The organism is Microbacterium salsuginis (assembly GCF_012524205.1).
Lineage (GTDB): Bacteria > Actinomycetota > Actinomycetes > Actinomycetales > Microbacteriaceae > Microbacterium > Microbacterium salsuginis.
This window is the reverse complement of sequence record NZ_JABACI010000002.1, coordinates 113115-227505: the sequence shown is the minus strand read 5'-3', so window position 1 is coordinate 227505 and position 114391 is coordinate 113115. Positions and strand designations below refer to the sequence as shown.

The following is a 114391-nucleotide window of genomic DNA, read 5'->3' as shown; positions in this document are numbered from 1 at the left end:
CGGCTTCGAACTCGGCGGTCGCCGCGTCGCCGAACTGCGCCCTGGCGAACCCCAGCTCCTGGGCGCTCGTCTTCAGAGCATCGTCGGTCTCGACCAGCAGCGAGGCTGCGCGTCGCTCCAGGTCTTCGATGCTCAACTGCGGAGCGCCGGCAGGACCCGCCCCGACCGACCCCGTCTTGCGCCGGCGTCGCAGGAACATCACGAGCAGCACGATGCCCACGATCACGACGATGACCACGAGCAGCCAGGTCAGCCATGAGGCACCGCCCGCGGCACCGGACTCGTTCCCGCCCGACGCGCCGCCTTCGGCGGCGGTGATGCCGTCCGCCGCCGCCGTCGCCGCGCCCAGCCAGTCGTCGCGCATCAGAGCCGGCTGGATCCGGTCCTGCTCGATCGCGCCCAGCTGCTCCTCGGTGAGCGGGCCGGCCGAGTCGCCGGAGAGGTAGTACTGCCGGCCCTCGGTCGACACCGCGAGAAGGTACTGGGTCACGCCGAGCCCGTTGTCCTCGGCGGCCTGGTTCGCCCAGTCGGCCGCAGCCGCGGGATCCGTGAACTGATCGACGTAGACGACCCACAGGTCCAGTCCGGTCTCGGACTTCAGCCGTTCCAGGCGTCCTTGGGCCGCCGATTCCTCTCCGGAGGAGAGCACCCCTGCGTCATCGAGCACATACCCCGAGCCGAGCGCCACCGGGGGAGTCGCCACCGCGGCCGAGCCTCCGAAGATCGTCGCCGCGACTGCCGCGACCGCCATCCACGCTGCAGCCCGTCGCCGTCGCATCGATCACCCCTCTGGGAAGCGGGTTCCCCTCCCGCGAGTCTATTCAGACGCGGTGATACGACGGTAGCCTGCGCGACCGTCCGGGGATGTGTGTTCGCCGAGAACGTACCTCCCCGCCCGGGTCTCGCGGTGAGGCGGGTCGCTCCGGGCATCGGTCGCACCGGGCCGGTAGGGTTTCCGATCCGGAGGACGACGATGAACGACCGCTACGGTGCCGATGTGCTCGCGACCGGATGGCAGGGCCATGGCCGGCGCGAACTGCCCCGCGTCGCGGCATCCCGCGATCTCGTCGTCGAGGTCGCCGACGACGGATACTGCGGCGCCGTCGTAGGGGTGTCGTCGGGACTGGTCGAGCTCGAGGACCGTCATGGCCGGCGGCGCATGTTCCCGCTCGGTCCGGGCTTCCTGGTCGACGGCGGCGACGTCGTCCTCGTGGCCCCGGCCGCAGCGCCCGCCCAGACCGGACCGCGGCGCACCGCGTCGGGATCGTTCGCCGCCGCCGACACGCGTGCCCGGACGGCCCGGGCGAGCCGCATCCTCGTGGAGGGCCGGCACGACGCCGAGCTTGTCGAACGCGTGTGGGGTGACGACCTGCGCGCCGAGGGCGTCGTGGTGGAGTACCTGCAGGGCATCGACCTGCTGGATGCTGCGCTCGGCGAAGAGCCGCCCTCGCGGCAGCGCCGCTACGGCGTGCTCGTCGATCACCTCGTGCCGAACTCGAAGGAGTCCCGCATCGCCGACGCCGTCGCACGCGGACCGCACGGCGCACACGTGCTCATCGTCGGTCACCCGTGGATCGACGTCTGGCAGTGCGTCACGCCGCGCGCGGTCGGCATCGAGCGCTGGCCCGAGGTGCCCCGCGGCATCGAGTTCAAGGTGGGTGTGTGCCGCGCGCTCGGCTGGCCGGCGCGCGATCAGGCCGATCTCGCCCGCGCGTGGCAGCGCATCCTCGCCTCGGTGAAGTCCTACCGCGACCTGGAGCCCGCCTTCCTCGGCCGCGTCGAGGAGCTCATCGACTTCGTGACCGAGCCCGTCTGACCCGCCGCGTAGCCTGGTGAGGTGACCGACCCCGCCCCGACCTCGCCCGAGCCTGGCCGCTTCCGCGAGCGACCGGTGTCGTTCGTCCGCCGGAGCGGACGCATGTCCGAGGCACAGGAGCGCGCGTGGGTCGAGCTCGCCCCGCGATACGTCATCGACGCGCCGCGCGACTCCGCAGCGACCAGCATCCTGCCCGGCTCGACGATCGACCCCGTCGCGGTGTGGGGCCGGGAGGCACCGCTCGTCGCCGAGATCGGCTCCGGGCAGGGCCACGCCATCGTCCACGCGGCGACGTCGGATCCCGCAACCGACTTCCTCGCGATCGAGGTGTTCCGGGCGGGTCTGGCCCGCACCATGCTCGACGCGGAGCGGGCCGGGGCCGAGAACCTGCGCTTGGTCGAGGCGAACGCGCCGGAGGTGCTGCAGCACCTGCTGCCCGAGGCATCCGTCGACGAACTCTGGGTCTTCTTCCCTGACCCGTGGCACAAGAAGAAGCACACCAAGCGACGACTCGTGACGCCGGAGTTCGCCGCGATCGCGGCGAGAGCCCTCAAGGACGGCGGGATGCTGCGCCTGGCCACCGACTGGGAGGACTACGCCCTGCAGATGCGGGCCGTCATGGGCAGCGCACCTGACTACGTCCCGGCGTTCGACGGAGACTGGGCGCCACGTTTCGACCGGAGGGCGCTCACCGCCTTCGAGCGCAAGGGCGCCCGCGTGGGTCGCGACATCCGCGACCTGTCGTATCGGCGCGCGGACCGCACATGAGCGGAGTCCCGGGGCCGGTGACGGGACCGGTGCCCATGCCGGAGCCCGCGGGGCCTCGCGACCGCTGGAGGTTCGTGCGGCCGCTCGCGCACCGCGACTTCCGCATGCTCTTCGGCGCGGTCGTACTGTCGATCTTCGGCGCGGGGATGTGGGCCGTGGTGATGGTCTACACCGTGATCGACGCCGGCGGCGGCCCGGTCGAGCTGTCGGCCGTCGCCGCGGCCAACGCGGTGGGGCTGCTGCTGTGCGCGATCCCCGGTGGCATCGCGGCCGACCGCGTGCCGCGCCGGCTTCTGCTGCGTCTCGTCGAAGTCGTGAACCTGCTCGCCATCACGTCCGTCGCGGTCGCCGGCGTGGTCGGCGTCGCGACGATCCCGCACCTCGTGATCGTCGCCTTCGTGCTGGGCGCCGGGGCGGGGTTCTTCTTTCCGGCCTACAGCGCGATCCTGCCGCGGATCCTGCCCCCGGCTCAGCTGCTGGCCGCCAACGGGCTCGAGGGAGCGATCAGGCCCGCGCTGCAGCAGGCGGCCGGGCCCGCCGCCGCCGGCATGATCGTCGCGGCCGTGCTCGCCCCTGCGCATGCGGCGTGGGGTGTCGTCGCCGCCCACGCCGTCGCGCTGGTGCTGCTGCTCTTCGTCCGTCCCGAGCCGCCGTCCGGTGCCGATCAGAACCCTGCGGATGAGGCGCATGAGACACCCGAAGGAGTGCGGGGCGTCTTCCACGACCTGCGCGAAGCGGTCGTGTTCACGGTCCGCACCCCGTGGCTGCTGTGGACCCTGCTGTTCGCCACCGGCTGGGTGCTGGTCTTCCTCGGGCCCGAGGAGGTGCTGCTGCCGTTCATCACACGGGATCGGATCGGCGAAGACCCTCGGTGGTTCGGATTCCTGCTGGCGATCTACGGAATCGGGGGCGTGGTCGGGTCGATCGTGGTGTCATCCATGAGGCTGCCCCGTCGCTACCTCACCGTGATGATCGGCGTGTGGGGCGTCAGCACGCTGCCGTTCGCCGTCGTGGGCATCACGCACGAGTACTGGCTGATGGCACTGTGCCTCTTCCTCGTCGGCTTCGGCTTCAGCTACGGGAACGTGATCTGGGGAACCCTGCTCCAGCGCCGCGTGCCACGGCACATGCTGGGCCGTATCTCGAGCCTCGACTTCTTCGTCTCGCTCGCCCTCATGCCGCTGTCGATGGCCCTTGCGGGGCCGCTCGCGGAGGTCGTGCCGATCGAGACGATCTTCATCGCCGCCGGAGTCATCCCGCTGTTCCTCGGCGCGATCGCGTATGTGGTCGCGCGCATGGCGAAGGATGAGATCGACCACCCGCTCGACCACTGATCCGAAAGCAGCGACACGCATGCCCGCACACCCCGCAGCCGCCCCGGTCCTGGCGCGCCCCGCATGGTCCTGGCGTCTGGCACCGGCCCTGCTGGTGTGCCTGGCCGCACCCGCGTTCTTCGTGGCACGCATCCCCTGGCTGGGTTGGGCTCTCCTGGCGGCAGGGTTGCTGGTGGCCCTGCTTCTCGAGCGCGGTCGAAGTGCCGTCGCCGAAGGCGTGGGGATGGCGGATGCCGCGGCCACCGGCATCCGCAATCCCTCGCTGTTGCGGGACCTGTCGCTGATCGCTGTCGGCCTGCTCATCGTGAGTGCGATCCCGCTCGAGGCGCAGCTCGACAACCTCGCGTTCCTGAGGTTCGCCGTCGCCCTCGGGGGAGCGGTCGCGGTGCCCTACGTGATCTCGCGCTGGGTCTACCGCGATCACGCGATCCGATTCCCCTGGCGAGGCGGCGGGCGCTGGACGACGTTCCAGTGGACTTGGCTGGTCGCCGTGCTCGTGCTCGGATGGCTGATCCTGCCGTTCTACTTCATCACGTCGGGCGTCTACCAGAACTGGCCGGTCGTCGACACTCCCGACCTCATCGCGAGGCTGTTCGTGGGGGTGGGGGCGGTCGGCATCTGGGACGAGCTGTTCTTCATCTGCACCTGCTTCGCGCTGCTGCGACGGCACTTCCCGGACTGGCAGGCCAACGCTCTGCAGGCGATCGTGTTCGTGTCGTTCCTGTGGGAGCTGGGGTATCGCGAGTGGGGGCCTCTGCTGACGATCCCGTTCGCGCTGCTGCAGGGGTTCATCTTCTTCAAGACCCGCTCGCTCGCCTACGTGGTCACGGTGCACCTGCTCTTCGACGCCGTCGTCTTCCTGGTGCTCGTCCACGCCCACAATCCCGGGCTGCTCGACGGACTGTTCCTGGTGTGACCGCTGCCCAGGCCCTGCCCAGGGCCGTCGGGTAGCCTGAAAACCGGATCCCGACCGGGTCCCCGGACGAGGGTTCAGTACCCGGTGAGCGACAAGACTGGCCAGGAGGCACACTCATGTCGTGGATCATTCTCATCGTCTCAGGCGTCCTCGAGGCCGTGTGGGCGACCGCGCTCGGCAAGTCCGAGGGCTTCACCAAGCTCTGGCCGAGCGTCGTCTTCGGCGTCGCCCTGGTCGCCAGCATGGGCGGACTCGCGTGGGCCATGCGCGACATCTCGACCGGCACCGCCTACGCGGTCTGGGTGGGCATCGGCGCGTCGCTCACCGTCGTCTACGCGATGATCACCGGTGACGAGGATTTCTCGATCGTCAAGACGCTGCTCATCCTCGGCCTCGTCGGCTGCATCGTGGGCCTCAAGCTCGTCAGCCACGACTGACGGCGGGGCGGATGCCGTACGGCATCCGCCCGCTTCCGTCCGCGTGAGCCACATGAGGCTTGCATGACGTTCCCGCCCGGGGTCTGGCGCTCAGGCCTGGGCTGTGGAAGCATCCCGCCCAGAGCCGACGCCAGAGGGGTCGTCGGCGGAGAGGGCACAACCATGCCGATCAGGAACAGGCGCACCCTGGCCATCGCCACCGCGGCGGCACTCGGTGCGAGCGTCGTACTCGCGACACCCGCCTACGCCGGACCGAACAACAACTCGGTCGACAAGATCACGAAGGCGGTGACGCTCGACGGGGTGATGCAGCATCTCGAGGCGTTCCAGGCCATCGCCGACGAGCACGGCGACCGCGCCTCGGGCAGGCCCGGTTATGCCGCATCCGTCGACTACGTCGTCGAGCAGCTCGAGCAGGCCGGGTACGCGCCGGAGGTGCAGGAGTTCGAATTCGAGTACTTCGACGAGAACAACGCGCTCATCCGCGTCTCGCCGAATCCGAGGACCTTCGTCGACGGCGACGACTTCGTGCGGAACGAGTTCGACACCGGCAGCCCCGAGGGGACGGCGACGGCGCCGCTCGTGCCGGTCGACCTGCCCTCGCCCGACAACACGGGCGGCTGCACGGCCGCCGACTTCGCCGGATTCCCCGCGGGCTCGATCGCACTGATCCAGCGCGGCGGCTGCGGCTTCGCCGTGAAGGCCGTCAACGCCCAGGCAGCCGGTGCGGCCGGCGTCATCATCATGAACAACACCGGTGACGACAGCCTCGTCGGCATGATCGGCGACGCGACCGGCCTCACCATCCCCGCAGTGTTCGCGACGTACTCGGCCGGTGCCGACCTTGCCACCACCCCGGGGGCCACGGTCACCGTGACGGTCGACTACGACGCCGACATCCGCACGACCTACAACGTCTTCGCCGAGACGGCGGCCGGCGACGATTCCAACACCGTGATGGCAGGCGCCCACCTCGACAGCGTGCAGGACGGCGCGGGGATCAACGACAACGGCACCGGCAGTGCCGGACTGCTCGAGACCGCGATCCAGATGCAGAAGGTCAAGCCGAACAACACCGTGCGCTTCGCCTGGTGGGGCGCCGAAGAGAGCGGCCTGCTCGGTTCGGAGCACTACGTGGCGAACCTGTCGGAGGAGCAGATCGCCGACCTCGCCCTGTACCTCAACTTCGACATGATCGGCTCGCCGAACTACATGTTCGGAATCTACGACGGCGACAACTCCGGCGGCACCGCCGAAGAGGGCTTCATCCCCGAGGGCTCGGCCCAGATCGAGGACGTCTTCGAGCAGTTCTACACCGACCGCGGCGAGCCGTTCCAGGACAGCGAGTTCTCGGGTCGGAGCGACTACGGCCCCTTCATCGCCGTGGGCGTCCCGGCCGGGGGCCTGTTCACCGGCGCGGAGGTCGAGAAGACCGTCGCCGAGGCCGAGGTGTACGGCGGCGTCGCGGGCGCTTCCTACGACCCGTGCTACCACGCCGCGTGCGACAACCTCACCGGCGAGGGTCAGGACGAGGCGCTGTACGCGCTGCTTGCCGAGGACTACGACCTCGTCGGCAACGTCAACACGTACGCGCTGGATGTGAACGCGGATGCCGTGGCCGCCGCCGTGCTGACGTTCGCGTTCGACACCTCGACGGTCAACGGGGTGTCCTCGCCGGGCAAGTCGCACGGCAACGCCAATGCGAATGCGATGAAGAACCGCTTCGCTGAGTGATGCGAACGTCACTCTGATCGCCCGACGAACGCCCCGGTGCGGCGCACCGGGGCGATCGTCGCGTGCGGGCGGTTACCGGCGGCCGGATCGGGTGTCAACCCCGTCGCGGCTCGCGCGCCGAGCGAGCAGGCTGTAAGGACGGGGCCTCCGCGCGCTTCGCGATGGGCTCCCCGGCGGATGCCACGGACGCGAGGAGAATCGCATGGAATCGCTCTGGACGCAGACGGCACCACGCGTCCCCGATGATCGCTCCGCGCCGCCGGCGCGCACCGACGTGCTCGTCGCCGGCGCGGGACTCACCGGTCTCGCGCTCGCGTGGATGCTGCACCGCGCAGGGCGGCGCGTCGCCGTCATCGAGGCCCGGTCGGTGGGCGCCGTCACGACGGGGAACACCACGGGAAAGCTCAGCCTGCTGCAGGGCAAGGTGCTGTCGGGGATCCGCGCGCACGCCGGCGACGACACGCTGCGGGCTTATGTCGAGTCCAATCGCGCCGCGCAGGAGTGGGTGACCGCCGAGTTCGAGGCGGTCTCCGGAGTGGTGACGCCCGACACTGCGATCACGTACGCGGCGTCGGAGCAGGGCGTCCAGACCCTGCACCGTGAGGGCGATGCCTCGGTCGCGGCGGGGCTCGATGTGGGATGGGTCGAGAACCCGTCGCCGGCCGAGCTCGGCCTGCCCTTCGCGGTACGGGCGGCGCTGCGACTCGAGGGGCAGTACAAGCTGCACCCGCTCTTGCTGCTGCGCGAACTGGCGCGGCGCCTGCGGGACGGCGGGGTGCCGATCATCACCGGGTGCCGCATGACCGACGTGGACGTCGAAGACCACGGCGTCGTCGTGCGCACGCGCCGGGGTGACGTGCACTGCGCGACGCTCGCGCTCGCGACCGGGGCATCCGTTCTCGATCGCGGGTTGCTGTTCGCCAAGCTCGTGCCGTCGCGGTCGTTCGCCGCCGCCTACCGTCTGCCGACCGGGGCGAAGGCTCCGACGGGCATGTTCCTCTCGGTGGACGAACCGTCCCGCTCGCTGCGGTGCGACGTCGTCGACGGAGCGCCGATGCTCATCGTCGGAGGCGGCGCACACCCGACCGGGCGCGCCGAGAGCACCGGACCGCTGCTGACCGAGCTCGACGACTGGGTCTCGGACAACTGGCCCGGGGCGATCCGGCGCACGTGGTGGGCGGCGCAGGACTATCGCAGCGTGACCCATCTGCCCTTCGCCGGCGTGCTGCCGCGAAGTGGGGGCCGCGTGTTCGCCGCGACCGGCTATGACAAGTGGGGAATGACCAACGCGGTGGCCTCGGCTCTGCGCATCGCCGGCCGGCTGCAGGGCGACCCGCCGGCCTGGGGTGTGGCTCTGGATGAGCACCACGCGAGCCTGCCGGATGTCGGCGAGACCGTGCAGGCGAATGCCTCCGTCGGCGGGCATCTGGTCGCCGACTGGGTGCGCAGCGGCATCGCGGCCACGCCGCCCGAACCGCCCGCCGAGGGGGCCGGACGCGTGGTGCGGCGTGGCATGTCGCCTGTCGCGGAGTCCACCGTCGGCGGGGTCACGCGTCGCCGGTCCGCCGTGTGCACACATCTCGGCGGCATCCTCACCTGGAACGATGCCGAGTGCAGCTGGGACTGCCCACTGCACGGCTCGCGGTTCACTCCGGACGGAGAAGTGCTGGAGGGGCCTGCGGTCGACCGGCTCGCGGTCGCCGAGGAGTGATCCCGATGCGTGCGCGGCGGCGAAGCATGATGGTGGGGGTCGTGCTCGCCGTGGCCGCACTCACGGGATGCGGCGTCACCGTGCCCGCCGACCCGGACGGCACGCTGGATCGCGTTCGCGGTGGCGAGCTGCGTGCCGGCGCCTCAGCGTCGGGGCAGCTGGTGACCGTGGAGCAGGATCGCGTCGGCGGCTCGCTGGCGGAGCTGATCGAGGGCCTTGCCGATTCACTCGACGCGCGCGTGGAGTGGGTCGTCGCCAGTGAGGAGGAGCTGGTCGAGGGGCTCGAGAACGGCGAGCTCGACATCGCCGTGGGCGGTATGACAGACCAATCGCCGTGGGTGGACCGAGTCGGCGTCACGCGGGCGTACTCGTCGATACCCGGGGCAGCGGACCGGTCCGTGGTCATGCTCGTGCCCATGGGCGAGAACGCGTGGCAGGCGACGGTCGAGCGGTATCTGGACGACGAGGTCGGCCGATGAAGACCATGGGGCGCACCGACCTGCCGCTCGAGCAGCAGGGAGCACTGCGCCGCGCGGTCCGTTGGGAGTGGTTCACCATCGCCTACACCGTCGTGACGATCGTGATCGTCGCGTTCGTGCTGGGCGGCTCGCAGGCGATGAAGACGGCGTGGATCGAAGACATCCTCTCCCTCATCCCGCAGATCGCGTTCCTGACGGCGCTCCTGTTCATCCGGCGGCGGCCGTCCCGCGCGTTCCCGTTCGGACTGCACCGCGTCATGGGCGTCGGGCACCTCGTCGCGGGGGTCGCCCTCCTCGCCGTCGGCGGCAACCTGGCCTACGAGGCGATCAGCGGGCTCATCCGCGCCGACCACCCGTCGATCGGGACGGTCGTGCTGTTCGGGCAGACGGTGTGGCTCGGCTGGATCATGGTCGCCGTGATGAGCGTGATCGTCATCGGCCCGTTCTTCTACGGGCACGCCAAGGCCAAGCTCGCGCCGATGCTGCACAACAAGCTGCTCTACGCGGATGCCGACATGGCGAAGGCGGACTGGCAGACGAACGCCGCCTCGATCGTCGGTGTGCTCGGGATCGGCGTCGGCTGGTGGTGGCTGGACGGCGCGGCGGCCCTGTTCATCTCACTGGGCATCGTGTGGGACGGCTGGCGCAACGCGCGAGCCGCCGTGCGCGACCTGATCGATCAGCGGGCGCGCACCGAGGACGACGCCGAACCGCACCCGCTCATCGATCGCATCGCGGACTGCGTCGACGGGATGCCGTGGGTCAGCGAGTGCGCGGTGCGCATGCGCGACATGGGCCAGGTGTTCCACATCGAGGTGTTCGTGGTGCCGCGCCGAGACCGCGTGCGCGTGAGCGAGCTCGAAGACGCACGGACTGCGATCGCCGCGCTGGACTGGAAGGTGCAGGACGTCGTGGTGGTCCCGGTGGCCGCGCTCCCCGACGAAGCGCAGACGCCCGCTGCGACGGCGCGTCCGCAGGAGGCCTGAGCGGTGGCATCCGCTCCTTCACGTCATGCCAGAAGGTCGCGTTCGACCACGCGCTCCTCGTGGTTCGCCGGCGCGGCCGGCTCGGGCACGACGTACAGGCCCGCGGGCGAGTTCGCGGTGTGGGCGAGCGCGTCGATCCATGCCGGATTGAGCCGCGGCATCCTGCTCCCGTAGTACTTGTACACGAGTGAGCAGCGCGGATGCACCCACACCGTGGTGCGCCCGTCGCCGATGCTGGCGTCATCGCGCCAGGTGAAGTGGAACGGCTCGCCGCGGCGCAGCTTCGTCCCGATGACGAGCTGCAGGTGGGCCAGCGTCCGGTCGTCGAAGTCGACCTTCACCGTGGTGTCGTAGATCAGCTTTCCCATCCCATGCCTCTCCGAGGCCGCCGGACGCGAGAAGACGGGATCGCTTGAGAATGGATCGCCCGGTGGGTCTCGTTCTTCATCATCCTCCCGTGCGTCCGCCGTCGCCAGGCCTTCTCATTTCGCTTCCTCGGCGCTCACGTGATGCGGCGTGCCGACGGGCTTGGATTCGCTCGAGCCCCGCTGGCGCAAGAAGATCGAGAGCGCGATCATCGCACCCACGGCCAGGAACTCCGACTGCCAGTTCTGCAGCGTCCGGTTCCAGAAGTCGGGTGTTCCGAGATATTCGATCCAGGCGATCGGCGGTTGCCCGTGGTCGGCGTTCTCGGCGTTCATCACGACCGTGCCGGCGAGCGACTGGGCCAGCCACGACAGCACGAAGACGGTCCCCATGACCAGCAGCAGCGAGTTGGAGTAGACCAGCTGACGGATGCCGCCCACCCGTGCCCACTCGGGGGAATCAGGCTGCGCGTGCTCGCCGACGAACTGCTCCTCGTCGCTGCCCGGGCCCTCGTCGCCGGGCTTCTTCGACTCGGGCGACCCGCGCTGGATGAGCCAGATGGTCGCCGCGATGAAGAGGAAGAACTGCAGGAACTCGGACTGCCAGTTCTCCGCGACGTCGACGACGAACTCGGAGGACGTCACGAACGCCGCGAAGCTCTCGGCCGGCTGGCCGTGCTGCTGCAGCTTCTCGTTGTTCTCCAGCCAGCCCGCCACCGACTGCCCGCACAGGGCGAGCACGAACAGCGCGCCGAAGAGGATGCTGAGCGAATTGTCACGTAGCGCACGCATGGCTCACCTCCCGCCCAGCGGGATGAGGATCATATACGCGAGCCCGATCGAGAGCACGGCGATCCAGGACCAGAAGACGACTGCCTCTCCGCGGCGGCCGCCCTCCTCCTCGGGAGTGAAGTCCGTCATGGTGAAGATCTCCTCTCGGCGCGGCGGGGTGCGCCATGCCTCATCTTCAGAGTTCCGCCGACTTCGTGCCACGGCCTTGACACCCGGTGGGTCGGCAGGCAAGCGGTGTCCGCAGCGGGGGCGTGCCCGCGGCTCGACGGAGCCTCAGCGACAGGTCGCGGCGAGGTCGATCATCGCCTGCGACGGGTACCCGTACGCCTGCACGCCGTTGCCCTCGGCGGTGTGGCCCATGCTGATCGCCCACGCCGTCGCCCACTCCTCGTTCGCCTCGGGGTTCTGCGAGTCGAACAGCGCGTGGCACTTCGAGGTGATGGAGTGCCCGACCTCGTGCGTCACCAGCGCCCGGGCGTCGGCCGAGGGCCACCATTGCGCGACGGAATGCGACAGGGTGATGGTCGATGATCCGCCTCGCGCGGAGTCCCACGTCGCGGTGCCGCCGATTCCCGCGTCTCCACCGGTGCCGGCGACGAACGGAGCCCAGTCGAAGTCGAGCAGTACGCCGCCCGAGATCGACCGTGCGTATGCCTCGATCTCGAGCCGGGTGGCCAGCAGCGGACCGGCCTTCTCGGCCAATTCCTGCTGCGCGGACTCCTTGAGCGTGCCCGCTCGTGCGGCGTACACCGAGAGCGCCACGGCGGCGTCGGAGTCGGCACGGGTCTGCTGCGCGACGTCGGCCGCGGCATCCCGGAAGTCCTGCACCACGGACGTGCGTGCCGAGACGTTGGCAGCCTCCAGCGCGGCAGAAGCCAGTGGCGTCGACGCGAACAGGCTGGCGGCAGCTTCGGACACGGCATCGAGAGAGTCCTTGAGGGCGGATTCGGCTCCGGTGAGGTCTGTCGCATCAGCGGCGGCGACGGTTGCGCGCTGGTCGAGATCGGATGCCCCGGCGAAGAGCTCCCACGTCCAGAACGGCTTGAGGGCCAGCGCGTCGTCGACCTCGTTCTCGAGGATCGCCGATGCCTCATCGCGCGCTTCCGATGCCGTCGCACCGCTCTCGGCCAGCGCGGTGCGGGCCGCGGGGTCGGCCAGATCGTCGGCGGCCGACGCGACGATCTGCTCGGACGCGGTCAGCGTGGCATCGACGATGCTCTCGGTGCCCTCCAGCGACCGCTGGGCCTGCCGCTCGATCTCAGCCGCGTCCGCCAGCTCGCTGGCCGCTGCGTCGAACTCGCGGTGTGCCGAGGTGTGTACGAGGCCGATTCCGACGGCGACGAGTGCGACCACGCCGATGCCGACGATCCAGCCGACGACCGTCGCCCGCCGGAGTCGGCGCCGCGGCCGTGGCGCAGTGCCCTCGTAGGCGATCGGCTGGGCCAGGGGAGGGGTGGCGTCCGCATCGGGCACCGGCTCGGTCACGGCGGCCCCCGACTGTTCCATGCCAGAACTCTAAGTCGTCGAGACGACACCGAAGCCTGAGAGTTCACCTGCTGTGGATGACATCGCCGGGGCCGGCTGTCTGCTGCTGCGTTCGGCGCGAGTCTCACCGGGCCGTGCGGTACGAGGAACCGATCCCGGCTTCCTCCCGGTCCGTAGGCTGACATCATGAAGGAAGAGGCGGCAGATCCGCGGGGCTGCCCGACGTGCGGGGACCCCCTGATCTTCGAGATCCTCGACGACGAGCGATTCCTGGTCGCCTGGTCGTGCGTGAACTGCGGCGTGATCCGCACCACCGAACCCGCGTAGCCCCGAGTCTCTCCGCGTCGAGAAATAAACGACCGCGAGCATCCGGAATCCAATCGCGGTGGCGACTCCGCCCCCGTCGCCTATACTCCACTGGGTATCCCCCCGAACGTACGATGGCGTATTTCCCCCCCGATACGGCGTCGTATCCCCCCAAGCGCGGGCACCACCCGCCGTCCATCGGAGTGCATGTGACTCGAGTGCAGCCGAACACACCCACCAGCGGCGACGCCCCGACCCGCGCCGCCGTGCGAGCCGCCCAGAGGCGGAAGCGCTCGCTGATGCTTCTCGGCGTCATCCTGGTCCTCGCCATCGCGATCGCCGTCGTGCTCGGCATCTTCTTCACGCGCGGAGCGTCGAGTGGAGCCGAGGATGCATCGACAGCACGGCCGGCGTCGACGGGAGAATGCCTGCCCTCCGGGCTCCGCATCACAGCCGATCCGGTGGTCGCCGGGGCGCTCGAAGCGGTCGTCGCCGACCTGGCCGGGACTCGCTCCGACTGCCCTGACGTGGCGATCAATGCCGAGGACAGCTCGGTCACCGCAGCAGCGCTCGCGGCCGGCGCGACGCCGGAGTTCGACGTCTGGGTGCCCGACTCCGCGATGTGGCCGGCAAGGGCGACCGGGCAGGCGGAGCTCACGGGTGTCGAGGCGCCCGGACTGGTCGTAGGCGACGTCGTGGCAAGCACGCCCGTCGTCTTCGCGGCGACGGAGCCCACCGCAGCGTCGGTCGAGGCGGCGGGCTCCGGATTCTCGAGCCTGGCCGGACGCACGATTGCCGCCGTTCTGCCCGACCCGGCGACGGTCGCCGCGAGCTCCGCGGCCCTGCTGGCCCTGCAGACCGCGGTCGCGGGAGATGCCCGCACCTTCACGGCGCTCGTCCTCGGCCTCGACACCGGGGTCGTCCCCACCGCCGCCGACGCGCTCGCCGCGGCATCCGCTGCTCCGGCGCCCACGATCGCGGTGACCACAGAGCAGGCGGTTCTGGACTACGGCGATGAAGCGCAGACCCCGCTTGTGCCGATCTATCCGACCGATGTGAAGCCTACGGTGAGTATGCCCGTCGTGACGCTCGCAGACGCGACGGGCGAGACCCTCGAGGCCGTCGACGCCCTCACCGCCGCCGTGGCGGAGGGAAGCGACCATCTGGCCGAGCATGGACTCCGCGACGCGGCAGGCACGGCGCCGAACTCGACCGCTGCAGAGACCGAGCAGACGGCGCCAGACCCCGCCGACGGTGTCAACCAGGCAGAAGTGCTGCGCACCTGGCAGGTGCTGACTGCGCCGTCGCGGATGCTGTCTCTCAATGACGTCTCGGGCTCCATGCTCCAGCCGGCGACCGCCGACATGCGGCGCATCGACCTCTTCGAACAGGCCGCTGTGCGCGCGGTCAACTCGCTCTCGGCCGACTCCTCGCTCGCCACGTGGGTGTTCTCGAGCCGGCGGATCGGCGGGCAGGACTGGCAGGAGATCGTCCCGTTCGGTCCGTTGAGCGACGCGGCTCACAAACAGCACACCATCGACACCGCCAACGGGCTCGACAGCTTCGTCGGCGGCGGGACGGGGCTCTACGACAGCGTGCTCGCCGCCGTGCAGTACATGCGCGACACCTACGTCCCGGGTCAGATCAATCTGGTGCTGCTCAACACCGACGGATACAACGAGGACGACGAGGGTCTGGACCTGCCGGGGCTGCTCGCCCAGCTCGAGACGTTGCGCGACCCGGCGAAGCCGGTGGCCGTCATCGCCATCGGGTACGGTCCCGACACCGATCAGGCGGCTCTGGAGCAGATCGCCGCCGCCACGGACGGCGCGGCATACCAGGCGCTCCAGCCGACCGATATCGGCACGGTGCTGATCGACGCCGTCACCCAGCGCGGCTGCCGGCCGAACTGCGGGTAGGGATCTGGAGTGCACGGCCATGCGGAGCGCGGAGAGTCCGTCTTGCGGGGGAGGTGACCTTCAGCGCGGGCCGCATACGCTCGGACCATGGCCGAAACCGCATTCAAGCCCGGAGACGACGTCTTCACTCCTCACTCGCGCGGCACGATCATCGATGTCGGGGCTACGCCCTCCGGCAAGTGGGTCTACGGAGTCGAGGACGATGACGGGGCGGTGACCTACTTCACCAGCCGAGCTCTGCGGCACGCATAGTCCCAGCGTCACCGGCACCGGTCGGAGTACCGTCTGCGGGATGGTGACACTTCCCGCCGACTCCCATGTGCACAGCGAGTGGTCGTGGGACCACGGTTCCGATCCGGCTTCACCAGGCTCCATGATCCGCATCTGCGAACGGGCCGTGCGGATCGGCTTGCCGGCCATCGTCTTCACCGAGCATCTCGACTTCGAAGACGACTGGCGGGTCGAGAAGGGCGACCTCGGCGAGCACGCTCAGAAGTACGTGGACACGGACGGCCATGTCACGCTCCCCACGTTCGACCTCGACGGCTACCTCGAGCAGATCGAGCGGTGTCGTCGCGACTTCCGCGGGCTTCGCATTCTGACGGGGGTGGAGTTCGGGCAGCCTCACATGTGGGACGCGCGCGCCGCTGACATCCTCGCCGTGGGCGTGATCGACCGCGTGAACGGATCCCTGCATATGCTTCCAGGCGTCGCCGGCACGCGAGCGGAACCCACGACCTTGTATCGCTACGAGGCGGCGGACGACGTCATGTGGGCGTACCTCGAGGAGATCCCGCGGATGGTCGCCGGGTCGGACTCGTTCGAGGTGTTCACCCACATCGACTACGCGGTGCGGGCATGGCCGACCACGACAGCGGGACCGTTCGATCCTCGGCGGTTCGAGGCCGGCTTCCGTGACGCGATGCGCGCGATCGCCCAATCGGAGCGAGCGCTCGAGATGAACACCAAGCGTCTGTGGCCGTGGATGCCGCAGTGGTGGAAGGAAGAAGGCGGGCGTGCCGTCACGTTCGGCAGTGACGCCCACGGCCCTGACCTGCTCGCTGCGAACTTTCCCGAGGCGACAGCGATGCTCGAGTACTTCGGCTTCCGGGCGGGGCGGCATCCCGAAGACTTCTGGACCTGCTGATCACTCAGACGCGGGAGGCTGTTGGCGAACTCGTCAATCGCCCACGAGGTACACATTGTCTATGAGCTTGGTCGTGTCGTCGGGTGCAGGAAGTCCGTCGGGCAGGAGCACGTAGTCGCCCGAAGGCCCCCCAACGCCGAGCCGGCTGCCGTACCCGCCACATCCGGTCACCCAGTCGGTGTCATTCGGATAGACGACAAGGCATACGCTTTCGGGCTCATCCGTCCGTGCGAGCCAGAACTCCACGCCATCGTGCTCACCGACGTATCGCGCGGAATCGGCATCCATGTCTGAGCCGGCCTCTTCGACGACGTCGGGCAGCTCATCCGACGGCTGACGGTCGCGGTCCAGCGCTGCGTATGATCCGCCGGTCCACGCGCAGCCTCCCAGGATCACGGTGAGCCCGGCCACCGCGACGGGCACCGCAGCGAGCGTCTTCAACTTCATCGTCGTCCCCTTTGCGGACACGGCACCCTGATTTCCGAAACTGTAGCATTCGCGTGTTCGCGCCCAGCCAGCCTGCCGACCAACGCGCGCCGAGCCGGCGGTCGCAGCGCATCGGGGCGATCGTGCGGTTGGTATGGTCGCCGGGTGAGTTCCGCGAGCGTCCTGATCCTGCACGGCTCACCCGGCTCGGGCAAGACCACACTGGCGCGGGCGATCTCCGAGTACCTCCGGGCCGACGGCATCCCTCACGCGGTCATCGACGTCGACGAGCTGAACCTCATCTTCCCGGCGCCGCGCCGGGACTTCTGGCTCGCCAATCTGGCCGCGATCTGGCCGAATTACGCGCAGGTGCCGGGCATTCGTGTCATCATCCCCACGGTCATCGCCGACGCGGAGCGACTCGAGCAGCTGCGGGCAGCGGTGCCGGCAGCATCCTTCGTCGTCTGCGAGCTGACCGCCCCCATCGATGTGCTCAAGGCGAGAGTCACCGAGCGGGAGCCGACCGAGGAGTGGCGCGAGTCATTACGCGCCTGGGTCGACCACCACTCCGGACGCACGGATCTGGAGCAGATCCGCGACGTTCTGGTCTCCACGCACAACCGGAGCGAGGAGGACGCGGCGCGCGACGTGCTGCGGGCCATCGGCTGGAGCGCGTCCTGACGCGACTGGCTTCGGCACCTGCACCTACTGCTGTAGCAGCGCGAGGAGCTCGACGGACTCGGTGCCGGTGAATTCCACGATGCGGCGGTCTGCGATGCGGTAGAAGGCGAACTCGGGGACGTTCACGTGCCGTCGAGTCGGGGCAAGACCGCGGAACGGTCCGAGATGCGTTCCGCTTCCGCGCACGTGCGCGGCCACGCGGTCGTCCTCGACCACGAGCTGTATGCGGCGCCATCGCCAATCGGGAAAGCCGTGGAACAGGTCGGCCAGATCGTCGATCCATGCATCGGCGCCGCCGGGAAGATGCGCGCGGCGCACGGCCGGATCGAGAAGCGATCGGACCTCGTCGAGGTCGTGCCGATTGCAGGCATCGAGGTACTCCGCGTACCACTCGCGCATCTCCCACGGTTCCACCTGATCATTCTCGGCGAGTGTGGTCGGCATCGGCCGGTTCCGAGGTGTGCCGATGTGCGAGCCGGAAGCCGTGTCAGCGTGAACGACCTACCAGATGGTGCCGCCACCGATCGAGATGCCGCCCCACGTGAGCGCGATGAAGATGGCGGCGAACACGACGGGAGCGATGCCCTTGCCGCTGCGCGCGAGTCCCTTGAGGAGTGCGATCACGGCGAGGACTGCGGCGACGATGGAGAGGCCGCCGCCGAGGATCAGCCCGATGAACAGGGGGATCGGCATGAGCACGAGGCCGGCGAGGGCGAACCAGAACGCGGCCCAGGCAGTCGGATTGGAACGGCGTTCGACAGAGGAAGACATGGCCCCATTATCTCGTGTCGGCGAACGCGAGCCGGCGGAACGCGGCGGCCGCGCCGCCAGTCGACACCCACAGCGTTGTTCTTGTTGATCGCTCCGGCCGGACCATCGCAGCGTCCGGTGACTGGGCCGAACCGAGCGATGCGCGTCACAGACACGCATCCCGTTCGGCCGGTTCGGACGCACTTCTGTGACATGAGCACCCGCTCGCGCCCTCGGGAACGCGCGCCATGACTCCCGGGTACTCCGCTCCGAGAATGCGGGGTCAGCGCGACGGGCTCATCGGTCGTACGCGCGTTTCAGCCCGCTTGGCGATGTAGCGCCGCATCTTCTCTTCGGTTCCGCAGTCCTCCATCGAGCACCACCGGCGGCTGCCGTTCCGGGTGGTGTCAAGGAACACGAACCCGCAGCTCGGGCACTCCTTGAGGCGACCGGCAGGGTGATCGCGGAGGAGGTCGACCGCGGAGGCGACCAGCTCGGACAGTGCGTCTCGGGGCGACCCGGATTCCCAGGCCCACGAGAGATGGTTGCCGTCGAGGGTCGGAGTGGCCTGGCCGATCGCGTCGGCGTAGGCCGACCGGAGGGTGCGCAGGGCGGTCCCGTCGATACCGTGCTGCCGGGCGAGGGCAGCCACGGCGATCCGGATCGCGGCCCGCACGTCGGCGGCCGAGCGGAGGAGGGACTGCCCCTCCGTGACGGACAGGCCGGTATGCGCGGAAGATGCCGCCGCCACGCCGGCATAGCTGCACCAAGCGAGGAACTCCTCCACCGATCGCAGGACGTCGGTTGAGCGGTCGCTCTCGGAGTCGATGTCGGTGTTGGCGAAGTCGAGTGCCATGTCGCCGCCCACGGATCTGGGCCACCGCTCCGTCATGATCGCCCCGTTCTGTTACCGGCAAGACCATTTTAGGGTGTCACAGCCCCCTGTTACCGTCTATTGCAAGTTAGCTAGAAACAGGAGGCAAGCGATGGATATCGGATTCGCGGCGGCGACGATGGCGAGGGCGAGAGCGGACGATGCGGATCGTTACAAGGGGTGCGTGATGTTCAGCGCGCTGCCGGACGCGCCGGTTGTCGTGCATCGAAGGGGTTTCGTGCAGTGGCTGCGCGACGGCGTCGCTGCGAAGAGGGCACGAGGCCGCACCCATGACGCGGATCGCTCGCTTGACGATGAACGGGACCCACCAGCTACGAGCGGTGTCAAAGTGTCGTCACGAGAAAGGGGCCGCGAGGACTGAACGTCCCGCGACCCCTACTCCCGACTGGTGCCCCCGACAGGAATCGAACCTGCGACCTTTGGTACCGGAAACCAACGCTCTATCCCCTGAGCTACGGAGGCGTGCCGATCGAGATTACCACCCCGAGCCGGGACGGATCGCCAGCTCAGGGCGCGACGAGCTCGTCGTCGAGAGGGGCGTCGGCAACGACATCCGCCGCCTGCGTCATGCCCCGCACCGCGTCGGCCACGCGGGTCGCGAGGTAGGCGTGACCGGCCGTGGAGGGATGGTCGCGTCCGATCGGACCACTGTCGATCACGGCGGCGTAATTCGTCGTCGTGATCCACTCCTCCTGGATGGGGGAGATGTACCACCAGCCGCGTCCTGCCGCCAGATCGCGCAGCTCGGCGTCGATCTGGCGTGTGGGTTCTTCGACCGGCAGCACCTGCGGGGCCGGCCCGAGCACCACGATGTCGGCATCGGGGAAGCGGGCTTCGAGCTGGTCCCAGGCGGCGGTCACGGCCTCTCGATACCCCGTCGGGTACAGGCGGCGGTCGTTGATCGATCCCTCGATGACGATCAGGTCGGGGTCGAGTGCCGGGTCGAGCTGCGCGATGCGCTCGCCGTACGCCGGACCGTCCAGGCCTGGTTTGAGGTAGCCGCTGCCGCGCACTCCGTCGACGAGCGTCTCGACGCCGAGCTCGTCGGCCAAGCGATAGGCGAAGCCCAGCGTGGGCGAGAGTGCCGCCGATCCGTAGACCCATGAGTCGCCGAACACCAGCACGCGGGCCTCTTCGGGCAGGAGGAGGGCGGCCGGCGCCGCGGCGGCGATGGGTGCCTCGACGCCACCGGCCGCGACCGGATCCGCTGCCGTTCCGGGTCGCAGGACTGCCACCGCGCACACGGCAGCGACGGCGAGCGCGGCGCCCAGCAGGGGAAGCCACCATCGCCGTCCGCGGAGGCGACCGGGCGCGTGCATGCATAGAGGGTAAGTCACGCCGGCGCGCCGTCTTGACGCCTGGGGAGAAGGTGGGCAAACCGCCGGGCGATCCTGAGGGTTCGGCGTGCGAGGATACTTCGGTGCAACGCGTCGTGACCGCCGAGATGGACCTCGAACTGGGGGCGTCCGTCGACCTCATCGTGCAGATCGCAGCGGCCCAGGCGGTGCCGCTCTCGGGCGAGCGGCTCACCTTCACGCAGGGTGATCGCGTCTTCACCCCGACCGAGATCGTCGACCAGTCCGGCACTCGGCTGCACCGCCTGACCGGTGAGCCCGGACGCCTCGAGATCCGGTACGAAGCGACCGTCGACGGGCACGCCTCGGCCGGTCGCACGAGCGACCTCGAGGCGATCACCTACCTTCGTCCGAGCCGCTACTGCCAGTCCGACGAGGTGTTCTCGCAGGCACGCCGCCAGTTCAAGGGACTGTCGGGCCACGAGCTCATCGCGGCGGTCTCGGAGTTCGTGGCCACCAGCACCACTTATACGCCGGGTCTGAGCCAGGGGACCGACAGCGCGGTGACCACGCTGATGACGGGTCAGGGCGTGTGTCGCGACTACGCGCACGTCGTCATCGCGCTCCTGCGCGCCATGGACATGCCGGCCCGCTACGCCGCCTGTTACGCGCCGGGCCTGCGCCCCATGGACTTCCACGCCGTCGCGGAGGCGTATCTGGACGGCGCCTGGTACGTCATCGACGCGACGCGGCTCTCGAACCGCCGGTCGCTCGTGCGGATCTCGACAGGGCGCGACGCCGCGGACTGCGCCTTCCTCAGCTACCACGGCGGCTACGTCGGACTCGAGCATCTGGGGGTGCACGCGTGGGTGGTTCCGGATGCGGCATCCCCGGACGGTCTCGAGACCTTCCCGCCCGCATCGCTCGATGTGTCGGACCCTGCTCTCGACGACCTGGCGACGCTGGTCCAGATCGGCTGACCCCCCCCGGCTCGTATCAGCGCTTGTTTATATCAGTGGATGCTGATACTAATGAAGCATGCACGCGCTCGACATCCTCGGCGATCCCGTCCGACGGCGTCTCATCGAACTCCTGGCCAGGGGCGACCGCGCCTCGGGTGAACTGACCGACGTCATCCGAGACGAGTTCGGGATCAGCCAGCCCGCCGTCTCGAACCACCTGCGGGTGCTGCGGGACGCCGGGTTCGCCCACAGCAAGGCCGAGGGCTCCCGTCGGATCTACTCGCTCGCCGGCGAGCGGATGGCCGAGGCCCACGCGTGGCTCGACACCCAGCTGGGCTTCTGGACCAACCGCCTCGACGCGCTCGACACCGAACTGCGCCGCGGCTTCAAGGAGGAACGATGAACACGGCAGACCCCTTCGTCCGCGCGCTGACCGGAGACGAGACCGAGCAGACCATCACGGTCTCGCGCGTGTACAGCGCGCCGATCGCCGACGTGTGGCACGCCATGACCACCCCCGAGCGGATCGCCCGCTGGTACGGCACCATCGTCGGCGAGCCTCCGCGTCGCCCCGGGGACCCCTTCGAGGTCGACCTCGGCAGCGGGCTCGTGCGCCGCGCAGTGCTCGAGGACTGCGAAGCGCCCACGGCGCTGGTGTACACGTGGTGGTCGGGAGACGACGATCCCGGCCTCGTCCGGATCCGGCTCGATGCTGCCGGGGACGCGCAGACCCGGATGACGGTGCAGCACGACCGGCTCCGACCGCACCGGATGCTGCAGTACGGGGCCGGCTGGGAGTCCAACCTGGTCTCACTCGCCGCAGCCGTGGGTGCGCCGGACGAATCGGACGTGCCGAGCGAACAGCGCGCGCACCGCTGGGACCTGCTGCGATCGCATCCACTTCGGATGCAGTTGTCGATCGACGCACCGGTGGGCGAGGTGTGGGCCGCGTGGGCAGACGGCGACGCGCTCGCCTCGTGGTGGTGGACGCACTGGGACGACGTGTCGGTCGAGGCGGATGTGCGCCCGGGCGGAAGCTACCGCATCACGGCGCCGAGCCACGGCCTCTCGGTCGCAGGGGAGTACCTGCTCGTGGAACCGCGCTCGCGCCTCGCGTTCACTTGGGTCTGGACCGACGACGACGGGTCGACGCAGGACGAGGCGGTCGAGGTGCGGTTCCAGGCGACGGATGCGGGAACCACGGTCGAGCTGCGCCACACCGGGCCATGGGGCGATGAGGCGCCCGCCGACTCGTACCGGCAGGGCTGGGACTTCGTCCTCGGGGTCCTGGCGCGTCGCCTGAACGGAGAAAGCGTCAGCAGCCGCGAGAACTAGACTGGTGAGGCTATGGATCCCGATGCCCTCTCCGCCGCTCTGCTCGCCGTCGTCGCCCCGCTCGCCGAGGCGCGACGAGCCGGTTCGTCGGAAGGGCTGACGGCCGCCGACCTGCCGCTCGAGCGCCCGAAGAACCGGGATCACGGCGATTGGGCATCCAATGCCGCGCTCAAGCTCGCGAAGGCGGTCGGTGCCAACCCGCGGGAGTTCGCCGCCGAGATCGCCGACGGTCTGGCGGCAGTCGACGGTGTGGCCGAGGTCGAGGTCGCCGGGCCGGGATTCATCAACATCCGGCTGGATGCCGCGGCCGCGGGGTCGCTGGCGAAGACCATCGTCGAGGCCGGCGCCGCGTTCGGCACGAACGACTCCCAGCGCGGCAACACGATCAACCTGGAGTTCGTCAGCGCGAACCCCACCGGTCCGATGCACATCGGGCACACGCGGTGGGCGGCGCTGGGCGATTCGATGGCGCGCCTGCTGCAGGCCAGCGGTGCGACGCTCGTGCGAGAGTTCTACATCAACGACGCCGGCGCGCAGATGGAGCGGTTCGGTCGGTCGGTGCTGGCGGCCGCGAAGGGGGAGCCCACGCCGGACGACGGCTATGCCGGCGCCTACATCGAGGAGCTGGCCCGTCGCGTTCTGGCGTCGCGGCCTGATCTGCTCGAGCTCGCCGAGGCGGATCAGCTGACGACCGCTCGCGATCTCGCGTACGAGTTCCAGCTCGGCGAGCTGCAGCATTCGCTGGAGAAGTTCAACGTGCACTTCGACGTGTGGTTCTCGGAGCGCACACTTCACTCCAAGCCCGAAGACGGCGGGCCGAGTCTCGTCGACGAGGCAGTCGATCGGCTCCGCGCCCAGGGCCATGTGTTCGACGAGGACGGCGCCGTCTGGGTGCGCACCACCGACTTCGGCGACGACCGCGACCGCGTCATCCGCCGCTCCAACGGCGAGTACACGTACTTCGCCGCCGATGCCGCCTACTACTTGAGCAAGAGCGACCGGGGCTTCGCGCACAAGATCTACCTGCTCGGCGCCGACCACCACGGCTATGTCCACCGGCTGAAGGCCCTCGCGGGGGCCGCGGGCGACGACCCCTCGAAGGACATCGAGGTGCTGATCGGCCAGCTGGTGTCGATCAACGGCGCGCGGCTCAGCAAGCGGGCCGGAAACATCATCGAACTCGACGACCTGCGTGAGTGGATCGGCACCGACGCGCTGCGGTACTCGCTTGCGCGGTATCCCGCCGACTCGCCGCTGACGCTCGACCCCGAGATCCTGCGCAAGCGCACCAACGACAATCCGGTCTTCTACGTGCAGTACGCGCACGCACGCACCCACAACGTCACGCGCAATGCCGAGGCATCCGGTGTCGACCGCTCCGGCTTCGCCCCCGAACTGCTCACGCACGAGACCGAGTCGGCCCTGCTGGGTGCCCTCCAGGAGTTCCCGCGGATCGTCGCCTTCGCCGCAGAGCTGCGCGAGCCGCACCGGGTGGCGCGCTACCTCGAAGAGCTCGCGGGCCTCTACCATCGGTGGTACGACAACTGCCGTGTGATCCCGCTCGGCGATGAGCCGGTCGAGCCGGTGCACCACACGCGCCGCTGGCTCAACGACGCCACCGGTCAAGTGCTGCGCAACGGTCTGACGCTCCTGGGCGTCGGCGCGCCCGAGCGGATGTGACCCGGTGAGCGCGGGCGACACCCAGCCGACCCTGCCGCTTCCGGACTGGGAGCACACCGAGGCGCCACGACGTCGCCGCTGGCCGTGGCTGGTCGCGCTCGGTGTCGTGATCGTGCTCCTCGTGGTCGCATGGTTCGCGGCCGAGGCCATCGCCCGGCAGCTCGTCGTGAGCGTCGTCCGGGAACAGGTGCAGTCGCAGCTGGAGCTCCCTGCCGATCAGCAGATCGACGTCGAGCTCCCCGGCGCCGTGATCCCCCAGCTGATCCGGGGCACGGTCGACGAGATCACCATCGCATCGGATGATGTCGCCGTCGGCGGCTTCGCCGGTGATGTGACTGTGACCGCGCAGGGGGTGCCGATCCGCGGCGGCAGCATGAGCGGTGCCACCGCCACCGTCACGCTCGGCGAGGAACAGCTGCGCGCCCTGCTGTCCACGATCGAGGGCTTCCCCTCCGGCACCGTCGAGATCGAGGCGCCCGGCGTCTCGATGACGATGGATCTGCAGCTGTTCGGCGTCAGCATCCCGGTGGGCGCGTCGCTCATACCGTCCGCCGTCGACGGCGACATCGTCCTCACGCCGACCTCGCTGCGCCTGGGTGGCGCCGAGGTCGACGCGGAGGCGGTGCGCGACCAGTTCGGGGCCGTCGCCGACACGGTGCTGCGGGACTGGACGGTGTGCATCGCGCAGTACCTTCCGGCCGGCGCGACGCTCACCGATGTCAGCGTCGAAGGCGACACGCTGGTGGCCCGATTCGACATCGACGGGAACATCACCACCGATCCGGCACTCCGCGCCGAAGGCAGTTGCGACTGAGCGTGTCCGTCATGGCTCGGCGGCGGTCGAACGGTCTCGTGGCGTCACACGGACGGGGGCACGGATGCGGTGTGCCCTAGACTTCAAGCACTGCCCGGCGCGTGACCCTTCCGGCCGCGGCATCGCGCCGCACCCGGTATCCGGACGGCGACAGCGTCGAAGCTCCCATCGATTGGTCCCCCGTGTCCGCTGACCCGCATACTCGCTCCGTCGCTCCTGCGTGGCTGAGGCGCCCCGACGACGCGAACGAGCTCGTCCCCGCCGTCTGGCCGACCACCGCCGCTCGAGACGAGGACGGCGTCCTGCTTCTGGGCGGCATCCCGGCGACCGCGCTGCGCGAGCGATTCGGCACGCCGCTGTACGTCGTGGACGAGGACGAAGTGCGCGCCACCGCCCGCCGCACGCTGGATGCGTTCCGCGCCGCCGCCGCACTTCACGGCACGCAGGCCCGCGTGTACTACGCCGGCAAGGCGTTCCTGACGACCGAGGTGGTGCGGTGGGTGACCGAGGAGGGCCTCGCCGTCGACGTGTGCACGGGCGGCGAGCTCGCGGTCGCGCTCGCGGCGGGCGCGGATCCGTCGCGTCTCGGCTTCCACGGAAACAACAAGTCCGTCGCCGAGCTCGAGCGTGCCGTCGAGGTGGGTATCGGCTCGATCGTGATCGACAGTCCGATCGAGATCGAACGGCTGGCCGCGATCGTCGAGCGGCGCGGCGTGAAGCAGTCGGTGCTCATCCGGGTCAACAGCGGCGTCCACGCCGAGACGCACGACTTCCTCGCGACGGCACACGAGGATCAGAAATTCGGTTTCACGCTGACGGATGCCGCGGCCGCAGCCGATCGCATCCGTGAGCTGCCGGGACTCGAGCTCGTCGGCCTCCACTGCCACATCGGGTCGCAGATCTTCGGCACCGCCGGGTTCGAGGAGTCGGCGGCCCGCATCGTCGAGCTGCATGCCGAACTGCTGCAGGGCGGGGAGCTGCCGGTGCTCAACCTCGGCGGCGGCTTCGGGATCGCGTACACATCCGTCGATGACCCCACCCCGGTCGAGCAACTGGCGGTGGGCATCGCCGACGCGGTCGCTCGCCAGTGCGAAGTGCGCGGCATCCCCATGCCGAATCTCGCGTTCGAACCGGGTCGCGCCATCGTCGGACGTGCCGGCGTCACCCTCTACGAGGTGGGCACCACCAAGCCCGTCGCGCTCGACGGCGGCCTGACGCGCCTGTACGTGAGCGTCGACGGCGGTATGAGCGACAACGCGCGGCCCGCGCTGTACGGGGCGCAGTTCTCGGCGCGCATCGCCTCGCGCGCCGGCGAAGGCGACCCGGTGCTCTCGCGCGTCGTCGGCAAGCACTGCGAATCGGGCGACATCGTCGTGGATGCCGAGTACCTGCCCGGCGACGTCGCCCCGGGGGACCTGCTCGCTGTGCCTGCGACCGGGGCGTACTGCTTCTCGCTCGCGAGCAATTACAACTTCGTCCCCCGCCCGCCCGTCGTGGCGCTGCGCGGGGGAGAGGCGCGCGTCATCGTGCGCGGCGAGACGGTCGACGACCTGCTCGCACGTGACGCCGGACTCACCACGACCCCCACGGAAGGGATCGCATGACCGACTACCGACGTCTTCGCGTCGCACTGCTCGGAGCCGGTTCGGTCGGCTCGCAGGTCGCCGGGCTGCTGCGCCAGCACGCCGATGAACTCGCCGATCGTGCGGGCGCCCGTCTCGAGCTCGTCGGCATCGCCGTGCGCGACGTGGATGCCCCACGCGATGTCGAGCTGCCGCGGGAGCTGCTGACGACGGATGCCGAGACGCTCATCGTCGGCGCCGACATCGTCATCGAGCTGATGGGCGGCATCGAGCCTGCTCGCACCTACGTGCTGCAGGCGATCAACTCCGGCGCCGACGTCGTCACGGGCAACAAGGCCCTGCTCGCGACCCATGGTCCCGAGATCTTCGACGCCGCCGATCAGGTGGGCGCCGAGGTCTACTACGAAGCCGCCGCCGCGGGGGCCATCCCGATCATCCGGCCGCTGCGCGACTCGCTCGCGGGCGACCGCGTGCAGCGCATCATGGCGATCGTCAACGGGACGACCAACTACATCCTCGACCGCATGGACACCGAAGGCGCCGAGTTCGCCGACGTCCTGGCCGACGCGCAGCGCCTCGGCTATGCCGAGGCCGACCCCACCGCCGACGTCGAGGGCTTCGACGCGGCGCAGAAGGCGGCCATCCTGGCGAGCCTCGCCTTCCACACGGCGGTGCCGCTGGATGCGGTCCACCGTGAGGGCATCACGGCGATCGACAAGTCGATGATGGACTCCGCACGGCACGCCGGCTACGTCATCAAGCTCCTCGCCGTGTGCGAGCGGCTCACCGGCCCCGAGGGCGAGTCCATCTCGGTGCGCGTGTACCCCACGCTCATCGATCGTGCGCACCCGCTGGCGAGCGTCCACGGCGCGAACAACGCGGTCTTCGTGCAGGCAGAGGCAGCCGGGAACCTCATGTTCTACGGCGCCGGGGCCGGTGGCGTGCAGACCGCGTCCGCCGTGCTCGGTGACGTCGTCTCGGCCGCTCGCCGCCACATCGCAGGCGGCGTCGGCGTGGGCGAGTCCACACTGGCGAACCTGCCGGTGGTGCCGGTCGGACGCGTCACGACGAGGTACCACATCACTCTCGAGGTCGACGACCAGCCGGGCGTGCTGGCGACGGTCGCCGGCATCCTCAGCGAGGGGCGCGTCTCGATCGCCACGGTCGAGCAGACCGTCGTCGGCGACGGCGAGGCGGGCAGCGGCATCGCGCGGCTCGTCATCGGAACACACAAGGCTTTGGAGCAGGACCTCAGCGAGACGGTCGACCGTCTCGCCGCGAGCGGCGTCGTCGAGCGCGTCGTCTCGGTCCTGCGCGTGGAAGGAGACTGACCGACATGGCAGCACACGTCTGGCGCGGAGTCCTGCGCGAGTACGCCGACCGGCTGGGTGTCACCGACACCTCGACGGTCATCACCCTCGGCGAGGGCGGCACCCCGTTGCTCCCCGCCCCCGCCCTTTCGCGGCGCACCGGCGCCGACGTCTGGGTGAAGTTCGAGGGCATGAACCCGACCGGCTCGTTCAAGGATCGCGGCATGACCGTCGCGGTCTCGCGCGCCATCGAGCACGGCGCGAAGGCCGTGATCTGCGCGTCGACGGGCAACACCTCGGCGTCCGCGGCGGCCTACGCCGCTCACGCCGGCATCACCGCGGCGGTGCTCGTGCCGGAGGGCAAGATCGCCATGGGCAAGCTCAGCCAGGCCGTCGCGCACAACGGGCGCCTCATCCAGATCCGGGGCAACTTCGACGACTGCCTCGAGATCGCGCGCGAGCTCGCCGACAACTACCCCGTGCACCTGGTCAACTCGGTCAACCCCGACCGGATCGACGGGCAGAAGACCGCGGCGTACGAGGTTGTCGAGCAGCTGGGCGACGCCCCCGACTTCCACTTCATCCCGGTCGGCAACGCCGGCAACTACACGGCGTACACGCGCGGATACCGCGAAGAGGCCGAGTCCGGCGTCTCGACGCGCGTGCCGCGCATGTTCGGCTTCCAGGCCGAGGGCTCCGCGCCGCTCGTGCGTGGCGAGATCGTCAAGAACCCCGAGACGGTCGCCAGCGCCATCCGCATCGGCAATCCCGCGTCGTGGGAGCTCGCCCTCGAAGCGCGCGAGGCGACCGACGGCTGGTTCGGCGCGATCGACGACGACCGCATCCTCGCCGCTCAGAAGCTGCTCGCCGGTGAGGTGGGCATCTTCGTGGAGCCCGCGTCGGCGATCAGCGTGGCAGGCCTCCTCGACCGCGTCGAGCAGGGCGTCGTCCCCGCGGGCGCGCGTGTCGTGCTCACGGTCACCGGCCACGGCCTGAAGGACCCGCAGTGGGCCCTGCGCAACGCGGACGGCAGCCAGGTCGCGCCGACCGTGGTCGACGCGTCCACGTCGGACGTGGCATCCGTTCTCGATCTCGCACCCGTCCAGGCCACCACGTGAACGCAGCCGTCTCTCCGGAGCCGGGGCGACGGATCGTCGTCCGGGTCCCGGCGACGAGCGCGAATCTCGGCCCGGGCTTCGACACCCTGGGTCTCGCGCTGAGCGTCTACGACGAGCTGGACGTGACCGCCCTGCCCGAGGGCGAGCTCGAGATCACCGTGGAGGGCGAGGGCACCGAGGACGTGCCCCGCGACGCCTCCCACCTGGTGGTGCGCGCGATCGCGTTCGCCTACGAGTCGGTGGGACGACGGATGCCGGGGCTCCGGCTGGTCGCCAGGAACGTGATCCCGCACGGGCGCGGCCTCGGCTCATCGGGAGCGGCCGTGGTCTCGGGCCTCCTCGCGGCCAAGGGGCTGCTCGAGGGTGATGTCGAGTTCGGTCCCGATGCGCTGCTGCGCCTGGCCACCGAGCTCGAGGGTCACCCCGACAACGTCGCTCCGGCGCTGTTCGGCGGCCTGACGATCGCGTGGGTCGACGACGGCGTGCCCCAGCACAAGAAGCTGCTGGTGCACCGCGGCGTGTCGCCGCTGGTGTTCGTGCCCGAGTTCACGATGTCGACCAAGCTCGCGCGCAGCTTGCAGCCGCTGCATGTGCCTCGTGAGGACGCGGTGTTCAACGTCTCCCGCTCGGCCCTGCTCATCGCGGCGCTGACCCAGAGCCCCGAGCTTCTCCAGGCGGCGACCGAGGACAAGCTGCACCAGAACTACCGCGCGAGCGCCATGCCCGAGACCGATGCGCTGGTGCGCGCGCTGCGCGCCGACGGTTTCGCGGCCGTGGTCTCCGGTGCCGGACCGAGCGTCCTCGTGCTGGCCGACGGGCCCGGCCGCCGACTCGAGGCAGCAGCCCTCGCGAAGACCGTCACCGACACCCCGTGGGAGGGCCTCATGCTCGCCGTCGACTTCAAGGGTGGTACAGTGAGGGAGTACGCGGAGGGTTCCACGTAACACGTGAATCTGGCCTCCGTCGCAATTCTGCGAATCCACTGCACGACCCCCGAACCTGCCGAAGGTCTCTGAGCACCATCTCGGTCTCTCATGCCGTCGACAGGTATCCGACGGGCTGATCAGCCCGCCGATCACCGGGGAGAAGCTGCCGAGCAGCATGCGCCGTGCGATCGTGCACCACCGTTCGTTTCACAAGGGAGAACTCGTGGAGTCCATCTCCGAGATCCACACCGACGCCCAGGCCGACGAGCGCGCGGACGCGCCCGACGCCGAGAACGTCGAGACCACCGTCGCGTCTGCGGACGCCGACACGACTGCCGAGCCGGCCGCTCCCGCTCCCGCGGCCGAGGCCGCGCCTGCGGAGGACGCTGCGCCGGCTGAAGAGGCCGCACCTGAGGCTCCGGCCGAGGAGCCGCCCGCTCAGGACGCCGCTCCGGCCGAGGACGCTGCGCCGGCCGAGCCCGAGGCTCCGGCCGCCGAGGCCGCGCCCGTCGAGGAGCCCGCCCCGGTGAAGGCGCCGCGCAAGCGCGCCCCGCGCCGCGCCAAGAGCACGGATGCCGCGGCCGCGGCCGCCGCACCGGCCGAGACGCCGGCCGAGGCACCCGCTGAGCCGGTCGCCGAGGCGGCCGCGCCGGCAGCCGAGACCGCGGACCCGGCTGCCGCCGAGGTTGAGGCATCCGCCGACGCCACGGCCGCGGCCCCCGCCGAGACGGCGGAGACGGCGGAGAAGGCCGAGACCGCCGACGCGCCCGCCGACGCCGCCGAAGCGCCCGCTGAGGCGGGCGAGCAGCCCGCCGAGGGCGACAGCGCCGAGACGACCGGCCGCGGTCGTGGCCGCAGCCGCAGCCGCAGCCGCAACCGTGGACAGAACGGCGCCGCCCAAGGCGGTCAGACCGGTCAGGGCGCGCAGAACCAGCAGGCTCAGGCTCAGGCGCCCTCGGGCGACGCGGCCAAGGCCGACGCCGACGACGAGCAGCCCCAGTCCGGCGGCCGCAACCGCCAGCGCAACAAGCGCCGCGGCACCCAGACCGGAGACGAGTTCGACACCGAGATCGGCGAGGACGACGTCCTCATCCCGATCGCCGGCATCCTGGACGTGCTCGACAACTACGCGTTCGTGCGCACCACCGGCTACTTGCCCGGTCCCAGCGACGTCTACGTCTCGCTCGGCCAGGTCAAGAAGTACAACCTCCGCAAGGGCGATGCGGTCGTCGGCGCGATCAAGCAGCCGCGCGAGGGCGAGCAGTCCAGCCGCCAGAAGTACAACGCGCTGGTGAAGGTCGACGCGGTCAACGGCCTGTCGGTCGACGACGCCGCGACGCGTGTCGAGTTCGGCAAGCTGACGCCGCTCTACCCGCAGGAGCGCCTGCGCCTCGAGACCGCGCCCGAGAAGCTGACGCAGCGCATCATCGACCTCGTCGCTCCGATCGGCAAGGGCCAGCGCGGTCTCATCGTCGCACCGCCCAAGGCCGGCAAGACGATCGTGCTGCAGCAGATCGCGAACGCGATCGCGACGAACAACCCCGAGGTCCACCTCATGGTCGTGCTCGTCGACGAGCGGCCTGAAGAGGTCACCGACATGCAGCGCACGGTCAAGGGCGAGGTCATCGCCTCGACGTTCGACCGTCCCGCCGAAGACCACACCACGGTCGCCGAGCTCGCCATCGAGCGTGCCAAGCGCCTGGTCGAGCTCGGTCGCGACGTCGTCGTGCTCCTCGACTCGATCACCCGCCTGGGCCGCGCCTACAACATCTCGGCGCCCACCTCGGGTCGAGTGCTGACCGGCGGTGTCGACGCCTCGGCGCTGTACCCGCCCAAGCGCTTCTTCGGCGCCGCGCGCAACATCGAGAACGGCGGATCGCTCACGATCCTCGCGACCGCGCTCGTCGAGACCGGCTCCAAGATGGACGACGTCATCTTCGAGGAGTTCAAGGGCACCGGCAACAGCGAGCTGCGCCTGAACCGTCAGCTCGCCGACAAGCGCATCTTCCCGGCAGTCGACGTCAACGCGTCGTCCACCCGCCGCGAAGAGATGCTGCTCTCGGCCGATGAGGTCAAGATCACCTGGAAGCTGCGCCGCGCGCTGGCCGGACTCGACCCTCAGCAGGCGCTCGAGGTCGTGCTCGGCAAGCTCAAGGAGACGCAGTCCAACGTCGAGTTCCTCGTGCAGATGCAGAAGTCGATCCCGGCTCCGGCACGCGACGCGCACGGCGGCGGGCACAGCCACGCGCACGACAACAGCATCCGCTGAGCCGCGAGGCCAGTGAGCAGGGGAGCACCGTGTTCGACTCCGTGAAGGGGCTGATCGACGAGCACGCCGCGGTCCAGGCCGAGCTCTCCGACCCGGCGGTCCACGCCGACGCGGCGCGGGCCAAGAGGGTGAACCGGCGCTACGCCGAGCTGTCGCGGATCGTGAAGGCGTACGAGGACTGGGTCGCGGCATCCGCTGATCTCGATGCCGCGCGCGAGCTCGCCCGTGAGGACGACGCGTTCGCCGACGAGGTCCCGGTGCTGGAGCAGAAGCTGGCAGACGCTCAGGAGCGGCTGCGGCGTCTGCTGATCCCGCGCGATCCCGACGATGCCCGCGACGTGATCATGGAGATCAAGCAGGGCGAGGGCGGCGCCGAATCCGCCCTGTTCGCCGCCGACCTGCTCCGCATGTACCTGCAGTACGCCGCGTCGAAGGGATGGAAGACCGAGCTGCTCGAACGCAGCGAGTCCGACCTCGGCGGCTACAAGGAGGTCCAGGTCGCGATCAAGGGCTCCTCGTCCGACCCCGCGCAGGGAGTGTGGGCGCACCTGAAGTACGAGGGCGGCGTGCACCGCGTGCAGCGCGTGCCCGCGACCGAGTCGCAGGGCCGCATCCACACCTCGACGACCGGTGTGCTGGTCTTCCCGGAGGTGGACGAGCCGGACGAGATCGAGATCAACCCCAGCGACCTCAAGATCGACGTGTTCCGCTCTTCGGGGCCGGGTGGGCAGTCGGTCAACACGACCGACTCGGCGGTGCGCATCACGCACGTGCCGACCGGCATCGTCGTGTCGATGCAGAACGAGAAGTCGCAGCTGCAGAACCGCGAGGCGGGGATGAGGGTGCTGCGCGCCCGGCTGCTCGCCCGTCAGCAGGAGGAGCGTGAGGCCGCGGCATCCGATGCCCGCCGGTCGCAGATCCGCGGCATGGACCGTTCCGAGCGCATCCGCACGTACAACTTCCCCGAGAACCGCATCGCCGACCATCGCACCGGCTACAAGGCGTACAACCTCGACCAGGTCATGGACGGCGCACTCGGACCCGTGGTCGACGCCGCGATCCAGGCCGACGAAGAGGCGCGTCTGGCCGCCCTCGGCGCCGACGACTGACCCGTCCTCCGGCCGGACCCGCACCGAGCCGCGTATCGGCCGACACCGCCGGACCGGATGCCGCGACGCGGTGTGTCGCCAGAACTCTCCGATTCTGTGCACCGACCGGCGACCGGATGCCGGAGCAACTGGCGTCGTGGCGATAGGGTCGGCACGTGTTCGCGTTTGTGATCCGTGCCCTGACGTTCATCGTCTCGGCCGCGCTCGGCCTCATCCTCGCCGATCTCCTGCTGGAGGGGTTCCACATCCACTGGAACGACTGGTGGGGCTTCGTGCTCGCGGTGCTGATCTTCGCGCTCATCCAGAGCGTCCTCGCGCCGCTCGTGTCGCGACTGACGCGCCGCCACGCGCCGGCGCTGCTCGGCGGCATCGGCATCCTCTCGACGTTCATCTCCATCGTCATCGTCGTGCTGATCCCGGGCGCAGGAATCGGCATCTCGCAGCCGCTGGCCTGGATCGTCGCGCCCCTCATCGTGTGGATCGTCACGGCGGTCGCGACCTGGCTCGTTCCGCCGCTGTTCATCAAGGACGACCGGCGCGACGCGCGCAGGGCGTGACGCGAGCGGATGCCGCAGCACCCCCGTCGCATCCGCGTCGTCGGCATCTCGGGCTCGGGCAAGACGACTCTCGCCGTGGAGATCGCGCGCCGCACGGGTCTGCCGCACCTCGAGCTCGACGCCGTGTTCTGGGGCCCCGGTTGGGAGTTTCGCGCGCTGGACGAGGCGCATCGGGTCATCGACGAGTTCGTCGCGACCAATCCCGACGGCTGGGTGATCGACGGCAACTGGAGCTCGCGCCTGGACGGCAGGCTCGATCCCGGGTCACCCGGAGGAGCGGATCTGGTCGTCTGGCTGGACCATCCGCGATCGATCGTCATGGCCAGGCTCGTGAGGCGCACGCTGCGGCGTGGGATTCTTCGCGAGGAGCTCTGGCACGGCAATCGCGAGCGTCCTTCGACGTGGTTCGCTCGCGACCCCCACAAGAACATCCTCCGCTGGGCATGGGTGCAGCACGCGATCGTGCGTGAGCGAATGCAGGCGCTCAGCCAGGAGTGGCCTGTCGTGCGGATCGCACGTCCACGCGACGCGGCGGCATGGCTCGCGGGTCTCTGCCGCGAGTGACGCCAAGCGGCTCGCGCACCGGACCGGCGTCGCGTCGCGCCGGACCGCGGGCCTGAGCCCGGTGGGATGATGGACGTCATGCAGATCGGACGCGTTCCCCTCGTCGGCCGGCAAGCTGATGTCGGGGCGCTGCGCGACGAGATCGCGGCCGTCGGGCAGACGGGTCGTGCTGTGGTGGTCTCCGGCGACGCGGGCATGGGGAAGACCCGGCTGCTGCGCGACTTCACCGATGGGCTCGACGACGTGATCGTGGTGCGCGGAGCGTGCGTCGACTCCGGGTCCGGCCCCGCGCCCCTCACCGCTGTGACCGACCTGCTGCGCGGCCTGGTCGACGCGCTCGGCATCGAGACCGTCCGGCGTGCGGCGGGCGCGGGAACCAATGCGCTCGGCGTGCTCGTCCCTGCGCTCGGCGAGGCGCCCGGCGACGCCGAGCGGCTCGCCGACGTGGTGGTCGAGACGGTCTCGGAACTGGCTCGCTCGCATCGGCTCGCGGTCGTGATCGAGGACCTCCACTGGGCCGATGGCACGACGGGCGAGATCGCATCTCGGCTCGTCCGTCGCGCCGCCGTGCTCCCGTTGTTCGTGCTGTTGTCGTATCGCACCGACGATGTGGGGCGCGGCCACCCGCTCCGGCCCATCCTCGCCGAACTCGATCGCGCACGACTGCTGACGCATCGGCCCCTCTCGCGACTGAGCCCGGCCGATGTCGCCATCCTCGCGACCGCCGTGCATGACGGGCCGCTCGCCGCCGACGTGCTGCTCGACATCGCGACGCGCAGCGACGGCATCCCGTTCTATGTCGAGGAGCTCGCCAGCTTCAGCGGCGAACGGCTTCCCACGTCGCTGCGCGAGGTGCTGCTGCTTCGGTACGAGGGGCTGGATGCCGAGGCTCGCCGCTTCGCGCGCATCCTCGCGACCGGCGGGGTCGAGGTGACGCATCCGGTGCTGCGCGGGGTCTTCGACGGCGACGAGGCCGCACTCGAAGAGGCGGTGCGCACCGCCGTGGATGCGCAGGTCGTCGTGATCCGCGGCGACGCGTACGCGTTCCGTCATGCGCTCATGCAGGAGGCGGTGTACGCCGAGTTGCTGCCCACCGAGCGGACGCGGCTCCACACCGCGTATGCCGTCGCGCTCGAGGCCTCGTCTCCGACGCCGCGCGTGCTGGCTGACATCGCACACCACTGGCGCGCTGCGCACGTGCCTGATCGCGCGCTGGCGGCCGCGGTGGCGGCACAGCGGGCGGCGAGCCGTGCCTCGGCGTGGTCGACCGCGGCCGAAGCGGGGGAGCGCGCGCTCGAGCTGTGGAACGCCGTGCCCGATCCCGAGGGTGTGACCGGCATGCGGCGCGTCGACCTGCTGCGCCGCACCTCGGGCGCCCTCGTGTCGGCCAACCGCCAGGAGCGCGCTCTCGCCTTCGCGCAGGAGGCCGTCGCGCTGTGGCCCGAGGAAGACACGGTCGGTCGCGCGGCGATCCTGGCCGACCTCGCGACGAGCGAGCTCCAGGTGGGCGTATCAGACGGCGTGGCGAGCATCGAGCAGGCACTTGCCATCCTCGGTGACGACCCGACCCACGATCTGCAGCGCGCAGAACTGCTGCTGAGCTCTGCACGCGTGCACATGCTCAACGGCCGTCAGCAGGACGGGATCGAGGTCGCAGAGCGGGCACGGACGACCGCGGAGCAGGCGGCCGCGGCCGGTGATCGGGACGCGGCCGAGATCGTCGTGCAGGCCATGCTCATCTCCGCCACATGTCTCGTCACGGGCGGCGACGCCGCGGGGCTCACGCTGTTCGAGGAGACACGCTCGCGCGCGGCGGGCTTCACGCGGCCGCTGATGCGGTACTACATCAATTACTCCAACGCGCTGATGCTGGTCGGTCGCTACGACGAGGCGATCGAGACGGCGCGAGAGGGTCTCGACTACGGCAAGGCTCACGTGGTCGACCAGGGTCCGCTCGTGATGCTGGAGGCCAACGTGATCGAGGCGCTCATGTACTCGGGGCGGATGCGGCAGGCCGAGGAGCTCGGAAGCCGCATGCTGCCCATGATGGAGCCGGGGCTGTACTCGGCCTTCCTGCGCGAGCGACTCGTGTGCCTCGCCATCTGGCGCGGGCACATCGCGGATGCTGAGGCCGCGCTGGGAACGGCGCGCCGTGAGCTGGACATGTTCGGTGCGTACGAGTTCCAGACGCGGTTCGGCATGACCTACGATCTCGGGCAGCTGGCGTTGGCGCGGCATGACCCGCACGCCGCGCTCGAGTGGGCGAGGACAGCGTGCTCGGCCACCAACGGCGGGGTGCTCGTCCTGCCGCTGACCGCCGTCGCGGCGCGCGCGATCGCAGAACTGCGGGAGAGCGGGGAGGATGCCGACACCCGGCCGTTCCGCGCGGTGCTCGAGTCGTTCCGCGACTGGCCGGTGACTCGGCTCTGGAACGCCGTGTTCGCCGCTGAGCTCGGCGAGGGACCGTGGCACGAGGCGATCGACGCGCTCGGCCCTGCCTACATCCGCGCGTACGCCCGAGGGCGGCACGCCGAGGCACTGCTGGCCTCCGGCGACCGGGCTGCGGCCCGGGACGCGCTCGCCGCTGCGGCGTCATTCGCCGACGACATCGGCGCGGACGGCATCGCGGCCCGTGCCCGGGAGCTGTCGTCGAATGCCGGGCTCGAGGGCGCAGCGCCGCAGTCGGTGCTGACCGCGCGCGAGGAGCAGGTGCTCGAACTGGTGGCCGAGGGACTCAGCAACAGCCAGATCGCCGAGCGGCTGTACATCAGCGTCAAGACCGTGTCGGTGCACGTCTCGGCGATCCTGCGCAAGCTGGACGTGACGTCGCGCACGGCGGCCGCGGCGGTTCACCGCAGCACGGCCGCGTGAGGCCGCATCCGTCCTGGCGTCGCGTCAGATGACGTAGTCGGGGGTCGTGAGCAGGGCGCGTGTCTCTTCGCCGCTGCGCCGGGCGCGCGGCTTCGCGGGGACCCCGACGAGCACGCTGTCGGCCGGGGCGTCCTTGGTGACGACGGCGTTCGCGCCGACGACCGAGCCGGCGCCGATGGTGATCGGGCCGAGGATCTTCGCGCCCGCACCGACGGCGACGCCGTCCTCGAGGGTGGGGTGCCGCTTGCCGCCTTCGCGCTGACGTCCGCCGAGCGTCACGCCGTGGTAGAGCATGACGTCGTCGCCGACCTCGGCGGTCTCGCCGATCACGACGCCCATGCCGTGGTCGATGAAGAACCGGCGGCCGATCGTCGCGCCGGGGTGGATCTCGATGCCGGTGAGCCAGCGCGTGATCTGCGACCCGGCCCGGGCGACGAAGCGGGCCCGCCGGGTCCACAGTGCGTGCCACACGCGGTGCGCCCAGATGGCGTGCAGGCCGGGGTAGAGGAGAGCGATCTCGAGCCCGCTGCGGGCGGCGGGGTCGCGCAGCTTGGCGGCCGAGAGGTCTTCGCGCACACGCGCGACGAATCCGATGCGTTCGGTCACTTCTTCTCCGCCTCCGGTTCGCGCAGGTGTTCGTACAGGGCCGTCGACAGGTAGCGCTCGCCCGAGTCGGGCACGATCACCACGATCCGCTGCCCGGCGGCCTCGGGCCTCGCCGCGATCTGCAGCGCCGCCCAGACGGCGGCGCCTGCCGACATCCCGCCGAGGATGCCCTCACGGGTCGCGAGCTCGCGGGCGACGCGGATCGCGTCGTCGAACTCGACGTCGAAGATCTCGTCGACGACGGAGCGGTCGAGCACGTCGGGCACGAAGTTCGGGCCGATGCCCTGGATGCGATGACCGCCCGCCCGGCCCTCGGTCAGCACGGGGGAGTCCTTGGGCTCGACGAGCACGATCCTGGCATCCGGATTCCGCTGCTTCAGCACCTGGCCCACGCCGGTCACCGTGCCGCCGGTGCCCGAACCCGCGACGAACCAATCGACGCGGCCGTCGGTGTCGCGCCAGATCTCCTCGGCGGTGGTGCGCCGGTGGATCCTCGCATTCGCCTCGTGCTCGAACTGACGCGCCAGCACGGCGCCCGGCGTCTCGGCGGCGATGCGCTGGGCCGTCTCGACGGCCTCCGTCATGCCCTTGTACGGGTCGGTGAGCACGAGCTCGGCTCCGTACGCCTTCAGCAGGGTGCGGCGCTCCTTCGACATCGACGCCGGCATCGTCAGGATCACCTTGTATCCGCGTGCCGCGCCGATGAGCGCGAGAGCGATGCCGGTGTTGCCGCTGGTCGACTCGACGATGGTGCCGCCGGGCGCGAGCTCGCCCGCCTCTTCGGCGGCCGCCACGAGGGCGTATCCGAGACGATCCTTGACCGATGAGCCGGGGTTGTAGAACTCGAGCTTGGCCAGCACCTCCGCCCCGAGACCCTCGGTGAGTGCGTTCAGGCGCACGAGCGGGGTCTCACCGAATGCGGTGGTGATGTCGGAATGGATGCCGGGCACGGAGCGCTCCTCGGATCGGTCGGGTGAGACGACGACGGCGCGACGACGCCCGAGCGGGCCCGTCGCGCCGTCGTTGCGTCTCAATCCTCCCGCAGATCCTCGAAGAGCGCGGTCGACAGGTAGCGCTCGCCGGTGTCGGGGGCGACGACGACGATCTTCTTGCCGGCGTTCTCGGGGCGCGCGGCCAGCTGCAGCGCGGCCCACACGGCGGCACCGCTGGAGATCCCGACGAGGATGCCCTCCTTGGCGGCGAGGTCGCGCGATGTCGAGATGGCGTCCTCGAACTCGACGGTGACGACCTCGTCGAAGACGTCGGTGTCGAGGATCGGGGGCACGAAGTTCGGTCCGATGCCCTGGATCTTGGCGGGACCGGGGGTGCCGGTCGACAGCAGCGGCGAGGCCGACGGCTCGACGGCGACGACGCGGACATCGGGCTTGCGCTCCTTGAGCACCTGGCCGACGCCGGTGATGGTGCCACCGGTGCCGACGCCGGCGACGAAGATGTCGACGCCGCCGTCGGTGTCGCGCCAGATCTCCTCGGCGGTGGTCTTGCGGTGGATCTCGCGGTTGGCCTCGTTCTCGAACTGCTTCGCGAGGATCGCGCCGGGCGTCTCGCCGGCGATGCGCTCGGCCTCGGCGACAGCGCCCTTCATGCCACCGGCGGGGTCGGTCAGGTGCAGCGTCGCACCGAACGCCTTGAGCAGCACGCGACGCTCCACCGACATCGACGAGGGCATCGTCAGGATGACGTTGTAGCCGCGCGCGGCGCCGACGAGCGAGAGGGCGATGCCGGTGTTGCCGCTCGTCGCCTCGACGATGGTGCCACCGGGCTGGAGAGCGCCCGACGCCTCGGCGGCGTCGACGATGGCGATGCCGAGACGGTCCTTGACGCTGGATCCGGGGTTGTAGAACTCGAGCTTGGCGTACACCTCGGCGCCGGCGCCGTCGGTGACCCGATTCAGGCGGACCAGCGGAGTGTTGCCGAAAGCAGCAGTGATGTCGGAATAGATGCCGGGCATGTCGGGCCTTTCGCAGTGTTCACGGCAGATCGGACCCAGCCTAGGACCCGGCGTTTCGTGTGAGTCCAAGTGTGACGAAGTGCGAATCCGGTTTCGAATCGCGCACTTTGCAACTCCCGGCCCGGAATTGGTGAAAAGTGCGCGATTCGAAAGCCGCGTGGGGTCGAAATAGAGTGGACCGGTCATGAACCCCGCACCGTCCGTCTCTGAGGCGCTTCGGCGCGCCGCCGAACGACTTGCGGCAGCCGGCATCCCCGATCCCGCCGTCGATGTCGAGCTGCTCGCGGGCTTCGTGCTCGGCACGGGCCGCGGGGGAGTGCAGGCGGCCGCGCTGCGCGGTGCTGGGCTCACCGCCGACGACGTCCGGCGCCTCGAAGAGCTCGTGGCGCGCCGCGCGACGCGCGAACCGCTGCAGCACATCACGGGCCTGGCACCCTTCCGCCACCTCGAGCTGCGCGTCGGACCGGGCGTCTTCGTGCCGCGGCCCGAGACCGAGATCGTCGCCCAGCTGGCCATCGACGCGCTGCGGGCAGCGGCATCCCCCTCTCCCATTGCCGTGGACCTCGGCACCGGAAGCGGCGCGATCGCCCTCGCGATGGCCACCGAGGTTCCCCACGCGCGGGTGTTCGCGGCCGAGAACTCGGTCGACGCGTTCGTGTGGACCAAAGAGAACTTCGAGCGTGTGGGCGCCGGCAACGCGCAACTCGCCTTCATCGACCTCGCCCGTGCGTTCCCTGAGCTGGACGGCACGGTCTCGGTCGTCGCTTCCAATCCGCCGTATGTTCCGGATGCCGCGATCCCGCGTGACCCGGAGGTGCGGTTCTACGACCCGCCGGCGGCGCTGTACGGCGGCGCGGACGGGCTGGACGTCGTCCGGGTGCTGAGCGAGGTCGGCCTGCGCCTGGCTCATCCCGGCGGGACGATCGTGATCGAGCACGGGGAGTGGCAGGGTGAAGAGATCCGCGCCATCCTCGCCGCCGACGGCTGGCGTGCGGCATCGACGCACCCCGACCTGACGATGCGCGATCGCGCCACCACCGCACTGCGCCCGTGATGCCCGCGGCCTGCCCGGCCGCCGCGCCGCCGCGCGCGGACGGCGGCGAAGCGGGGGAGCGCCCTGCGCCGGACTAAACTGGCGGCGATATGTCCCCCATCTTCGACTGCCGTGATGAGGCGCAGCTGCTCACCGGCATGCGCCAGGCGCGCCAGGCCATCGGCCGCGGCGAACTGGTCGTGATCCCGACCGACACCGTCTACGGTGTGGCCGCTGATGCCTTCGACGCGAAAGCGGTCGCGCGACTGCTGGCGGCGAAGGGTCGAGGCCGTCAGTCGCCCCCTCCGGTCCTCGTTGCCGGCATCACGACCCTGCGGGCACTCGTGGCCGACGTGCCCGAGCCCGTGGAGCGGCTCGTCGAGGCGTTCTGGCCGGGCGGGCTCACGATCGTCCTCCCCGCGCAGCCGTCGCTGTCCTGGGACCTCGGTGACACGAACGGCACGGTGGCGGTGCGGATGCCCGAGCACCGCATCGCCCTCGAGCTGCTCGAAGAGACCGGGCCCCTCGCCGTCTCGAGCGCGAACCTCACGGGAATGGCCGCGGGCATCACCGCCGAGGACGCCGAGGGGATGCTGAAGGACAGTGTCGCGGTGTACCTCAGCGACGGTCCCTCCAAGACCGGCATCGCGTCCACCATCATCGACGCCACGAGCCTGGTGGGCGGGGCCGAACCCCTCGTCCGGGTGCTGAGAGAAGGAGCCGTCGACCGCGCCCGGCTGCGCGAGGTGCTCGGCGACCTGCTCGAGCCCGACCCCGTGCCCGAGTACGGCGACGAGTTCGCCGCCCCTGAGGCGCAGCGGCCTCCGCAACCGGAACCCGACGGCGCGTGAAGCAGTACGTCTTCACGATCCTCCTGACCGCCGCGGTCACCTTCGTCCTGTCGTGGGCGGTGTGGCGGCTGAGCCTGAAGTACAAGCTGTATCCGGGCATCCGCGAGCGCGACGTCCACAAGACCCCGACCCCGCGCCTGGGCGGGATCGCCATGTTCCTCGGCGTGGTGGCGGCGTTCGCGGTGTCGTCGCAGCATCCGTTCTTCGCCATCGTGTGGTCGCAGCCGCATGAGATCTACGCGCTCCTGGGGGCCACCGGGCTGATCGTGCTCGTGGGCGTCTTCGACGACCTGTGGGATCTGGACTGGACCATCAAGCTCGGCGCGCAGTTCCTCGCCGCCGGCGTGATCGCGTGGTTCGGCAAGCTGCAGATCTACACGCTGCCGCTGGGCGGCATGACGATCTTCTCGTCGTGGGCGAGCTTCGCCCTCACGGTGCTCTCGATCGTGGTCGTCATGAACGCCGTCAATTTCATCGACGGCCTCGACGGCCTCGTCGCCGGGGTGTGCCTCATCGCGAACGCGGTGTTCTTCGCGTACTCCTACATGGTGTTCCGCGACACCGGCGCCAGCAACTACTTCAACCTCGCATCCTTCATCGCCGCGGTGCTCATCGGCGCGTGCATCGGCTTCCTGCCGCTGAACTGGAGCCCGGCGAGGCTGTTCATGGGGGACGCCGGGGCCCTGATGCTCGGGCTGCTCATGGCGTGCTCGGCCATCTCGATCACCGGCAACTTCGACCCGGCCATGATGGGCGACAACGACGAGTTCGGCCGCTCGCAGCTGCTCGGTGCCTTCATCCCGATCCTGCTGCCGGTCGTGGTCGTGCTGCTGCCGCTGCTCGACTTCGGCCTGGCCGTCGTGCGACGGATGAGCCGAGGCAAGTCGCCGTTCTCTCCCGACCGCAAGCACCTCCACCACCGCATGCTCGACATGGGCCACTCCGACCGTGATGCCGTGCTGATCTTCTACGCCTGGACGGCGCTGGTCAGCCTCTCGGTGCTGCTGATGTACATCGGCACGACGCTGGAGTGGCCCGGCGACTATCTGATCGGCGTCGCATACGGCGTCGTCGGCGTCGCGGCATGCCTCGTCGTGACCTTCCTGCCCTCACGCCGTCCGCCGCAGCCCGCAGAGGCCGCCGTGGCCGCGCCTTCACCCGAACCCTCGACGGAGAACGTCCGATGACCCCCAGCCCCGTCTCCAGCACACCGATCCTGCGCACCGTCCTGGTGTGGTCGGGCACCGTCACCGCGGTCCTCGCCGTCGTCGGGGCGGTCGTCGGCTACCTCGTGGCAGGCACCACCGGCATGTGGAGCGCCCTCATCGGCGTGCTCGTGGCCGCGGTGTTCATGGGGATCACGAGCGCGAGCATCCTGATCGCCAACCGCTGGTACGGCGACGCGCTGTACGTGCCGCTGTTCTTCGGGATCGTGCTGGGCGGCTGGATCCTCAAGTTCGTCGTCTTCATCGTCGCGCTGCTGCTGCTGCGCGACCAGCCGTGGATCGAGCCCACCGTCTTCTTCGTCGCGGTCGTGGTGAGCGTCCTGGCGTCGCTCGTGGTCGACGTGGTCGTGCTGCTGCGCATGCGCGTGCCTCACGTGAGCGACGTGGAGCTTCCGACGGATCCGGATGCCGGGGACCGCACTGACGACGGGCACGGCACGGGTCGACCCGGGTCCGCGGCGGATTCAGGGACCTCTCAAGTTTGATAGGCTGACTGAGCGCCCGCCCGCTCGCTCTGCGAGCTCTTGCGGAGTGACGCTCACCGACCATCGTCGCAACGGTTCTTGACCGATGCCCCGAAGCTGGAGCCAGCGCTGACTACTCAAGCTGCGACCCTGATCGCCCCCTTTGCCGCCGACGCGCCCCCGGAGTTCCACGGGCCGTCGATCGACGAGTTCTTCCCTGAAGTCCTCTTCACGCTGGCAGGGGTTCCCGTCACGCGGATCCACCTGATCCAGTTCCTCGCCACGGCGGCGATCGTCCTGATCTTCTGGCTCGGCACGCGCCGCATGAAGGTCGTTCCGGGCCGTTTCCAGAGCCTGGTCGAGATGGGCCTGGACTTCGTCCGGGTGAACATCGGCGAGGACCTGCTCGGCAAGAAGGACGCCCAGCGCTTCCTGCCCATCCTCACCACCATCTTCTTCATGGTGCTGTTCATGAACATCACGGGCATCATCCCGTTCCTGAACATCGCCGGCACCGCGATCATCGCCGTCCCGCTGACGCTTGCCATCGTGAGCTATGTCACGTTCATCTACGCCGGCATCAAGAAGAGCCCCAAGAACTTCTTCAAGAACTCCCTGTTCCCCGCGGGTGTGCCGTGGCCGATCTACATCATCGTCACGCCGATCGAGCTCATCTCGACGTTCATCATCCGGCCGGTCACACTCACGCTCCGACTCCTGATGAACATGATGGTCGGGCACCTGCTGCTCGTCCTCTTTTTCGCGGCGACGCAGTTCTTCCTCTTCGACATGGGCGGCTGGTGGTCGGCGCTGGCTGCGGGCTCGCTCGCGTTCGGATTCGTCTTCACCCTGTTCGAGATCCTGGTGGCAGTCCTCCAGGCGTACGTCTTCGCTCTCCTCACCGCGGTCTACATCCAGCTCGCGGTCGCGGAAGAGCACTAAGCGGGTCGGCTCGAAGGCCGCCCACAACCGAAAGGAAACACCCCGTGGACGCAACTACGGTTCTCGCCGAGGTCTCCGGCTCGATCGCGACGGTCGGCTATGGTCTTGCCGCCATCGGCCCGGCCATCGGCGTGGGTATCGTCGTCGGCAAGACGATCGAGGGCGTGGCACGCCAGCCCGAACTCGCCGGCCGCCTGCAGGTGCTCATGTGGATCGGTATCGCCTTCACCGAGGCGCTTGCCTTCATCGGCATCGCGACCGGCTTCATCTTCGGCTTCTGATCGCTCGTTCCCGACCTAAGGAGACAGGATGCTGAACGCTCTTGTCGCGTACGCGGCGGAGGAAAGCGCGGAGCCGAACCCGCTCTTCCCCGCCTGGTACGACATCATCTGGTCGGCGGTCTGCTTCGTCGTCATCCTCTTCATCTTCTGGAGGGTCGCCCTTCCCCGGATGAAGAAGCTGCTCGACGAGCGCTCCGCCGCGATCGAAGGCAACATCGCCAAGGCCGATGAGGCCCAGCGCAAGGCAGAGGCCGCGCTCGAGGAGTACACCTCCCAGCTGGCCGAGGCCCGCAAGGAGGCCGGTGAGATCCGTGATGCCGCCCGCGAGGACGGCAAGAAGATCGTCGCCGAGGCCAAGGAGACGGCGACCGCTGAGGCCGCACGCCTGACCGCGACCGCGCACTCGCAGATCGAGGCCGAGCGCCAGACCGCGCTCGTGTCGCTGCGCAGTGAGGTGGGAACGCTCGCCCTCGACCTCGCCGGTGGCGTGATCGGCGAGACCCTGTCGGACGACAAGAAGGCCCAGGCCGTCGTCGACCGGTTCCTCGCCGAGCTCGAGGCCTCCGAGGGAGCCAAGGCGTAATGGGCAGCGCGACCACTCAGGCCCTCGCGGCGACGACGACGGCGCTCGGCGCCGCGTCGGGCGTCGACCTCGACGTGGCCCGCGAGCTCTTCGCGGCGGCACGCGCCGTGGGCGACTCGTCGCAGCTGAGCGGCGCGCTCGCCGACTCCGCCGCGCCGGTGGCGGCGCGGCGCAAGGTCGTGGCCGACGTCTTCGGCCGGGCCGTGAAGCCCACGACGGCGTCGTTGCTGACGACCGCCGTCGAGCAGCGCTGGTCATCGGCCGACGACCTCGTCGACGCGATCGAGGAGCTCGCGATCCGGGCCGCTGCCGTCGCAACGCCGGCAGCCGAGCTCGACGAGGAGCTGTTCCGCTTCTCGCGCACGATCGCCGGCAACCCCGAGCTCGAGCTGGCACTCGGCAGCCGGGTCGGGGATACCGCCGCCAAGCGCGCGCTCGTCGAGACGCTTCTGTCGGGTCGTGCGAACGACGCCACCACGCTGATCGCGTCGTCGCTCGTCCAGCAGCCGCGCGAGCGCCGCATCCGTCAGCTGCTCTCCCGCGCGACGCGGATCGTCGCCGACCAGCGCGGCCGCAAGGTCGCGACGGTCTACTCGGCCTCGCCGATCAGCGACGCCCAGAGCACGCGGCTCGCTGCCGCGCTGTCGCAGCGCTACGGCGCCGCGGTGTCGCTCAACACCGTCGTCGATCCCACGGTCATCGGCGGACTGCGCGTGCAGATCGCCGACGACGTCATCGACGCGAGCGTGTCCTCCCGACTGGCGGATGTCCGTCAGCGATTGGCCGGCTAGCACAGACTTCCCGCTCCACGGGCGGAGATTTCGGGGCCGAGGCCCCATGAACGAAGGAAAACAATGGCAGATCTCTCTATCAGCCCCGACGTCATCCGTGACGCGCTGAAGGACTTCGTCGCCGCGTACGAGCCCACTGGGGCAGCGGCGACCGAGGTCGGCACCGTCATCGACGCCGCCGACGGCATCGCCCACGTCGAGGGCCTGCCCGGCGTCATGGCGAACGAGCTCGTGACGTTCGAGGACGGCACGCTGGGCCTCGCGCAGAACCTCGACGAGCACGAGATCGGCGTCGTGGTGCTGGGCGAGTTCTCCGGCATCGAGGCCGGCCAGCCCGTCACCCGCACCGGCGAGGTCCTCTCGGTCCCGGTCGGCGACGGCTACCTCGGCCGCGTGGTCGACCCCCTCGGCAACCCGATCGACGGCCTCGGCCAGATCGCGAGCGAGGGCCGTCGCGCGCTCGAGCTGCAGGCGCCCGGCGTCATGCAGCGAAAGAGCGTCCACGAGCCGCTGCAGACGGGCATCAAGGCGATCGACGCCATGATCCCGGTCGGCCGTGGCCAGCGCCAGCTGATCATCGGCGACCGCCAGACCGGCAAGACCGCGATCGCGATCGACACGATCATCAACCAGAAGGCCAACTGGGAGTCGGGCGACACCGAGAAGCAGGTCCGCTGCATCTACGTCGCCATCGGCCAGAAGGGCTCCACGATCGCCGCCGTCAAGGGCGCGCTCGAGGACGCCGGCGCGATGGAGTACACGACGATCGTCGCGGCTCCGGCATCCGACCCCGCCGGCTTCAAGTACCTCGCCCCCTACACCGGCTCGGCCATCGGCCAGCACTGGATGTACGGCGGCAAGCACGTCCTCATCATCTTCGACGACCTGACCAAGCAGGCCGAGGCCTACCGTGCGGTGTCGCTGCTGCTGCGCCGCCCGCCGGGGCGTGAGGCGTACCCCGGTGACGTCTTCTACCTGCACTCGCGTCTGCTCGAGCGCTGCGCGAAGCTCTCGGACGAGCTGGGTGCCGGCTCGATGACGGGCCTTCCGATCATCGAGACGAAGGCGAACGATGTGTCGGCGTACATCCCGACCAACGTGATCTCGATCACCGACGGCCAGATCTTCCTGCAGTCCGACCTCTTCAACGCCAACCAGCGCCCCGCCGTGGACGTCGGAATCTCGGTGTCGCGAGTCGGCGGTGACGCCCAGGTCAAGTCGATCAAGAAGGTCTCCGGCACGCTCAAGCTCGAGCTGGCGCAGTACCGCTCGCTCGAGGCGTTCGCGATGTTCGCAAGCGACCTCGACCCGGCATCGCGTCGTCAGCTGGCCCGTGGTGCTCGTCTGACCGAGCTGCTCAAGCAGCCGCAGTACTCGCCGTACCCGGTGGAGGAGCAGGTCGTCTCGATCTGGGCCGGCACCAACGGCAAGCTCGACTCGATCGAGGTCGAGGACGTGCTCGCATTCGAGCGCGAGCTGCTGGACTACCTGCGCCGCAACACCACCATCCTCGACACGCTCCGCGACACCAACGTCCTGGACGACGACACGGCGGCGGAGCTGGCGAAGAAGACCGACGAGTTCATCCTCGAGTTCCAGGCCGGCAAGGGCCAGGCCATCGGCAAGCCCGGCCACGAAGAGGTCGCGGCAGCCGGAGTAGAGGATGTCAACCAGGAGAAGATCGTCAAGGGCCGCCGCTAAGGCGCCCTCGGACAGGAATCATGGGCGCACAACTCCGGGTCTACAAGCAGAAGATCAGCACTGCTCAGACGACCAAGAAGATCACGAAGGCGATGGAGCTCATCGCGGCTTCGCGCATCCAGAAGGCGATGGCGCGTGTGCGCGCGTCGTCGCCCTTCGCGCGCGCCGTGACGCGGGCAGTCTCCGCCGTGTCGACGCACTCGAACGTCGAGCACCCGCTCACGAAGGAGCGCGAGGTCATCCGCCGCTCGGCGGTCGTGATCTTCGCGTCCGACCGTGGTCTGGCGGGAGCGTTCAACTCGCAGATCCTCCGTGAGGGGCTCGAGCTCGCAGAGCTCCTCCGTCAGCAGGGCAAGGAGCCGGTGTTCTACCTCATCGGCCGCCGTGCTGTCGGCTACTTCCAGTTCCGTCGCATGGCGGCTGCTGCGGAGTGGACCGGAGACACCGACACCCCGCACTTCCACACGGCAGAAGAGATCGCGGCGACCCTGCTCGACGCGTACGACCGTGGCGGGGACGACGGCGGCGTCGACGAGATCAACCTCGTCTACAACCGCTTCGTCAGCATGATGACGCAGACGCCCGAGACGGTGCGCCTGCTTCCGCTCGAGGTCGTCGAAGCCGAGGAGGCGTCGACGGCACAGGTGTACCCGCTGTACGAGTTCGAGCCGGATGCCGAGACGGTGCTGGACGCTCTTCTGCCGGTCTACATCCAGAGCCGCGTCTTCAACGCGCTCCTGCAGTCGTCGGCGGCGAAGCACGCGGCGACGCAGAAGGCGATGAAGTCGGCCAGCGACAACGCCGACAAGCTCATCACCGACTACACCCGCCTGCGCAACAACGCGCGCCAGGCCGAGATCACGCAGCAGATCGCCGAGATCGTCGGCGGCGCCGACGCCCTCGCATCGGGCAAGTAATCGCTGCGTCAACAGACCACACGAAAGAGAAGAAGCCATGAGCCTCACCGCAGAGAAGACCGAGACCGCGGTCGTCGGCCGCGTCGCGCGCGTGACCGGTCCCGTCATCGACATCGAGTTCCCGCACGACTCGCTGCCCGAGATCTACAACGCGCTGAAGACGACCATCGTCATCGACGGCGAGTCGAACGAGATCACCCTCGAGGTCGCACAGCACCTCGGCGACGACCTCGTCCGCGCGATCGCGCTCAAGCCGACGGACGGCGTCGTGCGCGGCCAGGAGGTGCGCGACACCGGCGGGCCCATCACGGTCCCCGTCGGCGACGTCACCAAGGGCCGGGTGTTCAACGTCACCGGCGAGGTGCTCAACGCCGAGCCGGGCGAGACCATCGAGGTCACCGAGCGCTGGGGCATCCACCGCCAGGCGCCCAGCTTCGACCAGCTCGAGTCCAAGACTCAGATGTTCGAGACCGGAATCAAGGTCATCGACCTGCTCACTCCCTACGTGCTCGGCGGCAAGATCGGCCTCTTCGGCGGCGCCGGTGTAGGCAAGACCGTCCTCATCCAGGAGATGATCCAGCGCGTCGCGCAGGACCACGGTGGTGTGTCGGTGTTCGCCGGTGTCGGTGAGCGCACGCGTGAGGGCAACGACCTCATCCACGAGATGGAGGAGGCCGGCGTCTTCGACAAGACCGCCCTCGTCTTCGGTCAGATGGACGAGCCGCCGGGGACGCGTCTGCGCGTCGCCCTCTCGGCGCTGACGATGGCGGAGTACTTCCGCGACGTGCAGAAGCAGGACGTGCTGCTTTTCATCGACAACATCTTCCGCTTCACGCAGGCCGGTTCCGAGGTCTCCACGCTGCTGGGCCGCATGCCCTCCGCCGTGGGATACCAGCCGAACCTCGCCGACGAGATGGGCATCCTGCAGGAGCGCATCACCTCGACGCGCGGTCACTCGATCACCTCGCTGCAGGCGATCTACGTGCCGGCCGACGACTACACCGACCCGGCGCCCGCGACCACGTTCGCCCACCTCGACGCCACCACCGAGCTGTCGCGCGAGATCGCGTCGAAGGGCCTGTACCCGGCCGTCGACCCGCTCACCTCGACGAGCCGCATCCTGGACCCGCGCTACATCGGCGAGGACCACTACCGCGTGGCCACCGCCGTGAAGCAGATCCTGCAGAAGAACAAGGAGCTGCAGGAGATCATCGCGATCCTCGGTGTCGACGAGCTGTCGGAGGAAGACAAGATCGTCGTCTCCCGCGCGCGCCGCATCCAGCAGTTCCTGTCGCAGAACACCTACATGGCGAAGAAGTTCACCGGTGTCGAGGGCTCCACGGTTCCGATCAAGGAGACGATCGAGTCGTTCGACGCGATCGTCAAGGGCGACTTCGACCACGTCGCCGAGCAGGCCTTCTTCAACGTCGGCGGCATCGCCGACGTCGAGGAGCGCTGGGCGCAGATCCAGAAGGAGAACGGCTGACATGCCGCTCAAGGTGAGCCTCGTCTCCGCTGACGCGGAGGTCTGGTCGGGAGAGGCGTCGCTCGTCGTCGCCAAGACCGTCGAGGGCGAGATCGGCTTCATGACGGGCCACGAGCCCGTGCTGGCGATCCTCGCCGAGGGACAGGTGCGCATCACCGAGACCTCGGGCTCGAAGATCATCGCGAACGCCCAGGACGGCTTCCTCTCGATGGAGGGCGACGACCTCACGATCGTCGCGGGCAACGCAGCGCTGATCTCCTGATTTCTCGCGCTCGCTGACCGAGCGAAGCGAGACGAAACGCCTCGAGCCTCCGCGGGGGCTCGGGGCGTTCGTCTCGTCGCGGGCGCTTCTCGCTCGACGACCGCAAGGCACACCACATGCTGATTCTGCTTCCCCCGTCCGAGACCAAGCGATCCGGCGGACGCACGAAGCCGCTGCAGACGGCGGCTCTGGCACTGCCTTCGCTCGCGCCGCAGCGCGAGGTGGTGGTCGATGCGCTCGTCGCGCTGTCGGCCGACGAGGACGAGGCCGCGCGCGTGCTCAAGCTCGGGGCGACGCAGCGGGGCGAGATCGCCGTCAACGCGGGCTTGCGTGAGGCGCCCACGATGGCGGCCATCGATCGTTACACCGGCGTCCTGTACGACGCTCTGGACGCGGCATCCCTCGACGCCTCCGCCCGGCGCTGGCTCGCGACGCACGTGATGATCCACTCCGCGCCCTTCGGCCCGGTGGGCGCGCTCGACGCGATTCCGTCCTACCGGCTGGGTGCCGCCGCATCCATCCCCGGCTTGCCTCCGCTGCGCCGTGTGTGGGGCGACGCCGTGACGAGGGCGCTCCACGACCTCGCTCCCCGGTTCGTCCTCGATCTGCGATCCGAGGCCTACGTCGCCCTGGGTGCGGTGCCGCCCTCCGTCAGCGCGCGGTACGTCCGCGTCGTCAGCGAGAGCGGCGATGGCGCGGTGCGCGCGCTCAACCATTTCAACAAGCACGCCAAGGGCGCCCTTGTTCGCCGTCTGGCCGAGGATCGCCCGCGCATCGGGTCCGCGAGCGGATTCCTGCGATGGGCGGATGCTGTGGGCCTGCGTGTCCGCGATGGAGCGCGCGACGAGCTCGAGCTCTTCGCCTGACGCGTCAGCGCTTGGTGTGCTGCGCGGTGCGCTCGGTGTTCTCGGCGATCGCGATGAGGGCCACGACTCCTTCGATCACGAACCTCAGCAGGATGATCGCCAGGAAGGTCAGGACCGGCACGATCACGACCGTCGCGATGATCGCGGTGACGCCTGCCCCGACGTTGAACCACAGCAGCGAGATGCCGTTGAGGATGCCGCCCACGAAGTAGACGATGAAGCCGATCGCGATCGCGATGAGCCCGACGAAGTAGAAGACGCTGGCCAGCCGCCGCGTGATGAAGGTGCGGAACGACAGGTCGAACAGGGCGGCGAAGAAGCCTCGCCCCACGTCACCGGCGTCGCCGGTCACGGTGGGCACGCCGGTGTCGTCGGGGTCCGCGGCAGGGTGGTGGGCCGGACGCGACGTCGGCGCGCCCGTTGCGCGGGCGGCCTCCGCCGCGGACTGCTCCGGCAGCGGCGGGGGAGAGGCGGCGGGCGGGTTCTGGTCGGACATGGAGGCTCCTTCGTCAGGCCGATGTGCTCAGGCTATCCATCGGACCGATGCGGTGGCCATCCCCCCGACACGGAGCGAATGCTGACAGGAAGCTGTGAGCGTCGATAGCATGTGAGCCGCGGGGCAGGGGTCCCGCGGACGCCCGTGATGCGTTCGAATCGACTCTCTTGGAGGTCGCTCCATGTATAACGACTACGACGGGGTCGGCGGTCTGATCGCCTGGCTCGTCATCGCCCCGATCATCTTCCTGTTCGCGATCGCCGGATACGTCATCGGCTCCTGGTTCCTGATGAAGATCTTCGAGAAGGCGGGAGTGCAGGGCAAGTGGCGCGCGTGGGTTCCCGTCTACAACACCCTCATCTTCGTCAAGCTGGGTGACCTGAACCCCTGGTGGCTGCTGGTCCTCTGGGGCGGCACGGCCGTGCTCGGCTGGGTGCCGGTGCTCGGCTGGCTGATCGGCCTCGCGGCCTTCATCTACTCGCTCCTGGCGGCGTGGCGCGTGGGCCTGAAGCTGCAGAAGGAAGCCGTTTGGCTGATCCTGTACTTCTTCCTCGCGATCGTGTGGCTGGGCATCAACGCCTTCGACCGCTCGCGCTGGAACACGGCCATCCCCGCCGCGCCGTGGGCGGGCAACTTCCTGGCCGACAACACCGTGTGGTCGGGCGTTCCGAGCCAGGTTCCCAGCGGAGGCTACCCGGCCAACCCTGCCACCGCTCCCGGCTACCAGCCGCCCGCGGGGTACCAGCCCCCGGCCGGATACCAGCCGCCGGCCGCGCCGCCGTCGGGGTATGCCGCACCCCCGGCGGCACCGACGCCGCCCGCCTCCACGCCGCCCGCGGCCGCGGAGCCTCCGGTGACCCGTCCGCCGGCATCGACGGAGCCGCCCGCTGCGTCCCCGGCGACCGACGCACCGGCCAGCCCGGAGCCGCCGACGACCCCGCCGTCGCCGGACGCGCCCGACGCGCCCGACGCGCCGCGTCCGTAGCAGCACGAGTCGGCCCCTCACCGGATCCGGTGAGGGGCCGACGCCATGTATCGGCCACGATCCGCCGTTCGAATCGCGCACTTTGCACCAACCAGCCGCCTCGGACTGTAAAGTGCGCGATTCGAACGGGGTGGGATTGTGTCTGCTGGCGGATGCCGCGGCGGCTAACGTGGAACGTGTGACCGCCGCTGCCTCCGCTGACCACGCCGACGCCGTCCCCTCCCGCCGGGTGGGCTCCTCCGGGCTCCTCGTCTCGGCGGTAGGGCTCGGCTGCAACAACTTCGGCCGGCCCGGCACCCGCACCGAGACGATCGAGGGCACCCGGGACGTCCTGGATGCCGCGATCGACGCGGGAGTGACCTTCCTCGACACCGCCGACATGTACGGGAGGGATCCGGGGCTGTCCGAGACCCTGATGGGCGAGGCGCTCAAGGGCCGCCGTGACCGGATCACACTCGCGACCAAGTTCGGGCATTCAGGGCGCGACATGGGATACCCGGTCGCCGGAGCGAAGGCATCCCGCACCTACGCGAGACGCGCGGTCGAGGCATCCCTGAGCCGCCTGCAGACCGACTGGATCGACCTGTACCAGCTGCACACGCCCGACCCGCACACGCCGATCGAGGAGACCCTCGACGTGCTGGCCGACCTGGTGCGCGAAGGAAAGGTCCGCTACATCGGCCACTCGAACTTCTCGGGGTGGCAGATCGCCGAAGCTCATCTCGTGGCGGCTCGGCGCGAGGGCATCCCCTTCGTGTCTGCGCAGAACCACTACAGCCTCCTGGCTCGCGCGGCCGAGCGGGAAGTGCTGCCCGCCGTCGAGCGGTTCGGCCTCGGATTCCTGCCGTACTTCCCGCTGCACAACGGGCTGCTCACCGGCAAGTTCACCCGTGACCACGCGCCGGCCGATTCCCGGATCATGCGCCAGCGGCAGCATGTGTGGCAGGAGGCGCCCTGGGACGCCCTGGACGAGTACCGCGCGTTCTGCGACGAGCGGGGCCTGACGATGCTCGAGGCGACCTTCGGGTGGCTGCTGTCTCGCCCGGCCCTCTCGAGTGTCATCGCGGGAGCCACGAGCGCCGAGCAGGTCAGGGCCAATGCGGCCGCCGCGACCGCCTGGTCGCCGACCGCTGCCGAGATCGCCGCGATCGATGCGCTCTTCCCGCTGCCGGACGACCCGGGCGCGCGAATCTGACGGCGCGTCGCCCGCCGCCGGCTCCGAAGCCGGTGCCGGTGAACCCACTAGTATGTGAGGACGCGGGGCCGACCGGCCCTGGAGCCGGCCGATGGGGAGGACAACGCGTGGTCGACGTCTCCACCCAGTCCCGGACGGTACCGGTCCCCGGCGGAGAGCTCGAGCTGACATGGGCCGCGGCCACCGACACCGGACGGCGGCGTGAGGTCAACCAGGACGCCGTCTTCGCGGCGTTCCCGCTGTTCGTCGTCGCCGACGGGATGGGCGGCCACGTCGGTGGCGAGATCGCCAGTGCGCGCACCATCGAGCGCCTGAGCGCTCTCGCCGAGAGCGGCACCGTGACACCCAAGACCATCGAGAAGGCCCTCGCCCGCGCGGTGAAAGACATCGCCGCCCACCCCGAGGCCACCGACGACGGTACCGGCACGACTGTCACGGGCGTGTTCCTCGACACCAGCGGGGATGCCCCGCACTGGGTCACGCTCAACATCGGCGACTCACGCGTGTATCTCGTACGAGACGGTGCCATCATCCAGATCACGACGGATCACTCTGTCGTGCAGGAGCTGGTGGCAGCCGGCCGACTCAGTCCGGAAGAGGCCGAGAATCACCCGTACGGCAACGTCATCACGCGTGCGGTCGGGCCCAGCGAGGGCGTCACGCCCGACTACGTCCGGCTGGATGTGGCCGACGGCGACCGCTTTGTGATCTGCTCGGACGGGTTGACGAAAGAGCTCACGGACTACGGCATCCGTCACTTCCTCGACGAGAACTCCGATCCCGCCGATGCCGTGACTGCGATGCTGGACGCCGCGCTCGAGAACGGCGGCCGCGACAACATCACCGTGATCGTGCTCGACGTGAGACACCCCGAGGGCGCCGGTCGCTCCGATGACGCCGAGCGCGACTCGGACGACGACGCCGGTTCCTCCCCAGCCGGGGACTGAGCGCCGTTCTGCACAGATGCCGTGACCGACGTCCTCAGCGGTCGGGCTTCGCGGTGAACTGAGGTGTGCGTTCCTCTCTCGCCTCGCGGCCGTCGACTCCGACGGCTCCCGCTCCGAGCTCCGATGCCGGCGTCTCCTCCGGCCCGGCAGAGCTCGACGACGAGCCGCTGACGCTCCCAGCGGCCTGGACGCCGCCGCCGCGGCCGCCGCTTCCTGTCGTCGCCGCGATCGTCCCTCTCGTGGGCGCGGTAGCACTGTGGCTGGTGACCGGCTCGGTGCTGTCGTTGTGGCTGGCTCTCCTCGGTCCGCTCATCGCGGTGGCCACCGTGGGGGACGGCAAGAGAGCGGCACGCCGCGATCGACGCCGTGCGGCATCGGACGCTGCTGCGGCCCGAGAGCGCGTCTCGGCGGCGGTGGCTCGACGCCACGAGCTCGAGCGCCGAAGACTGTGGGCGCGGCATCCCGACGTGGCCCGCCTCGTGACGCGCGACGAGGCGATCTGGCGTGCAGGAGCGGACGGCCTGGGTCTGGTGGCAGGCGCCGGCGAGATCGCGAGCGGCGTGCGTGTGGTCGGCGGTGAGGGAGATCCGGATGCTGCCGGCCTGCGTCGCCGGTCGGTCCGCCTGAGCGACGGCCCGGTCGTGATCCGTGCCGAAGACGGTGTCGTCGTGGTGGGCACGGGCGCCGCAGCCGCCGCGGTGCATCGCGCCCTTGCTCTCCAGCTGTTCCTCGCCGTGCCGCCGGGTGAGTTGCGCATCGTGGGGCCCACGCGCGACTCGTCGAGCTGGGCCGACGCGCTGCCGCATCGCGTCGCACCGCAGGGAGTGGCTGTGGCCCTGCCGGGTCCGGGGGACCATGCTCCGGCGGAGGCGCAGGTGACGATCGCGCGGTGCGCCCCGGGCGACCCGCTCCCGCCGCGGTGCGGCGCCGTGATCACCGTGCGCTCGCCGGATGCCGCGGTACTGGAGCGCGACGGTGAAGCCGTGCCGCTGCGGGTCGAGGCCGTCAGCGAGCGGCAGGCGGCCGAGATCGCGGCGATGCTCGCGTCTCGCGCCGAGCGCAGCCTGGGGCTCGAGCGAGGGAGCCGGGCGCCCATGCCGCTGTCGTCGATGCTCGCCGCGACGCCCGCGGGTGGACGGGACCGGCTTCCGGCGGTCGTGGGAATCGCCGGCGGTGAGCCGGCCATCGTGGACCTCGTCGCCGACGGTCCGCATGCGGTGGTCATCGGTGTCACCGGCTCGGGCAAGAGCGAGCTGCTCATCACGTGGATCCTCGCGCTCTGCGCGACGCGCAGCACCGATGAGGTGAGCTTTCTGCTCGCCGACTTCAAGGGCGGCACCGCGTTCGACGCGCTCGTGGGCGTCCCCCACGTGACGGGCGTCATCACCGACCTCGACGGCGCCGGCGCGCGACGTGCGATCGAGAGCCTGCGGGCCGAGCTGCGGCGCCGCGAGGCCACGATTGCGAGCGTCGGGGCCCGTGACATCCTCGATCCGCGGGTGGAGTTGCCGCGGCTGGTGGTCGTGGTGGACGAGTTCGCGGCCCTGCTCGGAGATCACCCCGAGATGAGCGCCCTCTTCGCCGATGTCGCAGCGCGCGGACGGGCGCTGGGGATCCACCTCGTCATCGGCACGCAGCGCGCGGCGGGCGTGATCCGCGAGAACCTCCTCGCGAACTGTCCGCTGCGCGTGAGCCTTCGGGTGACGGATGCCGCTGACAGCCGCGCCCTCCTCGGCACCGACGAGGCGGCCAGGCTGCCCGGCGGTGTGCACGGCCGCGGCATCGCGCTCGTCCGTCGTGCCGGCGACTCGGCGCCGCAGCGGGTCTCGATCGCCCTCTCGGGGCCCGACGACGTCGCGGCGGCGATCGCGCGCGCGGGAGATCGGGCACCTCGACGGCCGTGGCTCCCGGCGCTGCCGGACCTCCTGTCTCTCACCGAACTGCGGGGCCGCGTCGAACCAGCGCGTGAGCATCACGGCGGCATGACGGAGGACCGCGACGGGCGGTTCCTGCTGGCGCTGGCCGACGAGCCCGCGCTGCAGCGTCAGCGGGCCGTGTCGGTGAGCCCCGCGGACCGCGGTGTGCTCGTGCTCGGGGGAGCGGAGTCGGGCGTCAGCAACGCGCTGGACCTGTTGGCCGCGCAAGCGTCCCGCGGGGTGGTGCGCCTTCCGCACGACGCCGAGGGCCTGTGGGACGCGGTCGCGGCGCTCGCCGAACGGCTGCCGGAACCGGGCGTGGTGATACTCGTCGACGACCTGGACGCCCTCGCCACGCGGCTGCCCTCGGAGTATGCCCAGCTCGTCGTGGAACGCCTCGAGACGATCGTGCGACGCGCGGGCGATGCGGGCGTCCTCGTCGTGGTGGGCGCCCACCGCCTCACCGGCGCAGTGTCGCGGATCGCGGACCTCGTGCCCCGGCGGCTGCTGCTGCCTTATGCGAACCGCACCGATTACGCCGCGGCCGGCGGAGACCCCGGGCTCTTCGATCCCGACGCCCCCGCCGGCCGCGGACGATGGGCGGGACTGACGGTGCAAGTGGCGCTCGCAGCCCAGCGACCGCTCCTCGCCCCGGCACGCCCGGTGCCGTGGCATCCGTCCGGTCCGCTCGCCGGGTTCGTCGCCCGCCGCTCTCCCGCCGCGCGCGAGGCGTTGGCCGCCTGGGAGCAGCAGGGCGCCCGGCTGGTCGAGGTGGACCGGTACGCGGCCGACCCCGCCGTCGCCGAGGGACGGACCGTACTGGTCGGCGAGCCTGACGAGTGGCAGCGTCACTGGCGTCTGCTCGCCGACCTGCGCGGCGACCACGACCTGGTGGTCGACACGTCCTGCGCCGCGGAGCTGCGGGTGCTCATAGGTGTGCGTGAGCTCCCGCCCTACTGCGAGCCGGGCGCCGGGCGCGCCTGGCTCGTATCGGCGGGTGCGTCGCCGAAGCGCATCGTCCTGCCGGCGGCTGCGGCGTGATGTCGTGCGTCAGGCCAGTGCGTCGGCGAGCGGCGCGAGGGTCAGCTCGTGCGCCGTCGCGACGCCGGCGTTGACCACGCGTCCACCGACGATGTTCAAGCCCGCGGCGAGGGCCGGATCCGCCTCGAGAGCCGTCTTCCACCCGCGCCGCGCGATCTGGCGGACGTAGGGGAGGGTGGCATTGGTGAGTGCCGACGTCGACGTGTTCGGCACCGCCCCGGGCATGTTCGCGACGCAGTAGAAGATGCTGCCGTGCACCGGGAAGGTCGGCTCGGCGTGCGTGGTCGGGTGCGTGTCCTCGAAGCATCCGCCCTGATCGACCGCGATGTCGACCAGCACGGATCCGGGCCGCATGCGACTGACCATCTCGTTGGTCACGAGCTTGGGCGCCTTCGCGCCGGGGATGAGCACCGACCCGATCACGAGGTCGGACGAGACCACCGCGCGGTCCAGGTCGAGCGGGTTCGACGCCGCCGTCTTCACACGACCCTGGAAGTGGTCATCGAGGAAGCGGAGTCGCTGGATGTTGGTGTCGAAGATCGTGACATCGGCGCCCATGCCCGCGGCGATGTACGCCGAGTTCGCGCCGGCGACACCGCCGCCGATGACCGTGACCGTCGCGGGGCGCGTGCCGGGCACGCCCGACATCAGCAGACCCAGCCCGCCCGCCGAGCGCATCAGCGTCGAGGCGCCCACCATCGGTGCGAGACGGCCCGCGACCTCGCTCATCGGCGCGAGCAGCGGCAGCCCTCCGCCGGCGACCTGCACGGTCTCGTACGCGATCGCGGTGACCCCGTCGGCGATGAGCCGGTCCGTCAGCGGACGGTCCGCGGCCAGGTGCAGGTAGGTGAACAGCACGAGGTCGTCACGGAAGTAGCCGTACTCGCTGGCGATCGGCTCTTTGACCTTGAGCAGGAGCTCGGCCCGGGCCCACACCTCGGCGGCATCGTCGAAGAGGACGGCTCCGGCCGCCTCGTACTCGGAATCCGGCATCGCGGACCCCTCGCCGGCACCCCGTTGCACGATGACCTCATGGCCCGCTGCCACCAGGTCGTGCACGCCCGCGGGGGTGAGAGCGACCCGGTACTCGTTGTTCTTCACCTCGGTGGGGACACTGATCCTCATCGTGTGATCCTTTCCGCTCCGCCGTTGGAGCGTCTCGGCTCCTCGTGGGAGCGCCTTCAGAAGGCGGGGCGGATGGCCCCGACATCCTTCCCGCCGCCGGTGACGGCCAGCGGAAGCTTCGACATCGTGTCGGCGACATCGGCGGGGGCGAGCGCACCATGACGCTCCAGCAGCTTGAGAGCCACCGCGGTCGCAGCCCGTCCGCTGCCGTCCAGCATCTTGAGTGCGACCGTCGTGCCGTCGGGGGCGACCATCACCATGACGCCCTCGGCGCCGCCCTTCGCGAAGACGCCGAGGCGCTCGATCGCGATGGTGTCGGGGCGGCCGGGACCGTCGATCGCCCACGGGTTCGCCCGCACCGCGTCGACGAGAGCACCGGCGCTGCGATGCAGGGCGAACGGCGAGGTGGGCGACGAGTTGCCGATGCGGTGGATCGCCCGCGCGAGGCCGAAGAGGGTGACCGCGTAGACCGGCGCACCGCAGCCGTCGATGGCGGTGGCCGAGGCCTTCTCGCCGATCAGGCGCTCCACGACGTCGCGGATGTGCGCCTGGAGCGGATGCTCCGGGTCGAGATAGCCGTCGATGTCCCAGCCGTTGACGACGCACGTCAGCAGCATCGTGGCGTGCTTGCCGGAGCAGTTCATGCGCACGCGCTCGGGCTGTCGCAGCTCCCGAACCAGTTCGTCCCGCGTGGCGGTGTCGCCCGGCCACGCAGGCGGGCATCCGAGCGCGTCCTCGCCGACACGCGCCGCCGCCAGGATCTCGCGCACGACCGCGACGTGGCGGTCGGTGCCGGAGTGGCTGGCCGTCGACAGCGCGAGCCGCTCGCCGTCGAGCTGGGCGCCCGCCGAGATGCACGCGAGCGCCTGCAGGGGCTTGAGGCTCGAACGGGGAAGGATCAGCGCGGACGGGTCGCCACGCTTCTCGGCGATCGTTCCGTCGGGGGCCAGCACGATCGCGATCCCGGCGTGGCGCGACTCGATGAACCCGCTGCGTTCGACGACGGCGAGTTCGACGGCATCGGCTGCGGCGAAGGTGTGCGGCACCCGGCAAGCCTACCGCCGGGGGCCAGGGCATCCCGCATGACAGACTGTGCTCCATGTGGGGTGAGCATCGATACTCCGTCCGGACGACCTGGACCGGCGACCGTGGCACCGGCACCTCTGGGCTCCGCGATTACGACCGTGCTGTGACCATCGAGATCGACGGCAAGCCGGCGCTGCTGGCGTCGTCCGACAAGCCGTTCCGCGGAGATCCGGGGCGTTGGAATCCCGAGGACATGCTCGTGGCGGCGCTGAGCGAATGCCACCTGCTGTCGTACCTGCACGCGTGCGTTCAGGCGGGCGTCGTGGTCGTCGGCTATGAGGACGAGGCATCCGGTCTCATGATCGAGGACGGCCGCGGCGGTGGCGCCTTCCACGAGGTCGTCCTGCGACCGCGCGTGACCGTCGCGGACGCCTCGATGATCGAAGCCGCGCGTTCTGCTCACACACAGGCGCACGAGTGGTGCTTCATCGCCAACTCGGTGAACTTTCCGGTGCGGCACGAGCCGACGGTCCTCGCCGCCCCCGACGGCGTCAGCGGCGCTCGTGGGGAAGTACCTGCTTGATGCGCTCGATGGGGCTCTGCGCGGGCACCTCGTTGTAGGCGTTCGCGAGCTCCTGGCCTGACAGCGCGTGGATCGCCGCCATGATCTCGTCGGTCGCCGCACGGCGCGCGCGCCCCGAGGTGGCGGGGCCGTGGTGGCCGAGGTCGAGCGGCTCTCCGAACTTCACCGTCACCCGGTGGGTGAGCGAGGGCATCTTCGCGCCGACCGGCATGACGTCGTCGGTGCCGATGAGGCCCACCGGCACGACGGGGGCTCCGGTCTGCAGTGCGAGGAACGCCACGCCGGTGCGGCCCTTGTACAGGCGCCCGTCCAGTGACCGGGTCCCCTCGGGATAGAGCGCCACGGTGCTGCCCTGTTCGAGGAGTGCCCGCTGCTGCTCCAGGGCGTCCAGGGCCGCTTGCCCCGCACCGCGCTGGACCGGCACGGCGCCGATCGCGGTGAAGAACTGCTTCGAGAGCCAGCCGCCGAGACCGGGGCCGTCGAAATAACTCGACTTGGCGAGGAAGTGCACCGGTCGCGGGGCGGCGACGGGGATCGCGATCGAGTCGATGAACGACAGATGGTTGCTCGCGAAGATCACCGGCCCCGACTTGGGAACGTTGCCGCGACCCTCGACATGCGGGCGATAGACCAGGCGAGCGAGGGGAGCGACGACGAAACGGCCGAGGGCGTACGTCGCGCCGATGCGCCGGACCGGGCCCGTCTCGACTTCGGCGGCGGCCGCGTCGTCGGCGTCGGGCACGAGGTCGGAAGTCACCCGTCGAGGGTACTCCCGATTCCATTCCGCCATCGGCATGACCGGTTCTCAGCGCGGACAAAGGAAACATGGGACAGGATGGAGGTTCCGCATCCCACGACTCGAGGTTCTTCCGTGCGCACTCGCTCGCTTGCCGCCCTGTCCGTCGCCGCGCTGTCGGCTGTTCTGCTGGCAGGGTGCTCGACGCCGGCGGACCCCGATGCCGAGCCCACGCCGTCGGCCAGTGCCGCACTCGATCTGTGCGACGCTCAGGTCGCCTCCGGGGCGGCGACCGAGTCGGTCACCGTCGAGGGTGAGATCGGTCAGAAGTCGAGCGCGACCTTCACGGCACCGCTCGAGGTCACCGAGCTGCAGAGCACCGTCGTCTCGGAAGGCTCGGGCGACCCGGTGTCGTCGGGCGACCTCGTCACCTACGCGCTCAGCGCGTTCAGCGCCGACACCGGCGAAGAGCTCGCATCGATGGGTTACGCCGACAGCCCGCTCCTGCCGCAGCAGATCTCGGCCGAGAGCCCGCTCGGCCAGATGTTCGGCTGCGCGACCCCCGGCACCCGTGTCGTGGCCGCCTTCCCCGCCACCGAGCAGGGCGCCGGCGAGGTCTACATCATCGACCTGATCGACGTCGTGCCGACCGCCGCGACCGGCGAGGAGCAGGAGCCGGTCGACGGGATGCCGACGGTCGAGCTGGCCGACGACGGTCAGCCCAGCGTCACCCTGCCCGACGGCGACATGCCCACCGAGTTCCAGAAGGCGACACTGAAGAAGGGCGACGGCGCGGTGGTCGAGCCCGGCGATCAGGTGCTCGTGCAGTACCACGGCGTCTCGTGGAACTCCGGCGAGGTGTTCGACGAGAGCTGGGGCGGCGCTCCGTTCCCGTTCACCGTGGGCAGCGGCGTCGTGCAGGGCTTCAGCGACGCCGTCACCGGCGAGACCGTCGGTTCCCAGGTCATCGCTGTGTTGCCGCCGTCGGCGGCCTACGGCGAGGGCGAGATCAACGAGGCCGACCTCAAGGGTCAGACACTCGTCTTCGTCGTCGACATCATCGCCGCCGCCCCTGCCGCGCAGTGACGCCCCGCTAGGCTGAGCCGATGCGGCGCGTCCTGATCCTCGGCTCGACCGGTTCCATCGGCACGCAGGCGCTCGACGTCGTGCGGGCCCATCCCCGGCGGTTCGAGGTGGTGGGGCTCGCCGCGGGCTCCGACCGCGCGACGCTCGAGGCGCAGGCCGCGCAGTTCGGCGTCGAGCACACCGCGCTCGGCGCCGTCGAAGCCGAGCAGCTGGTCCGCGAGGTCGAGGCCGACGTCGTGCTCAACGGCATCACCGGATCGGTCGGTCTCGGGCCGACGCTCGCGGCACTCGAGACGGGGCGCACGCTGGCCCTCGCCAACAAGGAGTCGCTCATCGTGGGCGGCGATCTCGTCACGGCGATCGCGCGTCCCGGCCAGATCGTGCCCGTCGACTCGGAGCACTCCGCCCTCGCGCAGGCCCTGCGGTCGGGCGAGCCCGAAGAGGTCCGGCGGCTCGTGCTGACAGCATCCGGCGGTCCCTTCCGCGGCCGCAGCCGCGCGTCCCTCGTCGACGTCACGCCGTCCGAGGCTCTCGCCCACCCGACGTGGGACATGGGCCGAATGGTCACGACGAACTCGGCCACCCTCGTGAACAAGGGCCTGGAGGTCATCGAGGCGCATCTGCTTTTCGGAGTGCCATACTCCGAGATCGACGTGGTCGTTCATCCGCAGTCGATCGTGCACTCGATGGTGGAGTTCGTCGACGGCTCGACGATCGCTCAGGCCTCGCCTCCCGACATGCGGCTGCCGATCTCGCTGGGCCTGGACTGGCCCCACCGCGTGGCCGGCGTGGGCCGTCCCCTCGACTGGACGACGGCGACGTCCTGGACGTTCGAGCCGCTGGACGACGACGCCTTCCCGTCGGTGCGGCTGGCCAAGCGCGTGGGCCGCGCCGGCGGCACGTTCCCGGCTGTCTTCAACGCCGCGAACGAGCAGGCGGTCGACGCGTTCCACGAGGGCCGGCTGAGCTTCCTCGGGATCGTCGACACCGTCGAGCGCGTCGTCGACGCGCACGAGGCGCCCGATGCTCTTACCCGCGAGGCTCTGGCCGAGGCCGAATCGTGGGCCCGCCGCACCGCCGACAAGGCGATCGCCGCGCGCGACTGAAGCCCAGCCGTTTCGTCTCGCTCCTTCGTCGCTCGCTCAAGGACCGGATGCGTCGGCTCGGTCGTTGAGCGAGCGAAGCCGGACGAGACGCCTCAGGCGGGCGGGTAGACCGGACGAAGCGGGTCGGATGCCGGAGTCTCGTGCTCCGGGTACGGCACCGGCCAGTGCGGCTCGGGCACGGGCCAGCCGGCCTCGCGCAGGGCGCGGCGCGACAGCTCCCGCGCCGAGTACGGCGTGCGGACACCCCGGATGTCTCGGTAGTCCTGGTGGCCCGGACCCGCCCACAGGATCGCGTCGCCGTCGCCCACGAGCGCGACGGCCTCGATGATCGCGCGCTCGGGAGGCGAGAACTCCAGGATCTCGGCATCCGGCTGCGCGCGTCGTGCACCCTCGATGAGGGTCGCGCGGATCGAGTCGGGGTCCTCGAAACGCGGGTGGTGGTCGGTGATCACCAGGATGTCGCTGCCCTCGACGGCGGTCCGGCCCATGTCGTGCCGCTTCGTCGCATCGCGGTCACCGTCGGCGCCGAACAGCATCACGACCTTGCCCGGGGTGACGCGTCGCACAGCCGAAAGCGTCTTCTCGAAGGCGTCGGGGGAGTGGCCGAAGTCGACGTAGACCGCCGGTCCCGACTCGCCCGAGACGAGCTCGGTGCGGCCGGGCAGATACGCGTCGATCCGCTGCCCGTCGAGCGCGCCGGTGATCCGCTCCCACGAGTAGCCGCCCTCGAGGATCATGACGATCGCGAGCCCTGCATTGGCGGCCATGTGCCGGCCGATGACGGGGACGAGCGTCGTGAGCGTGCGGCCGTCGCGCGCGGTGAGGCGGAACTCGGTGCCGGCCTGTCGCTCGTCGAGGATGTCGACGACCCAGTCGGCGCCGGCGGCGGCATCCGGATCCGACGCGAGAGCGGGCGTGCCGACCGTGACGGTGGGCACCTCGCTGCGCGAGACGACCTCCCAACCGGGCGCGGAGTCGACGCAGACCACCGCGTGGCGGGCGCGATCGGGGCGGAACAGGGGAAGCTTCGCCTCGAAGTACTCGCGCATGTCGGCGTAATCGTCGAGGTGGTCGTGCGTGAGGTTGGTGAACCCGGCGACGTCGAACACGATGCCGTCCACACGACGGCGGCTGAGCGCCTGCGCACTCACCTCCACCGCGACGGCCTCGACGCCCCGCTCCCGCATGAGCGCGAGAAGAGCGTGCATCTCGTATGCCTCGGGGGTGGTCAGACGCGACACCACGATCTGACCGGCGATGTGGCGCTCCGCCGTCGACGACAGGCCCGTCGTGGCGCCGAGCTGCCCGAGGATGCCCTCCAGCAGGTGCGAGACGCTGGTCTTCCCGTTGGTCCCGGTCGTGCCGAAGAGGATCGGCAGGTGATCGTCGCGGCCGGTGTTGTACACCCACGCCGACAGATCCCCGAGAGCGCCCCGCGGGTCGTCGACCAGCACCACGGGAAGACCGCTCTCGGCGGCGAGGTCGGCGCCGGCGGCATCCGTCACGATCGCGACCGCCCCTTTGGCGGCAGCCGCGGCGGCGAACTCGGCGCCGTGGCGGTTGACGCCCTTCACCGCGACGAACACGTCGCCCGGCCGCAGATCCGCGGTCGCGAGGGTGATGCCCGTCAGAGTGATCCCGGACACGTCGCCGCGCGTGTCCGTGGCGAAACGCGCCGCGAGGTCAGCGAGGAAATGGATGGGCGGCGCGTCCGGGCGGAGCACGGGGGGAAGGTTCGAGGGCGCGTCAGTCGGCATGGCGCCTCCATCTTCTCATCCGCGCCCGAGCCGACGCGTCCCCGGTCCACCGGCGCCGGCATCCGTCGCCTTCCGCGATGTCGCGGGGCAGGACGATCGGGAGCCGATCGCCCTGCCCGGGCGTGATCAGCCGTCTCGTGACGCGTCAGCCTCGGCGGGTCCGGCCGCGCACGAGGACGACGACGAGGGCGGCGATGCCGGCGACGAGGCCGCCGGCCGCGAGCCAGCGGGCGACCGGGTCGGCATCGTTCGTGGCCGAGGCTGCGGTTCCGGAAGCGTGAGCCTCGGCGTCGTCCGAAGCGTCCGCGTCGTCCGCTGCCGAGTCCACGGTGTCGTGGCCGTGGCTCGCGGACTCGTCGGCGACGGGGCCGACCTCCACGACGGGTGCCGGGGCATCGAGGTCGTGCGGGTCCTGGCCCTCATCGGCGATCTGCGTCCACGCCGTCTCGCCCGTCACGCAGGTCTGCGTGACCGCGAACGGAACCATTGTGCCGGCCGCGGACTCGTCGAAGAGGACGTCCATCGAGACGGCGGCCTTGAGATGATCCTCGACAGGAGTGTCGGCCGTGAAGACGACGCGGGTCGGCACCCCGTCCGCGCCCGCCTCGCGTGTGATCGTCCAGCCGCCCTGGACGATCGGGGTGGCGTTGCCGACGCCGTCGGGGATGTCGATTGCAAGGGCCGTCGTCGGCGACCCGTCGCAGCCGTGCGAGAACGAGAACGTCAGCGTCTCGGTGCCGCCCGCCGAGGCGGCGCCGGGATCGACATGCACGTGCGCGGAGGCGGCGAGCGGCACGCCGACGGCGAGGGCGACGCCGGCCACCGCTCCGATCACGAGACGAGGGCTGAGAGGGCGACGGGCAGGGGAAGAGGTGGTGTTCATGCGGGTTCTTTCGTCTTGGGTGCGCGCGGGGATGATCCGCCGCGCGGCGATGCGGAAACTCCGGCCGCGCATCCGAAGAACTCGGGAACGGCGCAGGCGGATGGGTGTGTCGTGCGGGCGGCGCTCAGCGCGCCGCGAAGACGAGCGAGGGCGGGCCACGCCGCGACAGGCCCGAGAGCACGATCCGCAGCCGTGGCAGCGGGCGCGGGACGGTCGCGACGAGCCGCGGCACCGGCGGGCGCGGTGCGATCGCGCGGGCGCGAGCGAAGAGGGAACGGATGCCGCGGCCCAGGGCGCGCAGCATCCGTTCGCCGAAGTACAGGGCGAGCACCGTCGCGATTGCGGCGAGCACATGGCCGACGGTCATCGGGCCGTCGGGGAGGACGGCTGCCGAGGTACCGGGCAGAGCGAGGTGGTGCGCGTGATGCCCCGCCGTTGCGCCGGGGTCGGCGCCCGCCGTGATGGCGAAGGCGACGTGGAACAGGACCTGGCTCACGAGCACGGCGCTCGCGACGCGCCACGGCGACAGGCGCCGCCCGATGAGGGCCGTTGCGAACGGCGAACCCAGGATCGCCACGGCTGCGACAAGCAGCGGCGCGGGAGCCCCGCCGCCCGCCAGGGTGTGCGCGGTCGCGGCCACCACGGTCGCGACGGCGGCCGCGGCGGTGCCGCGCACGGCGCGCACATGGCGTGGGCTCACGGTTCCTCCTCGCCCGAGCCTACGCGAGGGCTGGCACGTCTCGATTTCGCCGCGGTTACAGCCGGCGAACCGGCGTCACACCCAACTCAAAGCCACACGCGGGTACCGTGTGCGTGTGGAAGCTCTTGCGTTCGTCATCGGCGTCGTGCTCATGATCGTGGGCCTCGCCGTGTCGATCGCGCTGCACGAACTGGGCCACCTGTGGCCGGCGAAGAAGTTCGGGGTGCGTGTCGGCCAGTACATGATCGGGTTCGGCCCGACGCTCTGGTCGCGCCGCATCGGCGAGACCGAGTACGGCGTCAAGGCCATCCCTCTCGGCGGTTACATCTCGATGGCCGGCATGTACCCGCCCTCACCGGAGGAGCGCGAGCGGGCGGCTGCGGCATCCGGATCCGGCAGCGCCTCGCGCTCAGGCCGTGCCGGCGGCGGCTTCTTCGCGACCATGGTGCAGGACGCGCGCGCCGCCAACGACGAGACGCTCCACGGCGACGACGACGAGCGGGTCTTCTACCGGCTGCCGGTGTTCAAACGCGTGATCGTGATGCTCGGCGGGCCGATCATGAACTTCCTGTTCGCGATCGTGCTGTTCTCGATCCTGGTCACCGGCATCGGCGTGCAGACGGCGACGACGACGGTGGCCTCGCTGTCGGAGTGCGTGCCCGCAACGACGACATCCGAGTGCACGGAAGCGGACCCCGAGGCCCCCGCGGCCGCCGCCGGCATCGAACCGGGCGACACGATCCTGTCGGTCGACGGGCAGCCGGTCGACGACTTCGCCGAGGCGACCGCGATCATCCAGGGTTCCTCAGGCGGACCCCTCACCCTCGTGGTCGAGCGTGACGGCACCGAGCAGACGCTCACCGTGGAGCCCGCCACCACGGAGGCGTCCACGACCGAAGCGGATGGTACGACCACCACGCGAGAAGTGGGTTTCGTCGGCATCAGCCCGACGGTCGAGTACGTGCGGCAGCCGATCTGGGGCGGCACGCAGGCGGCCGTCGAGCAGGTCGGCGCGGTCGCCGGCATCCTGTGGCAGCTTCCCGTCAAGGTCTGGGAGACCGGCGTCGATCTGGTGACCGGACAGGAGCGGGACCCCAACGGTCCGCTCAGCGTCGTGGGTGCCGGGCGGCTGTCGGGCGAGGTCGCCGCCGCCGATTCACCGGTGCTCAACCGGGTCGCCGGCTTCCTGGGGCTGCTGGCATCGCTGAACATCGCGCTGTTCGTCTTCAACCTGATCCCGCTGCTGCCGCTGGACGGCGGTCACGTCGCGGTGGCCCTGTGGGAGGGCATCAAGCGCGTATGGGCGAAGCTGTTCCGCCGCCCGCCGCCCAAGCCCGTCGACGCGACGAAGCTCGTGCCGCTGACATTCGTCGTCGTGGTCGCCTTGATCGGGATGGGTGCCGTGCTGATCCTGGCCGACATCTTCAACCCGGTCTCGCTGTTCTGAGGAAAGTTCTCAGTCACTGTCGAAAACGGGGTTGTCCGTTCGCTGTGGGGATGAAACGGTTCCACTGACGAAAGGACCCCGCCGTGAAGTACGTCATCATGTTCACCTCGACGCCCGAGCTCGATGCAGCTGTTCCGCCCGAGCGCGCCCAGGACGTGTATTCCCGGATCTACGAGTGGTTCGGCGCGAATGCGGAGCGGATTGCCGATTCGGGCGCAGAGCTGCAGCCGGTCACGACCGCGACGACAGTGCGATCCGGCGATGACGGGCCCGTCGTCGTCGACGGTCCCTTCTCCGAGGCGAAGGAGGTCATCGGCGGGTTCAGCATCATCGACGTGCCCGACCTCGACGCAGCGATCACGCTTGTCAAGACGTGGCCGTCCCTCGAGCTTCCCGGCGTCGCGGTCGAGATCCGGCCGATGGTCGTGGACTACAGCCAGTTCGAGAAGTGAGCGGAGATGCCGCGGCCTCGGCCGACCGCAGCGGCGGGGCCGCGGCATCCGATCGCCTTCTCGCCACCGTCGTCCGCGAGGAGTCAGCGCGCATCACAGCCGCATTGACGGCGTCGTTCCGCAGCTTCGACCTCGCGGAGGAGGCTGTCGCGCAAGCGGTCGAAGAGGCGCTACGCGAGTGGCGGGTGCGCGGCATCCCGTCGAACCCGGCGGCGTGGCTCACGCAGGCGGCCCGCCACAACGCCCTGGACCGCCTCCGCCGGGAGCGGGTGCTCGAAGACAAGGTACTCGACCGCACGGGCGCGCTTCTCCCGTCCGCACCGGCGGCCGAACCGCCCGCTGCCGATGAACGCTTGGCGCTGTTGTTCGGATGCTGCCACCCGGCACTCGCGCCCGACGCGCAACTCGCACTGACGCTCCGGGCTGTGTGCGGTCTCACGACCGCTCAGATCGCTCGGGCGACCTTCTCGACCCTGCCCGCAACCGGCCAGCGCATTTCACGCGCCAAGAGCAAGATCGCGCGGAGCGGCATCCCGCTTCGCGTGCCGGAGGGGCCCGATGCGGCATCGCGACTCGACCTGGTCCTCACGATCGTGTCGGTCATGTACAGCGAAGCGCATTTCGTCGCGGGAGCCGATGCGGCAGCGGACCGTGACCTCGCCGACGACGCCCTGTGGCTTGCGCGCGTGATCGCGGCGGCGCTGCCCCGGGAGGCGGAGGCGCTCGGACTGCTGGCGCTGCTGGAGTTCCACCGCGCACGCGAGTCAGCGCGCGCGGTGGACGGCGAGCTCGTGCTGCTCGCTGAGCAGGACCGGTCTCGATGGGATGCGGCGCTCGTAGGCGACGCCAGGATCGTCCTCGATAAGGCAGCTCGGCTGCGGCGACCCGGCCGCTGGCAGCTGCACGCCGCGATCGCGGCATGCCACGCGGATGCCACGGATGCCGCTTCGACCGACTGGCTGCAGGTGCTGACGCTCTACGACATGCTGCTCGCCTACGACCGGTCGCCAGTGGTGCGACTCAATCGGGCTGTGGCCCTCGCGCGGATCGAGGGTGCCGAGGTGGCGCTGCGCGAGGTGGATGCGCTCGAGCGCGACCTGTCTCGATCGCACCTGTGGCATGCCGTCCGCGCATCGCTGCTGCGCGACCTCGGGCGCGACGACGAGGCTCTCACTGCCGACCTCTGCGCCCTCGAGCTCACTGCGAACGAGGCGGAGCGGCGGCTGCTGGCATCACGCGCCGCGCGGTGAGCCCGTCGCTCAGGCGCCGACGGGTGTCAGAGCGTGCGTGATGAGGCGCTCGAGCGTCGTCATGCCGTCGCGCGAGAGGATCGACTCGAGGTGGCCCTGTACCGACGCGTATCCGGGGCCGCGCAACGCGTAGACGTCGCCCGTGCCAGGGTCGGCCGCGATCTCGGTCTCACCCGCCTGCGTATGCCCGGCGGGGACGCGTGCGGTGAAGGTGTTGTAGAAGCCGATGGAGGCCGGCATCCCGAACACGTCCACCGTCTTCTGCAGACCTTGATGTGGCGCCGCGAGGGGTGCGAGGCCCAGTCCGAGGGAATGCGCGAGGATCTGGTGGCTGAGGCAGACCGCGAGCAGTGGCCGCCCGGACGACCGCCGGCGCCGCACCACCTCGCGCATGCGCTGCATGCGGGGGCTGGCGGGATCCCTCGGATCGCCGGGACCGGGGCCGCACACGAGCAATTCGGCCGTGTCGATCTGGTCGTCGGTGACCTCGCTCCACGGCACGATCCGGGCGTCGAGTCCGAGGTGCCGTAGCTGATGGGCGAGCATCGTCGTGAAGCGGTCCTCGGCGTCGACGACGAGAGCCGAGCGTCCCGCGAAAGGTCCGGGCGTCGCAGAGCCTTGTGGATTCAGCCAGAACTCCGCGAGGCGGGCGTTGCGCGAGGCGAGCAGGGCCGCGATGGCGGGATCATCGGCGAGCCGTCGCGGCTCGGGAGCGGGTGCGTCCTCGTCCACGGCGGCGGTGTCGACGACCGACGCGACCGCGGCGGCCTCGGCCGCACGCTCCGCCGCCGCATCGCGTGGCACAGCGCCGATCGCGCCGAGGACGCCGGCGGCCTTGCCGTGCGTCTCACCGACCTCGCCGTACGGGTCGGAGTGACGCACCAGGGTCGCTCCGACCGGAACACGAAGGCGGCCGTTCTCGAGGTACGCGGTACGGATGAGGATCGGGGCATCGAGGTCGTGCGTCGGCTCGCCGGCCGCATCGGCGGATTCCGGATGCCGCGGCGTGAACAGCGCCGCCACACCCGAGTAGTAGCCGCGCGGGGTCTTCTCGTGGCGTGTGATGACCGTGCACGCGTTCTGCATCGGCGAGCCGGTCACCGTCGGTGCGAACATCGTCTCGCGCAGGATCTCGCGCGGGTCGAGGCGGCTGCGCCCGCGCAGCACGTACTCGGTGTGCGTGAGTCGCGACATCTCTTTCAGGTGCGGTCCGGTGATCCGTCCGCCGTCGGAGCACACCGCGCTCATCATCTTGAGCTCTTCGTCGACCACCATGAAGAGCTCTTCGGTCTCTTTCGTCGACTCGAGGAACTCCGAGAGGGTCTCTGCAGTCGCACCGCCCTCCGGGTGACGGAAGGTGCCCGAGATCGGGTTCATCGTCACGGTGCTGAAGCCAGGCTCCGCCGGCCGTCGATCCCCGGCACCCTCCGATGCGCCGCCGCGTGCACTCACGTGGGCCTCGGGGCTCGCGCCGACCGCGACATGGCCGGGAGTGACGACCGCGAACGTCCAGTACGCGCCGCGCTCGTGCTCGAGGAGTGCCCGGAACCACGTGAGGGCGGCGGTCGCGGCATCCGTCGACACCCCCGCCGTGAAGTCACGCCGGATCACGAAGTTCGCGCCCTCGCCACGGCCGATCTCGTCCGCGATCACGCGACGCACGATGTCGGCGTACTCGTCGTCGGGGATGTCGAAGCCCGGCTCGTCGAGCGGAACGGGCGCGGTGGGCAGCTGAGCGAGGGCCTGGTCACGGGGGATCGAGAATCGTTCGCCGACGATCAGGCAGCGCAGCGGAGCACCGTCGTCGTGGCACTCGAATCCGCGCTCGCGCACCTGACGGAACGGCACGAGCGCGAGGACCTCGCGCGGGGTTCCTTCGACGTCGGTGAGCGGGATGTCGGCGAGCAGCTCGACGTCCACGACGTCGCCGGTGAGCACCTCGACGGTGGAACCGTCGCGGGCGATGAGGGCGAACGGGATGCCGCTGTCGGCGATCTCGCCGAGCGAGGGGTGGGAGGGCCCGGTCATAGCAGTGGTTCTTTCGTCGTGGGGCGGTGTCCCCTACGAAAAGAAGACCGCCCTCGCGGGGCGGTCGGAGTCGCGCAAAACCCACCGCCTACGCGGTGAGCCACCAGGTGAGGTGTGCGGACATGGGCCGAACCTACCACAGCGCGTTCCGCGCGCGCCCGCCCATGTCGTCAGCGGGTGGCGCGCTCGAGCATCTCGGCGCCGTGGCGCCAGCCGACCGTCTCATATCCGACGACCACGACGGCGGGAGCGCACGCGATCAACAGGAGCGCCACGCCCATCGAGGCGCCGAGCGAGACGGCGACGACGCTCGCCGCGAGAGCGGCGACCGACCCGAGGTAGAGCCAGATGTGGAAGGGATCGAACTGCATGACCGTGACGGCGTAGATGCCGAAGAGGAACGTCTCGTACACGAGGACGGGGATCGCGATGCTCAGCACCGCGAAGGTCGCGTCGACGTGGGCGTGCTCGGTGATCACGTTGGCGGCGACGTGGAGGCCGGCGCCGACCGCGACGAGCGATCCGAACACGACGAGGTGCAGATAACCCCACGGGAACCCCCGCCATCGATGGCGTTCGAGGACCTTCCCGAACGGGATGGCGAAGTAGTTCCACCACATTCCGAACGCCAGCGCCGTGCCGCCGAACGCGACGAGCGCCGTCTCGAGCGACCAGCCCTCCTCCTCGATGACGGCGGAGATCGCGAGGATGGTGCCGAGGATGACCTCACCCAGCGTGATGATCACAAGAAGGCCGTAGCGCTCCGCGATGTGGTGAGCGTGCCAGGGAGTCGGGCCGTAGCGCTTCTCGGCGAAGAACGGCCCCGCCATCTCGAACAGCGACAGCAGGGTGGTGAAGACCAGCGTGATTCCCAACGGCATGTTGAGGAAGATGAGCGCGATCCAGCCGACCTGGGCGATCGAGACGTTGACCGCGTAGGCGATGCAGGTCTTGCGACGCTTCTCGTCGTGCCGGGCAGCGCGGATCCACAGCGCGATCGTGGCGATGCGCATCACGACGTACCCCGCCACCATGACGGTGTTGTCGAAGATGTGGCCTTCGTCGAGCGAGTGGAAAACCGGGGGGATGCCGAGGGCGACGATGAGGACGCCGACCATGATGACCAGCGTCGCGATCCGGAAGAACGCGTCGTCGGTGTCGTACGCGGATGCGAGCCACGAGTAGTTGATCCACGCCCACGTCACGGCGAATGTCGAGAACGCGATACCGGTCAGTGCCGTCGAGACGTGTCCCAGCTCCAGGTAGTGCGCGGCCTGCGATCCGATCTGGCTGAACGCGACGACGAAGACCAGGTCGAACAGCAGCTCGAGGGGCGTTGCTGAACGGTGCGCCTGGTGGGGGTCCCGGCCGGTCATCCGACCGAGGTGGTGGGTCAAGCTCATGGCGGGAAGATACACCGTGCGCGCGACCCGGCGAGGACGCGGCATCCGATCAGCCCACCGCCAGCCGGTGCACATGCACCGCGCGTAGGCTGGGGGTCGTGCCAGCAGTGAACATCGGGATGCCCAAGGTCCCCGAAACGCTCGCCCCTCGTCGCAAGAGCCGCCAGATCAAGGTCGGAAAAGTGCTCGTCGGCGGGGATGCGCCCGTCAGCGTCCAGTCCATGACGACGACGCCGACGACGAACATCAACGCGACACTGCAGCAGATCGCCGAGCTCACGGCGTCGGGCTGCGAGATCGTGCGCGTCGCCGTGCCGTCGCAGGACGACGCCGACGTCCTGCACATCATCGCGAAGAAGAGCCAGATCCCGGTGATCGCCGACATCCACTTCCAGCCGAAGTACGTCTTCCAGGCGATCGACGCCGGTTGCGCGGCTGTGCGGGTCAACCCCGGCAACATCCGGCAGTTCGACGACAAGGTCGGCGAGATCGCCGCCGCCGCGAAGGCCGCCGGCGTGTCGCTGCGCATCGGCGTCAACGCCGGCTCGCTCGACCGGCGCCTGCTCGAGAAGTACGGCAAGGCGACCCCCGAGGCGCTCATGGAGAGCGCCGTCTGGGAGGCGTCGCTGTTCGAGGAGCACGACTTCCACGACTTCAAGATCTCGGTCAAGCACAACGACCCCGTCGTCATGGTGAAGGCGTACCGACTGCTCGCCGAGCGGGGCGACTGGCCCCTGCACCTCGGGGTGACCGAGGCCGGGCCGGCGTTCCAGGGCACGATCAAGTCGGCGACGGCGTTCGGCATCCTGCTTTCCGAGGGCATCGGGGACACGATCCGCGTCTCGCTGTCGGCGCCACCGGCCGAAGAGGTCAAGGTGGGGCACCAGATCCTGCAGTCGCTGAACCTGCGGGAGCGCAAGCTCGAGATCGTGTCATGCCCGTCGTGCGGTCGTGCTCAGGTCGACGTCTACTCGCTGGCCGACAACGTCACCGAGGGGCTCAAGGACATGACGGTGCCGCTGCGCGTGGCCGTCATGGGCTGCGTCGTGAACGGTCCGGGCGAGGCCCGCGAGGCGGATCTCGGCGTGGCATCCGGCAACGGCAAGGGACAGATCTTCGTGAAGGGCCAGGTCATCAAGACCGTGCCCGAGTCCGAGATCGTCGCGACCCTCATCGAAGAGGCGAACCGCATCGCCGACGAGATGGGTCCCGAGGCGCCCGTCGGCACCGCGCAGGTCGTCACGAGCTGAGTCGGCTGCCGTTCACACGGGCTCGAACGACAGGGTTCCCGTGGGGATGGTGCTGGCGACCAGACGCACGCGCACCGGTTCACCCGGCGTGCCGAAGACGCCGTCGACGGATGCCTCCACCGCCGGTTCGGTGAGCTGGACGCGGGTGTGCGACGTGTTCTGCGCGAGCACGACCGCGTCGAACTCATGGCCGATCCGGCCAGCCAGGAGGGCTGCCTCGATCCGGTCGATCGTGCCCGACTCGAGGCGTCCCGCGAGTCCGGCACTGGCACCCATCGCCCGCGGCAGGTCGCCGAGCGAGGCGCGCACCCACTCGGGCACGTCCGCCCCGCGCGAGACCGCCTCGCAGATCACGAGACCCCACCGATCGACGAGCCGCCGCAGCGGCGCGGTCACGTGCGCGTACGGTGCGGCCAGGGCCGCCTGCATCATCTGCTTCGGCTCGGCCCCGTCGAACGCCTCGTAGCCTGCGCCGCGGAAGAGGGATGCCGCATCCTGCAGCACCGCGAGCGCCCGGGGATCGGCTCGGTCGAGGGTGCGGAGGTACTCGCCGTAGTCGACGCCGCTCGCCCAGGGCAGCCCGAGGAGCTCGGTCTGGCGGCGGAAGGCAGCCACCGCCTCCGGCGGGGCCGGCGGCATGGTGCGGAGGATCCCGATGCCCGCATCCAGCATGATGCGGGCCGCGGCCATGCCGGTCAGCAGCGAGAGCTGCGCGTTCCAGTCCTCGACGGGAAGCGGCATCCGTCGTTCCAGGTCGTACCCGGTGCCGGTGAGCACGACCTCCTGGTCCGGGACGTTCAATGATGCGCCGCCGCGTGCGGCTTCCTGCTCGAGGAGCGCCCGGCCGATGTCGGGCAGCGGCGCGAGCCCCGCGGGGGCAGTGGCGTCATCCAGCGCGCGCTGGGCCTCGTCGTACGTCCACTGCCGTCGTGACCGCACCAGCGCGCGAGTGAGGGTCGTCTCACGCAGCGTGCCGTCGATGTCGAGCGCGAACTGCCAGACGAAGGCGCGCCTCGTGCGGTCGGGAAGGAGCGATCCGGCGTCCTCCGAGATGACCGGCGGATGCAGCGGCACGCGGCCGTCGACCGCGTACAGCGTCTGCCCGCGCCGGCGGGCCTCAGTGTCGACAGCGCCGCCCGGGGTGACGAAGAACGGCACGTCGGCGATGGCGTACCGCACCGTGAAGCCGTCATCGGTCGCGGTCAGGTGCATCGCCTGGTCGAGATCGGTCGAGCCTTCCGGGTCGATGGTGAGGAACTCGACGTCGGTCAGGTCGGTCAGCTCACCGAGCGGAGCTGCGGCCGCCGTCCGGGCTTCTGCCTCGACCGCATCCGGGAACGACGCTGTGATCCCGAGCTCCTGACGCAGGTTCGCAAGCGCGACCGCGAGTTCGCTCTGCGCTGCCGAGGGGGAGAGTCGTGCTGTGCGACGCGCCATGCCCCGACCCTATCGAGGCGCGCCGGCGCCAGGATCCGCTACCGTCGGGAATCACATGACCGACGCTCACACCCGCGCTCCATTGTCCCGCCCGATCGTCGCGGGGATCGTCACCGCCCTCGTGGGCGTGACGAGCTCGTTCGCCGTCGTGCTCACGGGGCTGGACGCGGTGGGGGCATCCAGCGCGCAGGCGGCGAGCGGCCTGCTGGTGCTCTGTCTCACGATGGGTGCGGCCGGCATGCTCTTGGCGTGGCGGTACCGGATGCCGATCACAGTCGCCTGGTCGACGCCCGGTGCCGCGGTGCTCGCGACGACGGGCGCGGTCGAGGGCGGCTGGCCTGCCGCCGTCGGCGCCTTCTTCGTGACGGCCGGCCTCATTCTGCTGACCGCTCTGTGGCCGCAACTTGGGCGGCTCATCGCGCGGATCCCGCCCTCGATCGCGCAGGCGATGCTTGCGGGCGTCCTGCTTCCCCTGTGTCTCGCACCCGTGACCGGAATCGTCGCCAACCCGTGGGGCGTGGTGCCGGTGATCCTCACGTGGCTGGTCTTCGTCCGGTTCGCATCGCGCTGGGCGGTGCCGCTGGCCTTCGTCGCAGCATCCGTCGTCGTCGGCGTCCACGTCGCCACGACCGGAGCGGTGATCGATCCCGCCGTTCTGGTGCCGCGCCTCGAGTTCACGGCGCCGACCCTCACCTTCGGCGCCGTCGTCGGCCTGGCGCTGCCGCTGTTCCTGGTCACGATGGCCTCGCAGAACGTTCCCGGCGTCGCGATCATGCGCAGCTTCGGCTACGAGGTGCCGTGGCGGCCCGCGATGCTCGTCACGGGCATCGGCACCGCGTTGGGCGCTTCGGCGGGCGGCCACGCCATCAACCTGGCCGCGATCAGCGCGGCCCTCGCCGCAGCCCCGGACGCCGATCCCGACCCGAAGCGGCGATGGGTCGCGGGCGTGTCGACCGGCGCCAGCGGGATCGTGCTGGGCGGCTTGTCGGCCGCGCTCGTAGCCCTCGTCGTGGTGGCGCCGGATGCCGTGATCCCCGCCGTCGCCGGCATCGCGCTCTTCGGAGCCTTCGGGGGTGCGGTGCAGCAGGCCATCGACGACCCGGGCGAGCGTCTGCCGGCGGTGGTCACGTTCCTGGTCGCGGCGTCGGGCATCGCGATCGCGGGCGTCAGCGCGGCGTTCTGGGCGCTGGTCGCCGGCCTCGTCGTGCGCGAGGTGCTGCACGTCGGTCGTCGGTCGCGCTGATACCTCACGCGAGGGCGCCGCTCAGTGCAGCGCACCCGCCGAGGTCGAGCTGTCCACCGTGACATCGATGCTGGTCCGCACCGCGATCTCGAGGGAACGGACGATGTCGGCGAGCGGAAGGGCCGCGACTTCGTGTGACGGTGCGTGCTCGGCGGACCAGGGGACGTGGACGAATCCCGCGCGGGTTCCGGATGCCGCAGCCTCGAGGGCCGTGAAGAACGCGTGGTTGCATACGAACGTGCCGGCGGAGTACGAGACCTCGGCGGGGATCCCCGCATCCGCGATGCGACGTGCGATCTCCTTCACCGGGAGTGTCGCGAAATGCGCGGCCGGTGCCCCGGGGACGCTCGGCACATCGACCGGCTGTGCGCCGTCGTTATCGGGGATGCGCGCGTCGACCAGGTTGACCGCGATGCGCTCGACGCCGATCGCTGCCCGGCCGCCGGCCAGCCCGGTCGCCACGACGATGTCGGGACGATGCTCAGACAGGAGTTCGCGCAGGCGTTCCGCCGAGCCCGCGAACGTGACCGGCAGCACGGCGGTCACGAGCGACTCCGGGCCCGCCCATCGCTCGGCGACCGTGCGCACCGCCTCTCCGGAGGGATTGACGTCGTCGTCGCCGAACGGCTCGAAGCCGGTGAGGAGCACGGTGGTCACCGGTCCAGGGTAGGCCTGCGCGGTGAATGCGGCCTCTCCACAGAAAATGCGCGGTGGCGGGAACCGTTTGCGCGATCCCGGACACTACAAGGTATGAGCGATGACGACGCGGCCGCCTGGGCCCGTGTGCGCGCGGGCGACGAGTCTGCGCTGGGTGAGCTGTTCGACCGGCACGAGGCACGGCTGTTCCGCCACGCTCTGCGGCTGCTGACCACGCGTGAGGACGCGAAGGATGCCGTGACGATCGCCTACTTCGAACTCTGGCGCAAGAGGGAGTCGGTGCGGCTCGTCGACGGGTCGCCGTTGCCGTGGCTGCTGAATACCGTGTCGCACAGCGCGCGCAATCTGGAGCGATCCGGCCGCCGGTATCGTGCGCTGCTCGCCCGTACGCCGGTCTCGATCGAGACGCTCGAGATCCGCGCCGCAGATGAGAGCGGCGTATTGGCGGCGCTGCGGCGACTGCCCGCTCGTGAGCAGAGCGTCCTCGTGCTGACGGTGCTCGAGGGATACCCCGAACGAGCGGCCGCCGAGACGCTCGGCATCCCCGTCGGGACGGTGAAGTCCAGGCTGGCGCGGGCGAAGGCGAAGCTTCGGGACGAGATGACGGCGATCGAGGGGGCATGGGCATGAACGACGAACTGTCGCCGCGCGAGCACGCGGACATGCGCGACCTGGTGATGGCGGGCGCACAGCGGATCCGGCCGGTCGGAAAGCACCGGATGCAGATCGTCGCGGGTGCGGCGGCGTTCGTGCTGATCGCCGGCATCGCCGGGGGAGCGGTTGCCACGGCGACCCTGCTCAGGTCCGACGCGAACCCCGCGCCGGTCGCGACCCCGACGCGGAGCGATTTGCCGGCACCGACCGTCCCTGCCACTCCGACTCCGGCACCAACCCCCACGGCCGCGCCGGAGCAGCCCGCGTCCACCGGCGTCATGCCGTTCGGCGGCGAGTGCGCCAACGTCCTCTCCGAGGAGGAGGCGGCCGTCACAACGGGGATGCACATGATCCGCTCCGACTATCGGTGGCAGACCGGCGCCGACGCGGTCCTGGGCGGGATCGACTGCGTCTGGGTGACCGACGAGGTGTACCTGGCGGCGACCGTGCACGTCTTCGCCTACCCCGAGGCCGTGGTGCCGGCCGAGCTGGCCTCTGGCACGACCTCGGTGTGCCGGGATGTCGATTTCGACACGTCGCGGGTCGAGTGCTCGGCAGTCGAGGTCGTCGATGGGACGTGGCTGCTCGTCCGGGCCTCGGGAGCACGCGAGAGCGTGTCGCTCGCAGCCACCGAGACTCTGCTGTCCAGCGCATCGGCCAGGCTCGACGATCACGCGGCGCCCGCGCCCGCGGAGCGGACGGGGGCATGGTGGACGCCTCCGGATTGCGCGACGATCGCGGCGGCGGTCGACCCCGCCGTCTATGGATACGAGCGCGTCGCGGCGACGGCGGATCAGCCGATCGACTGGTACGCACCCGACCGGCCCGAAGGGATCTCGTACCGGACCGGGGCCGCGTCGCTGTGCGCACTGCACTTCGCCTCCGGCTCCGGCGAGACCACGACTGGTGAAGTGGTCACCGTCAGCGCCGTTCCGGGCGGAGGGGTGTCATTCCCGACCGCTCTTGCGGCCGATCACTCCGTGCCCGTGACAGTCGAGGGCGCGGCGGCTGCGGTGATCGCCCCGGGACTCGATCGGTACGAGGGCTCCGGTTCGGTGATCGTGGCCACCGACGGCGTGAACCTGCTGACGGTGACACCCGACTGGGTGCGCGACACCTCGGAGGCTGCGGAGCTCGCGGCTGTCCTGTTCGGGCTCATGCATCCCTAGCTCGACCGGGTGCGGCATCCCCTCGCCCTAGACTTGACCCTCGTGGTCACACGTCTGTCGCATTTCTTCCTCCGCACACTCCGCGAAGACCCGGCCGACGCCGAGGTCTCGAGCCATCGGCTGCTCGTGCGCGCCGGCTACATCCGCCGTGCCGCGCCGGGCATCTTCACGTGGCTGCCGCTGGGTCTGCGGGTCAAGGCGAAGATCGAGTCCGTCATCCGTGAGGAGATGACGAACGCGGGTGCCTACGAGGTGCACTTCCCGGCGCTGCTGCCGCGCGAGCCCTACGAGTCGTCGGGCCGCTGGAACTCGTACGGCGACGGCATCTTCCGTCTGCAGGACCGCAAGGGGGCGGACTACCTCCTCGCCCCGACGCACGAGGAGATGTTCACGCTCCTCGTGAAGGACCTGTACTCGTCGTACAAGGACCTGCCGCTGGCGATCTACCAGATCCAGGACAAGTACCGCGACGAGGCGCGCCCGCGGGCCGGCCTGCTGCGCGGCCGCGAGTTCACCATGAAGGACGCGTACTCGTTCGACTACACGGACGAGGGGCAGGATGCCTCGTACCAGTCGCAGCGCGACGCCTACGAGCGCATCTTCCAGAAGCTCGGCCTTGAGTACGTGATCGTGGCGGCCGACAACGGCCTCATGGGCGGCGCGCGGTCGGAGGAGTTCCTCCACCCGACACCCATCGGAGAGGACTCCTTCGTGCGCTCCGCCGGCGGGTACGCGGCGAACGTCGAGGCCTTCACCACGACCGCTCCCGCTCCCATCCCGTTCGAGGGCCTCGGGGAGCCGGTGATCTTCGACTCGCCGAACACCCCGACGATCCAGACGCTCGTCGACCACGCCAACGCGCACCTCGACGCTCCGGCGGACGGCATCGCCGGTCCCGCGACCGACGGCGCGGCCGAGTGGACCGCGGCGCACACCCTCAAGAACGTCGTGCTCGCGCTCACCCACCTCGACGGCACGCGCGAGCTCGTCATCGTCGGCATTCCCGGCGACCGCGACGTCGACGATAAGCGCGCCGAGGTGGCGTTCGCGCCGGCGGCGGTCGAGGCCGCGACCGAGCAGGACTTCGAGAACAACCCGCTCCTGGTGAAGGGGTACATCGGCCCCTGGTCCGAGACCGGCGCGGTGCTCGGCGAGCAGTCGGCGACCGGCATCCGCTACCTTCTGGACCCGCGAGTGGTCGACGGGACGGCGTGGATGACGGGGGCGAACATCGACGAGAAGCACGTGCACACCCTCGTCGCGGGCCGCGACTTCACGGGCGACGGCTTCGTCGAGGTGGCGAACGTGCGCGCGGGAGACCCCGCGCCCGACGGGTCGGGGCCGGTCGAGATCGCCCGCGGCATGGAGATCGGCCACGTCTTCCAGCTCGGGCGCTTCTTCGCCGACGCTCTCGGGCTGAAGGTGCTCGACGAGAACGGCAAGCTCGTGACCGTCACGATGGGGTCGTACGGCATCGGTGTGACCCGCATCCTCGCGATCATCGCCGAGCTCAACAACGACGAAAAGGGCCTCATCTGGCCGGCGTCGGTCGCGCCGTTCGACGTGCACGTGGTCGCGACCGGGCGCGAGCCCGTCGTGTTCGAGGTGTCGGAGAAGCTGTCCGCCGAGCTCGAGGCATCCGGTCTCGATGTGCTGTACGACGACCGCCCGAAGGTCTCGCCCGGCGTGAAGTTCGGCGACGCCGAACTCGTCGGCGTGCCGCAGATCGTGATCGTCGGCCGCGGCGCGGCCGACGGCCAGGTGGAGCTGTGGGACCGCCGCACCGGTGACCGCGAGGTCGTGCCGGTGGCAGAGGTCGCGGCGCGACTCGCCGCGCGCTGACCGCGCCGGACTCGGCGCGATCCGGGCCCGGACGGCTCGTCGGCGTGGGACGCTGGAGGCATGCACGACGACGCCGCTGTGACAGCCGAGGTGACCGACGACCTGCGCCGCGTGATCGCGGACGCCGGGATCACCGAGAACGTCGACCTCGTCGCGCGCATCCTCGTAACCGGCGTGGGACTCGGACTGGACGAGGCGAACCGTCTCGATCTGAAGATCACCACCGCCGCACTCACCGAGATGCGCGCGGCGTTCCGTCTGTTCGCGCCGTATGAGGACGTGCCCAAGGTCACGATCTTCGGGTCGGCCCGCACGCTGCCGGATCATCACGTGTACCGCGCCGCCGCCGAGGTGGCACGGGCGCTCGCCGAAAGCGGGTGGATGGTGGTCACCGGCGCAGGGCCCGGGATCATGCAGGCGGCGGCCGAAGGCGCGGGACCGGATCGCTCGCTGGGCGTGTCGATCCGGCTGCCGTTCGAAGAGAAGCCCAACGCCGTCATCGCCGCGAACGCGCGCAACGTCGCGATGAAGTACTTCTTCACGCGCAAGCTGATGCTGGTGAAGGAGTCGCACGGCTTCGTGTGCGTCCCCGGCGGCTTCGGCACGCTGGACGAGCTGTTCGAGCTGCTCACGCTGCAGCAGACCGGCAAGGCGGAGCCCACTCCCATCGTGCTGCTCGACGAGCCCGGAGGCACCTTCTGGCGCGGGCTGCAGCGATTCGTCGATGAGCAGCTGGTGGCGGGCCGTGTGATCTCGCCCGGCGACTTCGACCGCGTGCTGGTCACCGATTCGGTCGACGCGGCGGCCCGAGAGATCACGGACTTCTGGCGTAACTATGACTCGCTCCGCTGGGTGGGGGATCGCCTGGTGCTGCGGCTGCGCGCCGAGCCGACCGACGCCGAGGTCGAGAGCCTCAACGAACGGTTCGGCGCTCACCTCATGTCGGGGCGCATCGAGCGCCGGGGGCCGCTGCGCCGCGAGCTGGAGGACGACGACCGCGTCGAGCTGCCGCGTCTGGTGCTGCGCCTGAATCAGGTGCACGTGGGGGACCTGCACCGCCTGATCCGCGCGATCAACGACCTCGGCTCGGCACCCAAGGGGCCCGCGCGCGCCGCGTGACGCGGCATCCGTTCTCGGCGCGCTGACGCGCTCGCCGGGACACATGAGCGCGCTCTCATCGGCTGGTCTCGTGCTGTTCACCCGTGGTTCGCGAGCGTGTTCGCGGCCGCGAGGATGCTGACGGCCATCCGAACGTCAGGGAGGGCGTCCAACGTGAGCATCGTCGAGAATCCCCGCACATCGCTGCCGAACCCGCGCACGTCGCTGCCGATGGCAGACCACGTCCGCGGCAAGCGCTCCGCGGTCACTTGCCAGTACAAGTGCGCGAACGCGTGCCTCGGTCCCGAGTGCAACACGTCGTCCAACGCGCATTTCCGCGATGTCGCCTCGGCGGCCCTGTCGCGCCGAGCCCTGCTCGGCCTCGGTGCCGCGGGAGCCGTCGCGATCGCGGTCGGCGCTTTCCGCACGTCGGCGCCGGTCTCGGCGCCCGCCGCGGCGGGCGTGACCGGCCCCGGTTCGGCGTTCGCGCGACCCGGCACCGCGGGGCTGGCGTTCGAGCCGATCGCCCCTGTCGCGCGCACGGTCGACGCCTTCACCGTGCCCACCGGCTACACGTGGAGCCCGCTGATCCGCTGGGGCGACCCGCTGTTCTCCAGCGCGCCGGCCTTCGACATCCTGGCGCAGACTCCTGAGGCGCAGGCTCTGCAGTTCGGCTACAACTGCGACTATCTCGACATCCTCGCCGACCCCAACGGCAAGCGGGGCGTCCTGGTCACCAACCACGAGTACGTGAACCCGGGCATCATGTTCCCGGCCACGAGCGACCCGGCCGAGCTGCGCCGCCGCGGTGACATCTACAAGGCCGCGCAGGGTCTTTCGGTGGTCGAGCTGGAGCGCCGCCGCACGGGGGAGCCGTGGGGTCACGTCGTGGACGGCCGACGCAACCGTCGCATCACGGTCGAGACCGTGTTCGAGCTGACCGGCCCTGCCGCCGGCACCGACCTCGTGAAGACCGCCGACGACCCGGAAGGACGCTGGGTGCGCGGAACCCTCGGCAACTGTGCCGGTGGCACGACCCCGTGGGGCACGATCCTCTCGGGCGAGGAGAACTTCAACGGCTACTTCGCGTGGGCGGCCGACACACCGGGTCAGAAGCGGTACCAGTCGTCCCCCTCGACGGCGACCTCGACGGGCTGGGAGACGTACGATCCCCGCTTCAACGCCCACGACCCCGCCTTCGTGAACGAGCCGAATCGCTTCGGATACATCGTCGAGATCGATCCCGACGACCCCACGTCGACCCCGCGCAAGCACACAGCGATGGGCCGCATGAAGCACGAGGGTGCGAACGTCATCGTGGGTCACGACAAGCGCGTCGTGGCGTACATGGGCGACGACGAGCGCAACGACTACCTGTACAAGTTCGTCTCGAAGCACAAGATCTCCGGCTCGCGCAAGAAGAACATGCGTCTGCTCGCCGAGGGCGACCTGTACGTCGCCCGGTTCACCGGCGATTCCCCGGCCTCCGAGATCACCGGCACCGGCGCACTGCCGTCCGACGGCCAGTTCGACGGCAGCGGCGAATGGATCCCGCTGACGCAGAACGGCGTGTCCGTCGTTCCCGGATTCACGACCGAGCAGGTGCTCGTCTTCACGCGGCTGGCGGCGGATGCTGTCGGCGCGACCAAGATGGACCGCCCCGAGGACGTCGAGCCCAACCCCAAGACCGGCAAGGTCTACGTCGCGCTGACCAACAACTCGCAGCGCGGCAGCGCCTCGCCGCTGGATGAGGCCAACCCCGTGACCGGCAACCGCTACGGGCACGTGATCGAGCTCACCGAGACCGCTGGCCAGTCGGGCACGACCTTCGGCTGGAGCATCCTGCTGCTGTGCGGGGACCCCGCCACGAACGCGAACACGTACTTCGCGGGCTTCCCGTCGGAGCTCGTCTCGCCGATCTCGTGCCCCGACAACGTGGCGTTCGACTCCGAGGGCAACCTCTGGATCTCGACCGACGGCGCGCCCAGCACCATCGGCTACAACGACGCGCTGTACAAGGTTCCGCTCGAGGGTTCCGAGCGTGGCCACGTGCAGCAGTTCCTCGCTGTGCCGCGCGACGCCGAGACCTGCGGGCCGGTGATCCACGACCGCGAAGGCCTGGTCTTCGTCGCGGTGCAGCATCCGGGTGAAGAGGGGACCTTCGACGCGCCGACGTCGCTGTTCCCCGACTACGGATCCACGGCGCCCGGCGCAGTGCCGAACGCTCCGCGGCCGTCGATCGTGCAGGTCCACCGGGCCTGATCGGCCCGTCACACTCGCGGCGTCTGCGATCCTCCGGGGTCGCAGGCGCCGCAGTGGTTCTCAGAGGCGCCGGAAGCGAGCCGATAGCACGAGGAACACTCCGTACGCGATCAGACCGATGCCGATCGCCGCGCACACGGCCGGCCCGTAAGAAAGCGTCGTCAGTCCGTCGAGCGCGGCGTCGAGACCGCCCGCATCGTCGGCCTCGGTCTTCACGGATGCGACGACGAGCAGCACGCCGACGGTGACGAGGGCGACGCCTTTCGCGACGTATCCCGCGACGGCGAGACCGGTCACGGTGATGCCGGCGCGCCCCTCGGGAAGCGTGAAGCCCTCGAGGAACCTGCGACGGATGCCGATGATCCCGAACACGATGCCGCTCACGCCGATGCCCGCGCCGATCAGGCCGAGCACCCACGGGCCGCCCGGCACATCGAGAAGCCCGCGACTGGCATCCTGAACGCTCTCGTCCGGATCGGGCCGCGCACCGATCGCGACTGCAGCGGCGATCGTGGCGAGTGCGAGGAAGACGGCGGCTTTGCCCCACTCGGTGACGCGTGCGCCCCATTTGCGCGGACGGCTGCCGCGCGGCACCAGCACGCCGTCGAGAATCTCCCAGACGCCGAGGGCAGCCAGCGCGATCGCGGCCACCCACAGAACGACGAAGCCCAGGGGCGCGCCGGCGATCGCGCGGAACGCGCCGGGCTGATCGGTCGCGCCGTCTCCTCCGAAGGCGACGACGACGGTGAAGACGCCGATGAGGATGTGGACGAGCCCGTCCGCGACGTATCCGCCGCGAGCGAGGACCTCGAAGATCGTGCTGGCCTCGGCGCGGCGCGCCGCCGATCTCACCTCCGCGCGTGCCATGGGTTCAGCCTAGAGAGCAGGCCCAGTGGCGCAGGAAGGACTTGCTTCTCAGCCCTCGCTGTGCAGGTGTTCGCCATGCTTCTCGCTCTGCCGCCGCTTGGTGGGCAGGGCGGCGCCGAACGCGATCACGCTGTAGCGGAGCACACGAGAGCTGTTCCGTTCCAGCTCCTGGGAGTGCGCGGATATCCGCTCGCGGTCTCGCGGACGGGGGTGAGCGGGCCGGGGCCGCGATCCGAACGGCCCCGGCCGGAGGACTCAGCCGGCAGGGTAGGCCGCGAGCTTGGTCATCGTGACCGTCTCGCCCTCGACGACGCCGGTGACTGCGACACTCGCCGTGCCGGCGGGGACGGATGTCAGCCGCGAGTTGATCGAGACGCTCGCAGACTTGCCCGGCGCCACCGCGAGGAAGGTCTTCGCGCCGTACGGGGTCTCGATGACGATGTCAACGGGGACGGACTCGTTGTTCGTCGCGACGACCGACACGTACTGCTTGCCCGCCAGAGTGCGGGTGGATGCCGCGACCCCCACGGCGAAGTGCTCGACCTCGAACTCGATGGCGACGGGCGTGCTGGCACGAGAGCCCAGAGCCTGAACGAGCTCGAACGAGTTCGCACCGCGCACAAGACCGTCGGTGATCTCGAGCTGCCACGTCCCGTCCGCGGCCACGACGGTCGTGGCGTGCCCGGGAGCGGTGCGTACCTCGGCGCCAGGGAGGCCGGTGCCGGCGAAGATCACCGGCTCATCCGGTCCGATCGTGCCCTCGGGTGCCTGCGCGACGGTGAGACCGCTCAGATCGGCGCGCTGGGTCAGCCACTCGTCGGGCGTCGTCGGGCGGTCGATGATCCGCGTCTCGCCCACGCATCCGTGCCATCCGTTGCGGGCAGCGTTGTCTACCCAGTCGGCTCCGATGATCCACGGCATGTCCGCCATGCCCGCCTGACCCGCGACGTTGTTCGCGTTGCGCAAGACAGGAGCACCGTCGACATACATCGTCGTGGTGCCGGCGGCCGCATCGTTGACGACGGCCACATGTGACCACGTGCCCACCATGATCTCGCCCGACCAGTTCACGCGGTCACCCTGCGCGGCATCGGCGGGAAGGCTCGTGAACTGGAACTCGCGCAGGTTCGAGATGCCGAGGGCGGTCGGCGAGGCCGTCCAGTCCCACTGCGTGCGCGGGGCGCCCATCAGGGAGCGGTTGCCCGTGCGGGTGATGGCCTTCGACCAGCCGTTGGCCGCGGCATCCCAGTCGGCATCCATCTTGACGAAGGTCTCGATGGTGTAGCCCTGGGTGAGATCGGCGTTGTTGATCGCTGCGTCGGCCGCTGTCGTGAGATAGCTGAAGCGCGAACCCGACGAATTGTCGAAGCAGGCTGCTGCGCCGTCGGATGAGAACCCGTGCACGTCCGTGTTCTCGATGGTGACGTCCTCCCACGTGGCGCCGACGGCAGCCGTGTCCGCCGGATCGACGCGCGTGAGGTCGTTGTCGCCGACGATGTCCTCGATCACCGTGTCGGCGTCGACGGTGCCGTCGTGGCCGTTGAACCGCCAGTGGGCGAGGGCGCCTTCAACCTGCACGAAGTCGAGCTCGTTGCCCGGCAGCTCCGTCGAGATGGGGTCTGGACCCTCGAAGCCGTCGAGGAGGATCGACCGCGCAGCGTTGCTCAACGACGGTTCGTCGGGCGTGCCCGCCGTGAATCCGGGGTGGAAGCCCTGGAAGCGCTCGCTGAAGTCGAAGTCCAGTGTGAAACGCTGGTGCGGACCGTCCAGCAGCGGCTGATCGTAGCTGGTCAGCGTCTCCTGGGGTTTGAAGGTGACCCAGGGCGAGCCCGTCTCGAGCGAGATGGTGTCATTGGTGAGGTCGAACTCGAGCAGGCCGAGATAGCCGTTCCCGCCCTCGTATGCCATCTGATAGTCCATGAGGATCTGGTGCACCGGGTGGCCGAAGTCGTTCGTCTTCACCTGGCGGGTGGCACCGTGGAAGTGACCGTTGAGCGTCATGAAGATCTGGTCGTTGCCCTTGATGAGCGTGTCCCACATGCGCGTGCTGTCGCCGGTCTCGACCGGCGTCGTCTGGTCGGCGGCGACGCCGAGGAGGGCGTGGTTGCTGAGGATCACCGGGACGGTCGGATGAGCGTCGAGGACGCTCTGTGCCCATTCGAGAGTCGCGTCGGACGGTCGCCATGACAGAGCCAGCGACATGAACTGCTGTCCTTCGGCTTCGAAGATGTGGAACTGGCTGAGGCCGGTGGCGTCGCTGCCCATGTAGGTCGACTGGGCTGCTGCGCGGGTCGCGCCGAACCAGCGGTTGAACGGCTCGTTGACGGCGTTGAGCTCGTTGTCCCATTTGCTGCTGTCCAGCACGTCGTGGTTGCCGGGAAGGATCGAATAGGAGAGGGCGGCATCCTCGAGTGTCTTCATCGCGCGGTCGGCTGCCTCCCACTCGCGCTGGGTGCCGGCGCGGTCCACGATGTCGCCCAGGTGTGCGGTGAACGGGATCCGGAGGTCGTCAGCGTGCTCGGCGATCCATTGGGTCTGGACCGCGAAGGGATCGGCGCCATATCGCGGGACGAACTGGTCGGACGAGTATCGGGAGTAGAACTGCGTGTCGGGCAGCACCGCGAGGGTGAACCGCGACGCGAGGTCGTCGACGGGTGCAGGATCGGCAGCCGCTGCGGTTGCGGGCACGGCTGCGAACGCGCCGGCCGCGAGGCCCGCGGTTGCAAAGAGCGCGGTGCAGCGACGCGCGAGCCGACGCATCGGACGGGTTGTGGACGAGACCACGGATACTCCGTTCATGAGGGGAGGGGAGCGCGTCTTGCCGTCGGGATCGGGCGGACGCTCGGCCTCGACATTCGTTGGGGTCGGTAACGGAGAGGTTGCGCGCAGGGCATCGGCAGGTGGACTGCCAATCAACTGGATGCGTGCGCCGCGCGGACGGCGGGTGACCGCCGCATCGGCGAGCGACCTATCATGGTGCGGATGATCCGTGAGGCCCGTCACCCCCGCGGGACCGGCTGGAGCATCGCGCCGCGTCTGGTCCATGGCGCGCCTCCGGCCGCGCTCGTGATCGTCGGAGCGCTGGCGCTGCTCGTGGGCCTTCTGATCGTCACGCGCCCGCTCACATCACTGTTCCTGCTGACGGTGTACGTCGGACTCAGTGCGATCTTCACCGGTGTCGCGCGGATGCTGGGCGCCCCGGAGTCGGCCGTGTGGTCCCGCGTCGGATTCGGCGCGCTGTGGATCGTGCTGGGCCTTGCCATCCTCGTCGGACTGGGGCGCACGCTCGAGCTGCTGCCGCAGCTCATCGCCGTGCTGCTTCTCGTGGGCGGGCTCGCCTCGCTCTATGACGCGTTCACGCGCGGGCGGGTCAGTCAGCGCGTCCTCGCCGCCGCGTGGGGCGGTGCCCAGCTGGTGTTCGGCATCCTCGCCTTCTCGTGGCCGGATGTGACGGTCCTCGTCGTCGCGATCGTCTTCGGGGTGCGCACGATCGTCTTCGGCGCGACGCTGGTGGTCCGCGCGGTGCGCGCGTTCGTCGCCGGCGGTCGCAACGTGCCCGCGGACGTCGGCGCTCGCACAGAAGACGACGGAGAGCGAACGGATGCCACGACCGGCGCGGCGCGTCCGCGCCGCACGCGCGGCGCCTGGGCGGCGGCAGGGCGCTACGGCGTCGCGGGTCTGCTCGTCGCCCTGGCGGCCGGCGGCTGGTGGGCCAGCTCGTGGCTGTCGGAGGGCGCGCCCGTCGTCGACGCGTTCTACGACCCGCCCGCGGTCGTGCCCTACGAGCACGGGCGCCTGATCCGTGTCGGAGAGTTCGCGGGGCAGGAGCCGGTGGGTGCACAGGTCCACCGCATCCTCTACACCACGCGCGATGCGGTCGGTCAGCCGGCGGTCGCGAGCGCTCTGGTCATCGTTCCCGACGAGCGGCCGCCGGGGGCGCGCCCGGTCATCGCGTGGAATCACGGCACGACGGGGGTGGCGCGTGGCTGCGCACCGAGCCTGCGAGACGCCTCCGCGACGAAATGGGCCATCCCCGCGCTCGACGATGTGATCCGGCGGGGATGGATCGTGGTCGCGTCGGACTACTCGGGGCAGGGGGCGCCCGGCGTGTTCCCCTATCTCATCGGGAGGGGCGAGGCCCGCTCGTCGCTGGACGCGGTGCTTGCCGCCCGGGAGCTGGACGACGTGACGCTGTCGACGCGCACCGTCGCGTGGGGGCATTCTCAGGGCGGACATGCCGCGCTGTGGATGTCGCAGATCGTGGAGGACTACGCTCCCGATCTCGACATGCTCGGCACCGCCGTGCTCGCACCGGCGGCGGATCCGCTTGCACTGGCGGACGAGCTCACCCGGGGCGATGCCGGCGTACTCCTGTCGATCCTCATCTCGTGGGTGCTGGTGCCGTACGCCGACACGTACGGCGACGTCGACCTGTCGCGCTACATCGCGCCCGGTGCCGAGGCGATCGTCCGTGAGATGACGCAGCGCTGTCCGTCCGAGCCGGGCGTGATGGTCTCGGTCGCCACGGCGCTCGGGGTGGCCGAGGACCGGCCGCTGTACGTCGGCGATCTCACCGCCGGGCCGCTGGGCAGACGTCTGGCCGACAACGTCCCCGCAGGTCCGTGGGATCATCCGCTGCTGGTCGCGTGGGGCACCGAGGACGAGGTCATTCCGCCGCGGCTGCAGCAGGAGTTCGTCGATCGCCTGTGCGCGGAAGGGGAGCAGGTGCGCCGGCTGGCATACCGCGGATACGACCATCTGGGAACGCTGCTGCCGGGGTCGAGCTTCCTGCCGGTTCTCGTCGACTGGACGGAGGCGAGGCTCACCCGCACCGACAGTCACGTGGACGACTGCAGTCGGTGAGTCATGGCGCGCCCGCTCGGGCGCGCATACCGGATTCACGCAGCCGGGCATCGGGTAACGTTGTAGGGTTCCGGGGCGCGTCGACGCACCGGTGAGAGCTGAATACGGAGGCCACTGTGGACATCGATCTCGGACTGCTTCGGACGGTCGAGCGTGAGAAGGAGATCCCGTTCGACGAGCTGGTGCGCATCATCGAGCAGGCGATCCTCACCGCGTATGCCAAGCACACGTCGCCCACCGGCGAGCTGCCGGAGGGCGCCCGCTCGGAGCTCGACCGCAAGACCGGCCACGTCGCCGTCTTCATCCCGGTGCTCGACGAAGAGGGCGCCGTCATCGGCGAGGAGGAGAGCACTCCCGAGGACTTCGGCCGCATCGCCGCCTTCGCCGCCAAACAGGTCATCAGCCAGCGCCTGCGCGACATCGCCGACGACGCCGTGCTGGGGGAGTTCCGCGGCAAGGAGGGCGACATCGTCGCCGGCATCGTGCAGCAGGGCCCGAACCCCCGCATGGTGCACGTCGACCTCGGCACGGTCGAGGCGATCCTGCCCCCTGAGGAGCAGGTGCCCGGCGAGGACTACGCGCACGGCTCACGCCTGCGGGTGTACGTCACGAGCGTCTCGAAGGGCGCCAAGGGTCCCGCCATCACGGTGTCGCGCACGCACCCGGGCCTCGTCCGCAAGCTGTTCGCGCTCGAGGTGCCCGAGATCCCGGCCGGACTGGTCGAGATCGTCTCGCTCGCCCGCGAGGCCGGCCACCGCACCAAGATCGCCGTGAAGGCCAACGACCCGTCGATCAACGCCAAGGGGGCCTGCATCGGCGAACTCGGGCGTCGTGTGCGCGCGGTCACCGAAGAGCTCGGCGGCGAGAAGATCGACATCGTGGACTACGACCCGGAGCTGGCGAAGTTCGTCGCGAACGCACTGTCGCCGGCGAAGGTGACGTCGAGCTTCGTGCTGGATGTCTCGAGCAAGGCGGTTCGGGCGCTCGTGCCCGACTACCAGCTGTCGCTGGCGATCGGCAAGGAAGGGCAGAACGCCCGCCTGGCCGCCAAGCTCACCGGCGCCAAGATCGACATCCAGCCCGACAGCATCTTGGAATCCTGAGGCGCAGGCCGGGCGGAGGGTCAGGGGCGCAGGCCCCGGGGTGTAGAATGGAACCTGTACGAACGTGCGTCGGATGCCGCACGCGTGCTCCCCGGTCCTCCCTTCTCAGGGTGGTCGCCATCGATTCGGTCCTCATTCCCGACGGCCGCGCTTCGATGCCCGGGCGGGGCGCGTGGGTGCACGAGACCAGCGAGTGCGTGGACACCGCCATCCGGCGCCGCGCCTTCGTGCGAGCATTGCGTGTGCCGGGTCCGCTCGACACGCAGACCATCGAACAGTACCTACAGCGAACCAAAGGCTGAATGGCTATGGGAACAAAGTGAACGGCTCGAAATGAGTCCCGTCCGCGACTAACGGTCTGCCCTGTCTGGGTAGACCCCAGACAGGAGAATTGTGGCTGCCAAACCACGCGTGCACGAGATCGCCTCTGAGCTCGGCGTCGACAGCAAAGTCGCGCTCGAGAAGCTGAAGGCGCTGGGCGAATACGTCAAGAGCCCCTCGTCGACCATCGAGCCCCCCGTGGCTCGCAAGCTGCGCGCCGCCCTCGAGGCGGACGGCGCAGCGAAGCCGGCTGCCGACGCCAAGCCGGCGGCCGCCGCGGCCAAGCCGGCCGCGCGTCCCGGCCCGTCCCGGCCGTCTGCGCCCGCCGCGAAGCCGGCGGCTCCGGCGCCCGCAGCGCCCGCGCCGCCAGCGCCGGCTCCCGCTGCGGCCCCGGCCGCTCCGGCTGCTCAGGCGCCCGCTCCGGCGGCGCCCGCCGAAGCCGCAGCACCGTCTGCGCCCGCGGCACCCAAACCTGGTGGCGCAGCAGCGCCGCAGGCGCCGCGCCCCGGCGGCACGCCGCGTCCGGGGAACAACCCCTTCGCCTCGTCGCAGGGCATGGGCCAGCGTCCCGCCGGCCCCCGTCCGGGCAACAACCCCTTCGCCTCGGCGCAGGGCATGGGCCAGCGTCCGACCCCCGGCAACATCCCGCGGCCCCAGGCGCCTCGCCCGGGCGCACCTCGTCCGGGCGCTCCGCGCCAGGGCGGCGCGGGTCGTCCCGGTGGCGGCGGTCGTCCCGGCGCTCCGTTCCAGCAGCGTCCCGGCGGTCCCGGTCGTCCCGGCGGTGCCGGTGGCGCCGGTGGTTTCCAGCGTCCCGGTGGCGGACCGCCCGCGGGCGGCTTCGCCGGTCGTCCCGGTGGCGGCGGCGGTCGTGGCCGTGGCCCCGGCGGTGGCACCGCGGGTGCGTTCGGCAAGGGCGGCGGCAAGTCGAAGCAGCGCAAGTCGCGTCGTGCGAAGCGGCAGGAATTCGAGATGCGGTCGGCGCCGGTCGTCGGTGGCGTCAACGTCTCCAAGGGCAACGGCGAGATCATCCGTCTGCGTCGCGGCGCGTCGATCGCGGACTTCGCCGACAAGCTCGAGGCCCTGCGCGGCTACACCGTGCAGCCCGGCACGCTCGTGACCATCCTGTTCAACCTGGGTGAGATGGCGACCGCGACCGAGTCTCTGGACGAGGCCACCTTCGAGGTGCTCGGCGCCGAGCTCGGCTACAAGATCCAGATGGTCTCGCCCGAGGACGAGGACAAAGAGCTCCTGGAGGGCTTCGGTCTCGACCTCGAGGCCGAGCTGGAGGCGGAGAACGAGGAAGACCTCGAGATCCGTCCCCCCGTGGTCACCGTCATGGGCCACGTCGACCACGGTAAGACGCGACTGCTCGACGCCATCCGTCAGACCAATGTGGTCGCGGGCGAGGCCGGCGGCATCACGCAGCACATCGGTGCGTACCAGGTCTGGACCGAGCACGAGGGCATCGAGCGTGCGATCACCTTCATCGACACCCCGGGTCACGAGGCGTTCACCGCCATGCGTGCCCGTGGTGCGCAGGTGACCGACCTCGCCATCCTCGTGGTCGCCGCCGACGACGGCATCATGCCGCAGACGGTGGAGGCCCTCAACCACGCGCAGGCGGCGAACGTGCCGATCGTGGTCGCGGTGAACAAGGTCGACAAGCCCGACGCCAACCCGGCCAAGGTGCGCCAGCAGCTCACGGAATACGGGCTGGTGGCCGAGGAGTACGGCGGCGACGTCATGTTCGTGGATGTCTCGGCTCGTCAGGGCACCGGCATCCAGGAGCTCCTCGATGCCGTCCTGCTGACCGCGGACGCGGGGCTCGACCTCACGGCGAACCCGAACAAGGCCGCGCGCGGTGTCGCGATCGAAGCGAAGCTCGACAAGGGTCGCGGATCGGTCGCCACAGTGCTCATCCAGTCCGGAACGCTGCGCGTCGGCGACGCGATCGTCGCAGGCACGGCATACGGCCGTGTGCGTGCGATGGCCGACGAGAACGGCGACGCGGTCGAAGAGGCGTACCCCTCGCGGCCCGTGCAGGTGCAGGGTCTCAACTCGGTGCCGCGCGCCGGCGACACGTTCATCGTGACCGAGGAGGACCGCACCGCCCGTCAGATCGCCGAGAAGCGCGAGGCTGCCGAGCGCAACGCCCAGCTGGCCAAGGCCCGCAAGCGCATCTCGCTCGAGGACTTCACCCGCGCTCTCGAAGAGGGCAAGGTCGAGTCGCTCAACCTCATCATCAAGGGTGACGTCTCCGGTGCCGTCGAGGCGCTCGAGGAGTCGCTGCTCAAGATCGAGGTCGACGACTCCGTGCAGCTGCGGATCATCCACCGCGGCGTCGGCGCGATCACCGAGTCCGACATCAACCTCGCGACGATCGACAACGCGATCGTCATCGGATTCAACGTCCGCCCCGACACGAAGGCGCGCGAGCGCGCCTCGCGCGAGGGTGTGGACGTCCGGTTCTACTCGGTCATCTACAACGCGATCGACGACGTGGAGCAGTCGCTCAAGGGCCTGCTCAAGCCGGAGTACGAAGAGGTCCAGTCGGGTGTGGCCGAGATCCGCGAGGTGTTCCGCTCCTCCAAGTTCGGAAACATCGCCGGTGTCATCGTCCGCTCGGGCACGATCACGCGCAACGCCAAGGCACGCGTCATCCGCGACGGCGTGGTCCTCGCCGACGGTCTGGCGATCGAGTCGCTGCGCCGCTTCAAGGACGACGTCACCGAGGTGCGCACGGACTTCGAAGCCGGTATCGGCCTCGGCAAGTTCAACGACATCCAGGTCGGCGACGAGATCGAGACCACAGAGCTGGTCGAGAAGCCGCGAGGCTGATCGCATTCGGTGAGGGGTGCCGTGGGCTCGACTGAGCCACGGCGCCCCTCACCCGTTGAAAGGAAGAGTCATGGCAGGGGAACGTCAGGCACGCCTCGGAGACCGCATCCGCGTGGTCCTCGCCGAGCGCCTCGAGAAGGGGCTGCGAGACCCGCGCCTCGGATTCGTGACGATCACCGACGTACGGGTGACCGGCGACCTGCAGCACGCGTCGGTGTTCTACACCGTGCTCGGTTCGGACGAGGAGCGTGAAGCATCGGCGCAGGCCCTGAAGTCGGCGACCGGGATGCTGCGCTCAGAGCTGGGCAAGCACCTGAACGTGCGGCTCACGCCGTCGCTGGAGTTCATCCCCGACGCGCTCCCCGACACGGCGGGGCACATCGCGGACCTGCTGCGCGAGGCCCGCGAGCGTGATGAGGCCGTGGCGGGGATCGCCGCAGCAGCGTCGTACGCGGGCGAGGCCGACCCCTACGTCAAGCCGCGAGAGGCCGACGAGGACGACGACTGATCCGTCGTCCGACGCGCTGACAGTCCGGCAGTTCGGGCAGTCACCCGGGCAGACGGAGCAGTCCGTCGGATGCTTCGGCCAGCCCGTCGGCGATGAGGGAGTCGATCGCGCGGTCGCGCTGACCGGCGTCAGGCCAGTCCGGCACGACCTCGGTCAACGGCACCGCGTGGGCGGCGGCATCCCTCAGGGTCTTGAGGACCGCACCACGCGCCTGCCGGTCGCTGCCTTCGTACCGTGCCTGCCGGCGGCGCGTGTCGCCCGTGTCGGGGTACCCGGCGGCGCGCCACGCGCACTGCGCGGCGACCGGACAGGCTTCGCATCGCGGGACGCGCGCGACGCAGACCGTGGCGCCGAGCTCCATGGCGGCAGCGTTCACCACGGCGGCGGCACGGATGTCGTCGGGAAGAAGGGCCTCCATCGCGGTGAGGTCGTGCCGGGACGGCGGTCCCGGCTGCGACCGGCCGTCGACAGCCCGCGCGAGCACGCGTCTGGTGTTCGTGTCGACGACGGGATGCCGGTCGCCGTACGCGAATACCGCCACCGCTCTCGCGGTGTAGTCGCCGATGCCGGTGAGCGCCAGCAGCTGGTCGACGTCAAGGGGGACGACGCCGCCGTGACGATCCCGGATCTCGACGGCCGCGCGATGCAGCCAGAGCGCCCGTCGCGGGTAGCCGAGGTTGGCCCATTGCCGCACCGCCTCGGCGGGGGCATCCGCCGCCAGCGCGGCCGGCGTGGGCCAGCGGGTGAGCCACCGCTCGAGGTGGGGGACGACACGGTTGACTGGCGTCTGCTGCAGCATGAACTCGCTGACGAGCACTCCCCACGCACCGAAGCCTGGTCGGCGCCACGGCAGATCCCGGGCATTGTCGCGATACCACGCGGCGAGCGGGGTCGCGAGGTCGGGCATGCCTTCGAGCCTAAGCCGCCCGCCGTAGGCTGGAGGCATGCGCCTTCCCGTCACGCCCACGACCACGCTGTGGCGTGACCTCCGGGACGACGTGCGCCGCCACTACCCGGCCGGGCGGGTGATCGTCGCCGTCGACGGGATCGACGGCGCGGGAAAGACCGTCTTCGCCGATGGTCTCGCCGAGACCTTCGCCGAGATCGGCGCTGCGGTGTTCCGGGCGTCGATCGACGACTTCCATCGGCCTCGCTCGGAGAGATATGCACGAGGCAGCATGAGTCCGGAGGGGTTCTACCGCGACTCGTTCGACTACCCGACCTTCCGCCGCGTGCTCGTGGATCCGTTCCGCGACGGTGCGCAGGCAGGCGCCGGCACCGGGTTCCAGCTGGCCGCTTTCGACCTCGCCCGAGATGCGCGCGCCGAGTCGCAATGGGTCACGGCGCCACGCGACGCCGTGCTCGTGATCGATGGCGTGTTCCTGCACCGCGCCGAGCTGCGAGACCTGTGGGATTGGTCGGTGTGGCTCGAGGTGCCCTGGCCGGTGGCATACGCCCGCATGGCACTGCGCGACGGCAGCGACCCCGATCCGGACGCGCCGTCGAACGCGCGCTACCGGCAGGGACAGGAGATCTATCTGCGTGAGGCGCGCCCCGCAGAGGCCGCGTCCGCGATCGTCGACAACGCCGATCTCGCGCACCCTCGCCGTGTCTTCCGTGGAGTTCGCTGATGGTCGCGCCCGGCATCCTCCTCGTCGACAAGCCCGGCGGCATGACGTCGCACGATGTGGTCGCGCGAGCCCGGCGCGCACTCGGCACGCGCAAGATCGGGCACGCCGGCACGCTCGACCCGATGGCCACCGGCCTGCTCGTGCTCGGCGTCGAGGCCGCCACCCGGCTACTGACGTTCGTGGTGGGTCTCGACAAGACGTACGAGGCGACCATCCGGCTCGGTGTCGCGACCGACACCGACGACGCCGACGGCCAGGTCGTGTCGACGACGGATGCCGCATCCCTGACATCTTCGGCAATCGTTGAGGGCGTCGACGCGCTGACCGGGCGTATCGCCCAGGTGCCGAGCACCTTCTCGGCGATCAAGGTAGAAGGGCGCCGCGCGTACGACCTGGCGCGCTCCGGGCAGGACGTGCAGCTCAAGGCACGGGAGGTCACGGTGTCGCGCTTCGACGTCCTGGCGCGGCGGGAGGTCAGTGACGCGGAAGCGGGCTTCGTCGACCTCGATGTGGTCGTGGATTGCTCCAGCGGCACCTACATCCGCTCGCTCGCGCGCGACCTGGGTGCCGGCCTCGGCGTCGGGGGACACCTCACGGCGCTGCGCCGGACACGCATCGGCCCGTTCACCGTCCAGGACGCGCATGGGCTGGACACGCTCGCGAGTGCACCGATGGTCTCGCCCGCGGACGCCGCGGTGTCCGTTCTCGGACGCTTCCACGTCACAGCCGACGAGGCGCGGGATCTGCGGCATGGCAAGCGCCTGACGGGTGGGGCCGCACGACTCCCGACGACGCCGATGGCGGCCGTGGATCCCGGCGGCGCGCTGGTGGGGATCGTCGAGCGCCGCGGCGGCGACGTCAAGAGCGCGATGAACATGCCCGAGGAGGCATCAGCATGATCCTGTGGTTCACGATCGCGCAACTGGTCGTCGCGGTCGGCGCCGGGCTGTTCTGCGTCATCGCCGGCCTCGCCGGTCGCCGCCCGAGCGACTGGACAGTCGGCGCGCTCGCCCTCGTCGAGCTGCTCCTCGTCGCCCAGATCGTGATCGCGATCATCGCGCCCCTCGCCGGCAACCCCCCGACCGGGAGCCTGCTGGAGTTCTGGGTCTACCTCGTGTCGGCCGCGCTGCTGCCGCTGGCGGCGGTCGCATGGGCGCTGCTCGAGCGCAGCCGCTGGAGCACGGTGATCATGGGCATCGCGGCGCTGTCGATCGCCGTGATGGTGTGGCGCATGCAGGTCATCTGGACCGTCCAGGTCGCGTGATCGCCGCCCGGCAGGGCCGCACATCCGCGCGGCGCCGGGGGAGCGGCATCCGAACTAAAATCGAGGGGATATGTCGACGCCGCCCCGCCCTCGCATGACCGGAATCGGCCGCGTGCTCGTGATCGTGTACGCGATCATGGCGCTCGCCGCCACCGGCCGCTCCTTCGTCCAGATCGTGCAGCGGTTCGACGAGGCACCGCTGGCCTACACGCTGTCGGCGGTGTCGGCCGTCGTCTACATCGTCGCGACGCTCGCCCTGGTGTTCGCGGGCCGGCGCGGCTGGTATCTGGTGGCCTGGGTGGCGATCGTGTTCGAGCTCGTGGGGGTGTTGGTCGTCGGCACTCTGAGCCTCGCCGTCCCCGAGCTGTTCGCCCACGACTCGGTCTGGTCGTGGTTCGGGCGCGGCTACGTCTTCGTTCCGCTCGTGCTGCCGTTCCTCGGCCTGTGGTGGCTGGTGACGCACCGGCCCGCGGCATCCGTCCCCGTCACCGCAGCTGCGGAGGCGAGGTCGTGATCGTCTTCCGCGCCCCGGGCGATGTCCCGGCCGGGTTCGGCCCCTCCGTGGTCGCGATCGGCAAGTTCGACGGCGTGCACTCGGGTCACCGAGCGGTGATCGACCGCGCCCGCGTGGATGCCGCCGCCGCGGGGGCCCGCGTGGTCGCGGTCACCTTCGACCGCAACCCGCTCGCTCTGCTGCGTCCCGAGATCTGCCCCGACAGCCTGGTCAGCGCGGGGCAGAAGCTGCAGCTGCTGGCCGACACCGGGGTCGACGCGACGCTCATGCTCACCTTCGATCGCGCACTGGCAGACCTCGGCGCCCGCGAGTTCGTCGAGCACGTGCTCGTCGGCGCACTGGGGGTGCGGATCGTGCTCGTCGGCGCCGACTTCCGCTTCGGCCGCGGCGGTGCGGGCAACCCCGAACTGCTGCGCGAGCTCGGCGCCGAGTTCGGGTTCGAGGTCGACGTGATCGAGGACGTGAGAGCGATCGACGAGGGGCGCCGGGTGTCTTCCACATGGGTGCGCGAGCTGCTGACCGAAGGCGACGTCGCGGGTGCCGCGCGGCTCCTCGGCCGTCCGCACGCGGTGCGCGGCGAGGTCGTCCACGGCCTCAAGCGCGGACGCGAGCTGGGCTTCCCGACCGCGAATCTCGCCGCCGACCTCGAGGGATTCGTGCCCGCCGAGGGCGTGTACGCCGGCTGGCTGGTCGATGGCGGCGCACCGGGCGACGGCGCCCTGAATCCCCGCAGCAGCGTGCGCTATCCGGCGGCGATCAGCGTGGGCACGAACCCCACCTTCGACGACATCGACGTGCCGCAGGTCGAGGCGTACGTGCTCGACGAGACGGATCTCGACCTGTACGGGCACGTCGTCGACGTCGAGTTCGTCGAGCGGATCCGTGGCATGGTCGCGTTCGAAGGAGTTGAGCCGCTCATCACGCAGATGACCGACGACGTCGCGCAAGTGCGGCGCGAGCTGTCCTGACCGGCCGCGCCGTAGACCCGCGCGCCCTCCGACGCCTACGATCGAGGCGTGAATCCGCTGGAACTCCTCGCCGCCGACGCCGCCGCCGCGAATCCCGTCAACCTGTGGGGTGCGCTCGGCTGCGCCGTCGCGTACTCGGCGTCGCTGCTGGCCACGCTCGATGCGTTCGCCGACCTGATCCTCTCGCGCGGTGACTCGCCCGCCGGGAGGCTCACACCCGGGGTAGGCTTGAAGTTCGCATCCAAGCTGGCGGCCGCGGCGATCGCGGTCATCTCGGCGGCGATCGTCCTCGCCCTGGACGAGAACTGGTTCGCCTTCTCGACACTGTCGATCGCGTTCGTGGTCGTCGTCGGGATCGGCGTCGTCGTCCTGCTGCGGCACTCGAGGACGAGCGTCCCGCAACCCGCGCCGGCCAAGACCACCGGGTGAGGCGTCCTCGCCCTCGCACGAGCCACATGACTGAGGGAGAACAATGAGCCGGACCGACCTGCAGACGCTGCCCGAGCGGGCCGTCGAGCTGCTCGGCGGCGAGCCCGACGACACCACCCTGCGGCGCTACCTGCACGGGCTGGCAGGCGTGGACGCCGTCGGTCTCGAGCAGCGCGCGGCGGGCTTGGGCACCCGCTCGATCAAGACGACGTCCAAGGCGTGGGCGCTCGACAAGATCATCGAGCTCATCGACCTCACGACCCTCGAGGGCGCCGACACGCCGGGCAAGGTGCGCTCGCTCGTTGCGAAGGCGTTGAATCCGGATGCCTCCGACCCGACGTGTCCGCGAGTCGCGGCCGTCTGTGTGTATGGCGACATGGTGCCGCACGCCGTGGCAGCGCTCGGTTCCGCTCACGGCGACCCCGACGAAGGCGGCGTCTCGGTCGCTGCGGTAGCGACGGCGTTCCCGAGCGGACGTGCGTCGCTGGAGATCAAGCTCGCCGACACCGCGGAGGCCGTGGCGCACGGCGCGGACGAGATCGACATGGTGATCGACCGCGGCGCGTTCCTCGCCGGCCGGTACGGGCTGGTGTTCGACCAGATCGCCCGCGTGAAGCAGGCGTGCCGTCGCGAAGACGGCACGTACGCGTCGCTCAAGGTGATCCTCGAGACCGGTGAGCTCAACACATACGACAACGTCAAACGCGCTTCGTGGCTGTCGATCCTCGCGGGCGGCGACTTCATCAAGACCTCCACCGGCAAGGTGTCGCCGGCGGCGACCCTCCCCGTCACGCTGCTGATGCTCGAGGTCGTGCGCGACTGGCATCGTGCGACGGGCGAGAAGGTCGGCGTCAAGCCCGCGGGCGGCATCCGCACGTCCAAGGACGCCATCAAGTACCTCGTGACCGTCGCCGAGACCGTGGGCGAGGAGTGGCTGCAGCCGCACCTCTTCCGGTACGGAGCATCCAGCCTCCTCAACGACGTGCTGCTGCAGCGTCAGAAGCTGAAGACCGGGCACTACTCCGGCGCCGACTACGTCACGATCGACTAAGACAGACAAGGCGACTAGGACTGACATGAGTTTCCTCGAATACGCCCCGGCTCCCGAGTCCCGGGCGATCCTCTCACTGAAGCCCGAGTACGGCCTCTTCATCGACGGCGACTTCCGGGAGGGCACGGGCGAATCCTTCGCCACCATCTCTCCGGCCGACGAGAAGCACATCGCCACGATCGCCTCGGCGAGCGAGGCGGATGTCGATGCCGCGGTCGTCGCCGCCCGTCGCGCCTTCGACAAGACCTGGTCGAAGATGAGCGGACGCGACCGGGGCAAGTACCTCTTCCGCATCGCGCGCCTGGTGCAGGAGCGCGCCCGCGAGCTGGCGGTCGCGGAGAGCCTCGACAACGGCAAGCCGATCAAGGAGAGCCGCGACGTCGACGTGCCGCTGGTCGCCGCGTGGTTCTTCTACTACGCAGGCTGGGCTGACAAGCTCGACTACGCGGGCCTCGGGGCCGACCCGAAGCCGCTCGGTGTCGCCGGACAGGTGATCCCCTGGAACTTCCCGCTGCTCATGCTCGCGTGGAAGATCGCACCGGCGCTCGCCGCGGGCAACACCGTCGTCATCAAGCCGGCCGAGACGACGCCTCTGTCGGCACTCATCTTCGCCGAGATCCTGCAGCAGGCCGACCTGCCGCCCGGCGTCGTCAACATCGTCACCGGTGCAGGGTCGACGGGGGCGGCCATCGTGCGGCACCCCGATGTCGACAAGGTCGCCTTCACCGGCTCGACCGGCGTGGGTCGCGAGATCGCGAAGTCCGTCGCCGGCACCGACAAGAAGCTGACGCTCGAGCTCGGCGGCAAGGCCGCGAACATCGTGTTCGAAGACGCTCCGATCGACCAGGCGATCGAGGGCATCGTCAACGGCATCTTCTTCAACCAGGGCCACGTGTGCTGCGCCGGCAGCCGGCTGCTCGTGCAGGAGTCGATCCACGATGAGGTCGTCGACCGACTCAAGAGCCGCCTGTCGACGCTGCGGCTGGGCGATCCACTGGACAAGAACACCGACATCGGCGCCATCAATTCGCGCGAGCAGCTGGACCGCATCCGCGAGCTCAGCCGCATCGGCGAGGAGGAGGGCGCAGAGCGCTGGAGCGCGGACTGCGTCATCCCCGACAACGGCTTCTGGTTCGCGCCGACGATCTTCACGAATGTGCAGGCCAGCCACCGCATCGCCCGCGACGAGATCTTCGGGCCGGTGCTGTCGGTGCTCACCTTCCGCACGCCGTCCGAGGCGATCGACAAGGCGAACAACACTCCCTACGGGCTGTCGGCGGGCATTTGGTCCGACAAGGGCTCCCGCATCCTCGCCGTGGCCGATCGGCTGCGCGCTGGCGTGGTGTGGGCGAACACGTTCAACCGATTCGACCCGTCCTCGCCGTTCGGCGGGTACAAGGAATCCGGGTACGGTCGCGAGGGCGGCCGCCACGGACTGGCCGCCTACCTGAAGGGAGCGCGCGCATGAGCAAGCGACTCAGCGTTCCGAAGACGTACAAGCTCTTCATCGGCGGCGCCTTCCCGCGCAGCGAGTCCGGCCGCACCTACGAGGTCGTCTCGAACAAGGGCGCGTTCCTGGCCAATGCGGCGCTGGCCTCCCGCAAGGACGCACGGGATGCTGTCGTCGCAGCTCGTGGCGCCGTCAAGGGCTGGTCGGGCGCCACCGCCTACAACCGCGGTCAGGTGCTGTATCGCGTGGCCGAGCTGCTCGAGGGCCGCCGCGCGCAGTTCGTCGACGAGATCGTGCAGCAGACCGGGGTGTCGGCGTCGGCCGCGACCGCAGAAGTCGACGAAGCGATCGACCGCTGGGTCTGGTACGCCGGCTGGTGTGACAAGTTCGGGCAGGTTGCCGGCAACGGCAACCCCGTCGCCGGCCCTTACTTCAACATCTCCGTGCCCGAGCCCACCGGGGTCGTCGGCGTCATCGCCCCGCAGGACACGGCCCTCGTCGGGCTGGTCTCGGCCATCGCCCCGGCACTCGTGACCGGCAATTCGGTGGTCGTCGTAGCGGCGCAGCGCTACCCGCTGTCGGCGATCTCGCTCGCCGAGGTGCTGGCCACCTCGGATGTGCCCGGCGGTGTCGTCAACGTGCTGACCGGCTCGCCCGCCGAGCTCGCGCCATGGCTGGCGTCCCACCCCGACGTGCATGCGCTCGACCTCGTCGGCGCCGGCGACCTGGACTGGGTCGATCTGCAGATCGCTGCCGCCGAGACGCTCACACGCGTCCTTCCTCCCGAGAACGGGACGGATGCCGCGGCCCCGAGCCTGCAGCGAATCGCCGCCTTCACCGAGACCAAGACCGTCTGGCACACCAAGAGCCTGGTCTAGTGCTTGACCGCCGCTGCGGCCGCATCCCCGCCTGGACCGCCCGCCTCGGGCAGCGGTGGGATACCTACGACGTCGCCCCGTTCAACCTGTACAACGTGATCTGGTGCGTCCAGAACTGGGTGCGGTCGGGAACGACCGACTAGGCCCCGGGAACGGAGAAGGCCCTGCCTCCCGGGTGGGAAGCGGGGCCTTCACTTGCTGGCTATGCGAACATCTGGCGCAGAACGTCGAGGTCGCCTCGGTCGAGCGCCTGCGCGATCAGGTCGGCGTCAGCCAGACGGGGGAACATCTCTCGCAGACCGTCCGCGAAGATGGTGCGCATGGCATCGACGTCGCCCGCGTGAGCGGCCCGACTCATGGCCTGCAGTGCGAGCTGATATGGGACCTGTTCGAATCCTCCAGGCGCGTCGGGCGGGATGTAGTAGTCGACCCAGGGGATCGAGCTGTCAGGAGCGAGCAGCAGCACCTCGCCGGGCGCGATCATGTGCGTGTGGTTGAGGCCGCTGATGGCCAGCGGGTTCTCGATGCAGAATCGGTCGCCGATCGCTAAGAGCGCGTCACCGGGCGCGACGGTGTACGTCTTGACCCGACCCTCGTCGTCGAGGCCTACGGTGCCAGCGGCGAGGTCGCGAGCGCCCATGTCGACGAGATCGCCGCTCAGGCTGGCGTGCATGCGACCCGTGTTGATCCAGGCCCGCTCCGCACACGGGTCGGTGTCGACGACGGCCGCCGGCTCGGTGGCCGGGAGTTCGAGCGTTGCGGCGGCGGTCGGCTCCAGAGTCTCGGCGAAACTGCCCACCCCCTCCGCTGCGCTGTGCGCGGCCTGACCGAAGGTGGCGACTGCAGGAGCGGCAAGGGCGACAAGGCCGGCCACGACCAGCACGGACGTCGCGACGGTGATCTTGGCCGAGAGTTTCATCATCGCGAATGTACCGGGTGCGAGGTCGCCGGGACCAGAGCTTGTCGCTCGCCGACCGCGAATCGGATCCGCAGGTGCGGACCGGGCCGGCGACTCGCCGCGTTGCGGCATCCAGCGACCGGCGTGGCGCGGCGAACATCCGCTGCGGCGGATCCGATTCTGAGTCCGCGCGACGGGAGATGGCGGAGCAGGTGCAGGATGCCTCGGGGTGGCGGGTCAGGCCAGCTCGAGGCCTGCACCCCAGTGGCCGGGCTCGGCCAGCTCGCCGTAGTGCACGTCGATGTCGTGCGGCGACACCGACGCGACGCACGCGAGGAGCGACAACGTCGGGTAGCCGTGGGGGCGGTTGTCGCGGATGATCGCGCGGTCATCGGTGCTGCCCAGCTCCGCCGACCTCTGCAAGACGGCGACCCACGGCATCCACCATCGTTCGCCGTCGATGGGTTCGGCGGCGCGGAACTCGCCCAGCCACCGCGCGATCCGCGGCGTCGTGGGGTCGTCGACGTCGTCGTGCGCGATCATGTGCGTGCCGGGTGCCAGATCCACCGCACGCAGTGCAGAGCCGTTCCATGTCAGCACACGCGCGCGGGGGCCGGCGACCTCGACGAGATTGAAGCCGTGGGTCGCGGGCTCGCCGACGGGGGAGCGGCCGGCGACCGATTCGAGCACGATGCCCCCGCGGGATACCAGCTCGGATTCCGGGCGGGTCGACACGTCCGCGCGGTTTAGCAGCACGGCGAGCCGCCCGGTCTCGGGCTCGGCCGCAAGCCACGCGCCTCCGGCACGCACGTCCCGCACGCCGACGATGCCCGCGTGCGGCTCGGGCCACCACCGCCCGAGCGGGTTCCAGGGGCGGGCAGGGTCTTCGTCGCGGATCGCCAGCACGCGCGTCGGCTGGTCGGCCGACGCGGGAACACGGATGACGACGGTGCACATCTTTCAGCTCCTGCCTGTCGCGATCCGGTGTCGTGCCAAGATCGGAGGGTGTTCGTCGTAGTCGGAGTCACGGGCGGGATCGCCGCCTACAAGACGGTGCAGCTCGTGCGCCTCCTGGTGAAGGAGGGGCACGAGGTCCACGTCGTGCCGACCGACGATGCCCTGCGGTTCGTCGGACTTCCCACCTGGGAGTCGATCAGCCGCCACCCGGTGACCACCTCCGTCCACGACGACGTCGCACGCGTGCGGCACGTCGCGCTCGGCCAGTCGGCCGATCTCGTGATCGTGGCGCCCGCGACGGCGAACACCCTGGCGAAGATGACCGCGGGACTCGCGGACGACCTTCTCGGAACGACCCTACTCGCCACCACAGCACCGGTCGTCGTCGCGCCGGCGATGCACACCGAGATGTGGCGACACCCAGCGACGGCGCACAACATCGCCACACTGCGGGAGCGTGGTGTGATCCTGGTCGGTCCCGACGACGGCGAACTGACCGGCGGAGACAGCGGGCCGGGACGGATGTCAGAGCCCGAGGCGATCTTCAACGCGGCGCTGGCCGCGGCAGGCGCCGCACCGCGGGACCTCGAGGGCCTGCGGGTCGTCGTGACCGCGGGCGGCACGCGCGAGCCCATCGACCCCGTGCGTTTCATCGGCAATCGGTCGAGTGGAAGGCAGGGCATCGCGGTGGCGCTCGCCGCGGCCGACCGCGGTGCCGACGTGCGGCTGATCGCCGCGCACGTCGACGACGGCGTCCTCGCCGAGGCATCCTCCCGCGCCGGCATCTCCGTCGAGCGAGCCGGCACGGCCGTCGAGCTCGGAGAGCGGGTGGCCGGCGCCGCCGAGGCCGCGGACGTCGTCGTGATGGCGGCGGCCGTGGCGGACTACCGCGTGGCCGAGGTGTCACCGCGCAAGCGCACGAAGGAGACGGCACCGGACGGCGGCATCACGCTCGACCTCATCGAGAACGAGGACCTGCTCGCGGGTCTGGTCGGCCGACGGCGCGACGGACAGACGGTCGTCGGCTTCGCGGCCGAGACCCCCGGCGACGGCGAGACGCTGCTCGAGCGCGGACGACGCAAAGCGGCGCGCAAGGGGGCCGACCTCCTCGCCGTCAATGAGGTGGGGTGGTCGAAGGGGTTCGAATCCGACGACAACGCGCTGACGATCCTGGACGCCGCGGGCGGCGTCGTGGCCACGCGGAACGGCACCAAACGGCAGGTCGCGGACGCACTGTGGGACGCCGTCGTCGCGCTCCGGCAGAAAGAGTAACGAAAAGGTAACGGCGCATGTAGAGTGGTCGGCACCACGTCGACGAGGACGTGGTGCACGACCCGGAGGACATGCCCGATGCCCCACTCCGCGGTGTCCGATCGCGCCCGCGACAGGACCCACGCCCTGTTCATCGTCTGCGTTCTCGCGGCGGCCGGCATGGTGATCGCCGTGCTCGCTGCGGCGCCGTCACGCGTCAGTGCGCGCGAGCTGCTGGGTGACCCACGGACTCCAGGCGATGCCGCATTCATCGCCAGCCATCGCGGCGGTGCCGCGACGGCGCCCGAGAACACCTTGCCCGCCATCGCCGCCGCCCTGGCGGGAGGTTTCGACTACGTCGAGGTCGATGTCGCACTCACGTTCGACCGGCATCCCGTGCTCATGCACGACGCCACGGTCGATCGCACGACCGATGGCCACGGCCGGATCGCGGAGCTCACGCTCGCCGAAGTGCGGGCGCTCGACGCCGGATCCTGGTTCGACCCGCGGTACGCCGGGACGCGCGTGCCCACGCTCGAGGAGTTCCTCGATGCGCTCGCTCCGTCCGGCGGGCGCGCGATCGTCGAATTGAAGGGGGAGTGGGATGCCGCAGCGGTCGGCTCCGCTGTGGCCGGCGTGACGGCACGCGATCTCGAAGACCGCGTCGCGCTCGCCAGCTTCGACGCACGAACGCTGGCCCTCGCCGCCGCCGCCTCGGATGTCGTGTCGCGCCTGCTGATCCTCAAGCACGTGCCGACCGATGTCGTCAGCGCGGTCGCCGAAGCCGGAGCGCGTGGCGTGGTCGTCAGCCGCAAAGCCGTGCTCGCGCGCCCCGAGATCGTCGACCAGCTGCACGCGGCCGATGCGCGCGTCGTCGTCTACACCCTCAACCGCGATGCCCACTGGGATGCCGTGACCGCGCTCGGCGTGGACGGCATCGTCACCGACGACCCCCATACGCTCTCGGAGTGGCAGCGGGCATACGCCGGTTCGGACTGAGCCGCTCACCGGCCGCGTCACCCGGGCCGTCCGGACCTCGCACCGTAGGCTCGGAGCACGGTATTGACGGAGGTGACATGCTTCGACGTGGCAAGGAGCTCGGTGCTCGGAGTGCGGCGCGGCGCATCATGGTGGCAGTCGTCGCCGCGTCGGCAGTGGCGATGGTGGCGACCGGATGCCAGCCGGAACCCGGCCAGACGCCGAAGCCCAGCTCGACCACATCGCTCGAGGCTCCGACCCCCGGCCCGTCGGTGAGCCCGGTCGAGACCGAGCTGCCCGACGCCGGGTTCGCGCTGCCGTCGTCGTGCGAGGAGATCTACTCCGCCGAGATGCTCGCCGAGCTGGAGGCCGCCAACCCGCCGCTGAACGACCCCGGCGTGACGATGCTGTCGACCGAGAACGCGGAGCTGCTCGAGATCATCCACGGCGGCGCCCCCACGATCCGCTGCTCGTGGGGCGAGCCCAGCGAGTTCGGGCTGGCGACCAACGTCACCGTGATCGATGACGCCCAGAGCGCCGCACTCGCCGAGACCCTGCCGGCTGCCGGGTTCGGGTGCGAACCGCTCGGCGACGGCACGATCTGCCGTATCGAGCAGCGCGGAATCACGCTCGACGATCAGGAGTACACGCGCGGCGAGACGCACTACCTCGGTGAGGGCGCGGTGGTCACCACCGCGTGGATCAATTTCTCGCCCGACGGCTACACCGAGGACGTCGTCGCGACCCTCTGGGGCTGAGGCTCGTCAACTTGTTCGGGCTCTCTTTCTCCCGATTGAGCGTCATTCCCCTTAGAATGGGGCGAGGAAGACCGCTGACGATGTCGCAGCTCGCAGAAGCGAGTGCCCGCGGCCGTCGACGATCGCTTCCGATCCCGCGTTCGTGACGGCGTGCGCGCCGCCCGCGGGAGCACGCTCAACCATCGGTGTCATCATCCGATCATCGCCGGTCCCGATCCGGCACTCACGCTCAGGAGGAGCATGCCGACCACGGCACCCCAGACGGCGCAGCGTCGCCGCAAGACCTCGTCCGCACGTCGCGACGACGAGGCTCCGATCATCCCGATCCTCGCCCGCAAGGTGCGCGAGGTCGAGGCCAAGGCTCAGCGCGGCAAGCTCGGACCGACAAACCGCGTCAAGTTCCAGGTGATCGCCTTCCTGGTGCGCGAGGAGCGCGCCCGCGTGAAGGCGGACACCGAATTGACGGATGCTGTGCGCGCGGAGCTGCTCAAGCGGCTCGACGGCGTGGCCACCATCCTCGCGAAGACGGCAGCTCGCGACACGTCGCTGATCCAGCTGCTCGAGGTCGATCAGGCCACGTCACCCGTCGCGCGACGCATGCGGCGCGACTGGCTGCTCGAGTCCGGGGCGGAACTGCCGCCGGACGAGCTCATCATCACGGACGTCGCCCCGGTTGCGGTGCCCGTCGTTCCTGCAGCGCTCGCCGAACGGCAGGTCATCCCTCCGCAGGTCGAAGCGCGCCAGATGGCGAATCCGTTCCTCGCGCCCGATCTGTCCGTTCGCGCGCCGAAGGAGACTCCGCGCCGGCGCCTGGACAGCTGGGAGCTGATGGGCCCGTTGTACAAGGCGTTCGAGACCGGCGCCGGCGGTGCCGCGGCTTCGATGGATCTCCCCGAGGTGCCCGAGTTCGACCGGCTGTCGCCCCGGGGCCTCGAGGTCATGCCGCACCAGTCCCGCTTCCTCGAAGCGGTCCGCATGGGGCACCGCTCGTTCCTGCTCGCCGACGAACCCGGCCTGGGCAAGACCGCGGAGTCGGTGCTCGCGGCATCCGTCGCGAACGCGTACCCGCTGCTGGCCGTGGTCCCGAACGTCGTCAAGATGAACTGGGCGCGCGAGGTCGAGCGCTGGACACCGCAGCGACGTGCGACCGTCATCCACGGGGACGGCGAGAACATCGACGCCTTCGCCGACGTGTTCATCGTCAACTACGAGATCCTCGATCGCCACCTCTCCTGGCTCAGCTCGCTCGGGCTGAAGGGCATGGTCGTCGACGAGGCGCACTTCATCAAGAACCTCACGTCGCAGCGCTCGCAGAACGTGCTGGCTCTGGCGTCCCGCATCCGGGAACAGGTCAGCAACCCGCTGTTGCTCGCACTCACCGGCACGCCGCTCATCAACGACGTCGAGGACTTCGACGCGATCTGGCGGTTCCTGGGCTGGACCACCGGCGAGAAGCCCGGTCCGGTGCTGATGGAGAAGCTGGACGAGACCGGGCTCACGCCCGCCGACAAGGCGTTCTACCCCGAGGCGCGCAACGCCGTGATCTCGATGGGCATCGTTCGGCGCAAGAAGAAGGATGTCGCCGCCGACCTTCCCGACAAGCTCGTCGCGGACCTGCCCGTCGAGCTGGACGACGAGTTCGGCCGTTCGATCCGCCAGGCCGAGCGCGAGCTCGGCGAGCGCCTCGCCGCTCGCTACCGTCGGATCATCGAGGCGCGCGGTGATCGCGGACTCGCTCCGGGCGAGGTGGATGCCGACATCGTGCGTCTCGTGGCGCAGAACGAGCTGGAGGAGTCCAAGGCCGCCGGCACGGGCTCGGAGAACGTGTTCACCATGGTCCGCAAAATCGGTCAGGCCAAGGCCCTGCTCGCCGCAGACTATGCCGCCCAGTTGCAGCGTTCGGTCGGCAAGGTCGTGTTCTTCGCCAAGCACATCGACGTCATGGATGCCGCCGAGGCCCATTTCGCCGGTGTCGGGCTGAAGACCGTGTCGTTGCGCGGCGACCAGACCACCACCGCGCGGCAGCAGGCGATCGACGCGTTCAACAACGACCCCGATGTCGGGATCGCGGTCTGTTCGCTGACCGCTGCAGGCGTCGGCGTCAACATGCAGGCATCCTCCAACGTCGTCCTCGCCGAGCTGTCGTGGACGGCCGCCGAGCAGACGCAGGCGATCGACCGCGTGCACCGCATCGGCCAGGACGAGCCGGTCACGGCGTGGCGCATCATCGCGGCGCACACGATCGACACCAAGATCGCCGAGCTCATCGACTCCAAGCAGGGGCTCGCACAGCGCGCCCTCGACGGCGAAGCCGTCGACCCGCAGTCGAGCGACTCGGTGCAGCTCTCGGCGCTCATGCATCTCACGCGTCAGGCGCTCGGCGCCGAGTAAGACGCATCGCATCGAGGGAGGACGCGCGCCTGCCAGGCGCGCGTCCTCCTCTCGGTTGCGGCGTGCGTCATCGTAGTTAGGGTGGCGGGATGACCATGAACGTCGATGCACTGCTGGCCGGCCCACGCGGCCGCCGCCTGTGCTTCGAGTTCGCGATGGCCTGCGCGCGGCGCGGGACGCCGGATGCGCAGGATGCCGCGACCGCCGTCGCCTGGGCCGTTTACGCCTTGGGATCGGGTACTTTGGCCCAGCTGTTCGGCGACGTGAAAGCTGAGAGGTTCGTGCCACCGACGGTGTCGCCCTCGCAGGCAGCGGAGGCATTCGCCACGATTCCGCTGCAGTCGCCGTCGCGGGCCCTGCTGCGCGACGCCCTCGCCGATTCGGTCGGCAACGCCCGCTATTGGCAGGAAGCCGATGGCGCCGACCGGCTGGCCGCCGAGGAGGACTTCTCAGCACCGCTCCGACGGGTCGCAGAGGTCATCGCGTCGGGCCCCGATGCGGGATGGTGGCTCTCTCCGGTCGACGAGCGCAACCAATGGGCCACGCCGCGGGAGGGTGGCGGGCGGCCGCCTGCAGAACTCGGCGCCGAGCTCGCCGCGTGGCGCCGGCATGTCCTGGACGACGACGTCCGAGCGGCAGCGGAACGGCCCGCGGATGTCACCGCGAACTGGAGCGGCGAGTGGTGGTCGACACCGCCTTTCGGACTCGTGCGCACCTCTCGCGCCTTCTCTGACGACGGTCCGGCGGGGCTGTGGTTCGTCGAGGATTCCCTCGGAGGCGATGACGCGGTCGCCCTGCCTGTGGACGCGTACCCGTCCCGCGTGATCGAGATCCGGAGCCCTGAGGACTGGGCAGACCTGTGCCGGAGGCATCCCCTCGACGTCACCGCCTCCCGCCGCCACGACTGGTATCGAGTCACCGGTCGCGACGGTCGGTGGGTGATCCCGGACTGGTCGGGCGTCGCGACCGAAGCCGACGGCGTGCACCTCACGGTCACCGGCTACCTCTCAGCGGCGACGCGATCGATCGATCTCGACGGATCACACGCCTCGGTCCTCGCCGGATGGAATCCCGACGAGACGTACTGGTTCCGCGGCGTGTCTGCGCGACCCGCTGACCAGGAGCGGTGGCGGCGAGACGACGGAGTCTGGCGCCGCGAACGCGACTGATCCCGACGGAGGAGTCGACGGCCCTGCGGCGTGTGGCAGGCGGCGGCATCCGGCACTAATGTCGGGTGAGGCAGCGTCGCCGACTCTCTTCACCCGACAGCGAGGAACTTGAGCTATGAAGATCGGCATCCTGACGAGTGGCGGCGACTGCCCCGGACTGAACGCGGTCATCCGCGGCGTGGTGCTCAAGGGCACGACGACGTACGACCTCGAGTTCGTCGGCATCCGCGACGGCTGGCGGGGTGTCGTGGACGGCGACTTCTTCCCGCTGACGCGCCACGAGGTCAAGGGCCTGTCGAAGGTGGGCGGGACGATCCTCGGCACCAGCCGCACGAACCCGTACGAGGGCCCGCGCGGGGGAGCCGAGAACATCGCCAAGACGATGTACGGCCACCGCATCGACGGGATCATCGCGATCGGCGGAGAAGGCACCCTCGCGGCGGCCAACCGTCTCGCCAATGACGGCATCAACGTGCTCGGCGTGCCGAAGACGATCGACAACGACCTGCGCGCCACCGACTACTCGTTCGGCTTCGACACCGCCGTCAACATCGCGACCGACGCGATGGACCGCCTGCGCACCACCGGCGACTCGCACCAGCGCTGCATGGTCGCCGAGGTCATGGGGCGCCACGTCGGCTGGATCGCGCTGCACGCGGGCATGGCCGCCGGTGCCCACGCGATCTGCATCCCCGAGGTGCCGATGTCGATCGACGAGATCTGCGCGCAGGTCACCAAGGCGCACGACCGTGGCCGCGCACCGCTCGTCGTGGTGTCGGAGGGCTTCACCCTCACGGGCATGGACGAGGCCTTCAGCGACAAGGGTCTCGACGCGTTCAACCGTCCGCGCCTCGGCGGCATCAGCGAGGTCCTCGCGCCCGAGATCGAGCGCATCACCGGCATCGAGACGCGCTCGACCGTGCTGGGGCACATCCAGCGCGGCGGCTCGCCCTCCGGCTTCGACCGCGTCCTCGCGACGCGGCTCGGTCTGCACGCCGCCGACGCGGTCGTCGACGGCGCATGGGGCCAGATGGTCGCGATGCGCGGCACCGACATCGTGCGCGTGCCCTTCGCCGAGGCGCTCGGCGAGCTCAACACCGTGCCCCTCTACCGCTACGAAGAGGCCGCCGCCCTCTTCGGCTGAGGTCGCGGGCTTCCTCGACGGAGAGGGCCGGCCGCAGAGGCCGGGTGGGAGCCGTCGCCGCCTCCCGGGGAGCTGCAGGGCTCAGGCGTCGGCGACGCCGAGCACGTCGAGCAGCCACGCCAGTTCGAACGCGCGCTCGCGCCACGCGTTGTAGCGGCCGCTGACGCCGCCGTGGCCGGCGACCATCTCGCACTTCAGCAGGGCGTCGGCGCCGACCTCACGCAGCCGCGCAACCCACTTCGCCGGCTCCACGTACAGCACGCGGGTGTCGTTGAGCGAGGTCACCGCGAGGATCTTCGGGTACGCAGCATCCGTCCGCACGTTCTCGTACGGCGAGTACGACTTCATGTAGGCGTAGACGTCGGCGTTGTGCAGCGGGTCGCCCCACTCGTCCCACTCGATCACGGTGAGCGGCAGCGACGGATCGAGGATCGTCGTGAGGGCATCGACGAACGGCACATCCGCCAGGACTCCGGCGAACAGCTCGGGGGCAAGGTTGGCGACGGCGCCCATCAGGAGCCCGCCGGCCGAACCGCCTTCCGCGACCATCTGGGACGGCGTGGTGTACCCGCCCTCGACCAGGTGCCGCGCGCTGTCGACGAAATCGGTGAACGTGTTGCGCTTGTTCAGTAGCTTGCCGTCCTCGTACCACTGGCGGCCCATCTCGCCGCCGCCCCGCACGTGCGCCACGGCGAAGACGACGCCGCGGTCGAGCTCCGACAGGCGGGCGACCGAGAACCCGGGTTCGATCGAGTGCTCGTACGACCCGTAGCCGTACAGGTGCAGCGGACGCGGAGCGTCCCCGACTTCGCCGAACGACCGCTTGTAGACGAGCGAGATCGGGATCTGGGTGCCGTCCTGCGCGGTCGCCCACACGCGCGACTGCGCGTAGTCTTCGGGCTCGTAGCCGCCGAGCACCGGCTGGCGCTTGCGCAGATGCAGCTCGCGCGTGGCCACATCAAGGTCGTACACCGTCCCGGGCGTCACGAACGAGCCGTAGCCCACGCGCAGCAGCGGGGGAGCCCACTCCGGGTTGCCGCCGGACCCGACCGAGTACAGCGGCTCGTC

The 114391-nt window shown here is 70.1% G+C and carries 108 protein-coding genes, 1 tRNA gene, 1 pseudogene and 1 riboswitch (2 of these 111 only partly in view); of the genes and pseudogenes, 79 read left to right on the top strand and 31 right to left on the bottom strand.

Going from position 1 to position 114391, the window contains the following annotated elements; translation table 11 throughout:
- Nucleotides 1-778 carry the start of a TPM domain-containing protein gene (locus HF576_RS08160; protein WP_168912314.1) on the bottom strand. It extends 1250 nt beyond the left edge of the window, so only the first 778 of its 2028 coding nucleotides appear in the window; it begins with the start codon at nt 776-778; the stop codon falls past the left edge of the window.
- Between the two features lie 195 nt (nt 779-973).
- On the opposite strand from HF576_RS08160, the gene HF576_RS08155 reads away from it, so the two are divergent.
- From HF576_RS08155 to HF576_RS08115, 9 genes and pseudogenes are all read left to right on the top strand, one after another.
- Nucleotides 974-1816 carry a DUF3097 family protein gene (locus tag HF576_RS08155; protein ID WP_168912313.1) on the top strand — a complete coding sequence of 281 codons (843 nt, stop codon included), beginning with the start codon at nt 974-976 and terminating at the stop codon, nt 1814-1816.
- A 102-nt stretch (nt 1817-1918) separates the two neighbouring features.
- The gene (gene trmB / locus HF576_RS08150; RefSeq protein ID WP_240948822.1) at nt 1919-2584 is read left to right on the top strand and encodes a tRNA (guanosine(46)-N7)-methyltransferase TrmB; all 666 of its coding nucleotides are present in this window, start codon (nt 1919-1921) and stop codon (nt 2582-2584) included.
- A 36-nt stretch (nt 2585-2620) separates the two neighbouring features.
- Nucleotides 2621-3918, top strand: a pseudogene (locus tag HF576_RS08145) (MFS transporter); the annotation flags it as partial.
- Between the two features lie 19 nt (nt 3919-3937).
- Complete coding sequence (locus HF576_RS08140) at nt 3938-4834, top strand: CPBP family intramembrane glutamic endopeptidase (protein WP_168912311.1); 897 nt, start codon at nt 3938-3940, stop codon at nt 4832-4834.
- 41 nt (nt 4835-4875) lie between these two features.
- A riboswitch (guanidine-III (ykkC-III) riboswitch) is annotated at nt 4876-4940 on the top strand.
- Nucleotides 4941-4950: 10 nt separating this feature from the next.
- Nucleotides 4951-5271 carry a DMT family transporter gene (locus HF576_RS08135; protein ID WP_168912310.1) on the top strand — a complete coding sequence of 107 codons (321 nt, stop codon included), beginning with the start codon at nt 4951-4953 and terminating at the stop codon, nt 5269-5271.
- A gap of 162 nt (nt 5272-5433) precedes the next feature.
- A complete protein-coding gene (locus HF576_RS08130) occupies nt 5434-7005 on the top strand; it encodes a M20/M25/M40 family metallo-hydrolase (RefSeq protein WP_168912309.1) in 1572 nt (523 codons plus the stop codon).
- A gap of 202 nt (nt 7006-7207) precedes the next feature.
- Nucleotides 7208-8716 (top strand): FAD-dependent oxidoreductase, encoded by a 1509-nt coding sequence (locus HF576_RS08125; protein WP_168912308.1) that lies wholly within the window; start codon nt 7208-7210, stop codon nt 8714-8716.
- A 5-nt stretch (nt 8717-8721) separates the two neighbouring features.
- Complete coding sequence (locus tag HF576_RS08120; RefSeq protein ID WP_168912307.1) at nt 8722-9195, top strand: transporter substrate-binding domain-containing protein; 474 nt, start codon at nt 8722-8724, stop codon at nt 9193-9195.
- Complete coding sequence (locus HF576_RS08115; RefSeq protein WP_168912306.1) at nt 9192-10181, top strand: cation diffusion facilitator family transporter; 990 nt, start codon at nt 9192-9194, stop codon at nt 10179-10181. Before HF576_RS08120 ends, HF576_RS08115 begins: the two co-directional genes overlap by 4 nt.
- A gap of 23 nt (nt 10182-10204) precedes the next feature.
- Here HF576_RS08115 and HF576_RS08110 read toward each other — a convergent pair whose 3' ends face one another.
- The 4 genes from HF576_RS08110 to HF576_RS08100 form a co-directional block, all read right to left on the bottom strand.
- The gene (locus HF576_RS08110; protein ID WP_168912305.1) at nt 10205-10549 is read right to left on the bottom strand and encodes a DUF7882 family protein; all 345 of its coding nucleotides are present in this window, start codon (nt 10547-10549) and stop codon (nt 10205-10207) included.
- A gap of 114 nt (nt 10550-10663) precedes the next feature.
- Complete coding sequence (locus tag HF576_RS08105; protein ID WP_168912304.1) at nt 10664-11338, bottom strand: DUF6766 family protein; 675 nt, start codon at nt 11336-11338, stop codon at nt 10664-10666.
- 3 nt (nt 11339-11341) lie between these two features.
- The gene (locus HF576_RS20580) at nt 11342-11467 is read right to left on the bottom strand and encodes a hypothetical protein (RefSeq protein WP_277348843.1); all 126 of its coding nucleotides are present in this window, start codon (nt 11465-11467) and stop codon (nt 11342-11344) included.
- 144 nt (nt 11468-11611) lie between these two features.
- A complete protein-coding gene (locus tag HF576_RS08100; RefSeq protein WP_168912303.1) occupies nt 11612-12844 on the bottom strand; it encodes a hypothetical protein in 1233 nt (410 codons plus the stop codon).
- A gap of 165 nt (nt 12845-13009) precedes the next feature.
- Here HF576_RS08100 and HF576_RS08095 point away from each other — a divergent pair, with 165 nt between their 5' ends.
- The 4 genes from HF576_RS08095 to HF576_RS08080 all read left to right on the top strand — a co-directional run bounded on the left by HF576_RS08095 (nt 13010) and on the right by HF576_RS08080 (nt 16195).
- The gene (locus tag HF576_RS08095) at nt 13010-13150 is read left to right on the top strand and encodes a hypothetical protein (protein WP_168912302.1); all 141 of its coding nucleotides are present in this window, start codon (nt 13010-13012) and stop codon (nt 13148-13150) included.
- Nucleotides 13151-13338: 188 nt separating this feature from the next.
- Entirely contained in the window at nt 13339-15048 is a 1710-nt protein-coding gene (locus HF576_RS20730) for a vWA domain-containing protein (protein WP_168912301.1), read from the top strand.
- A gap of 87 nt (nt 15049-15135) precedes the next feature.
- On the top strand, nt 15136-15300 hold the full coding sequence (locus tag HF576_RS08085; protein WP_168912300.1) for a hypothetical protein: 165 nt from the start codon (nt 15136-15138) through the stop codon (nt 15298-15300).
- Between the two features lie 40 nt (nt 15301-15340).
- Nucleotides 15341-16195, top strand: a complete 855-nt coding sequence (locus tag HF576_RS08080) for a PHP domain-containing protein (protein ID WP_205835060.1) — start codon at nt 15341-15343, stop codon at nt 16193-16195.
- Between the two features lie 33 nt (nt 16196-16228).
- Here the strand turns inward: HF576_RS08080 and HF576_RS08075 are convergent, their stop codons facing one another.
- Entirely contained in the window at nt 16229-16642 is a 414-nt protein-coding gene (locus HF576_RS08075; protein ID WP_168912299.1) for a hypothetical protein, read from the bottom strand.
- Between the two features lie 144 nt (nt 16643-16786).
- On the opposite strand from HF576_RS08075, the gene HF576_RS08070 reads away from it, so the two are divergent.
- Entirely contained in the window at nt 16787-17302 is a 516-nt protein-coding gene (locus tag HF576_RS08070) for an AAA family ATPase (RefSeq protein ID WP_168912298.1), read from the top strand.
- A 24-nt stretch (nt 17303-17326) separates the two neighbouring features.
- Here the strand turns inward: HF576_RS08070 and HF576_RS08065 are convergent, their stop codons facing one another.
- From HF576_RS08065 to HF576_RS08045, 5 genes are all read right to left on the bottom strand, one after another.
- On the bottom strand, nt 17327-17746 hold the full coding sequence (locus HF576_RS08065; protein ID WP_205835059.1) for an ester cyclase: 420 nt from the start codon (nt 17744-17746) through the stop codon (nt 17327-17329).
- Nucleotides 17747-17803: 57 nt separating this feature from the next.
- A complete protein-coding gene (locus tag HF576_RS08060) occupies nt 17804-18073 on the bottom strand; it encodes a hypothetical protein (RefSeq protein ID WP_168912297.1) in 270 nt (89 codons plus the stop codon).
- A 262-nt stretch (nt 18074-18335) separates the two neighbouring features.
- The gene (locus HF576_RS20110) at nt 18336-18908 is read right to left on the bottom strand and encodes a CGNR zinc finger domain-containing protein (RefSeq protein ID WP_205835058.1); all 573 of its coding nucleotides are present in this window, start codon (nt 18906-18908) and stop codon (nt 18336-18338) included.
- A 425-nt stretch (nt 18909-19333) separates the two neighbouring features.
- Nucleotides 19334-19409 (bottom strand) — tRNA-Arg (locus HF576_RS08050).
- A 44-nt stretch (nt 19410-19453) separates the two neighbouring features.
- On the bottom strand, nt 19454-20266 hold the full coding sequence (locus HF576_RS08045; protein ID WP_168912296.1) for an SGNH/GDSL hydrolase family protein: 813 nt from the start codon (nt 20264-20266) through the stop codon (nt 19454-19456).
- Between the two features lie 101 nt (nt 20267-20367).
- Between HF576_RS08045 and HF576_RS08040 the strand changes: the two genes are divergently transcribed.
- The 14 genes from HF576_RS08040 (at nt 20368) to HF576_RS07975 (ending at nt 37340) form a co-directional block, all read left to right on the top strand.
- Nucleotides 20368-21222: a transglutaminase domain-containing protein gene (locus tag HF576_RS08040; protein WP_168912295.1), complete on the top strand. Its 855-nt coding sequence runs from the start codon at nt 20368-20370 to the stop codon at nt 21220-21222.
- 58 nt (nt 21223-21280) lie between these two features.
- On the top strand, nt 21281-21607 hold the full coding sequence (locus HF576_RS08035) for an ArsR/SmtB family transcription factor (RefSeq protein ID WP_168912294.1): 327 nt from the start codon (nt 21281-21283) through the stop codon (nt 21605-21607).
- A complete protein-coding gene (locus tag HF576_RS08030) occupies nt 21604-22539 on the top strand; it encodes an SRPBCC family protein (protein ID WP_168912293.1) in 936 nt (311 codons plus the stop codon). The genes HF576_RS08035 and HF576_RS08030 overlap by 4 nt, the downstream gene beginning before the upstream one ends.
- A 12-nt stretch (nt 22540-22551) precedes the next feature.
- Nucleotides 22552-24219: an arginine--tRNA ligase gene (argS, locus tag HF576_RS08025; RefSeq protein ID WP_168912292.1), complete on the top strand. Its 1668-nt coding sequence runs from the start codon at nt 22552-22554 to the stop codon at nt 24217-24219.
- A gap of 4 nt (nt 24220-24223) precedes the next feature.
- Nucleotides 24224-25033 carry an LmeA family phospholipid-binding protein gene (locus HF576_RS08020; RefSeq protein ID WP_168912291.1) on the top strand — a complete coding sequence of 270 codons (810 nt, stop codon included), beginning with the start codon at nt 24224-24226 and terminating at the stop codon, nt 25031-25033.
- A 182-nt stretch (nt 25034-25215) separates the two neighbouring features.
- The gene (lysA, locus tag HF576_RS08015; protein WP_168912747.1) at nt 25216-26637 is read left to right on the top strand and encodes a diaminopimelate decarboxylase; all 1422 of its coding nucleotides are present in this window, start codon (nt 25216-25218) and stop codon (nt 26635-26637) included.
- The gene (locus HF576_RS08010; protein ID WP_168912290.1) at nt 26634-27947 is read left to right on the top strand and encodes a homoserine dehydrogenase; all 1314 of its coding nucleotides are present in this window, start codon (nt 26634-26636) and stop codon (nt 27945-27947) included. Before lysA ends, HF576_RS08010 begins: the two co-directional genes overlap by 4 nt.
- Before the next feature lie 5 nt (nt 27948-27952).
- Nucleotides 27953-29044, top strand: a complete 1092-nt coding sequence (thrC, locus tag HF576_RS08005; RefSeq protein WP_168912289.1) for a threonine synthase — start codon at nt 27953-27955, stop codon at nt 29042-29044.
- The gene (gene thrB, locus HF576_RS08000) at nt 29041-29988 is read left to right on the top strand and encodes a homoserine kinase (RefSeq protein ID WP_168912288.1); all 948 of its coding nucleotides are present in this window, start codon (nt 29041-29043) and stop codon (nt 29986-29988) included. Before thrC ends, thrB begins: the two co-directional genes overlap by 4 nt.
- Nucleotides 29989-30145: 157 nt before the next feature.
- Nucleotides 30146-32239: a transcription termination factor Rho gene (gene rho, locus HF576_RS07995; RefSeq protein ID WP_205835057.1), complete on the top strand. Its 2094-nt coding sequence runs from the start codon at nt 30146-30148 to the stop codon at nt 32237-32239.
- A gap of 29 nt (nt 32240-32268) precedes the next feature.
- The gene (gene prfA / locus HF576_RS07990; RefSeq protein ID WP_168912287.1) at nt 32269-33348 is read left to right on the top strand and encodes a peptide chain release factor 1; all 1080 of its coding nucleotides are present in this window, start codon (nt 32269-32271) and stop codon (nt 33346-33348) included.
- A 155-nt stretch (nt 33349-33503) separates the two neighbouring features.
- Nucleotides 33504-33905, top strand: a complete 402-nt coding sequence (locus HF576_RS07985; protein ID WP_168912286.1) for a phage holin family protein — start codon at nt 33504-33506, stop codon at nt 33903-33905.
- A 9-nt stretch (nt 33906-33914) separates the two neighbouring features.
- Nucleotides 33915-34469 carry an AAA family ATPase gene (locus tag HF576_RS07980; protein ID WP_168912285.1) on the top strand — a complete coding sequence of 185 codons (555 nt, stop codon included), beginning with the start codon at nt 33915-33917 and terminating at the stop codon, nt 34467-34469.
- A gap of 78 nt (nt 34470-34547) precedes the next feature.
- Nucleotides 34548-37340: a helix-turn-helix transcriptional regulator gene (locus tag HF576_RS07975; protein WP_168912284.1), complete on the top strand. Its 2793-nt coding sequence runs from the start codon at nt 34548-34550 to the stop codon at nt 37338-37340.
- 24 nt (nt 37341-37364) lie between these two features.
- Here HF576_RS07975 and epsC read toward each other — a convergent pair whose 3' ends face one another.
- The 3 genes from epsC to cysK (HF576_RS07960) form a co-directional block, all read right to left on the bottom strand.
- Entirely contained in the window at nt 37365-37934 is a 570-nt protein-coding gene (gene epsC, locus HF576_RS07970; protein ID WP_343234236.1) for a serine O-acetyltransferase EpsC, read from the bottom strand.
- Between the two features lie 8 nt (nt 37935-37942).
- A complete protein-coding gene (gene cysK / locus HF576_RS07965) occupies nt 37943-38896 on the bottom strand; it encodes a cysteine synthase A (protein ID WP_168912746.1) in 954 nt (317 codons plus the stop codon).
- A gap of 80 nt (nt 38897-38976) precedes the next feature.
- Nucleotides 38977-39915, bottom strand: coding sequence for a cysteine synthase A (gene cysK, locus HF576_RS07960; RefSeq protein WP_168912282.1), 939 nt, complete (start codon nt 39913-39915; stop codon nt 38977-38979).
- Between the two features lie 184 nt (nt 39916-40099).
- Here cysK (HF576_RS07960) and prmC point away from each other — a divergent pair, with 184 nt between their 5' ends.
- The 13 genes from prmC to HF576_RS07895 all read left to right on the top strand — a co-directional run bounded on the left by prmC (nt 40100) and on the right by HF576_RS07895 (nt 51318).
- Nucleotides 40100-40969, top strand: coding sequence for a peptide chain release factor N(5)-glutamine methyltransferase (gene prmC, locus HF576_RS07955; RefSeq protein WP_168912281.1), 870 nt, complete (start codon nt 40100-40102; stop codon nt 40967-40969).
- A gap of 89 nt (nt 40970-41058) precedes the next feature.
- Nucleotides 41059-41799 (top strand): L-threonylcarbamoyladenylate synthase, encoded by a 741-nt coding sequence (locus HF576_RS07950; RefSeq protein ID WP_168912280.1) that lies wholly within the window; start codon nt 41059-41061, stop codon nt 41797-41799.
- On the top strand, nt 41796-42986 hold the full coding sequence (locus tag HF576_RS07945; RefSeq protein WP_168912279.1) for an MraY family glycosyltransferase: 1191 nt from the start codon (nt 41796-41798) through the stop codon (nt 42984-42986). Before HF576_RS07950 ends, HF576_RS07945 begins: the two co-directional genes overlap by 4 nt.
- The gene (locus tag HF576_RS07940) at nt 42983-43510 is read left to right on the top strand and encodes a Cg1360 family ATP-synthase-associated protein (protein ID WP_168912278.1); all 528 of its coding nucleotides are present in this window, start codon (nt 42983-42985) and stop codon (nt 43508-43510) included. The genes HF576_RS07945 and HF576_RS07940 overlap by 4 nt, the downstream gene beginning before the upstream one ends.
- 78 nt (nt 43511-43588) lie before the next feature.
- On the top strand, nt 43589-44431 hold the full coding sequence (gene atpB / locus HF576_RS07935) for a F0F1 ATP synthase subunit A (RefSeq protein ID WP_485020506.1): 843 nt from the start codon (nt 43589-43591) through the stop codon (nt 44429-44431).
- Between the two features lie 44 nt (nt 44432-44475).
- Nucleotides 44476-44712, top strand: a complete 237-nt coding sequence (gene atpE / locus HF576_RS07930) for an ATP synthase F0 subunit C (protein ID WP_159845304.1) — start codon at nt 44476-44478, stop codon at nt 44710-44712.
- Between the two features lie 28 nt (nt 44713-44740).
- On the top strand, nt 44741-45295 hold the full coding sequence (locus HF576_RS07925; protein WP_168912277.1) for a F0F1 ATP synthase subunit B: 555 nt from the start codon (nt 44741-44743) through the stop codon (nt 45293-45295).
- Nucleotides 45295-46086, top strand: coding sequence for a F0F1 ATP synthase subunit delta (locus HF576_RS07920; RefSeq protein ID WP_168912276.1), 792 nt, complete (start codon nt 45295-45297; stop codon nt 46084-46086). The genes HF576_RS07925 and HF576_RS07920 overlap by 1 nt, the downstream gene beginning before the upstream one ends.
- A 63-nt stretch (nt 46087-46149) precedes the next feature.
- Entirely contained in the window at nt 46150-47787 is a 1638-nt protein-coding gene (gene atpA / locus HF576_RS07915; protein ID WP_168912275.1) for a F0F1 ATP synthase subunit alpha, read from the top strand.
- 20 nt (nt 47788-47807) lie between these two features.
- On the top strand, nt 47808-48704 hold the full coding sequence (locus tag HF576_RS07910) for a F0F1 ATP synthase subunit gamma (protein WP_168912274.1): 897 nt from the start codon (nt 47808-47810) through the stop codon (nt 48702-48704).
- 37 nt (nt 48705-48741) lie between these two features.
- The gene (gene atpD / locus HF576_RS07905; protein WP_168912273.1) at nt 48742-50190 is read left to right on the top strand and encodes a F0F1 ATP synthase subunit beta; all 1449 of its coding nucleotides are present in this window, start codon (nt 48742-48744) and stop codon (nt 50188-50190) included.
- A 1-nt stretch (nt 50191) separates the two neighbouring features.
- A complete protein-coding gene (locus tag HF576_RS07900) occupies nt 50192-50452 on the top strand; it encodes a F0F1 ATP synthase subunit epsilon (RefSeq protein WP_168912272.1) in 261 nt (86 codons plus the stop codon).
- Between the two features lie 116 nt (nt 50453-50568).
- Entirely contained in the window at nt 50569-51318 is a 750-nt protein-coding gene (locus HF576_RS07895) for a YaaA family protein (protein ID WP_168912271.1), read from the top strand.
- Nucleotides 51319-51322: 4 nt separating this feature from the next.
- On the opposite strand, the gene HF576_RS07890 is transcribed toward HF576_RS07895, so the two are convergent.
- Nucleotides 51323-51814: a DUF4282 domain-containing protein gene (locus HF576_RS07890; RefSeq protein ID WP_168912270.1), complete on the bottom strand. Its 492-nt coding sequence runs from the start codon at nt 51812-51814 to the stop codon at nt 51323-51325.
- A 181-nt stretch (nt 51815-51995) separates the two neighbouring features.
- Here HF576_RS07890 and HF576_RS07885 point away from each other — a divergent pair, with 181 nt between their 5' ends.
- The 4 genes from HF576_RS07885 (at nt 51996) to HF576_RS20725 (ending at nt 57898) form a co-directional block, all read left to right on the top strand.
- Nucleotides 51996-52799 carry a DUF5684 domain-containing protein gene (locus HF576_RS07885; protein ID WP_168912269.1) on the top strand — a complete coding sequence of 268 codons (804 nt, stop codon included), beginning with the start codon at nt 51996-51998 and terminating at the stop codon, nt 52797-52799.
- A gap of 178 nt (nt 52800-52977) precedes the next feature.
- The gene (locus tag HF576_RS07880; protein WP_168912268.1) at nt 52978-53994 is read left to right on the top strand and encodes an aldo/keto reductase; all 1017 of its coding nucleotides are present in this window, start codon (nt 52978-52980) and stop codon (nt 53992-53994) included.
- A gap of 107 nt (nt 53995-54101) precedes the next feature.
- Nucleotides 54102-54941 carry a protein phosphatase 2C domain-containing protein gene (locus HF576_RS07875; protein WP_168912267.1) on the top strand — a complete coding sequence of 280 codons (840 nt, stop codon included), beginning with the start codon at nt 54102-54104 and terminating at the stop codon, nt 54939-54941.
- A 65-nt stretch (nt 54942-55006) separates the two neighbouring features.
- Nucleotides 55007-57898, top strand: a complete 2892-nt coding sequence (locus HF576_RS20725; protein WP_168912266.1) for an FtsK/SpoIIIE domain-containing protein — start codon at nt 55007-55009, stop codon at nt 57896-57898.
- A 9-nt stretch (nt 57899-57907) separates the two neighbouring features.
- On the opposite strand, the gene ald is transcribed toward HF576_RS20725, so the two are convergent.
- Both ald and HF576_RS07860 read right to left on the bottom strand, forming a co-directional pair.
- Nucleotides 57908-59023: an alanine dehydrogenase gene (gene ald, locus HF576_RS07865; RefSeq protein WP_168912265.1), complete on the bottom strand. Its 1116-nt coding sequence runs from the start codon at nt 59021-59023 to the stop codon at nt 57908-57910.
- Between the two features lie 56 nt (nt 59024-59079).
- Nucleotides 59080-60069, bottom strand: a complete 990-nt coding sequence (locus HF576_RS07860; protein WP_168912264.1) for an asparaginase — start codon at nt 60067-60069, stop codon at nt 59080-59082.
- A 53-nt stretch (nt 60070-60122) separates the two neighbouring features.
- On the opposite strand from HF576_RS07860, the gene HF576_RS07855 reads away from it, so the two are divergent.
- A complete protein-coding gene (locus HF576_RS07855; RefSeq protein WP_168912263.1) occupies nt 60123-60632 on the top strand; it encodes an OsmC family protein in 510 nt (169 codons plus the stop codon).
- Here the strand turns inward: HF576_RS07855 and HF576_RS07850 are convergent.
- Nucleotides 60601-61389: a lysophospholipid acyltransferase family protein gene (locus HF576_RS07850; RefSeq protein WP_425522985.1), complete on the bottom strand. Its 789-nt coding sequence runs from the start codon at nt 61387-61389 to the stop codon at nt 60601-60603. The genes HF576_RS07855 and HF576_RS07850 overlap by 32 nt on opposite strands.
- 114 nt (nt 61390-61503) lie before the next feature.
- Between HF576_RS07850 and HF576_RS07845 the strand changes: the two genes are divergently transcribed.
- Nucleotides 61504-62454 (top strand): FKBP-type peptidyl-prolyl cis-trans isomerase, encoded by a 951-nt coding sequence (locus HF576_RS07845; RefSeq protein WP_168912261.1) that lies wholly within the window; start codon nt 61504-61506, stop codon nt 62452-62454.
- Nucleotides 62455-62474: 20 nt separating this feature from the next.
- The gene (dxr, locus tag HF576_RS07840; RefSeq protein WP_168912260.1) at nt 62475-63560 is read left to right on the top strand and encodes a 1-deoxy-D-xylulose-5-phosphate reductoisomerase; all 1086 of its coding nucleotides are present in this window, start codon (nt 62475-62477) and stop codon (nt 63558-63560) included.
- A gap of 92 nt (nt 63561-63652) precedes the next feature.
- Here dxr and HF576_RS07835 read toward each other — a convergent pair whose 3' ends face one another.
- The 3 genes from HF576_RS07835 to HF576_RS07825 form a co-directional block, all read right to left on the bottom strand.
- Nucleotides 63653-65317 (bottom strand): Mur ligase family protein, encoded by a 1665-nt coding sequence (locus HF576_RS07835; RefSeq protein ID WP_168912259.1) that lies wholly within the window; start codon nt 65315-65317, stop codon nt 63653-63655.
- Between the two features lie 145 nt (nt 65318-65462).
- Nucleotides 65463-66200, bottom strand: a complete 738-nt coding sequence (locus HF576_RS07830) for a YcnI family copper-binding membrane protein (RefSeq protein WP_168912258.1) — start codon at nt 66198-66200, stop codon at nt 65463-65465.
- 124 nt (nt 66201-66324) lie between these two features.
- Nucleotides 66325-66900, bottom strand: a complete 576-nt coding sequence (locus tag HF576_RS07825) for a hypothetical protein (RefSeq protein ID WP_168912257.1) — start codon at nt 66898-66900, stop codon at nt 66325-66327.
- Nucleotides 66901-67015: 115 nt separating this feature from the next.
- On the opposite strand from HF576_RS07825, the gene HF576_RS07820 reads away from it, so the two are divergent.
- From HF576_RS07820 to HF576_RS07810, 3 genes are all read left to right on the top strand, one after another.
- Nucleotides 67016-68347 (top strand): site-2 protease family protein, encoded by a 1332-nt coding sequence (locus tag HF576_RS07820; protein ID WP_168912256.1) that lies wholly within the window; start codon nt 67016-67018, stop codon nt 68345-68347.
- 83 nt (nt 68348-68430) lie between these two features.
- Nucleotides 68431-68799: a YciI family protein gene (locus tag HF576_RS07815; protein ID WP_168912255.1), complete on the top strand. Its 369-nt coding sequence runs from the start codon at nt 68431-68433 to the stop codon at nt 68797-68799.
- A complete protein-coding gene (locus HF576_RS07810) occupies nt 68796-70049 on the top strand; it encodes an RNA polymerase sigma factor (RefSeq protein ID WP_168912254.1) in 1254 nt (417 codons plus the stop codon). The genes HF576_RS07815 and HF576_RS07810 overlap by 4 nt, the downstream gene beginning before the upstream one ends.
- 9 nt (nt 70050-70058) lie before the next feature.
- Here the strand turns inward: HF576_RS07810 and HF576_RS07805 are convergent, their stop codons facing one another.
- Nucleotides 70059-72077 (bottom strand): anthranilate synthase family protein, encoded by a 2019-nt coding sequence (locus HF576_RS07805; protein ID WP_168912253.1) that lies wholly within the window; start codon nt 72075-72077, stop codon nt 70059-70061.
- A gap of 170 nt (nt 72078-72247) precedes the next feature.
- A complete protein-coding gene (locus tag HF576_RS07800) occupies nt 72248-73480 on the bottom strand; it encodes a low temperature requirement protein A (protein ID WP_240948791.1) in 1233 nt (410 codons plus the stop codon).
- Nucleotides 73481-73599: 119 nt separating this feature from the next.
- Between HF576_RS07800 and ispG the strand changes: the two genes are divergently transcribed.
- Nucleotides 73600-74730, top strand: a complete 1131-nt coding sequence (gene ispG, locus HF576_RS07795) for a flavodoxin-dependent (E)-4-hydroxy-3-methylbut-2-enyl-diphosphate synthase (RefSeq protein ID WP_168912744.1) — start codon at nt 73600-73602, stop codon at nt 74728-74730.
- A gap of 12 nt (nt 74731-74742) precedes the next feature.
- Here ispG and HF576_RS07790 read toward each other — a convergent pair whose 3' ends face one another.
- Entirely contained in the window at nt 74743-76167 is a 1425-nt protein-coding gene (locus tag HF576_RS07790; protein ID WP_168912251.1) for an RNB domain-containing ribonuclease, read from the bottom strand.
- Between the two features lie 55 nt (nt 76168-76222).
- Here HF576_RS07790 and HF576_RS07785 point away from each other — a divergent pair, with 55 nt between their 5' ends.
- On the top strand, nt 76223-77410 hold the full coding sequence (locus HF576_RS07785; protein WP_168912250.1) for a benzoate/H(+) symporter BenE family transporter: 1188 nt from the start codon (nt 76223-76225) through the stop codon (nt 77408-77410).
- 21 nt (nt 77411-77431) lie between these two features.
- Here HF576_RS07785 and pcp read toward each other — a convergent pair whose 3' ends face one another.
- Nucleotides 77432-78067: a pyroglutamyl-peptidase I gene (gene pcp / locus HF576_RS07780; protein ID WP_343234207.1), complete on the bottom strand. Its 636-nt coding sequence runs from the start codon at nt 78065-78067 to the stop codon at nt 77432-77434.
- A gap of 93 nt (nt 78068-78160) precedes the next feature.
- Here pcp and HF576_RS07775 point away from each other — a divergent pair, with 93 nt between their 5' ends.
- From HF576_RS07775 to HF576_RS07755, 5 genes are all read left to right on the top strand, one after another.
- Nucleotides 78161-78697 carry an RNA polymerase sigma factor gene (locus HF576_RS07775; protein WP_168912249.1) on the top strand — a complete coding sequence of 179 codons (537 nt, stop codon included), beginning with the start codon at nt 78161-78163 and terminating at the stop codon, nt 78695-78697.
- Complete coding sequence (locus tag HF576_RS07770) at nt 78694-79890, top strand: hypothetical protein (RefSeq protein ID WP_168912248.1); 1197 nt, start codon at nt 78694-78696, stop codon at nt 79888-79890. The genes HF576_RS07775 and HF576_RS07770 overlap by 4 nt, the downstream gene beginning before the upstream one ends.
- Nucleotides 79891-79932: 42 nt before the next feature.
- A complete protein-coding gene (locus tag HF576_RS07765) occupies nt 79933-81732 on the top strand; it encodes a proline--tRNA ligase (RefSeq protein ID WP_168912247.1) in 1800 nt (599 codons plus the stop codon).
- Between the two features lie 60 nt (nt 81733-81792).
- On the top strand, nt 81793-82851 hold the full coding sequence (locus HF576_RS07760; RefSeq protein WP_168912246.1) for an LOG family protein: 1059 nt from the start codon (nt 81793-81795) through the stop codon (nt 82849-82851).
- A gap of 210 nt (nt 82852-83061) precedes the next feature.
- A complete protein-coding gene (locus HF576_RS07755; protein ID WP_168912742.1) occupies nt 83062-85092 on the top strand; it encodes a PhoX family protein in 2031 nt (676 codons plus the stop codon).
- A 60-nt stretch (nt 85093-85152) separates the two neighbouring features.
- On the opposite strand, the gene HF576_RS07750 is transcribed toward HF576_RS07755, so the two are convergent.
- Entirely contained in the window at nt 85153-85959 is an 807-nt protein-coding gene (locus HF576_RS07750) for a DUF1206 domain-containing protein (protein WP_168912245.1), read from the bottom strand.
- A 255-nt stretch (nt 85960-86214) separates the two neighbouring features.
- A complete protein-coding gene (locus HF576_RS07745) occupies nt 86215-88758 on the bottom strand; it encodes a LamG-like jellyroll fold domain-containing protein (RefSeq protein ID WP_168912244.1) in 2544 nt (847 codons plus the stop codon).
- Nucleotides 88759-88941: 183 nt separating this feature from the next.
- Between HF576_RS07745 and HF576_RS07740 the strand changes: the two genes are divergently transcribed.
- The 5 genes from HF576_RS07740 to rbfA all read left to right on the top strand — a co-directional run bounded on the left by HF576_RS07740 (nt 88942) and on the right by rbfA (nt 95592).
- Entirely contained in the window at nt 88942-90822 is a 1881-nt protein-coding gene (locus HF576_RS07740; RefSeq protein ID WP_240948789.1) for a lipase family protein, read from the top strand.
- A gap of 116 nt (nt 90823-90938) precedes the next feature.
- Nucleotides 90939-91925 (top strand): transcription termination factor NusA, encoded by a 987-nt coding sequence (gene nusA / locus HF576_RS07735; protein WP_168912242.1) that lies wholly within the window; start codon nt 90939-90941, stop codon nt 91923-91925.
- Nucleotides 91926-91972: 47 nt separating this feature from the next.
- Complete coding sequence (locus tag HF576_RS07730) at nt 91973-92227, top strand: YlxR family protein (RefSeq protein ID WP_168912241.1); 255 nt, start codon at nt 91973-91975, stop codon at nt 92225-92227.
- Nucleotides 92228-92318: 91 nt separating this feature from the next.
- Complete coding sequence (gene infB / locus HF576_RS07725; protein ID WP_343234206.1) at nt 92319-95084, top strand: translation initiation factor IF-2; 2766 nt, start codon at nt 92319-92321, stop codon at nt 95082-95084.
- 70 nt (nt 95085-95154) lie between these two features.
- Complete coding sequence (gene rbfA / locus HF576_RS07720; protein ID WP_168912240.1) at nt 95155-95592, top strand: 30S ribosome-binding factor RbfA; 438 nt, start codon at nt 95155-95157, stop codon at nt 95590-95592.
- A 40-nt stretch (nt 95593-95632) separates the two neighbouring features.
- Here the strand turns inward: rbfA and HF576_RS07715 are convergent, their stop codons facing one another.
- Complete coding sequence (locus HF576_RS07715) at nt 95633-96499, bottom strand: HhH-GPD family protein (RefSeq protein WP_168912239.1); 867 nt, start codon at nt 96497-96499, stop codon at nt 95633-95635.
- Nucleotides 96500-96536: 37 nt separating this feature from the next.
- On the opposite strand from HF576_RS07715, the gene HF576_RS07710 reads away from it, so the two are divergent.
- The 10 genes from HF576_RS07710 (at nt 96537) to HF576_RS07665 (ending at nt 103920) form a co-directional block, all read left to right on the top strand.
- Complete coding sequence (locus HF576_RS07710) at nt 96537-97223, top strand: nucleoside/nucleotide kinase family protein (protein ID WP_168912238.1); 687 nt, start codon at nt 96537-96539, stop codon at nt 97221-97223.
- Entirely contained in the window at nt 97223-98122 is a 900-nt protein-coding gene (truB, locus tag HF576_RS07705) for a tRNA pseudouridine(55) synthase TruB (protein WP_168912237.1), read from the top strand. The genes HF576_RS07710 and truB overlap by 1 nt, the downstream gene beginning before the upstream one ends.
- Entirely contained in the window at nt 98119-98487 is a 369-nt protein-coding gene (locus HF576_RS07700) for a hypothetical protein (protein WP_168912236.1), read from the top strand. Before truB ends, HF576_RS07700 begins: the two co-directional genes overlap by 4 nt.
- A gap of 70 nt (nt 98488-98557) precedes the next feature.
- Complete coding sequence (locus HF576_RS07695) at nt 98558-99001, top strand: hypothetical protein (RefSeq protein WP_168912235.1); 444 nt, start codon at nt 98558-98560, stop codon at nt 98999-99001.
- Entirely contained in the window at nt 98998-99969 is a 972-nt protein-coding gene (locus HF576_RS07690) for a bifunctional riboflavin kinase/FAD synthetase (protein WP_168912234.1), read from the top strand. The genes HF576_RS07695 and HF576_RS07690 overlap by 4 nt, the downstream gene beginning before the upstream one ends.
- 48 nt (nt 99970-100017) lie before the next feature.
- Entirely contained in the window at nt 100018-100398 is a 381-nt protein-coding gene (locus HF576_RS07685; RefSeq protein ID WP_168912233.1) for a hypothetical protein, read from the top strand.
- A 43-nt stretch (nt 100399-100441) separates the two neighbouring features.
- Nucleotides 100442-101449 (top strand): deoxyribose-phosphate aldolase, encoded by a 1008-nt coding sequence (gene deoC / locus HF576_RS07680; protein ID WP_168912232.1) that lies wholly within the window; start codon nt 100442-100444, stop codon nt 101447-101449.
- 25 nt (nt 101450-101474) lie between these two features.
- Nucleotides 101475-102917 carry an aldehyde dehydrogenase family protein gene (locus tag HF576_RS07675; RefSeq protein ID WP_168912231.1) on the top strand — a complete coding sequence of 481 codons (1443 nt, stop codon included), beginning with the start codon at nt 101475-101477 and terminating at the stop codon, nt 102915-102917.
- On the top strand, nt 102914-103777 hold the full coding sequence (locus HF576_RS07670) for an aldehyde dehydrogenase family protein (RefSeq protein WP_168912230.1): 864 nt from the start codon (nt 102914-102916) through the stop codon (nt 103775-103777). Before HF576_RS07675 ends, HF576_RS07670 begins: the two co-directional genes overlap by 4 nt.
- The gene (locus tag HF576_RS07665) at nt 103777-103920 is read left to right on the top strand and encodes a hypothetical protein (RefSeq protein WP_168912122.1); all 144 of its coding nucleotides are present in this window, start codon (nt 103777-103779) and stop codon (nt 103918-103920) included. Before HF576_RS07670 ends, HF576_RS07665 begins: the two co-directional genes overlap by 1 nt.
- Nucleotides 103921-103979: 59 nt before the next feature.
- Here the strand turns inward: HF576_RS07665 and HF576_RS07660 are convergent, their stop codons facing one another.
- Entirely contained in the window at nt 103980-104696 is a 717-nt protein-coding gene (locus tag HF576_RS07660; RefSeq protein ID WP_168912229.1) for a hypothetical protein, read from the bottom strand.
- Between the two features lie 216 nt (nt 104697-104912).
- On the bottom strand, nt 104913-105632 hold the full coding sequence (locus HF576_RS07655; RefSeq protein ID WP_168912228.1) for an NRDE family protein: 720 nt from the start codon (nt 105630-105632) through the stop codon (nt 104913-104915).
- A gap of 48 nt (nt 105633-105680) precedes the next feature.
- Between HF576_RS07655 and coaBC the strand changes: the two genes are divergently transcribed.
- From coaBC to HF576_RS07625, 6 genes are all read left to right on the top strand, one after another.
- Nucleotides 105681-106904 carry a bifunctional phosphopantothenoylcysteine decarboxylase/phosphopantothenate--cysteine ligase CoaBC gene (coaBC, locus tag HF576_RS07650; protein ID WP_168912227.1) on the top strand — a complete coding sequence of 408 codons (1224 nt, stop codon included), beginning with the start codon at nt 105681-105683 and terminating at the stop codon, nt 106902-106904.
- A 78-nt stretch (nt 106905-106982) separates the two neighbouring features.
- The gene (locus HF576_RS07645; protein WP_168912226.1) at nt 106983-107882 is read left to right on the top strand and encodes a glycerophosphodiester phosphodiesterase; all 900 of its coding nucleotides are present in this window, start codon (nt 106983-106985) and stop codon (nt 107880-107882) included.
- A 77-nt stretch (nt 107883-107959) separates the two neighbouring features.
- Nucleotides 107960-108619 carry a hypothetical protein gene (locus tag HF576_RS07640; RefSeq protein WP_168912225.1) on the top strand — a complete coding sequence of 220 codons (660 nt, stop codon included), beginning with the start codon at nt 107960-107962 and terminating at the stop codon, nt 108617-108619.
- A 240-nt stretch (nt 108620-108859) separates the two neighbouring features.
- A complete protein-coding gene (locus HF576_RS07635) occupies nt 108860-111010 on the top strand; it encodes a DEAD/DEAH box helicase (RefSeq protein ID WP_168912224.1) in 2151 nt (716 codons plus the stop codon).
- Between the two features lie 89 nt (nt 111011-111099).
- Nucleotides 111100-112179, top strand: a complete 1080-nt coding sequence (locus HF576_RS07630) for a hypothetical protein (protein WP_168912223.1) — start codon at nt 111100-111102, stop codon at nt 112177-112179.
- Between the two features lie 115 nt (nt 112180-112294).
- The gene (locus HF576_RS07625; protein WP_168912222.1) at nt 112295-113323 is read left to right on the top strand and encodes an ATP-dependent 6-phosphofructokinase; all 1029 of its coding nucleotides are present in this window, start codon (nt 112295-112297) and stop codon (nt 113321-113323) included.
- An 81-nt stretch (nt 113324-113404) separates the two neighbouring features.
- On the opposite strand, the gene HF576_RS07620 is transcribed toward HF576_RS07625, so the two are convergent.
- Nucleotides 113405-114391, bottom strand: partial view of a prolyl oligopeptidase family serine peptidase gene (locus HF576_RS07620; protein ID WP_168912221.1) — the end only. Its footprint extends 1149 nt past the window's final position; the window shows 987 of its 2136 coding nt (coding positions 1150-2136); the start codon falls outside the window, past its right edge; the stop codon is at nt 113405-113407.

Coding starts and splice junctions, on each gene's coding strand:
- HF576_RS08155 (WP_168912313.1), top strand. CDS start 974: ATGAACGACCGCTACGGTGCCGATGTGCTCGCGACCGGATGGCAGGGC.
- trmB (WP_240948822.1), top strand. CDS start 1,919: ATGTCCGAGGCACAGGAGCGCGCGTGGGTCGAGCTCGCCCCGCGATAC.
- HF576_RS08140 (WP_168912311.1), top strand. CDS start 3,938: ATGCCCGCACACCCCGCAGCCGCCCCGGTCCTGGCGCGCCCCGCATGG.
- HF576_RS08135 (WP_168912310.1), top strand. CDS start 4,951: ATGTCGTGGATCATTCTCATCGTCTCAGGCGTCCTCGAGGCCGTGTGG.
- HF576_RS08130 (WP_168912309.1), top strand. CDS start 5,434: ATGCCGATCAGGAACAGGCGCACCCTGGCCATCGCCACCGCGGCGGCA.
- HF576_RS08125 (WP_168912308.1), top strand. CDS start 7,208: ATGGAATCGCTCTGGACGCAGACGGCACCACGCGTCCCCGATGATCGC.
- HF576_RS08120 (WP_168912307.1), top strand. CDS start 8,722: ATGCGTGCGCGGCGGCGAAGCATGATGGTGGGGGTCGTGCTCGCCGTG.
- HF576_RS08115 (WP_168912306.1), top strand. CDS start 9,192: ATGAAGACCATGGGGCGCACCGACCTGCCGCTCGAGCAGCAGGGAGCA.
- HF576_RS08110 (WP_168912305.1), bottom strand. CDS start 10,549: ATGGGAAAGCTGATCTACGACACCACGGTGAAGGTCGACTTCGACGAC.
- HF576_RS08105 (WP_168912304.1), bottom strand. CDS start 11,338: ATGCGTGCGCTACGTGACAATTCGCTCAGCATCCTCTTCGGCGCGCTG.
- HF576_RS20580 (WP_277348843.1), bottom strand. CDS start 11,467: ATGACGGACTTCACTCCCGAGGAGGAGGGCGGCCGCCGCGGAGAGGCA.
- HF576_RS08100 (WP_168912303.1), bottom strand. CDS start 12,844: ATGGAACAGTCGGGGGCCGCCGTGACCGAGCCGGTGCCCGATGCGGAC.
- HF576_RS08095 (WP_168912302.1), top strand. CDS start 13,010: ATGAAGGAAGAGGCGGCAGATCCGCGGGGCTGCCCGACGTGCGGGGAC.
- HF576_RS08085 (WP_168912300.1), top strand. CDS start 15,136: ATGGCCGAAACCGCATTCAAGCCCGGAGACGACGTCTTCACTCCTCAC.
- HF576_RS08080 (WP_205835060.1), top strand. CDS start 15,341: ATGGTGACACTTCCCGCCGACTCCCATGTGCACAGCGAGTGGTCGTGG.
- HF576_RS08075 (WP_168912299.1), bottom strand. CDS start 16,642: ATGAAGTTGAAGACGCTCGCTGCGGTGCCCGTCGCGGTGGCCGGGCTC.
- HF576_RS08065 (WP_205835059.1), bottom strand. CDS start 17,746: ATGCCGACCACACTCGCCGAGAATGATCAGGTGGAACCGTGGGAGATG.
- HF576_RS08060 (WP_168912297.1), bottom strand. CDS start 18,073: ATGTCTTCCTCTGTCGAACGCCGTTCCAATCCGACTGCCTGGGCCGCG.
- HF576_RS20110 (WP_205835058.1), bottom strand. CDS start 18,908: ATGGCACTCGACTTCGCCAACACCGACATCGACTCCGAGAGCGACCGC.
- HF576_RS08045 (WP_168912296.1), bottom strand. CDS start 20,266: ATGCACGCGCCCGGTCGCCTCCGCGGACGGCGATGGTGGCTTCCCCTG.
- HF576_RS08035 (WP_168912294.1), top strand. CDS start 21,281: ATGCACGCGCTCGACATCCTCGGCGATCCCGTCCGACGGCGTCTCATC.
- HF576_RS08030 (WP_168912293.1), top strand. CDS start 21,604: ATGAACACGGCAGACCCCTTCGTCCGCGCGCTGACCGGAGACGAGACC.
- argS (WP_168912292.1), top strand. CDS start 22,552: ATGGATCCCGATGCCCTCTCCGCCGCTCTGCTCGCCGTCGTCGCCCCG.
- HF576_RS08010 (WP_168912290.1), top strand. CDS start 26,634: ATGACCGACTACCGACGTCTTCGCGTCGCACTGCTCGGAGCCGGTTCG.
- thrC (WP_168912289.1), top strand. CDS start 27,953: ATGGCAGCACACGTCTGGCGCGGAGTCCTGCGCGAGTACGCCGACCGG.
- rho (WP_205835057.1), top strand. CDS start 30,146: ATGCGCCGTGCGATCGTGCACCACCGTTCGTTTCACAAGGGAGAACTC.
- HF576_RS07980 (WP_168912285.1), top strand. CDS start 33,915: ATGCCGCAGCACCCCCGTCGCATCCGCGTCGTCGGCATCTCGGGCTCG.
- HF576_RS07975 (WP_168912284.1), top strand. CDS start 34,548: ATGCAGATCGGACGCGTTCCCCTCGTCGGCCGGCAAGCTGATGTCGGG.
- cysK (WP_168912282.1), bottom strand. CDS start 39,915: ATGCCCGGCATCTATTCCGACATCACTGCTGCTTTCGGCAACACTCCG.
- prmC (WP_168912281.1), top strand. CDS start 40,100: ATGAACCCCGCACCGTCCGTCTCTGAGGCGCTTCGGCGCGCCGCCGAA.
- HF576_RS07950 (WP_168912280.1), top strand. CDS start 41,059: ATGTCCCCCATCTTCGACTGCCGTGATGAGGCGCAGCTGCTCACCGGC.
- HF576_RS07940 (WP_168912278.1), top strand. CDS start 42,983: ATGACCCCCAGCCCCGTCTCCAGCACACCGATCCTGCGCACCGTCCTG.
- HF576_RS07925 (WP_168912277.1), top strand. CDS start 44,741: ATGCTGAACGCTCTTGTCGCGTACGCGGCGGAGGAAAGCGCGGAGCCG.
- HF576_RS07920 (WP_168912276.1), top strand. CDS start 45,295: ATGGGCAGCGCGACCACTCAGGCCCTCGCGGCGACGACGACGGCGCTC.
- atpA (WP_168912275.1), top strand. CDS start 46,150: ATGGCAGATCTCTCTATCAGCCCCGACGTCATCCGTGACGCGCTGAAG.
- HF576_RS07910 (WP_168912274.1), top strand. CDS start 47,808: ATGGGCGCACAACTCCGGGTCTACAAGCAGAAGATCAGCACTGCTCAG.
- atpD (WP_168912273.1), top strand. CDS start 48,742: ATGAGCCTCACCGCAGAGAAGACCGAGACCGCGGTCGTCGGCCGCGTC.
- HF576_RS07900 (WP_168912272.1), top strand. CDS start 50,192: ATGCCGCTCAAGGTGAGCCTCGTCTCCGCTGACGCGGAGGTCTGGTCG.
- HF576_RS07895 (WP_168912271.1), top strand. CDS start 50,569: ATGCTGATTCTGCTTCCCCCGTCCGAGACCAAGCGATCCGGCGGACGC.
- HF576_RS07890 (WP_168912270.1), bottom strand. CDS start 51,814: ATGTCCGACCAGAACCCGCCCGCCGCCTCTCCCCCGCCGCTGCCGGAG.
- HF576_RS07885 (WP_168912269.1), top strand. CDS start 51,996: ATGTATAACGACTACGACGGGGTCGGCGGTCTGATCGCCTGGCTCGTC.
- ald (WP_168912265.1), bottom strand. CDS start 59,023: ATGAGGATCAGTGTCCCCACCGAGGTGAAGAACAACGAGTACCGGGTC.
- HF576_RS07855 (WP_168912263.1), top strand. CDS start 60,123: ATGTGGGGTGAGCATCGATACTCCGTCCGGACGACCTGGACCGGCGAC.
- dxr (WP_168912260.1), top strand. CDS start 62,475: ATGCGGCGCGTCCTGATCCTCGGCTCGACCGGTTCCATCGGCACGCAG.
- HF576_RS07835 (WP_168912259.1), bottom strand. CDS start 65,317: ATGCCGACTGACGCGCCCTCGAACCTTCCCCCCGTGCTCCGCCCGGAC.
- HF576_RS07830 (WP_168912258.1), bottom strand. CDS start 66,200: ATGAACACCACCTCTTCCCCTGCCCGTCGCCCTCTCAGCCCTCGTCTC.
- HF576_RS07805 (WP_168912253.1), bottom strand. CDS start 72,077: ATGACCGGGCCCTCCCACCCCTCGCTCGGCGAGATCGCCGACAGCGGC.
- HF576_RS07800 (WP_240948791.1), bottom strand. CDS start 73,480: ATGAGCTTGACCCACCACCTCGGTCGGATGACCGGCCGGGACCCCCAC.
- ispG (WP_168912744.1), top strand. CDS start 73,600: ATGCCCAAGGTCCCCGAAACGCTCGCCCCTCGTCGCAAGAGCCGCCAG.
- HF576_RS07790 (WP_168912251.1), bottom strand. CDS start 76,167: ATGGCGCGTCGCACAGCACGACTCTCCCCCTCGGCAGCGCAGAGCGAA.
- HF576_RS07785 (WP_168912250.1), top strand. CDS start 76,223: ATGACCGACGCTCACACCCGCGCTCCATTGTCCCGCCCGATCGTCGCG.
- HF576_RS07775 (WP_168912249.1), top strand. CDS start 78,161: ATGAGCGATGACGACGCGGCCGCCTGGGCCCGTGTGCGCGCGGGCGAC.
- HF576_RS07770 (WP_168912248.1), top strand. CDS start 78,694: ATGAACGACGAACTGTCGCCGCGCGAGCACGCGGACATGCGCGACCTG.
- HF576_RS07760 (WP_168912246.1), top strand. CDS start 81,793: ATGCACGACGACGCCGCTGTGACAGCCGAGGTGACCGACGACCTGCGC.
- HF576_RS07755 (WP_168912742.1), top strand. CDS start 83,062: ATGGCAGACCACGTCCGCGGCAAGCGCTCCGCGGTCACTTGCCAGTAC.
- HF576_RS07750 (WP_168912245.1), bottom strand. CDS start 85,959: ATGGCACGCGCGGAGGTGAGATCGGCGGCGCGCCGCGCCGAGGCCAGC.
- HF576_RS07745 (WP_168912244.1), bottom strand. CDS start 88,758: ATGAACGGAGTATCCGTGGTCTCGTCCACAACCCGTCCGATGCGTCGG.
- HF576_RS07740 (WP_240948789.1), top strand. CDS start 88,942: ATGATCCGTGAGGCCCGTCACCCCCGCGGGACCGGCTGGAGCATCGCG.
- HF576_RS07730 (WP_168912241.1), top strand. CDS start 91,973: ATGGAACCTGTACGAACGTGCGTCGGATGCCGCACGCGTGCTCCCCGG.
- rbfA (WP_168912240.1), top strand. CDS start 95,155: ATGGCAGGGGAACGTCAGGCACGCCTCGGAGACCGCATCCGCGTGGTC.
- HF576_RS07715 (WP_168912239.1), bottom strand. CDS start 96,499: ATGCCCGACCTCGCGACCCCGCTCGCCGCGTGGTATCGCGACAATGCC.
- HF576_RS07710 (WP_168912238.1), top strand. CDS start 96,537: ATGCGCCTTCCCGTCACGCCCACGACCACGCTGTGGCGTGACCTCCGG.
- truB (WP_168912237.1), top strand. CDS start 97,223: ATGGTCGCGCCCGGCATCCTCCTCGTCGACAAGCCCGGCGGCATGACG.
- HF576_RS07700 (WP_168912236.1), top strand. CDS start 98,119: ATGATCCTGTGGTTCACGATCGCGCAACTGGTCGTCGCGGTCGGCGCC.
- HF576_RS07695 (WP_168912235.1), top strand. CDS start 98,558: ATGTCGACGCCGCCCCGCCCTCGCATGACCGGAATCGGCCGCGTGCTC.
- deoC (WP_168912232.1), top strand. CDS start 100,442: ATGAGCCGGACCGACCTGCAGACGCTGCCCGAGCGGGCCGTCGAGCTG.
- HF576_RS07675 (WP_168912231.1), top strand. CDS start 101,475: ATGAGTTTCCTCGAATACGCCCCGGCTCCCGAGTCCCGGGCGATCCTC.
- HF576_RS07670 (WP_168912230.1), top strand. CDS start 102,914: ATGAGCAAGCGACTCAGCGTTCCGAAGACGTACAAGCTCTTCATCGGC.
- HF576_RS07660 (WP_168912229.1), bottom strand. CDS start 104,696: ATGAAACTCTCGGCCAAGATCACCGTCGCGACGTCCGTGCTGGTCGTG.
- HF576_RS07655 (WP_168912228.1), bottom strand. CDS start 105,632: ATGTGCACCGTCGTCATCCGTGTTCCCGCGTCGGCCGACCAGCCGACG.
- HF576_RS07645 (WP_168912226.1), top strand. CDS start 106,983: ATGCCCCACTCCGCGGTGTCCGATCGCGCCCGCGACAGGACCCACGCC.
- HF576_RS07640 (WP_168912225.1), top strand. CDS start 107,960: ATGCTTCGACGTGGCAAGGAGCTCGGTGCTCGGAGTGCGGCGCGGCGC.
- HF576_RS07635 (WP_168912224.1), top strand. CDS start 108,860: ATGCCGACCACGGCACCCCAGACGGCGCAGCGTCGCCGCAAGACCTCG.
- HF576_RS07630 (WP_168912223.1), top strand. CDS start 111,100: ATGACCATGAACGTCGATGCACTGCTGGCCGGCCCACGCGGCCGCCGC.
- HF576_RS07625 (WP_168912222.1), top strand. CDS start 112,295: ATGAAGATCGGCATCCTGACGAGTGGCGGCGACTGCCCCGGACTGAAC.